This window comes from Albidovulum aestuarii, from assembly GCF_029961185.1.
GTDB lineage: Bacteria > Pseudomonadota > Alphaproteobacteria > Rhodobacterales > Rhodobacteraceae > Albidovulum > Albidovulum aestuarii.
Genome location: NZ_JASBQQ010000004.1, coordinates 220,102 through 317,835, shown reverse-complemented (window position 1 = coordinate 317,835; position 97,734 = coordinate 220,102). Strand labels below are relative to the sequence as shown.

Below are 97,734 nucleotides of genomic sequence, written 5' to 3'. Positions count from 1 at the left end.
TTCCAGAGCCCCATCGCCTTCGAGCGAAAGGCCCGGGAAGTGAGCTAAACGCTCTCCACCAAAGCCGGGCAAGTCCACCGTGCTTCCAGTTCCAGTGCGCCTTGCCGCGCGGAGCGCCGCCACCCGCGCCGTGAACGCGGCACACGGCCCACCCGTTGATCGCCGGTGCCTTGCGCACCTCTCCGGTGCGCTTGACCGCGGCGTGGCACCGTGGCGCGTCTCTGAGGCGCTGGGCGGGGCTCATGGGGTTGGCTCGGGGTTCGCGGCGTACTGGCCAACCGAATGGCCGCACATCGGACGTTGCAGACATTGGGCCGAGGCTGATGGAACAGTTCAGCGCCCGACCAAATACGGCAATGTGTGTACAGTCGGTTCTATTGCAGTCCCGTCGTTTTCGGTGGCATGACGGTCAAAGGTCTTGAAGCCCGCCGGAAGGATAGTTCCCGGGCGTGCTTCGGAGACAAAAATGTGTTTGCTGTTCTCGGGCGAGGTCAAAATCGAACTCGGATCATCAAGAGTGCCGATATAGATGCCCAACCGATCCGGCCAGCGCTCGAATGTCAGTGCAAGCTTGGTTCCGCAACTCGAGCAGAAGTGAACGTTTACGTCTTTTCCGCTACCTTCCGAAGGGAGTGTATAGACCGACGCCTTGCCTTCGGTGAACACAAAGTGCTGGCGTTCGAAGATCGGTTCAATCATTCGGTCCGAACCTGTGGCGCGCTGGCAAAACCGGCAGTAGCAGATCGTGACCCAGAGGGGTTCGCTGCCGGTGGTGTATGCCACATTTCCGCAAAGGCAGTGGCCAGCGTGTCCATCCGACATATCCATTTCCCTTCCACCACCAAAAGATGTTACATCGTAACACACCCGGAGTTCGGTGACGCGATAATAGTCCAACGGTGGCTCCCGGGCTCAAAGCGGTCATTGCTCACTTTGGCTGCCAAATGTTCAGCAAGAAGGGCTCGTGCTAATAATCATCATCATATTTGGTATGGTCGCGAGATCGAAGGATGCTGTTACGCAACTGCTGATGAGGGAATTAGCAATGACCCGTTTAGGATACGTCACACTAACCTCGGTATTCTTGTTGGTATCCCCTGCGCTTGGCCTTGCGCAGGAATCTCCAGCCGCATTGGCGGCAAGCGCGTCGAGCGACGCACCCGTTGTTCAGGCATTCCAGAATATCGAAAGGGCAGCCAGGGTCGTTGATCATTATGTCGCATACAGCATAATTGCCTCTTCGGGCGGCTGGCTAGTTGTCGACGCGTACGGCGACAATTCGGTCAGCAATAGCTATGTTATACGTAACAACGTTGACGATCAGAAGCTCGAGGTGTCGCGCGCGGCAGCGACGGTGGATCGAAGCAAGACCGCCACGGAAGCTGAAAAGAATGCCGCAAAAGATGCTGCTTCCAGTATGAACGCCGTATTTGAAGCTTCATTGGCAATCGCGGAAAGCCTCGAATCAGGCAATCCCAGCAAAGCCGCAGAGTTTTACAGGAACATGTTTATCGAACCGCAAGAGGCGGCGTTGCGGGCGTCGCACACTGGCGCGTCCAATACAAATAAGCGTCTCAACAAAACTTTGCTTGCGATTCGAATGCTTAAATAGGGAAGGGAAGGCACTCCTTGCATCTTCCTCCCGAGCAGGTTTGAGTCTACTTCAGTTACGTCCGAAGAGCAGGCGTTCATACTGGCTGCTGGTGCTGCCCCGCAGCGAATGGCTGCTTTGAGCCCTTAGTGCCTTTGCACAAGTTTTAAGTTGCTTGGTCTCTATTCGGTTCTGAAACGCCGTGCGCCGGGGCGATATTCTGGTTCAAGCGAAAGAGGTTGCTTGGGTCGTATTTAGCTTTCAGTGCCGCCAGTCGATTGTACTTGGTCTTTCCATACGCTAGCTCAGAAACCCGTTGTCCAACATCGCTCTGCTCGTTTACGTAGTTACCGACTTGAGAGCGGGCTTCAAGCCTTTGGCCCGCCTCGCGTCCCCAGGAAAGGCACTGCTCGTCTTCCAGAGCGTCATCCCAGATCGCCTGTGCCAACCAAAAGAATTCTGCCTGGCGTCCAGTATAGGCTGTCGCGTCGTCAGAGACATCTGACACCGCACCTCCGAGATGAATCATGAAGAATTCGGAGTCCTCATTAGGAGCATTACTGCTCAGATCCGCCATTTCGCGGATAACTCCGGGGTTCAGATCTCCGAAGAAACCGCCCTTGCCGTAATAGCGTCTCCCCCAACGCATGAAATCGTCGCTCCTGCTCTGAAGTTCTAAGAAGTCCATGTCTTCGAGACCGCCGTCTCCGGGTCCCGCTAGATTTCCGAAGGGTGCAACACTTTCGTGACCCAATCCGTCGGGTCCGTTGTAAAACGCTGTCACGCGGAGCCCCGATTTGGTCAGTCCTATGGTGTGGGTCTGCGAGCGTGGAGCACGTTTAGCAAGTGCGGATAGGCCTTCCAAAGCCTCTGCAACCCTTGTCGGCGCATAGTTCCAAACTCCGACTGAAATTGGACCGAGTGTATGCACACGGAACTGAAACCTTGTCACGATCCCAAAATTTCCACCACCTCCCCTCAAGCCCCAGAACAGGTCCGGATGGGAGGAGTCGCTGACTTCGAGAATTTCGCCATTTGCCGTTACGACTTCAGCAGAAACGAGGTTGTCTATCGTCAGCCCGAACCGTCGAGACGTCCAACCCATACCGCCACCTAGGGTCAGGCCGCCAGCACCGGTATGCGACACTACTCCGGCGGGGACTACGAGGCCGTATTTGGCGGTAGCTCTGTCGACGTCTCTCAGGAGAGCACCACCTCCAACATTGGCAAGACGCGCCTCGGGGTCGACCGAAACAGTGTTCATCCTCGACAAGTCTAGAACAATGCCGCCGTCACAGGTCGAAAAGCCGGGAAAGCTGTGACCGCCGCACCGTACAGCGAGAGGAAGGCCAGTGGTTGCCGCCAGTCGGACAACTTCCGAAACTTGCTTCACGTCGCCCGGTCGAATGATGGCTGATGGTCGACGGTCGATCATGTCGTTCCAGACGCGACGTAGAGATTCGTAACTCGGCGCTTCAGGATCAATCACGATATCCCGGGGTAACCTTCCGAGCAGTTCGCGCAAGATACCGGACGGCTGCATCGATGATTCTCCATGCTTGGTCGCTGTACGTCATTCTAGTGAAGCGCAATACAAGGTGTCACTTTGAATTCTTTCGCCGAGTCCGCTTCTTCCCTCTTTGAAGACGCCGTCGAACATCCGAAGTGTGTTTTGTCTGCGAAGCGAAGTTTAATCAAACAGGAACGCTGCTTGGTATCGTACGGCAGCTTCGTCCCGCATAGGGGCCATTGAGCAGTTTTGGCCTAGCGTCCGCTCCGAGCCCTGTGCGTACTGGGCTAACCTTTGGCCTTCAACTCCAGAGCACTTTCGGTTGTCCAAACACCGTCAGCCCCGCCCCAATGCCCGCTCCTTACCTCGTGAACTCGGACAGACGTGTTGTCTTGCATCGTTTTGCCAGCCACTGTTCCGAAGGCTTTGGCCGTCTCACTTATCAGCTGCGCCTTTTCCTTTTCGGAGAAGACGCCTTCCAAAACGTGAATGTCGATCAGAGGCATGGGTTCCACTCCTTAGTCGGCATGTCGAGCCACCTTAACATGCAATGGGCGGTTCTGTCCGCAGTCCAGACATTCACCGCCCCCACACCGCCCCACCTAGCCGCCCCTAGACGACCACTCCTCCTCACCATAGCCTCCCCCATCCAGACCACTCCGCCGTCCACCAGCGGCCCAGAGAGTGGCCCTAGGTGGCAGTCTGGGACCAGTGGTAGCAGGGCAGCAGGGTGCAGCCGGTGGCATCGCCCAGCGCCACCCAGAATGCCCCAGTTAGTGCCCCAGTTTTGGCGGTCGCTGGCGGTTCTCGATGTTTCTCAACGATGGGGAGGGAATCCTACCGCCCCAGCCACCCAGTTCCGCAATTCGAGACGGTGCGAGGTTGACCCCGGATAGTCGCGCGTTTTCCGCGACTTGCGCGGAGGGGGCGTTTGCACAGACCGCCAGGGCAGCGAGAACGGACGCTCAAATCGGCCATAGTCTGCGTTTGCCATTTTCGCGGCGCGAGGGTTGGAGAGGGTCAATCAGAGTGAATAGACCGTGTGGCGCTGGTCGTTCCAGTCGGACGGAGGCGCGTGGCGGCCCGATACGACCGATGTCCGAAGGTCTTCCTCTCCGGTATCGTTCTCGCGGCAACCGTCCCGTTGTCATTACGAAACCTGACCCTCAGTCACACCTGCAACATTGATACGACTTTCTGCCGTTCGTCATGGACCAAAAGTAAGGCCACGTCGCCTGGTGCCAGCTTTTCGACGATCAGGCTGGCACCATGTGAAGGACTGTCAGCCAGAATGACCTGACTGTCCGTCAAGCCGAGGTCGAGACATTGCTGGCGGATGAGCGCGGGAATCTCTCCGCGCTGACGACCGCGCAGGTATTTCGGGTTTTCTGCTGCCACGACGACGTCGGGTCGGAGTTGGAACGCGCCGCGGGTCAGTGCGCGGATGTCTTCGTCCGACCGGTCGCCGGCATGGGTCAGCAGGACGAACCGGCGCTGCGCAGGAATGGTGGCAAGGGCGCTCGTTACCGCCGCAATGGAATGCGGGTTGTGCGCGAAATCGACGAAGACGCGGGCCCCGCGCACCGAAAATTCATTTGCGCGACCCGGATTGTCGATCGGGTCGCTTCGGAATGCCGACAGCGCCGTCCTGATAGCCGCATCGGGAAGGCCAAGCGCGCGCGCCGCCAGTGCTGCACCCAGCACATTCTCGATATTGTAACGGGCCGCACCGCCGAGGGTCAGCGGCACGTCGGCGACGGCAATCACCTGGATTTCGGATGTTCCGTCTGCCAGGACGATCTGATCGTTATCGAGCCAGGCGCAGGGGTCGCGGCGCGAGCGGGCGGCGCGTATCTCGGCGTTGTCAGATCTGAGTGAGAACCACGCTTTCGACGCGTCGGCTTCGCGTGCCGCTTCAACCACCTGTGGATCATCGGCGTTCAGGATCAGTACGCCATCGGGAGCGAGCGCCCGGTGCACGGCCAGCTTCACACGGGCGAGTTCGGCAACCGTGTTGATCCCGTATTGCCCAAGATGGTCGGCCGCGACGTTGGTTACGACCGCCGCCCGGGCGCGCGTGACCGGCACGCCCCGGCGCAGGATGCCGCCGCGCGCGACCTCCAGAACGCCGATCTCCAGCCGCTTGTCGCGCAGAAGCAGCCGCGCGCCCGCCGGGCCGGAATAATCCCCCCTGTCGAGGATATCATCGCCCACCCGCACAAACTCAGTCGAGGAGAGACCGGCCACTTGACCCGCAGCCCTTGCCATCGCGGCGATCAGCCGGGTGGTGGTCGTCTTGCCGTTTGTGCCGGTCACCAAAGCGAGAGGAATGTCATGCAGGCGTGACCAGTTTGGCGATGGCGGAAGATCCGTGGTCGTCCAGGTGTCCGACCCCGTGCCGTGGCCGAGCGTCAGCGCATCGTCGTCGAGGAGCCGGTCCACCCCGCGCTGCGTGGCCTCTGACACAAGGGCGGCGAGTTTGGGATTGGCTTCTGCCCTGGCTATTCGGTCGAGGTCGGCGCGCATCCGATCGCGCGGTATCGCGTCGAGGCCAAGGAGTTCCGTCGCCGTGTAGTACCACGCAGCTTCGACAATGAAGGCGGCGGTAAAGAGCTGATCTACTGCGGCGGGAAAGAAGAGGCTGGCGCCACCCTCAAAGGGCCGGGTGCGGATCGGTGTCGACGTCCAGCCCAGCCCGTCGAGCAGGTCACGGGTGTGACGCACCCACACTTGCAGCATCACATCCGGATCGACACTGGAGGCCAGACCGTCGCCGACCGCGCCCGGTTCCCGCCCGTAAAGGTTCGGCCCAAGCAGCCTGCGGCAGCCATCCAGAACCAGTGCCGGATGGTCCGGCACCGGGATATCCAAAACGTCCTGCAACGCGTCGGACTGCATGACACTGCGCCCCGGTCAGTCCGACTCCTCGTTCTCGACCCGCGCGAGGCGCACGCCGCGCTCGTCGCGGATCAGTTGATCCGTGGCAGACATCAGTTCCTCGAACTCGGGGGCCGGGCGTTCCACACGAGATGGCTTGGCCATGACGATGGCCTCCCGCTCGGCCTTCTTGAAGTAGATGATCTGCTTCCACGATCGGGCCAGTTCATCCGCAAAGACCACCAGCAGATCACCGGGCTGCGCCGCGTTCAGCGCCATGTCGATGGCGTCCGCCTCGCTCTCGACAAGTGTGATCCGCTCCTCCTCGACGCCCTGTTTCAGCAGTTCCTCGCGGATCATTTCGGGTACTTCCATCGGCCCGCGTCCGCGCCTGTCATCATCCGGTTTAAGGAAGTAGTGATCGAAGTGGCCAGCCAGTGCCCGGGCTGCATCCCGAATATCCTCGTCGCGGCGATCCCCCGGCATGGCAGAGACAACGAGCCGGCGGCCCTTGACGTCGAGCCGGTCGGCAAGCCCCGCCATGGCCGAGATCGCCGCCGGGTTATGGCCGTAGTCGAGGATGACCTTGAACGGGTGTTCGTCGAAGACGTTCGTCCGCCCCGGCACCTGGAAGAAGGAGGTATCGAAGGTTCTAAGCCCGTGGCGGATATTGTCGAGATCCAGTCCGAAGGAATAGGCCATCGCGCAGGCGAACATCGCGTTCTGCACATTGTAGAGCGCCTTGCCCTCCAGCGTGGCCGGGATGAGGTGCGACCAGAGAACCGGCATGTGCAGACCGTTTGCATAGATCGTGATCATGTCGCCGTTCATGGCCTTTTCCAGCACCACGGCACGGCCCCCGGCCTGAATATGCTCCTTCACCAGCGGATGGTCGGAATTTGTCGTCACGTAGCAGATATGCGTGGCCTTGCAGAAATCGGCCATGCGCAGGCAGTGAAGGTCGTCGGCGTTCAGGACGACCGTATCGGTCGCGGTCTCGACGACGACGCGCTTCACGACGGCCAGTTGTTCCAGCGTGTCGATCCCGCCCATCCCGAGGTGATCGGCAGCGACGTTGAGGCAGGCCGAGACATCGCAGCGCTGATAGCCGAGGCCGGAACGGACAAGCCCGCCCCGCGCCGTTTCCATCACCGCGAAGTCGACCGACGGGTCGCGCAGCACCATCTGCGCCGAGGCGGGACCAGTCATGTCGCCCTTCACCGTGAGCTTGCCATCGACATAGACCCCGTCGGTCGAGGTCATGCCGACGATCTTGCCCGAGGATTTCATGATATGGGCAAGCATCCGACTGGTCGTGGTCTTGCCATTGGTGCCGGTGATCGCGCCGATCGGAATGCGCGCCTGCCGCCCCTTAGGAAAGAGCATGTCGATGACCTTACCCGCCACGTCGCGCGGCTTGCCCTCGGACGGCGCGACATGCATCCGGAAGCCGGGCGCGGCGTTAACCTCGACGATGGCGCCGCCAATATCCTTGTAGCTTTTAGTGATGTCCGAGGTGAGGAAGTCGACCCCGCCGACATCGAGGCCCACCGACTTGATCGTGCGTTCCGCCATATCCTTGTTGTCCGGGTGGCAGACATCGGTCATGTCGATAGCCGTGCCGCCGGTCGAGAGGTTCGCGGTCGAACGCAGGTAGAAAGTCTCGCCTGCCGGAAGGACGGTTTCGGCGGTGTACCCGGCATCCGCCATCAGACGCTCTGCCTGATTGTCGAGTTCGAGATTGGTCAGCACCTTCTCGTGCCCGATACCGCGGCGCGGGTCGGAATTCACGATCTCCACCAGTTCGGCAATCGTATGCTTGCCGTCGCCGACGACATGGCCGGGCACGCGCTTGGCCACCGCGACCAGTTCGCCGTTCACGACAAGCATACGGTGATCCATGCCAGTGACGAAACTTTCGACAAGGATGCCGCGGCTCTTGGAATGCGCCTTGGCCTCATGGAATGCGGTTTCGACCTGCGCGTCCTCGGTCAGGTTGATCGACACGCCCCGCCCGTGATTGCCGTCGAGCGGTTTGACCACGACCGGAAAACCGATCCGCTTGGCCGCACGGACGGCCTGCGTCGGCGAATAGACCAGACGCTGCTGCGGCACCGGCAGGCCGAGGTCGCTCAGCATGTTGTGGGTGTCTTCCTTGTCACAGGATATTTCCACCGCGATATGCTTCGTCTCGCTCGTGATCGTCGCCTGAATCCGTTGCTGGAACTTGCCATGCCCGAACTGCACCAGCGAATTGTCGTTAAGCCGGATCCACGGGATGTCGCGATCCTCCGCCGCCTTGACCAGCGACCCGGTCGAGGGTCCGAATTCCTTGCGCTGCGCCATGAGGACAAAGCTTTTCAACTCGTCGGGGAAGTCGAATTCCGGGTCGAACTGGTAGTCGACCTGTGACTTCAGATGGTCAGGCAGAAGGTGCATCAGAAGCCGGATCGCCAGTTGCCCGGCCTCCAGCCCGACATCGCGCTGATGGTATTGGTAGACGAGGTTGTACTGCCCCGGCACCCCTGTAGACCGCGTGCGACCAAACGTGACCTCCGACCCAGCAACCCCCTGAATCTCCAGCGCGACATGCTCGGCGATATGGCCGAGCCAAGTGCCCTCACCCTCTCTCAGGCGGCGGATGAAGCCGCCCGGCTCGCGGTAGGAACAGCCATGCTCATGCAGCCCCGGAAGCGCCTCGACCAGTGCGTTGATCCAGTCTTCGCCGATCTTCGCTGATGGCCAGTCCTCCAGAACGCCAAGGTCAACGACATAGCGGATGACGGGAAACCCCGCCCACACGTTCGGACCGACAAACACGTTCGTCGAAACGATCTTCATTGCGGAGTTCCTCCCTTAGGTCGTGCGGTCAGTTCTTCGTGACCTTTTCGTTAGGCAATGTGCAGAATGCTGCGTGTTCATCCGGCGCATAGGCGTGCCGCCCGACAAGATCGTAGCGGCAACCTTCCCCCATCACGTGAACCTTCAGCCCAAGCAGAGTCAAAGCCTGACCGGGCGAGGCGTCCCACATAGAGGAATGTGTAAGACCGGAGGCATCGACAACCGTCACCGTGCCCGAGCCGACCACCTCGAACACGCCATCAGGCCCGATGAAGGCAGCGGTATCCTCGTCGATGCCGAGGCCAATCAGAAAGGGATTGTAGCTCGACGCGGTCAAGAGCCGCCCGAGCCGGTTCCGCTCGGTGAAATGCTGGTCGATGATCACGGCATTCGTCAGGCCGATGCCGGGCGCGAGGCTGACAGCGCCCTCGACGGGGGCGGAATTGCTGTCACCGCCCGCAATCATATGTTCCGACATGATCGACGCCCCGGCCGAGGTGCCGGCCACGGCGACACCCGCGGCGTTGCGGCGACGGATCTTCTGGGCGATACCGGTGCCGCCGAGGATCGTTGACAGCCGCAACTGGTTGCCACCGGTCAGGAAGATGCCCGTGGCCCGATCGAGCATGTCGAGATACCGTGGATTGTCGCAATCGGCACGGCGGCTGATCGGCAGGAAATCCACCGCCGAAGCGCCAAGATCGCGGAAGATCCGGTTGTAGTCCGGCCCCGTCGTCTCAAGTTCCGACGCCGTTGGAATGACCACGATATCGGCATCCTTGCCGCCCGACAGCTCGACGAAGCGGCGATGGATATGCCGCTCTTTCACGCGATCCTCACCGCCTCCGATCGGAATAATGAAGCCACGAGGATGGTTGTGATTCACAGGGGCTGGACACATGCTGCGGCTATTTCCCCGGAGATGCCGTCAAGGCTGATTGCGTTTCCCCCAATGCAGCCGGTGCCTATGGCGCCGACCGCCCCCCAAGTGCCGCGTAGTCTGGCGCGTCATTTCAGGCAACGCAAGCGATTGATCATCGGTCCATCTGGTCATACCACCGGGACCCATTGCGACATGAACCTCCCCAACTGAATTGGTCCACCGTTATGGTTGAGAACCGGAGGACCAGGAATGGCAAAGCGCAACGCGATCCTGGTGCGGACCGAAAGTCGACCTCCACAACCGTCACATTGGATGTCGGAGGAGGGCCGTCTTCGTCAGCTGCGATCGGAAAGTCACCTTTTTCCGTTTTGGCTCAGAAGTCGGTTGTTCTTGGACCGTAACCGCGTCTCGGTTTACGCATAGGACAGGAGGCGAAAGCACAAATTGACGATTGGCATCGGAGCCTTTGAATAGGTAGAAATTCAGAAATTTGTATTCTTGGGCAACAGACGTTCTCTGGAAACGTCGATGTGAGAAAGCAGCGAACGAATGAAATCGACCGCCCTCGACGCCGCCGACATTCGCATCCTTTGCGCACTGCAGCAACATGGGCAGCTCAGCAAGTCCAGGCTGGCAGAACTTGCCGGGCTTTCGCCCACGCCATGCTGGGCGCGCTTTACCCGGCTGAAGACTGCGGGGCTGATCCGCGGGTACCATGCGGATGTTGCGGTCGGTAAGATCGTGGCCATTTCCAAGGTCGTCGTGACCGTTTCGCTGAAAAGTCACCGCAAGACGGATTTCGACCGCTTCGAGGCACATGTCCGCAGCCTTTACGAGATCACTGACTGTGTCGCGACGGGCGGCGGGATGGACTATGTGATGACGGTCGTAACGACCAGTCTTTCGGCATTCCAGACCCTGATGGACGAGATGCTGTCGGCGGAACTCGGGATCGACCGATACATGACCTATATCGTCACGCGCGAGGTCAAATCGGTTCAGCCGAATCTCGCCCGCCTGCTGGCCGATTCCGGGAAGTGACCCAGCGGAACCCGCTTGGTTACCAGATCGACCAAACGGTCCGAACTCCCAATAAAAAATAGTCCGTTCGGTCTCTCTAGCATGAATCTTTGGCCCGAATCTTCATCCTGAATGCCCCTAGAACCTCGCCAAGTTAGACGAGGTCGCGCGGTCTGGGAATGACCCGCCAGCAAGGGCAAACACGATGACGAAAGTAAGCGATTTTGGTACGAAGCACGCCGACGAATTCGGTTTCGGAACGCAGATCCGTAAATCCCCGTATTTCGCGGCGACCGTCCGTTGGGGCGCCAAGGGGTTCTCGGTCTATAACCACATGTATATCCCGCGCGACTTCGGCGATCCGGAACAAAACTTCTGGAACCTCGTGAACGACGCGATCCTGTGCGATGTCGCGGTTGAGCGTCAGGTCGAGATCACCGGCCCGGATGCTGCGAAATTCGTGCAGATGCTGACGCCGCGCGATCTGTCGAAGATGGCGATCGGGCAGTGCAAGTACGTGCTGATCACCAATGCCGAGGGCGGTATCCTGAACGACCCGATCCTGCTGCGTCTGGCCGAGAACCACTTCTGGATTTCGCTTGCCGACAGCGACATCCTGCTTTGGGCGCAGGGTGTGGCCGTGCATTCGGGGCTGGATGTGACAATTGGCGAACCGGATGTCTCGCCGCTGCAGCTGCAGGGCCCGAAATCCGGAGAGATCATGAAGGCGCTCTTCGGCGACGGCATCATGGACCTCAAGTACTACTGGCTGCGTGAGGTCGAGCTGGACGGCATTCCGCTGATCGTATCGCGCACCGGCTGGTCGAGCGAACTGGGTTATGAGCTTTACCTGCAGGACGGATCGCGCGGCGACGAGCTGTGGGAAAAGATCATGGCGGCCGGCAAGCCATTCAACCTGAAGCCGGGCCACACCTCGTCGATCCGTCGCATTGAAGGTGGCATGTTGTCCTATCACGCCGATGCCGATATCAACACCAATCCCTACGAGCTTGGGCTGGACCGGCTGGTGAACCTCGACATCGAGGCCGAGTTCATCGGCAAGGCCGCTCTACGCCGGATCAAGGAGCAAGGGGTCAGCCGCAAACAGATCGGCCTGATCATCGAGGGTACGCCCTTGAACGGACCGAACACCTCGTATTGGCCGATCCGGAAGAATGGCGTGACCATCGGTAAAGTCACCTCGGCGGTCTATTCGCCGCGCCTTAAACAGAACATTGCGCTGGCAATGGTCGCCGCAGAGCATGCCACCCTGGGTGCAGAGGTGGAGGTCGTCAACAGGACCGGGCTCGTCAATGAGGCCGGAACAGAGCGCGCTACGATCGTCGATCGCCCTTTCTACGATCCGCAGAAGAAGATTGCCGCTGCTTGATCGCAACGCCAAGGCAGGGAAACACAGCCATGTCCGACCTTTCGATCGAACTGCACTGGCACCGCGCTGAACCGGCTTTTCTGCCCGGCAAATACTCGGCCGAGCATGTCGTGCGCTACAACAACAGCTACGAAGTGCAAGCAGATGCCGCCCCGGACTGGGGCGGCAAACCGGAAAACACCAATCCCGAACAGGCGCTCGCCTCGGCCCTGTCGAGCTGCCACATGATGACCTTTCTGGCACTGGCCGCGAAGGCAAACTGGCCGGTCGCCAGCTATCACGACCATGCCGTTGCCCATCTGGGCAAGAACCCCAAGGGGCAGATGTCGGTCACGCGTATCGACCTGCACCCGGTGGTGCGCTTCGATACCGGCTTCTCGGTCGACGACAAGACGTTGGAGGACATGCAGGATCGCGCGCACCGCTACTGCTTCATCGCCAACACGCTTGCCGACACTGTCGAGATCAACGTCCTTTAGACCCTGGCAAGGAGCAAGTCCGTGCAAGAGAAGATGCTGCTCAGCGATCTGGATGGTGACGGCATCCTTCGCCTGACCCTGAATGACGCCCGCCGCCGCAACGCGCTGTCCGAGGCGATGCTTGCTGAACTGGCCGCGGCCTTTGCCGAGGCCGGGGCCAACCCGGCGGTTCGGGTCGTCATTCTGGCCGCCAACGGGCCGGCTTTCTGCGCGGGGCACGATCTGAAAGAGATGACGGCGGGCCGCGCGGCCCCGGATCGCGGCCGCGCCTATTTCACCATGGTGATGGCGATGTGTTCCGGCGTCATGCAGGCCATCGTAAACTGCCCGAAACCCGTTATTGCAGAGGTAACGGGGATTGCCACGGCAGCGGGCTGCCAACTGGTCGCAAGCTGCGATCTGGCTGTTGCCGCCGAGACCGCGCAATTCAGCACGCCGGGCGTTCATATCGGGCTTTTCTGCTCCACCCCAATGGTAGCGCTTTCGCGCAATGTCGCGGGCAAGCACACGATGGAAATGCTGCTGACCGGCGACATGACGCCCGCGGCCCGGGCGGCCGAGATCGGGCTCGTCAACCGGGTTGCGACCGAGGAAGCCTTGAGTGAGGCGACGCTGGAGATGGCGCGCAAGATCGCGTCGAAATCCAGCATGACGCTCGCCACCGGCAAACGCGCGTTCTACGCACAACGCGAGATGCCGCTGGCAGAGGCCTACGACTATGCCTCGAACGTCATGGTCGAGAACATGCTCGCCCGCGACGCCCAAGAAGGCATCGGTGCTTTCATCGAAAAACGCGCGCCCCAGTGGCAGGATCAGTGAGATCACCATGCAGAATCCCTACAATACCGATCTGGACCGCAACCCGGCGAACCACCAGCCGCTGACACCGCTGACGTTTCTCGAACGCGCGGCCAGCGTCTTTCCCGAACACACCGCGATCATCCACGGCCCCCTGCGCCGCAGCTATGCCGAGTTCTACGCGCGGTCGCGGCGCCTTGCCTCGGCCTTGGCCAAGAACGGCATCGGGCGCGGTGACACGGTGTCGGTGCTGCTGGCCAACACGCCGGCCATGCTGGAATGCCACTACGGCGTGCCGATGTGCGGCGCTGTCCTTCATTCGATCAACACCCGTCTCGATGCAGCGATCATCGCCTTCCAGCTTGACCATGCGTCGTCGAAAATCGTGATCGTGGATCGCGAGTTCATGCCGCTGATGCAAGAGGCACTTGCCCTCGCCACCGTGAAGCCGGTTCTGATCCAGTACGACGATCCCGAATTCGACGGCCCGCATGCCCCGGTCATGGCGCAGGACTACGAGGCCTTCCTGGCGTCGGGTGACCCCGATTTTGAATGGCTGATGCCCGAGGACGAATGGGATGCGATCTCTATCAACTACACGTCCGGCACGACCGGCGACCCGAAGGGCGTCGTGTCGCATCATCGTGGCGCCTACCTTCTGGCACAGGGCAATGCACTGACGACATCGATGCAGAAACACGCGGTCTATCTGTGGACCCTGCCGATGTTTCACTGCAACGGCTGGTGTTTTCCCTGGACGATGTCGGCCATCATCGGAACCCATGTCTGCCTGCGGCAGGTGCGGGCGGAACCGATCTGGAATGCGCTGGCCGATGAAGGCGTGACCCATCTCTGTGGTGCCCCCATCGTGATGTCGCTGATGATCTCGGCACCGGATGACGTCAAACGCGATCTCGACCGCACCGTGCAGTTCTTCACCGCCGCAGCACCGCCGCCCGAAAAGCTGCTGGCCGACATGCGCGACGCAGGTTTTGATGTGACCCATCTTTACGGGCTGACGGAAACCTACGGCCCGGCGGTGGTCAACGACTGGCACGAAAGCTGGTCCGGACTGCCCCGCGCCGAACAGGCCGCGCTGAAATCCCGTCAGGGCGTGCGCTATCTCGCATTGGAACAGCTGGACGTTCTGGACCCCGACACGATGCGCCCCGTCCCGCGCGACGGCAAGACCATCGGCGAGGTCATGTTCCGCGGCAATGTCGTGATGAAGGGCTATTTCCGCAATCCCAAGGCCACGCAGGAGGCTTTCGCCGGTGGCTGGTTCCATTCCGGCGATCTGGGGGTCATGCATCCTGACGGCTACATCCAGCTCAAGGACAGATCCAAGGACATCATCATCTCGGGAGGAGAGAACATCTCCTCGATCGAGGTCGAGGAAGCGCTCTACCGGCACCCCGCCGTCGCAGTCGCCGCTGTCGTCGCGATGCCGCATGAAAAGTGGGGCGAAACGCCCTGCGCCTTTATCGAACTGGCCGCAGATCAACAGGCAGATGCGGATACGCTCCGCGCCTGGTGCCGCGATCAGCTCGCGCCCTACAAGGTTCCCGGAAGCTTCATCTTCATGCCCATACCAAGGACCTCGACGGGGAAGATCCAGAAATTTGTTCTGCGCGAACAGGCAAGGGCTATCGCCACCTGACATCCGGTCGGACGTACTGGTTTAAGTTTTATCTTGCCTTGCCCTCAAAAGCGCTCGGCAACGTGCCATCGCAGCATACGGCCGCAATCACACTCGGCATGGCAGGTCTCATCTGGAGGTCGCCTATCGGCGGCGATGTGAACGCTCGAAAACATTCCGATTTTGCGTGCGCAACGAATGGCGGCAATCCGGGCTTCATACGCCACCAACAGTCGACTGCGATGCCCCCAGATTTGTAGATGCCTTGCCGCTTATATTTAAGGCGCGGAGGCCGACATGGGTACAAGCGATTACAGTGACGAGTTCAAGCGGGACGCGGTGCATCAGATCACGGTGCGTGGGTATCCGGTTCGGGAGGTTTCGAGGCGCTTGGGCGTCAATACACACTCTCTGCACAAGTGGATGAAGCGGTTCGCCGAGCCGGCACCGAAGCCCGGCGTGGACCATAAAGCGGAGAACCGTCGCTTGAGGCGTAAGCTGGCCAGGGTGACCGAGGAGCGCGAAATCCTAAAAAGGCGATAGTGTACTTCGCGCGTGGGTCCCCATGAAGTACGCCTTTACCCGACACGCGACGATGCAAGGCGCGACGTTTTCTAATACATTGAGCTCTTCTATAACCCTAAGCGCAAGCACCCGAAGAATGGCATGCCGTCACCCGTTGACTTCGAAAACGGACAGTCAAACTCAAACAGGCACGAGTCTAGGAAACTAGCGGCACCTCATTTAGAGCAACATCGTTTCGCGTGACTGCGGCAAAGGGCAGCGCACAATTCGAACCCATGCGCATTCATCCCGCCTGCCATGCAATTCCTGAGCCGTGCCGACTATTGAACGGCAATCTATGGTATAGCTGCCGCCGCTTTCAGAAGCTGCCGAGATGTGGCAGCAGGAAGAACCGACACGCCGCTTTCGCATCGTCGGCCTGCATCGACGTCGGCTCGATGCAGTGCTGGATGCCGAGGCCGTCAATCAGGCAGACGAGCGAGCGGGCCAGAGCATCGGCATCGACATTCCTCCCACGCGCCACCGCCACCTCGCTGATCGCGTCCGCAACGTCACGAACATAGTCCGCGTATTGCACCCGATGCTCGTCTCTGAGGTCAGGGTTGATCGAGATTTGTCCCCAGAGGGTAAGCCAGATATTGAAGGCTTCACGGTTGAAGACTTCAGGTGCGAAGAATGCATTAAGCAGAGCGGCCAGCCGCGTTTCACCGGGGGCGAGGTCACGGGTGAGCTTGGTCGACCCGTCATACATCGTCGCGTAGACTGCGGTCAAAAGCGCGTTCATCGAACCGAAATGATGGATGATCAACCCGCGCGACACGCCCGCCTCGGCGCAGATCTTATCCACGGTGAATTCCTGGATACCGCCCCGCGCCATGCAGGCCAGACCCGCCTCTATCAGCCGGGCGCGCCGCTCCTCTCCGGTCAGTCGGACATATTTTGGCGACGTGGCTTTCTGCGGCATCAGGATCCCCGGATGGTGACGGCGCCCGGCAAAGGGCGCCGCCGCAAGGTCAGGTTCGCGTGAACCTTACCGGATCGGGGTGCCCGTCGGAAAGGATGACCGGGCCGATATTTGAATCGTGGATCGCCACCAGCGGCTCAAAGCAGATGAAGACGAACGATCCCGACTCCTCCATCAGGTCCTCCATCCGGTTGAACATGGCCCGGCGCTTTTCGGTGTCCAGTTCGGTCAGCGACTTCTGGTAGAGCTCCTCGTATTCTGCGCTGTCGAAGAATGTCCAGTTGTAGACGCCGATCTGGTCCGGGCGGAACCAGACGAGGTTTTCGGTCGGGTCCACGCCTCCCGCGAAGCTTTGAAGGACAAGTTCCAGCGACAGGTAATCGTCCCCGGCCGTCTTATCACCCAGGGCCCAGTAGGCAGCATCCTCGGTCGGCTGGATCACGACGGTGATCCCGGCCTCGGCAAGGCTTGCCTGGATGATCTGGGAGATGGCCTGCGAGGTTGAATCCGTCTGCGTCACGAGGTTCAGCGTCAACCCCTCTGCCCCGGCCTCGGCCAGAAGCGCCTTGGCCTTTTCAACGTCGCGTGTGTCGATGATGTTCTTTTCACGCGCAAAGGCGGTGCCGGGCTGAACGACGCCTGCCGAACGGCTGACTAGACCGTCATAGGCACCCTGAAGTACTGCGTCGCTGTCATAAGCGTACTGGATCGCCTGCCGTACGCGGATGTCTTTCAACGGTTCGGCGTTCTGGTTGATGGTCAGCCAGACATAGCGGGTCGACTCCGCCTCGATCAGTGTCGCGCCTTGTGGCATCGCGTCTTTCAGCTGCTTGACCGCGCCGGGTGCGAGGCGGGTGTAGTCGAATGCATCGGCCTCATAGGCAAGCTGTGCCGCCTGATCGTCGGTCACGATGTAGATCTCGACCGTCGCGAAGGCGGGCTTTTCACCGCTCCAGGCCGGGTTCGTGACCAGCGTCACCTTCTGCTGCTGTTCCCAACTGCCAAGCAGGTAGGGCCCGCACTGGGCCGGGATCTCGGTCGTATACTGGCCGCCCGCGGCCTCGACCGCCGCCTTGCAGACGATATGCCCCCCGTAATAGGGCATCGCGATGACGATGAAGGGCGCGAAGGCCTCGGTCAGGTGGATGACGCCGTTCCGGTCGTCGATCACCTCGACCTCCTTCAGTTTCTCGAACTGGTAAGCCCAGGCGCTGTCCGACCCGGCGATGCGTTCGTAAGAAAATTTGACGTCATTGGCGGTCACGGGGCCGTAGTCACCCGTCCAGACAAGGCCCTCGCGCAACGTGAAGGCCAGCCGCGTACCATCGAGCCATTCCAGTTTTTCGGCAGCGTAGAGCTCCCACTGATTGCCCGCGCGCATGTCACCCATCCGCACAAGTGAGACCTGCGTGCAGCGCGGTATGATCTCATCCAGTTCCCCGATGATCCCCCAGGGGTCCAGCACCTGGAAATCGGAGGTCACACGGATGCGCAGCGTATCGCCCTCGGCGGCCCAGGCGAAATGCGGCGAGGCGGCCGCAGCGGCCAGACCGGCGCCAGTGAGTTTCAGGAATTGCCGTCTGTCAGTGTTCCAGTTCATGTCTTCCTCCCTCAGTTGTGGTTTCAGTAAAATGGCAGCGCACCGAACGGCCGTAACCGAGTTCCTTCAGAGCAGGCGGGGTCGTACGGCAGATGTCCTCGGCCAAGGGGCATCGCGTGTGGAATTCGCATCCCTTCGGACGGCGCAGAATGCTTGGAATCTCGCCACGGATCGCCAGATCGGCACGGCGCTTGCGCGGGTCGGGCTTTGGTTCTGCCGCGATCAGGCTTTGTGTGTAGGGGTGGCGGGGTTCGGCAAAGATGGCGCGCGTAGGACCAGTTTCGACCAGCCGCCCGAGATAGAGCACCGCGATGCGGTCGGCCACGTGCCGGACCAGCGCCAGATTGTGAGTGATGATCAGGTAACTCAGCCCGTGCCTGTCCTTCAGGTCGGCCATGAGGTTCAGGATTTCCGCCTGCACCGAGACATCGAGCCCCGCCGTCGGCTCATCAGCGATCACGAGCGCAGGTTTCAGCGCCAGCGCCCGCGCGACACCCACACGCCGGGCCTGCCCGCCAGATAGCTCGTGCGGGTAACGCGTCGCCATTTCAGGCGGAAGGCCGACCTCGGCCAGAAGCTCGGCGGCCTTGTCCCGGTGATTTCTCACTGCAACGCCATGGATCGAGAAAGGCTCGGTCACCGCGTCGCCCACCGTCATGCGCGGGGAAAGCGATGCCGTCGCGTCCTGAAACATCAGCGCCGTTCGCGGTCGGATCGCCTTGAAACCTGCGGAGTGGATCAGATCCCTGCCATCGAAACGGACCCGACCGGCGCTGATCGGCTGCAACCCGAGAATCGCGCGGGCGAGCGTGGTCTTGCCCGATCCGCTTTCCCCGACAAGCCCCAGCGTCTCGCCCGGCATGAGGTCGAGCGTGACGCCAGCAAGGATATTCAGTGGCGCGGCACCCCCAAACCAGCCGCCCGTCGGCAGGACGACGCTGACGTCGCGGATCGACAGAAGCGCGGTCATGGCGCAACCTCGTGGCAAAGGGCGCTTCGGTCTGGACCAAGCGCCACGCACGGCGGCGGCACCGTCCGGCAACGATCTGTCGCGATCCCGCAGCGGGCGGCGAAGGTGCAGCCGGGCGGTAGGTCGGACAGGTCAGGCAGCCGCCCACCGATCGCCGGCAGCCTGCCCGTCGCCGCCTCGATCCCGGCCGGGTCGCAGGACAGAAGCGCGCGGGTATAGGGGTGGCGGGGATCGTGGTAGAGCGCGTCGACCGGTGCCTCTTCGACCACCTCGCCCGCATACATGACCGCGACCCGGTCGCACAGTTCGGCAATCACGCCCAGATGGTGCGTGACGATAACGATTGCGCACTGGTAATCCGCCTGCAACTCGCGCAGAAGGTGGACGATCTGCGCCTCCATCGTCACGTCCAGCGCGGTCGTCGGTTCATCTGCGATCAGAACGGCGGGCCGCATCAGAAGCGCCGCCGCGATGGCCGCGCGCTGGCGCATGCCACCCGACAGTTCATGCGGGAACCGTCCCATCGCGAGGTCCGGGTCCGACAGGCCGACACGCGCCAGCATATCCCGCGCACGGCTCCATTTCTCGCGCCCTGTTACGCCATCGAGGTTGAACTGAAAGTCGACAAGCTGCGCACCGACGGTCAGGACCGGGCTGAAGGCGGTCATAGGATCCTGGAAGACCATCGCGATCTCGCGCCCGCGCAGCCGTCGCCGTTCTGCGCGCGGCAGGGAGAGGATGTCACACCCGTTCAGGCAGACCGCGCCCGAGGTGATTTCGGCATTTGCTCCCATCAGGTCGATCATCGCTGAGGCAAGGGTCGACTTGCCGCAGCCGCTTTCACCCGCGATGCCCAGCACCTCGCCCTGTCGCACGGCAAGGCTCACGTTCCTGAGTGCCGCGACCGTACCCCCGGGAACGCGGTATCGCAGCGACAGGTTCTCGACTGACAGGACCGCTTCGCTCATCGCGCCGCCCCCCGTCTAAGCTTTGGGTCAAGCGCGTCGCGCAGCCCTTCGCCGAGGAAGGTGAAGCCGAGCGTGGACAGGACCAGCGGCAAACCCGCGATCAGCACCATATAGGGCGCCGCACGGATCGAGGTGTAACCGTCGTAAAGGATGTTGCCCCATGATGGCGTCGGCGGCCTGACCCCGAGGTTGAGGTAGGAAAGCCCGGCCTCAAGCATGATCACGATCGGCACATCCATCGACAGAAGGATGACCAGGGGGCCGACCACGTTCGGCAACAGGTGGCGGAAGAGGATACGGGCAGACGATGCCCCCATCGCGCGCTCGGCCACGATGAAGTCTGCACCCGCAAGGCTCAGCGTCTGGGCGCGGATCAATCGCGCATAGGCGGGGATCGAGACGAGGACGACGACAAGGATCAGCGTCCCGGTGCCGGGGCCGACGATGGTGATGACCGCAAGCGCGAACATGATCATCGGCAGCGACGACATCGAGTCGAACGCGAGCACCAGTAGCGCATCCAGCCAGCGCGGCCCGAACCCAGCGATCATACCAAGGATCAGCCCGCCTAACCCGGCAAGCCCGACCGATGTCAGCGCGATCGACAGGGCCGTCCGCGCCCCGAAGATGATGCGCGACAGAAGGTCCCGGCCCAGTTGGTCGGTACCTGCAAGGTGCGACAGCGACGGTGGCTGAAATTTTTCCATAACGTTCAGCTTGATCGGATCGGCGGGTGCGACCCAGGGCGCGAAGAGCGCCATCGCGACAAAAAGCAGGACAAGGATCAGCCCGAGCGCCCCCATCGGGTCAGAGAGCAGCGCACGGAGCACCCTGAACTTACCGCCGGAAGACATCGCGCACCCTCGGATCGAGCCGCGCAATCAGAAGATCGGCGGCGGTGACGATGAAAAGGTAGAAGGCGGTCATGAAAAGGACCGTGCCCATGACGACCGGATAATTCCGCTTCTGAACGGCACCGGTGATCAGCGTACCAATTCCGGGCCTGCCAAAGACGGTTTCCACGAAGACCGCGCTTGAAAGGATTGAGCCGAGCCCAACCGCCAGAAGCGCAATGGTGGGAATGATCGCGACGCGCAGGGCGTAGCGGAAGACGACGCGACGCTCAGGCAATCCAAAGGCCCGGGCGGTGCGGATGTAGTTCTCCCCCATCACCTCCAGCAGCGAGGCGCGCACCAGACGCGCGAGATATCCGACCCAGCCGATGCCAAGCGCGAAGGCGGGCAGGATCAGCGCGCGGATCTGGCTGCCGATATCACCCGGCGTGCCGGCCCCGATCGCGGGCAGCCAGCGCAGCCAGACCGCGAAGATCAGGATCGCATAGATCGCGACGACGAAGGCGGGGACCGAAATCAGCCCGACCGACAGGACGCCCAGAAGTCGGTCGGTGACAGTGCCCCGCCAGACAACCGCGGCGCAGCCAAGGGCGATGCCCAGGACAACGGCCCAGCCAAGCGCGGTGATCCCCAGGATCAGCGTGTTCGGGAAAAACTCAAGGATCTGGTCGAGAACAGGCCGCTTGGACCACACGTCATAGCCCAGATCGCCGGTCAGCGCGTTGTGGAAGAAGTGCCAGACCTGCATCAGGACGGGCTCATCCAACCCCATCCTCTCGCGCAGCAGTTCCTTCAGTTCCGGCGTGGCCCGTGGCCCGAGCGCGAGCGAGGCCGGATCGCCGGGCACGAGGAACACCATCGCGTACATCGCCAGCATCACCGTGATCAGGATCACGAAAGCAAGGGCGATGCGCTTGATGGCGTATCTCAGCATCTGGCCGCCAGGTGCCCCCTCTTACACATTGTCACGCGGGATCCTTTCGTCCCATTCGCGCTCGAACACTGTCGTGTCGTTTTCGGTGATCCGCAGGGTCGTCTCGACCCGGAAATGGGTGGCGTCGCAGGAAAGCCTGCCGGTTGAATGATGACCGAATGCACCGTCCTTGCGGTGAATGATGACATTCGCCCCGGTTTCGCAGGTCGCTGAGAGGGGATCGCCATCGGTGATGCGATAGCGGGCGAAGGCGTCCGATATCACGGTCTGACCTATATCCGGCATCTCGTGCGCATAGGTCCAGCGCGGGAAGTCGACGACCATTTCGCCGCTCAGAAGGTCGCGTGCGACGGTGCGCCGCACCGCCGGTTCAGTGGGAAGATCAGTCGAAGGCGTCGGCGACGCCATCTCTGGCGGATCAAAGGTGCGCAAGGTGCTGTCAGCCGGATCTGAGGGACGGACCGGCAGATCAAGCCACGTCTCACCCGTCCGCATGGTCAGCGTGGCTAGCTCGGGCGACGGCCATGCGATTGGCCAGTAAGTCGTCGAAAGCGCGACCGCGATCCGGTGGCCCGCCGGGAAGGCATGGGCGATGTCGTCAAGGTCGATGATGGCGTCGTAGACCTTTCCCGGCTCCAGCGGCTTGGGGTCGCTGTGGCCTTCCCGGTGAGTCAGGTTCAGGCAGCCGAGCGTGACCCGCGTGGACCGGCCGTCGGGCATCACGTCGTTCAGCCTGACCGCGACCAGAGCCAGCGGCTTGTCGCAGGAAAACCGCAGATGCAGTTGCGGTGCTCCGAGGATTTCGGTGCGACCCGGTAGCGGCTCGGACAGGAAGACGAGCGATCCGCCGTCATCCTCGCGCTGGTCGGTCGGCCATTCGGCGTCCTCGCCATAGCGCCCGACCTCACCTGAGGCGAGGCCGACCCAGAGGGGTGAGCAGATGGTGGCGTCCTCGCTCTCCGACGGTTCCGACCCAAGCCGCCTGCCCGCGTTCAGATGTAGCGCCCGGTGTTCGATCCGGGGCGACGGCCAGTCCGCCTCGGCTACCCAGCGTCCCTGGCGTTCAAGGTAGCAGGTCGACGGCGGCACGCTTTCCTGCATCCAGACCCGGTACATCGGGTCCTCCATGACTCCACCCGGGACGCCCTTCATCCAGTGATCGCACCAGCGTTTCACCTCCTGCAGCCAGCCGATGGCGGGTTCGACCGCCACGTCATGCGGGAAGGAATGCGCCCAGGGGCCGATCAACCCGCGCCTTGGGCCCGATAGCCCCGCCAGAAGGCGCGGTACGCTTTCGGAATAGTTGTCGGCCCAGCCAGAGACCGCGAAGACCGGGATGTCGATGGCCGAGAAGTCTTCGCAGACCGAACCGTGCCGCCAGTAGCTGTCGCGCCGCTGATGGGCCAGCCAGTGGAGGATCCACGGCGCGTTGTGGCGCATCCGGGCCTGCCACATCTCGCGCCACTTTGGCCCGACGATATCCGGGTCGGGCGGCAAGTCGTTATGGGCGAGCATGGTGGCCGACCAGTCGAAATTGTCCTTTGAGAGGCACCCGCCGACATAGTGGACATCGGTCGCATAGCGGTCGTCGGTGGAGCCCACCGTGATGATCGTCTTGAGGGTCGGCGGCCGTCGGGCGGCGATCTGGAGGCCGTTGAACCCGCCCCAGGAAATTCCGTACATCGCGACCTGTCCGTCGCACCAGTCCTGTGCGGCGATCCATGCGATCGCATGGCAACCGTCAACGATCTCCTGCTCGGTATACTCATCGTCGATCAGCCCCTCGCTGTCGCCGGTTCCCCTGATGTCGAGCCGCAAGCAGGCATAGCCGTGACCTGCCAGCCATGCATGCATCTTCTGGTCGCGGCCACGCGTTCCCTCGCGCTTCCGGTAAGGCAGGTATTCGAGGATCGCGGGCACGGGCCCCACGCCCTTCGTCCGCCAGAGCTTGGCCGCGAGGCGTGTGCCGTCGGGCATCGGGACGAAGATATTCTCGACAATCTCGACCTCGTTCGGAAATGTCTCGCGGATCGTCGTCATCGGCTCCCTCAGTTCATAGGCGCGCCGCCCTCGGCCTTTCGGCGGGCGACGTAGTCGTCAAGCGCCTCGGCCACGGCAGGGTCGAGTTCCGGTTCTTCATATTCTGCCAGCAACGTCTTCCAGACGGTGTTGGCGCGGGCCCGCGCGTCGATGCCGCCGCGGTCAAGCCATGTCGGATAGTTGTCCCAATTCGACAACAAAGGCGCGTGGAACGCGGTTTCGTACCGCGCCATCGTGTGGCTGGTGCCGAAGAAATGTCCGCCCGGTCCCGCCTCACGGATCGCATCCAGCGCCAGCGCCTCGGCAGACGTATCGATGGGGTCGAAATAGGCGTCCATCATCATCAGAAGCTCGGCATCGAGGATGAGCTTTTCGAAGCTGGCCGTCAGCCCGCCATGCATCCATCCCGCGCCATGTTCCAGAAGATGCGCGCCGCCCATCAGCGCGCCCCAGAGCGCCATCTGGCTCTCATAGGCCGCCTGCGCATCGACCTCGTTCGCTGCGGTGACATTCGAGGACCGGAAGGGCACGCGGATGTGGCGGGCGAGCTGGCCCGAGGCCTGCGCCGCCTTGACGTATTCGGGTGTACCGAAGGCAGGTGCGCCCGACCGCATGTCGACATTCGAGGTGAAGCCGCCATAGAGGACCGGCGCGCCGGGTCGAACGATCTGGGTCAGCACGATCCCCGCCATCGCTTCGGCATGCTGCTGGGCGAGGGCACCGGCGAGCGTCACCGGCGCCATCGCGCCCGCGAGCGTGAAGGGCGTAATCGCCAGCGCCTGCCCGTGTTCCGCCATGGCAATCAGCCCCTCGGCCATCGGAATATCGAGTTGCAGAGGCGAGTTGGTGTTGATGACGCCGACCAGCGCAGGCCGGTCTTCCAATCCCTCGGGCGTCGTTCCGAGGGCGATTGCGGCCATGTTGATGCCGTCCATCGTGCGGGCGCGGCCCAGCGTCTGGCCCTGCCAGGTCTTGTCAAGAAGCCCAATCTGAGCGCGGTAGATGTCGAGGTGGCGGGTGTTGGCCGGCAGGTCCATCGGCTCAAACGGGCCGCCGCCCTCCTGGTGGATGACGTTCAGTACCTGCACGAGCCGCATGTAGTCACACATTTCGGCGAAGGTTCCATCCCGGCGGCCGCGGTCATTGTCCATCACATAAGCCGGGCCGCCGACGGAAGTGTAGACGCACATATCGCCGCCGACGCTGACGTCATGGACGGGGTTGCGGGCGTGAAGAGTGAAACTTTGCGGCACGGTCGCAAGGCGTTCGGCAACCAGCCCGGGATCGAGCCGAACCACATTGTCCGAAACCGCGGCCCCGGACCTTGCGTACAGGGCACGAGCCGTCGGATCGAGCACGCGCAGGCCGAAGCGGGCGAGGATATCGAGGCCTGCGTGATGGATCGCTGTGACCTGATCGGCGCTCAGCACCTCCACCGGGGAATATGGTCGCCGTCGTTGCCCGAAGGCGGGCTGCACTATGCCTGCACTGTCGCGGTTCCGGCGGCGGTTGCGGGCGGTCACTGGGCCGCCTCCCCGTAGCGCAGAAGGTCACGCATCGCGAATGGTGCATCGCGGAGGACTTCCTGTGCGGAGACCCCGAGTTCGCGCGCTAACCGGTGCGCCTGGTAGACCGCATGGGCGATTGCGCCGGGCGCATTGGCGTCGCCGGTCAGGGTCACGGATGGCTGGCCAGCGGCTTTCAGTGTCTCATAAAGCGCAGACCCGCCCGCGCGCTGACCGACAATCACAAGCGAGCGGGCCTTGACCTGCCGCGCCTCACCCGAAAAGACCTGCGACAGGCGGAGGGTTTCGCCATCGAAACCTTCGACCACCTCCAGTGTCCGGTAGGCGATCCCGGCCTTCAGGAATGCCTTGTGTACCAGAGGTTGTTCGTTGGTCATCACCCCCCAGGACTGCGCACTGCCGGCACTGGTGATGTAGGTCGTGGAAAGTCCCTGCGCGGCCAGATGCTCAGCGATGGCCGAACCCATGTAGTAATTGTCAAAATCGAAGACCGCGACCGGCCCCTCGATCGTCGCGCCCGCCGCGATGTCGTCGGGCGTGTAGACACGTGGGGCGTCAAGCGGGCCCGAGGGAATCTCGTTCGCGCCGCAAAGGTTTCTCGTCCAACGCGCGCCGGTTGCGATGATCACATGGTCTGCGCCAAAATCACGGACATCGCCCGCCTCCATGCGGCTTTCGGCGTGAAGCGAGACGTTGGACATTTTTAGTAGTTGGCCGAGGCGATAGTCGGCGACCCTGAACCATTCCCTTAGCCCCGGCAGCCGCGTTTCCCATAGAAGCCTGCCGCCAAAGTCGCGCTGCGACTCTGCCAGCGTCACAGAGAACCCGCGGCGCCCGAGCGTCAGCGCCGCCTCCAGACCCGCAGGCCCTCCACCGACGATCAGGACGGAGCCATCGCGGTCCTTCCGCACGATCTCGGGATGCCAGCCGCGCCGCCATTCCTCGCCCGCCGTGGGGTTCTGCGTACAGCGGACCCAGACGCCGTCATGCCATGATGCGATGCACATGTTGCAGCCGATACATTCGCGGATGTCGTCTTCCCGCCCCTCGGCGATCTTCTTTGGCAGGAACGGATCGGCGATCGAGGGCCGCGCGCCGCCGATGAGGTCGAGCACGCCGCGCCGGACCATCGACACCATGGTGTCGGGCGATGTGAAGCGTCCGACGCCGACCACCGGCTTGTCGGTCAGCGTCTTGACGAAATCCACCACCGGCTCGTGGCTGCCCTCAGCCGTAAATCGCGAGGGCGCGCAGTCGGTGGCCGAATAATCCATCTTGACGTCGAAGAGATCGGGGGCATCCTTCAGATGCGATATCACCTCGTGGGCCTCTGACGGCGCGGTATCGGAGGCCCGCGCCCGCAGCTCCTGCAACGAAATCCGCAAGGCGACGGCGCAGCGCCCGCCGGTCGCCTCGCGCACCGCATCGATCAGTTCCTCGGTCAGACGGACGCGATTGCGGACCGAGCCTCCATAGGCGTCGGAGCGGTGATTGTAGTCGGACAGCAGGAATTGGTACGGCAGATAGCCCATCCCGGCATAGACGTAGAGAATGTCAAAGCCTGCGCGCTCCGCCCTGACGGCCGCCTCGGCATGCCAGCGGATCAGGTCGCGGATGTCGCCCGCATCCATCACCTTCGGCCGGGCCGAGGACATGAAGCCGACATGTGTTGCCATCCAGGGCACACCCGAGGGCGACAGGGGCGCGTGGCGCGAGGTCCGGTTCACAGCCGCTGCACCGCCATGCCAAAGCTCCACCGCCGCCAGCGCACCATGAGCGTGGACTGCATCCGTCATCACCCGGTGCGACCTCAGGTCCGCCTCGTCCCAGAGCGAGGCGAAGGGGAACGGTGTGTCGTCCGAGGATGGATGGACCGAACAAGCACCGGTCGAAACCACCCCCCAACCGCCTTCCGCCTTCATGCCACGAAACGCGGCGCGGACATGCGGGTTCGCGTTCGTCATGCCCGAAGCGTGAGGCACCTGAAAAAACCGGTTCTTCGCGGTCTTCGGACCGATCCGGACAGGGTCGAACAGGACGTCGAAGCGCGGCGAACTGGTCATTGGGATTCTCTGTTGAACTACCGTATAGTTGTGGCGTTCAGTGAGTCTGTCAAGCCGGATTGTTGAACCAGCAATCAATCATGACCTGCCACGAAACCGCCCGCACCAGAATGGCGCAGGTGGCGCGTGTGTGGCGGTCAGAAATCCGATGGGCCTGACTTTATCTGGGCAGAACCATTGCGCTGGTTTCGTCCCAGCTGAGGGTCACCTCGGTTCCGGCGGTTTCAGGAAGACCTTGCCGTGCAAGGTTGGTCCGGTAAACCGCCACAGGCTCCTCAAGTCCTGCGACATCGACAAGGTAATGACTCCGGTCGCCAAGATAGGAGACCGAGGCAATTCGCCCGGCCGCGCAGTTGGGACCGGCCTTGTGGGGAGCGGCATCAATCGCGATCTTCTCGGGCCGGACTGCCATGTAGATCGCGTCGCCCGCCGTAACGGGTCGGTCATTCAAACGGCCGCGAAGCTCACCGATGGACGTGCCATTCGCAACCGCACAGCTTCCGTCCGCCCCGGAAACTGTCGCCGGAAACAGGTTCATGGTGCCCACAAAGCCGGCGACTTCCAGACAATTCGGCCGTTCGTACAGACCTTGCGGCGTGTCGATCTGAAGCACCTTGCCACCGGACATGACGGCGATGCGGTCCGAAAGCGTCAGTGCCTCTTCCTGATCGTGGGTCACGAAGACAAAAGTGATCCCGACCGTGCGTTGAAGCGACCGCAATTCCTGCTGCATCTCTTCCCTGAGCTTCTTGTCGAGCGCGGAAAGCGGCTCATCGAGCAGCAGGACCTTTGGGCGGCACACCAGCGCCCGGGCCAAAGCCACCCTTTGCCTTTGCCCGCCCGAAAGTTGATGGGCGCTCCGGTCGCTGAGGCCGGTGAGTTTCACCAGTTCGATCGCTTCTTCTGTCCGCGCCGCCGCCTCTGCCTTTGAGAGATTCTGGTAAACAAGTCCGTAGCCGATGTTTTCCCGCACCGTCAGATGCGGAAAGATCGCGTAACTCTGGAAGACCATGTTGGTCGGTCGCCGGTTCGCGGGAACGCCCGCCATCGACTTGCCATCGATTGTCAGATCCCCTTTTGAGGGCTGCTCGATCCCGGCAAGAATGCGAAGAAGCGTTGTCTTGCCGCAGCCCGATGCGCCGAGCAGCGAAAAGAACTCGCCACGCCCGATGTCAAAGCTGATGTCCCTGAGCGCAACGAAGGTGCCGAACTGCTTGGCGATGCCCTGAAGGCGGATGATCGGATCGTCCATCAAAGGTCTCCGGGGTTGTCGGAAGCGACGCCGCGTTTACGCACGATCTCGGCCAGGATCACCAGCACCGCCGAACCCACGAGAATGAGCGAGCCGAGCGCCAGCGTCCCCGGCAGCTTGTTCGGGAAGCGAAGCTGCGAGAAGAGAAAGACCGGCAGAGTGCTGTCCGTGCCGGTCAGGAAGAACGAGATGACAAACTCATCAAAGGAGATGATGAAGCACAAGAGCAGGCTTGAGATTACCCCCGGCGCGGCCAGGGGCAGCGTCACCCGCCGAAACGTGCTCCACCCACCCGCGCCGAGATCGCGGGAGGCTTCCTCAAGACTCTTGTCGAAGCCTTCGAGGCGGGACATGAGGACAGTCATCCCGAAGGGAATACAGAGCATCAGGTGCCCCGCCGCCACGGTCCAGAGAGACAGGGGCAAGCCGAGGATGCGCAGGATGACCACCAGAAGACCGACCGCAAGGACGATGGAAGGCACCACAAGCGGCAGCATCATGAACGACAGGATCGCGCCCCCGCCCGGCACCCGGTAACGCGTCAGCGCAAGTGCCGCGGGTAATGCCAGGGCGGTGGACGTGATGGACACGCATATCCCAACGATCAGCGAGTTTTTGAGGGCTGTCATCATCGAGGTGTTCGCAGCCATTTCGCCATAATGGCGCAGAGTGAACCCCTTGAGCGGGAAGGTCGCGAAATTACCGTCGTTGAGCGAAAACAGCGGCATCAGCAGCATCGGCCCATAGAGAAACAGGACAAAAAACACCGCGTAAACGAAAAGAAGGTCGAAGCGCTTGGTCATCCGATCCTCTTCCGCATCCGGCCATAGCCGATGGCCCAGAGAAAGAGCCCGACCAGCGCCGCGATGATCAGCATCATCACGATGGAAATGGCGGCCCCCATCGGCGCATCGTTCTGCTTGAGAAACAACTGCTGGACAAGGCTGCCGACCATCGTGCCCCCCGGCCCGCCGACAAGCGTCGGTGTCACATAGTCCCCGACGGTCGGGATGAAGATGAGAAGCGTCGCCGCGATGGTGCCCGGCATCGACAGGGGCAGCGTAATCCGCCGGAACCGCGCCCATTTGCTGTCGCCAAGGTCCGAGGCCGCCTCCAGAAGTGACCGGTCGATTTTTTCGAGGCTTACGTAGATCGGAAGGACGGAAAACGCGATCCAGCTATGGGCCAGCGTGATCATCACGGCGATGGGGTTGTAAAGCAGGAACTCCAATGGCTCCCTGATCAGCCCCAGCCATTGAAGCCCGGAATTGATCGCGCCATTGAAGCCAAGGACGATCTTCCAGGAAAAGACGCGCAGAAGGTAGCTTGTCCAGAACGGGATCGTCAGGAGGATGATCCACATCGCCTTATAGCGGGTGACGCGGAAGGCAAGGAAATAGGCCATCGGCCACGCCACGCCGATGACACAGATCGTGGCCATCAGCGACATCGCCAGCGATTTGACCATCAAGACGGCAGGCACCGGATAGGCAAAGGGAAAGCGTATGCCATACCAGACAACGCCCTCGCCCGGCTCACCCAATCTTGCGTAGTTATCAAGCGTGAATGTGCGGTCGATCTCGAAACCCGACTGGGTCCAGAACGACATGACAACCAGCGCCACGACAGGCGCAAGAAGTGTCGCCGCCATCACCAGAAAGGCCGGTGACAGCAGCGACAACCCGGTACGTGCGGACCCTGCCGACATCGCGTGGTGCGTTACATCTTCAATGCCTTGGTATCGCCCCAGACCCGGTTTTGTTCGACCTGCACCTCGTCCGTCGGCGTCAGGAAAAGCTTGGCCGAAGCCATCATCGCAACAGGGTCGGAGATCCCCATCGCCGCGACCTCCGCCGGATCGGCAATCTCGAAGCTCTTCTGGTTGGCGTGGCCGTAGCCGGAGGACTCGATCAGGTACTTGCCGGTTTCCGGACTCAGCCAGGCGTCGATGAAATCATAGGCGAGCGCCGGATCGGCCTTGCCGGAATTCAGAAGCGTCAGCCCGCAGAACCAGGTGAACATGCCCTCCTTCGGCGACGCGTATTCCACCGGAATGCCCTCGGCCTTGAGGTTCTTCACAAGGTCGTTCCAGGCATATGCCGCGATGATCTCGCCCGACGCCATGGCCTGCTGCACTTCCGACGCATCTGTCCAGAGGAAGCGCGAGACATTGACGCCCTTCGCGCCCCAGTCCTTCGCGGCGGCGGCCAGCGCATCCCCCGTCAGGTTGTACGCTTCCTCATAGGGCATGCCGCCGACCATGGCGCCGATCTGGATAACCAGCTCATTGTCGAGCATGGAGACCTTTCCGGCATAGGCCTCGTCGTAGAAGATGGCCCAGGACGGGTCTTCGGCAAAGGCCGGATCGATGAGGTCGGAGCGGTAAGCGATCGAGGAATTGCCCCAGTCGGCCGGGGCCATGACGACCTTTCCGTCGAGCATCACGCCCTCGGCGGTTTGCAGGGTGGGGAAGACATCGGCCCAGTTCGATAGCTTCGACGTGTCGATCTCGGTCACGAGGCCCGCATTCACGAAGCGGCTGACCGAGTAGTTGCAGGGATGCATGACATCCGCCGCGAAACCGGCGCGGACTTTCGCCAGCGCTTCCTCCTCGCCGGAGAAGATCGAGAAGTCGGGCAGCGCCCCGTGTTTTGACACGTAGGAGCCAACATATTCCTCGGCGTCATAGCCCCCCCATTCGAGGCAGGTGAGCGGCCCGCCCTGTGCACGTGCCACACGGGGAAGAGCCATTAATCCGACGCCAAAAGCGCCCGCGGATTGCAGCATTTCACGGCGCGAAAGCTTGCCTTGCGCCATCCGGTCGATGAACTTGACGCGTTGCATTCTGATGCCTCTGTAAAGGGGATGAATGCGCGATCATGACACGGGTTTTTTGTTTCGAGAAGGGGGTTTATAGCTGACATCCGGTGGCCGGACATCTGCACTGCCAGTGGCTTGGAGTCATCGCCAATGCCGACACTAGTAGGGCACCTACCAGTCAGTGATCTCTTAACATGGCTCAGGGACATGCCGCGCATTATTTCGCCGGTGCCGACTACATTTGCCACTGTTCGCAGGTGCGACAATTCTACATGTAGATCCGCTCGGCCATCGGCGTTGCTTCAATACTGTCAAGGAGACCCGTCAGTACGGCCTGTTCTGCACGGTTTGCGCGGGTTCGGGGATTCCAGATGACGTGAACGTCGATCGCAGGTGGTGAGTCGTATGGCGGTAACCGCCACAGCCGCCCCATCTCGACATCCTCCCGCACAACATGAATTGGCAACGGGCCGATGCCCAGCCCGGCGACGATCATGCGACGGACTTCCTCAAGGTTGGCCGAGGTGCCGACGATGCGGTCGTCAAGCCGCGCCTCGCTGCGCATCATCGTGACGGCGCGCAGCGCGTCGTTCATCTGGTCCGTCACGAAACTGACCGATGAATGACCCGCCAGATCAGCCGTCGCAAGCCCGGTGCGGCCGAAAAGCGGATGTGTCGGGCCGCAGAAGAGACCAAAGAATTCGCGAAAGAGCCGACGGTATTCCAGCCCCGGCTTGTGGTCGTTGACAAGACAAACGGCGAAGGAGGCGCGACGCGACGTGACGGCCTCTAAAGCCTCGCGGCTCGCCATCGCGTCGATTGAGAGAGTGGCGGCGGGATGTGCGGTATGAAATTCGGTCAGAGCATTGTCAAAGAGCGGGCAGATCACATGGCTGGCCATCGCGATCGAAACATGTCCGCGCACCTCGTCGTCGACATCGCGCATGACCGTGCCAAGCCGGATAATGGCGCCATGGATGTCAGTCGCCTCTGTTTGCAGGAGCCGGCCCGCGGCCGTCAGTTCGAATCTGCCGGGGCTACGGTAAAACAGCCGCTTGCCCAACCGGTCTTCCAGCCGCTTCAGCGCGCTGGAGACCGTGGGCTGCTTTAGCCCCAGGCGCTCTGCCGCATCGGTGACGGAACGGGATTGGGCGAGAACGAGAAAGGTGCGCAGGAGATTCCAGTCAAGGTCGCGCGCGAGACGTTCAGCAGGAGTGAGTCGGGTCATATCCATAGATTACATCAATATTTAGAATTTCAATTATCTATTTGATTTATGGCTGTGTAACCCCTCACTGTGCCTCGCAAACGGCATGGGGAAGGCTGGTTTCGATGACCATTGAGTCGCGGGAAAAACGGCAACCGTGGATACTTCTGTCCCCCGCACTGACGGCCGTCACCCTGCTTCTTATCGTGCCGCTCCTCTTCATCGTGGTCTATTCTTTCTGGCTTAGAAGCGCTGCCGGTGCGGACACACCGGGCTTTTACGTCGACAATTGGCAGAAGGTGCTGACGGACCGGTTCTACCGCGACATCCTGTTGAACACGTTGAAAATTGCAGCAATCACCACAGCTGTCTGCGCGGTCATGGGTTATCCGGCCGCGTATTTCATAGCCCGGTCGCGCGGCAACAAGCTGATCCTACTTGTCTTGCTGATGCTACCCTTCTGGATCAGCTACATCATCCGCACGATGAGCTGGATCAACATTCTCGGCATCTCGGGGGCCTTGAACTCGGCCCTGCTCGCGCTCGGCATCATCTCCGAACCCATCCAGATGCTCTACAACGAGGTGACGGTGATCCTCGGCCTCGTGCATTTCCTCCTGCCCTTCATGGTGCTTAACATCTATGTCAGCCTCGAAGGCATCGACACGAACCTGGAAGACGCTGCCAATTCGCTCGGCGCGACGCGGTGGCAGAGCTTTATTCAGGTCACGCTGCCGCTGTCGCTCCCGGGCCTCGCCGCCGGCGGGCTACTCTGCTTCGTCCTCGGCGCCGGCACCTACATCACCCCGGTGATCCTCGGCGGCCCGCGCGACGCGATGTTCGCCAATCTCGTCTTCGAGGCGATCATCCGCCAGCTCAACTGGCCGCTCGGCTCGGCGCTCTCGCTTGCGCTGCTCGCCGTGCTCGGCGCGCTTGTCCTCATCTACAACCGCTATCTCGGCATGGCGCAGCTTGCGAAGGGGCTGGGCTGATGGGCTGGGCGCTGATCCGGGCCTATACGGTCCTCGTCTACCTCTTCATGTTTCTGCCCGTCGCGGTGGTCGTGCTCCTCTCGTTCAACGCGAGCCAGTTCGGCAGCTTCCCGATGACCGGCTTTTCCTTCCGCTGGTTCGAGACGCTGTGGCAGAACGAGGCGATCGTGCGCGCCTTCAAGACCTCGATCGCGCTCGGGCTGATGACGGCGCTCGTCTCCACCACGCTCGGCGTCCTCGCGGCGCTGGCGCTCGTGCGCTACAGCGTGCCGGGGCGCGAAATGATCACCACGCTTCTGATCGCGCCAATCCTGGTGCCCGAGGTGGTGCTCGCCGTCGCGCTTCTCCTCTTTCTCAACGCGCTCAACATCAACAAGAGCTTCGGGCTCCTCCTCATGGGGCACGTGATCTTCACCCTGCCCTTCGTCATCCTCGTCGTACAGGCGCGGCTCGTCTCGATCCGCCGCGATGTCGAGGAGGCGGCGCTGAGCCTCGGCGCCACGCCGCGCCAGACCTTCTTCGCGGTGACGCTGCCGCTCCTGACCCCGGCGGTCGCGGCGGGCGCGCTTTTCGCCTTCACCATCAGCTTCGACGACATCACCGGCACGCTCTTCTGGAAACCCGGCGGGGTGGAGACGGTGCCGACGCAGATTTTCTCGATGCTCAGGAACTCAATCTCGCCCGAGATCAACGCGCTCGGCACGGTGATGATCGTGATGACCGTCGGGCTGCCACTCATCGGGGCCGGAATCGCCCGGTCCCTGGCCAACAGAAAAGGCGGCTGAACCGCCCATGACCCACCCATATCCAGCAAGGAGGCTGACCATGGACAACACAACACGTTACGAACGGCTGCGCGAGCGGCTTCAGAACGGCGACCTCGACCGGCGGAAATTCCTCGGCCTGATCGGCGCGGCCGGCGCCGCCTACGGGCTCCAGACGCCGTTTGCGAAATACGCAAATGCCCAGACCGTGAGCCAGGTGCGTTTCGACGGCTGGGGCGGCATAGTGTCCGAGGCGTTCCGCAAATACGCCTTCGACCCTTATACCGCCAAGACCGGCGTGACGGTGGTCGACGGCACCTTCCCCGGCGGCGACGAATACCTCGCGCAGGTCCGCGCCTCGCAGCCCGGCGAATACAACATCGCCCACCTCTCGGGCGTCTTCGACTATGCCCGCTACCACTCGTTCGACCTGACGAGCGCGCTCAACCTCGACAACATCCCCAACATGTCGCTGGTGATGCCGGCCCTGACCAACGCCTTCGCCGCCGTCACGCCCGACAGCCTCAGCGCCGTGCCCTACGACTACGGCTCGACCGGCCTTGCCTATAACCGCAAGTACATCTCGGACGAGGAGATGAAGGAGAAGGGCGCCAAGATCCTGATCGACGCGGCCCACAAGGGCAAGATCGGCGGCTGGAGCGACTGGCGCACCCGCGTCTGGTACGGTGCTTTGCAGACCGATCAGGATCCGAACCACATCACCGACATTGAGGCCGTCTGGGACGCCGTGCGCCAGCACCGCGACCTCGCACTGAAATACTGGGCTTCGGGCGCAGAACTGATGAGCCTTCTGGCCGAGGAAGAGATTCACGTGACCGAAGGCTGGTCGGGCCGCATCTACGCGCTGCAGGAACAGGGCCACGACATCGGCTATTACGATCCGCCGAAGGGCTTCGGCTGGCAGGAATGCCTCTTCGTGATCAAGGGGAGCCCGATGGAGGCCTGCGAGGAGCTTCTGAACTTCATGCTCGATCCCGCGACCTCGATCGCGGTGGCGGAGGGGCAGAACTATCCCCCGGCGCTTGACCCGACCAAGGTCGATCTCGGCGCGAAGATCCCGACGCTGCCGGCCTTCGATCCGACCGGCACGCTGTCGGGCCTGACCTTCGCCGATCCCGGCTACTGGAACGGCAACGAGGCCGACTGGTCCGAGACCTTCTCCCGCGTCCAACGCGGCTACTGAGACCGATGACCCGGTCCCCGAACGGGGGCCGGGCACCCCAGCCCCGAGGAGAGGCCCGTTGAGCGCCGTCACCCTGACCGATATCGTCAAGCGCTTCGGCGACTTCACCGCCGTCCACCGGATGTCGCTCGACATTCCGCAAGGCAGCTTCGTCACGCTTCTCGGCCCTTCGGGCTGCGGCAAGACGACGACCTTGCGCATGATCGCCGGGCTTCTCGACCCGAGCGAGGGCGACATTTCCATCGGCGGACGTCGCGTGAACGACGTGCCGATCCACCGCCGCAACCTTGGCCTCGTCTTCCAGAACTACGCGCTTTTTCCCCACCGGACCGTATCCGACAACGTCGCTTTCGGCTTGCGCTACCGCAACGTCGGCAAGGACGAGATCAAACGCCGCGTGGCCGAGGCGCTGGAGCTTGTTCAGCTTCCCGATCTCGGCGGGCGCTATCCGAAGGAGCTGTCGGGCGGCCAGCAGCAGCGCGTGGCGCTCGCCCGCGCCATCGTGATCGAGCCGGATGTGCTCCTCCTCGACGAACCGCTCTCCGCGCTCGACGCGAACCTGCGCGAGGATATGCGGGTCGAGTTGAAGAAGATCCAGCAACGCATTGGCGTGACAACAGTTTTCGTTACCCACGACCAGACTGAAGCTTTGGCGATGTCCGACCGGATCATCGTCATGTCGAAAGGCCGTGTGGAGCAGATGGGCGCGCCGGAAGAAGTCTACAACACTCCGGCGAGCGAGTTCGTCGCGACCTTCCTCGGCGCCTCGAACATTCTGCCCGCGACCTGCACCGGAATCGAGGGCGGCAACGTCGCGCTTGACGTGCCCGACCTGCCCGCGCTCGCCGTCCCGCGCGACCGCGCGCCCCGGCTCGCCGGGACCGGGCCGGCAAAGCTCGTCATCCGCGCCGAGAAGCTCGACGTCCTGCCTGCGGGCGCCGCCCCGGACGGAAGATATGCCGTTGCGGGCACCGTTGAGACGGTGGATTATCAGGGCCAGTCGGCCCGCTATTTCCTGCGGGTCGGCCGCCACGCCCTGCAGGCCATCAACATGATCGACGATCACCCCCTGCCCATCGGGGCCGACATTTCCGTGCGCATCCGCGCCAAGGACTGCGCCGCCCTGCCCTCGGAGCCCCGGACATGACGACGAAGAGCCATCTTTTCTATCAGACCGACAGCCGCCGCCCGGTCCTTGCCGAGGCGCGCGGGATCTACATGTGGGATGTCGACGGCAAGCGTTACATCGACGGCTCCTCGGGCGCGATGGTGTCGAATATCGGCCATTCGAACCCGCGCGTCCTCGATGCGATGCGTCGGCAGATGGAGAAGTCGACCTTCGGCTACCGGCTGCATTTCGAGACCGAGCCGAGCGAGATGCTGGCAACGAAGGTAGCCGCACTGACACCCGAGGGAATGGAGAAGGTCTTTTTCGTCTCGGGCGGTTCCGAGGCCGTCGAAAGTGCAATCAAGATCGCCCGGCAATATGCTGTTACCGTTGGACAATCCTCTCGATGGAAGGTGATCTCCCGCGCACCGTCCTATCACGGCTCCACCCTCGGCGCGCTGGCACTGACGAGTTACACGCCGCTCACCCGACCGTTCGAGCCGATGATGCAGGCGATGCCGAAGATCCCGTCGCCCCGCGCCTATCTCGACGGGCTCGACATGGACGACCTTGCCACCGGCGCGCATTACGCGGAGATGCTGGAGGCGAAGATCCTGGAGGAAGGGCCGGATACGGTGCTGGCCTTCATCCACGAACCGGTGGGCGGCGCCTCGACCGGCGCGCTGGTGCCCCCGGCGGGCTATATGCAAGCGGTGCGCGCGATCTGCGACCGCTATGGGGTGCTTCTGATCCACGATGAGGTGATGTCGGGCGGTGGCCGCACGGGGCGATTCCTTGGTGCCGATCACTGGGGCATCGCGCCTGACATCATAGCGATTTCCAAGGGATTCGGCGCGGGCTATGCGCCCTTGGGCGCCATGATCGCCCATGACCGGCTCGTCGATCCGGTCCTGAAGGCGGGCGGCTTCATGCATGGCCACACCTATGCCGGCAACCCGCTGGCCTGCGCCGCCGGCCTCGCGGTGCTGGAGGAGATTGAGGCGCGCGGCATGATGGAGAATGCCGCCGAGACGGGCGACCTTCTGAAATCCCGCCTCGGCGCGCTCATGCAGCGCTATCCCTTCATCGGCGACGTGCGGGGCAAGGGACTGCTGCTGGCCTTTGAACTGGTCGAGGATCGCCAGACGATGCGGCCCCTGCCGAAGGCGCTGAACGCGCATTCGGAACTGGTAGAGCTCGCCTATCAGGAAGGGCTGATCATCTATTCCCGCCGCACCCGCGACGGAACGGAGGGCGACCATTTCCTCGTCTGCCCGCCGATGATCACCAGTGCAGAGCAGGTCGAGGAGATCATGATCATGCTCACCGCCGCGCTCGACCGCTTCGCCGAACGGGTCGAACCGGCCCTGAAGCAGAGCGCCTGAGGTCATGTCGAAGATCGTCATCACCTGCGCCATCACCGGCTCGATCCACACGCCGTCGATGTCGCCCTACCTTCCGGTGACCGCCGAGGATATTGCCTCCCAGGCGATCGGCGCCGCTCAGGCGGGGGCGGCGATCCTGCACCTTCATGCCCGCGACCCTCAGACCGGCCAGCCTTCGGCCAGCGTGGAGCATTACCGCGCCTTCCTGCCGAAGATCCGCGCCGGATGCGATGCCGTCGTCAACCTGACGACAGGCGGAAGCGCGGTGATGACGCTCGACGACCGCCTCGCGGCGCCCTTGGAACTGCGGCCCGAGATGTGCTCTCTCAACATGGGCACGATGAACTTCGCGCTCTACCCGATGCTCGGCAAGCGCACCGACTGGCTGCACGACTGGGAAGAGCCGTTCCTGCGCGAGTCCGACGACCTAGTCTTCAAGAACACGCCGCGTGATATCGAGGGTGTTTTGCGCCGGATGGGACAGGAGCGCGGCGCGCGGTTCGAATTCGAATGCTACGATGTCAGCCATCTCTACATGCTGCGCCACTTCGCCGACCGGGGGCTGGTCGAGGGGACGGTCTTCATCCAGTTCGTGATGGGCGTACTCGGCGGAATCGCGGCGGAGCCCGAGCATCTGGAGCATCTGAAGGCAACCGCTGACCAGCTGTTCGGCGAGGACTACCTGTTCTCCGTCCTCGCCGCCGGGCGCCAGCAGATGCCGATGGCCGAGAAGGCAGCGGCAATGGGCGGACATGTGCGCGTGGGGCTGGAGGACAACCTTTTTATCTCGAAGGGCGTTCTGGCGCGGTCGAATGCCGAACAGGTGGAGAAAGTGCGTGAGATCGTCGAGGGGCTGGGGCGAACCGTCGCCACGCCCGACGAGGCGCGCGCGATGCTCGGGCTGAAGGGCGCGGGCGCGGTGGGGTTCTGAATGGCGGCGGGGATCACGATCCGGCTGGCGGAGGCGGCGGATGCCGCGCGGCTGAACGCGGCACTCCGGGCGCTGTCCGACGATCTCGGCGACACGCATGGGGCAAGCGATGCCGATATCGCGGCGGCGGGCTTCGGCCCCGATCCGTCTTTCCGGGCGGTCCTCGCGCTCAGGGGCGAGGACGTGGTCGGTGTCGCGGTCTTCTCGCCGATCTATTCGACGACGCGGGCCTCGGCCGGGGTTTTCGTCTCCGACCTCTGGGTCGCGGCCTCGGCGCGCGGGGCTCGGCTCGGCCCACGGCTTCTGGCGGCGGTGCGGGATGCGGCGGCGGCGCGCGCCGGTTGCGGGTTCATCCGGCTCGCCGTCTATGCCGACAACCCGCGCGCGGTGACGTTCTACGAACGGATGGGATTTGAGGCGCGGTCGGGCGAGGTCGGGATGATCCTTTCCGGCGCGGCTTTGGGCGATATCGGAGGCACGGCATGAAGGCCATTCTCGACGACAGGCAACGGGTCCATGACCCGAAGATGTTCATGGCGAACGGCACCCGCCTGCCGAACCCCGAACAGCCGACCCGGATCGAGGTCCTGCGCGCGGGCGCGGAAGCCGCCGGTTGCCGATTCGAGGCACCGACCGATTACGGGCTCGGCCCCATCGCGGCGCTGCATTCGCCGGAATACCTCGTGTTCCTTCAGACGATCCACGCCCGCTGGAGCCGGATCGAGGGCGCCTCGGAAGAGGTGATCCCGAACATCCATCCCGACCGACGCACCGCCTCCTATCCGCGCTCAGCCGTGGGTCAGGCGGGGTTCCATCAGGCCGACACGTCCTGCCCAATCTCCGCCGGGACCTGGGAGGCGGCCTATTGGTCGGCCCAGACCGCGCTTTCGGGCGCGGATGCGGTGATCGCGGGCAACCGTGCGGTCTATGCGCTATCGCGCCCGCCCGGGCACCACGCCTTCGGCGATCTCGCCGGGGGCTTCTGCTTTCTCAACAATTCCGGGATCGCGGCCGAGGCCTTCCTGAAGGCCGGCCTCCGCCCCGCGATCCTCGACGTGGATGTCCATCACGGCAACGGGACGCAAGGCATCTTCTATAACCGCCGCGACGTGCTGACGGTTTCGATCCACGCCGACCCGATCCGGTTCTACCCGTTTTTCTGGGGCCATGCCGAGGAACGCGGGGAGGGCGACGGGCTGGGCTACAACCTCAACATTCCGCTGCCGAGAGGCACCGACGATACGAGCTATCTCGACGCGCTGGACACCGCACTCAGACGGATCCAGGCATTCGGTGCCGACGTTATCGTTGTCGCTCTCGGCCTCGACGCCCACGAGAATGATCCCTTCCAGGGCTTCCGGGTCACGACCGACGGTTTCGCGCGCATCGCGGAAGCCATCCTCAACCTCGGAAAGCCTGCTCTGATCGTGCAGGAAGGTGGCTATCTTCAGCCCGACCTCGGAGCGAACCTGACGAGTTTCCTGAAGGGCTGTCATCGCGCATGATCTTGCGATACGCAGCCTGCGGACAAGTCACATTCATGCCCTGCGCCGTACTGCGCTTCCTCATCTCGGGTCGCCCAGAAGATGGCGCACGAGTACAGGGGCCTGCATGTTTTTGGCCGGAATGGGCCGATCCGAGACATTCGAGGTTTCGGGCTTTGTCGCGATTATCAATGAGCGGGAGAACGAGGCTGATGTGAGTCAAGGGTTGACCAGACCTTGGGCGTAACCTTTGCGGCGGTCGCTGGCGGATCGGAGCGGCGCACCCATTGCACCGCCGCCGCGACTGGTTTGGGCCGACGTGTGTAATGGCCCCGTCGTTCCGCTACAGACTGCTTCCGCAACTTCGGAACTCCGAAAGGATCCGGCAGCACTGTATCACACCGGTCTGGCACCTCTGCGTGGGACAATGCGGGAGCCAAGCTGCGTTCTCAGCGCCGGGCGCATGGTGGATCTGGGTGAAGTTCAAATGTCGCATCAAATTCAGTCCATCAGCGCTCGCGTCAAGATTGATTGGCGATACCAAATCGCGATTTCGGATGGCTTGCCCGTCGGTTACATTCCGTTGAGCAATGCGCACCCTGTCGAAACCGGTTGCTACTGCCCGGACATCAGCCGTGTCCATTTCCGGTTTACGATCCGGGCAAACTCCACGGGATAGTTCGGAATGCCATAGAGTTTTTTCCGCAGGTCTGCGGGCGGATATGTTCCCGGATCCATGCGGACGTCTTCAATGACAAGATCGGTCGCGGCGGCGTTTGCATTTGCATAGTAGACGTAATTGGTGATGCCCGCGGCAACCTCGGGTCGGAGGATGTAGTTGATGAATTTGTGCGCTGCATCCGGATTGGGCGCATCGACTGGTATGGCCATGACATCCATGAACATGTCAGTGCCTTCCTTCGGCACGGAATAACTGATGTCGAGTTCGCGGCCCGCTTCGTCGGCACGCAGGTAGGCGATCCCGACATCGCCATTGTAGACGACGCCGAGGCAGGTTTCGCCGGTTGCGATATCCGAAATCACCCGGGAATTGTCGGAATGCAGAAGGTAGGGCCGGATTCCGTTCAGCAGGTTCATCGCCGCATCAAGGTCTTCCGCTTCGACACTGCCCGGTTCCCGGCCAAGATATGTCAGCGCGGCCGGTATAAGTTCGGACGACGAATTCTGCACGAAAAACCCGCAATCGGCGAAGCGCTTTACGATCTCGGGGTTGAAAATCACCTCCCAGCTGTCGATCGGTGCATCAGGCATCCGGTCGGCGACTTCAGTGTTGTCGACATAGATGCCAAGAGTGCCCCAAGTATAGGGAACGGTGTATTGATTGCCCCGGTCGACGGACGCGGCGACGCCCAGGAACTGAGGATCGACATTGCCGATGTTGGTGAGTTTCGGAATGTCGAGCGGCTGATACGCGCCTGCCTCGATCTGCTTTCCCACGCGCTCCGACGACGGGAAAACGACATCGTAGCCGCTGCCTCCCGCGAGGAGTTTGGTTTCGAGCACGTCGTTTGACGAGAAAGTGTCATAGACGACATCGATCCCGAATTCCGCCTCGAAGTCCGCGATCGTCGTTTCGCCGAAATAGTCGGCCCAGTTGTAGATGTAGAGTTTCTCATGGGCCGAGGCGGCTGTGCTCACGCTGGCGAGCAGGGATGCGGCAATTGTGAGAGTGGTTTTCTGCATTTTTCTTCCTTGTTGGTGACACCCTTTGGGGCGAGGCAGCATAAGGGTCAGAGTTGAGGTTGCTGTTGGGTGATGCAGTGAATACCGCCGCCGCCAGTACATAGGACCGGGATCGGCACCTGAACGACGTCACGCCCGGGGAATGCGGCCGCGACGATGTCGCGTGCTGCGTCATCCTCAGGCACGCCATAGGACGGCATGACGATACCGCCATTGGCGACGTAAAAATTGATGTAAGACCGCGATGCACCCCAATCGCCCTTGCCCCGCCGCCCGACGGGCGGGGCTTCGGTCATGCGCAAGATCTCGATTTTGCGGCCGGCAGCATCGGTTTGACCCTCAACGGCGCGCAGATTCGTCATCGCGACCTCATGGGAGAGTCCGGCACGCTCATAGCTTTCCTCGAAAAGCAGCGCGCCCGGTCGGGTGAAGCAGGCGATCCCGTCGATATGGCCATCGGTGCCGAACTCATGCTCATTGCCATGCAGCCAGATCACCTTCGTCACGCCGAGTGTGCGCGCAAATTCTGCTTCTGCTTCGGCGCGGGTCATCCCGGGGTTCCGGTTCGGGTTGAGAACGACGGTTTCGGTCGTAATGAGTGTGCCCGCTCCATCGACGGCGATCGCGCCGCCCTCGATCGCCATGGTTGACGGAACGATCGGAACACCCGCCCGCTTCAGCACAAATTCGGCGAGTGCCGCATCTTTTTCGAAGGACGGGTTAGCCCCGCCCCATCCGTTGAACCTCCACGAGACACCCGTCAGCGCCCCGTCTGCGGCGCGCACGAATGTCGGGCCACTGTCGCGCAGCCAGGCATCGTCCATGGGCACTTCGATCACGTCAATGTCCGCGCCGAGCAGATTCCGGGCCCGCTGGACAACCGACGGGTCGGCGAGCATGGATACCGGTTCGAAGCGGCGCACCGCGTGGGCAACGGCGGCGTAGTCTGCCTCGGCGCCGCCCCGGTCATTGCCCCACATGCTATGGATCGGCCAACCCATCCAGCAGCAACTGTGCGCTTCCCACTCTGCCGGCATGCGCACCTTTTGCATGGTCGATGTCGTCATAGGATCCGCCCCTCCAAGCCGCTATCCACGCGCTGCGAAATTTCCCGGTTGATAAAGAACATTCATAGTGCTTTCATGATTCCTCTGAAAAAACTCTAATTCAAAGGGGGTTTTGCGTTGAACCGGGAAAAATCTGATCCATTCAATCGAATTTTCTCATGCTAAATCGTCCAACTCTCCGATCTCTCATCTCGTTTGAGGCGACGGCGCGGCTTAGCAGTTTCACCCGTGCGGCTGACGAACTGTCGATGACACAATCCGCGGTCAGCCATCAGGTCAAATCGCTTGAAGACCTGCTTGGGCAACCGTTGTTCAACCGGCTGCATCGCGGCGCGGTGACCACGGACGCGGGAACTGATCTGCTCCAGACGGTGCGGGATTGTCTCGACCTGCTCGACCACGGGCTGCGGCGTCTGGAGCAATACAAGAAACCCAACCAGATCATCGTGTCTTCGTCACGGTCATTCGCCGATGCCGTCCTGCTGCCGAAATTAGCGCAGTACAAGAACTTGCATCCGGAACACAACATTTGGCTTCACACCGAAGACACGCCCATCGACCCTCTGCTCGGCGAGGTTTTCGTCACCATACGGCACGCTGACCGGCGCCCGGAGGGCATTCAGGCAACGCCGATTTGCGATGACTTCCTGACGCCTCTCGCCACGCCCGCGCTGATCGAGCGGCTGGCGATCCGGTCGCCAGTCGATCTGCTCGCCGCGACACTGTTGCACGACGAACGCCGCGAGGACTGGCCGACCTGGTTTGCCGCCGCGGGTGTGAACGGCGGCAATCAGGTCGCTGGATACAATTTCAGCGATTCCGGGCTGCTGCTTCAGGCCGCCACTCGCGATCTGGGCATCGCGCTTGGCAGTTTGACACTTGCACACGGGTTATTGGAAAGCGGCGCGCTGGTCGCTCCATTTCCAGATATTCGCGTCGCTGCGCCCGGCTACCTGATGATCTCAAGCCCCGAGGCGCTGAAACTGGAACGGGTGCGGGTGTTCCGCGCCTGGCTGCTTGACCTGCTGTCAGAAGAAGGACATTCGACATGACACGATTACTGAAGGTTGCCGCGGTTCAAACGTGGCACGACTGGGACGAAAAGGCGACCGTTGGCCGGGTTTTCGAGCTTTGTGCCCGTGCCGCACGTGATGGCGCGCAACTGGTTCTGCCATCGGAACTGTTCGCGGCGCCCTATTTCTGCAAGGCCGTGAATCCGAAATACCGCGACCTTGCCCGACCAGCCAAAGGGCATCCGCTGATCGCTCGGTTTCAGGATCTCGCGCGGGAGACCGGGACCGTGATCCCGCTATCGTTCTACGAACACGCGGGTGAGCAGCTTTACAATTCGGTGGCCGTGATCGACGCTGACGGAACGGTGCTGGGGATCTACCGGAAATGCCACATCCCGGATTTCGACGGGTATATCGAGACGGCGTATTTCGATGCGTCACCCGACGGACCGCAGGTCTGGGACACGCGCTATTTGCGCCTTGGAGTTGGCATCTGCTGGGACCAGTGGTTTCCCGAACTTGCCCGCGCCATGGTGCTGAAGGGGGCGGAACTTCTCGTTTATCCCACAGCCATCGGCAGTGAACCGAAATGGCCGGATCTCGATACCGCCGAACAGTGGCAATCCGCGATGCGCGGACATGCGGCGTCGAATGTGATCCCGGTCCTTGCCGCGAACCGGATCGGAACGGAAACCGATGACGGCTACACCATCGATTTTTACGGCTCGTCCTTCGCCTGTGATCAGCGCGCGCATGTCGTGTCGCAATTGGGTCGAACCGAAGAAGGAATTGTTACGGCCACATTCAATCTCGATCAGGCCGCAAAGGATCGAAATCACTGGGGTACATTTCAGACGAGACGCCCCCGGAACTACGGCCTCCTCGTCGATACGCCCGCAGGACCGCCGCCTGAACCGCAAATGTCGTCCAGCCCAACCCGTTCGGGTTGACGAAAAAATGCGACATAGCGCGGCCAACGCTAAGGACGTTGGCCTGTGCCAATTGCCTCAACTCTGCTCCTGACCACACTAGACAGTTCAAGAATGTCCGGTTTCGGGAGGCTTTGCGGGAACCACACTGCGGCATCCGGATCAACGATGGATGGCCGCATTTCGCTGAACCTCCCCAACTCAACTGGCCTGAGCCTCTCCAACTGAATTGGTCCACCGCTATGGTTAAGGCTGCTCACTGCCCGCCAGGACGGTGGTGCAAGACTTGCTTCTCATCCTCTGATCGGCAGCTTGTCGAAATCGACCGAAACGCGGCCCGGCGCCCCAAGCTGGTGCCGGACGCGCCGAGCCCTGACGTCCGCGTGAAACCGAGAAGCCGATGGCGGCGGTGGTGCCCCGGAGGGGCGGAACCTGACGCGTCCTATTTGGGCACGGGCCATGCCAGCAGCCAATCCCGCACGTCCAAAGCCGCGCGCGAAAGGGCGGCGTCTCGCGGCCAGATGACATGGAAGTCCATGCCCGTCGTCAGGGCATGGTTGGTCAGCCGGACAAGTACGCCCTTTTCCACCAGCCCCTCCACGAGGTGCCGCCAGCCGAGAGCGACACCTTGCCCTGCGATGACTGACTGGATGACCAGAACGTAGTCGTTGATCTGCAGCCCTTTGGGCACCTTCTGCCCGTCAATGCCGACGGACTCGAACCAATCGCGCCAGGTCGCTGCCGACCGGAACGGTTCTTCCAGGTGGATCAACTGGTGCCCGAGCAAGTCCGCCGCGCGTCGCGGCTGGTCTCTCTCGGCGAGATAACCCGCTCCACAGACCGGGTAGATTTCTTCGGGCGCGAGCGGCTCGGCATGGTATTTCGACCATTCACCGGGATCGCCGCCCCTTACAGCCAAAGGGATTCCTTCGCCCAAAAGGTCAAGGTCACGGTCCGCCGTCTGGATACGCAGGTCGATATGGGGAAGATCCTCGCGCAGTTGCGCCATGCGCGGCACCATCCAGAAGGCCGCGAAGGCGGTGGAGCAGGACAGGGTCACGTGACCGCCTGTAGCCACCGAACGCAGATCCTGAGCGGACCGCTTGATATGGGACAGCCCGATCGACACATCGGCATGAAACCGTTCGCCCGCCTCGCTCAGCCGGACCCGCCGGTACTCGCGCAGGAACAGTGCCGTGCCCAGATGTTCCTCAAGCCGGGCGATGGCGTAGGAAACCGCCGCCTGTGTCATGTGCAACTCACGTGCAGCGGCGGTAAAACTCGACAACCTTCCGGCAGCTTCGAACACAACGAGGCCGTTGATGGAGGGTAACAGGCTGCGCAGCATTTCCATAAAAATACCTTATCAATATTATGAAACTTTTCCAGCGTTACCGCGCTCGTTTGCCTGACTAAACTGCACTTTGCTTATGAGGGAGATGAATCATGGCGGACAGTGGGTTTGCGGAGCCGGAGGCAAAGCGCCAGCGGGGAGGCCGGTCGCAGCGACGCGACATGCGGCTTCAGGGCGGACAGGCGTCGAAACGACCCTACATCGTCCGCAACCTGCCAACCTACGACATCCTGTCCGACGAAAGCCTGTCGCGGATCGAGGCGACCGCCGACCGCATCCTCGCTGAAATCGGGATCGAGCTGCGCGATGACGCCGAAGCGCTGCGGCTGTACCGTGAGGCCGGAGCGGAGGTCACCGATATCTCTGCCGATGTCTGGAACGTGAAATTCCCGCCCGGAATGCTGCGCGAGATCCTGAAGACCGCGCCGGCCGAGTTTACCCAGCACGCCCGCAACCCTGCGAACAACGTGAGGATCGGCGGCAAGAACGTGGTCTTCGCTCCCTCCTATGGCTCGCCCTTTGTCATGGATCTCGACCGGGGCCGCCGCTACGGAACGATCGAGGATTTCCGGAACTTCGTGAAACTCGCCCAGTCCTCGCCCTGGCTGCACCATTCGGGCGGCACCGTCTGCGAACCGACCGACGTACCCGTGAACAAACGCCATCTCGACATGGTCTATTCCCACATCCGCTATTCCGACCGCGCCTTCCTCGGCTCGATCACCGCTGCGGAACGCGCTGCTGACAGCGTCGAGATGGCACGCATCCTCTTCGGGGCGGGGTTCGTGGATCAGAACTGCGTGGTGATGGGGAACTTCAACACCACATCGCCCTTGGTACTCGACGGGGTAACGACGGCGGGTATCCGCACCTATGCGGAGGCCAATCAGGGCTCGATCCACCTGCCGTTCCTTCTTGGCGGCGCCGTTGCCCCGCTCACGACCGCGGGCATGGTGGCGCAAGGCCTGGCCGAGAGCATGGCCTCCTGTGCGCTGACCCAACTCGTCCGCCCTGGCGCGCCCGCGATCCTCGCCAGTTTCTTCTCCTCGATGAGCTTGCGCTCCGGATCGCCCACCTTCGGTACGCCGGAACCCGCGATCGGCTCGCTTGCCATGGGCCAGCTTGCCCGGCGCCTGAACCTGCCGCTGCGCTGTGCGGGCAATTTCAGCACGTCGAAACTGCCCGACGGGCAGGCCATGCAGCAAAGCATGATGTCGATGATGTCGGCCGTGCAGGGTGGTGCGAACTACGTGCTGCATTCTGCCGGTTTCCTCGACGGGTTGCTGTCGATGTCCTACGAGAAGCTGGTGATGGACACCGATATGTGCGGTGCGCTGCATGCCTATCTCGACGGGATGGAGGTAAACGAGGACACGCTTGCCTTCGACGCTTTGGCCGAACTCGGCCCCGGCCAGCACCTGTTTTCCACCCAGCACACCCTGCGGCACTACGAAACCGCCTATTGGGACAGTGCAATGGATGACAACCAACCGTGGGAGACCTGGGACGAACAGGGTGGAATTGATTCCGCCAGGCGCGCCAATTCCCGCTGGAAGAAGCTTTTGCAGGAATTCGAGGCCCCTCCGTTGGACGAGGGCATCGACGAGGCGCTGCAGGACTTCATCGCGCGGCGCAAGGATGCGGTGCCGGACATGTGGTACTAACCCCGCACAAAGGATGCTCCACCTAATGCGATAAACCGCAAGAGACAACGTCCAGATGTCCCGCTGCCCTTGGACGGTTCCTTCCCTCATCCTCGTGCACACAAAGAACGGGAGACATTCGCATGAGCAAGGATCTGATCAGGCTTTCGGATGGCACACCGCGCGCCACATCCCAGGATAAGCGGCGGCATCCGAGTGACAGAACAATTCGATTCCCTTTTCATTGGGATCGTGTTCGCGCCGCTGCTGTACGCCGCCCAGGGCGTCAGCCCCAAGTACTGTCACCCCTTGACCCGCGGCGCTTAAAATTTCGGGGGCTTCTCCTCCCCTCAATCGTACCGGCCCGAACCAATGGTCAGTGCGGCTACGGTCAAAGTCGCGGCGCAATGTCTCCATGTCTCAGTGGCAACAAGCCTGAATCGTCCCGACTGCGCCGTAACATAAGGAAATTTCATCCATGAGAGAGGCGTCTCATTTCGTATTCCTTCTGACCGACGGCTTCCCGCAGATTGCTTTGACTTGCGCAATTGAACCACTCCGCCTGGCGAATTTCGTCGCGGGTAAGGAAATCTACAGGTGGAGCCTCGCGTCCGTCGACGGCAAGCCGGTGACGGCTTCCAACGGCCTGCACACGTCCGTGGATCGTGGACTGATACAATTGGGACGCAGGCAAAGGCTCCTGATCGTTTCAGGCGATGAGGCGTTTCGAAGTCAATGCGCCGATCTCGGCGCATACATACGAACGCAAAGGGCCCATGGCGCGATAATAGGCGGGATTTGCTCGGGCGCTTACTTTCTTGCCAAGGCGGGGCTCCTCGCCGGGAAGGAAGCCGCAATCCATTGGGCCTATCACGACGTCTTTCTGGAACGATTTCCGACCGTGAGTCTTACCAGATCGCTCTTTGTCGCCGATGCGACCCATCCGACCTGTTCCGGGGGCACTGCGACAGTGGACCTCTTGCTTCACATCATCTTAAAGGATCATGGTCGCGATCTCGCCATTGCGATTGCCGAACAACTTGTGTGTTCCGGCATGCGGGACGGCACGTCGCCACAACGCTTTTCCGCACAGCTTCGACACGGCGTCCGCAACAAGCTGCTCGGCAAGGCCATCGCGCTGATGAACGAATACATCGAAACACCGATCACTTCGCACGAAATTGCGGAAGAGCTGGGAATATCCTGCCGACAACTGGAGCGGATCTTCGCGAAACATCTTAACACCGCACCGATGCGCTATTGGCTCGCGCTGCGCCTAAACCGTGCCCGGAACCTCCTGCTTCAATCCGAGGCAAGCATCTCTGAAATCGCGGTGGCGTGCGGATTCAATTCCGCATCGCATTTCTCGAAGGTGTTCCGGACCCGGTTCGGTTATTCGCCCATGAATGAGCGCGCCTTCAGATCTCACACAACCGAGTTTCCGGTAGCTGTGTCACCCCAAGCAATGGCTTCACACATCGCGCGCCGCGCCTAGGTTTGTCACCCTGAAGATCATTTAACGGTTCATTCGCGAATGGGAAATTACCTGTTCCCCAGGCCGCCATGCAGGTCAGACAAGAATACTACGACGGGATGGTCGCGGGTTTTCTTGTTGTCGGCGGTTTGATGCGCCGCCCTGACGATAACCGGGTTTCCCGGATCACTGCTCGGCCGTCGCGCGGCCGTGTCTGCCTTTGCCCAGGACTATAGCCCCATTTGCGGGCCAAAGGATGGCCTCTGCCCAGGCCGGGCGCCAGCCGTAGGAGGCGCGGCGGTCCTCATGCAGAAAAATGAAGGAACCTTCCCCGGTCGTCATCCCCTTGCTACTGCGATTGCCCAGGAGCGGAATGCTTCGACCTCTTCGCGAGTAGCTTCCCTGCCTGTGAACCCAAGCAGATAGCCTTCGAGCCGCCCCATGCGGATCCGCATCGGCTCGCTCTGATCCAGGGCGTGGTAGCCGAGCTGCATGAAGTAGAGGATGCGGGCGCGCACATCGGCCTCGTAGTCCGAATAACCATGTCGGCGGAACATCGCAGCCACCGCAGCCAGCCGCGTGTCGTCGGCCCGGTCGATGACCCGGCGGACCGAGCCGTCGCGCCGCGCCCATTCGCGGACCGCGAAGTCAAGCCGCTGGTCAAACAACGCCGGGTCAACGAAGCAGCGGAAGAAGTTGCAGACCGCACCGGTGATCGTCTGGGCAGGCATCTCGCAATGCCGCACGAGGATCGCGGTGTTCGTCGCCTCCCAGTCTGCCAGAAGCGCGTCGAGGAGGTCCTTTCGGCTTTTGAAATACCAGTAGAATGAGGACCGGGCGACCTGCAGGCGCTCACCGATGGTCAGCACTTTTACCTCGGCAACGCCGTCAGACAAAAGAATGTCGCGGGCGACGTTCAGCCAGTCGTCGCGGGTGACGCGCGGGCCAGCGTTTGTTTCCTCGCGCTGCAATTTCACGATCTTGCCGTTGTCGCGCGTCATGTTCAGCTCTCCGGCGGCGCACCGCCCTCGGCGGTCCGGCGCGTGATGTAATCGTTGACGGCCTCCATCCTGCCGGGGGCGAGAGGCGCGCGCCAGTCCTCGGCTACGATGCGCTTCCAGATCCCGGTCGCGCGGGTATTGGCGTCGACCGCACCGCGTTCCGTCCACGTGCCGAAGTTCGACCAGTCGGCGACGATCGGCTCGTAGAATTCCGTCTGGTAGCGGGCCATGGTCTGGGTCGTGGCAAAGAAATGCCCGCCGGGTGCGACCTCGGCGATGGCGTCAAAACCGATCTCGTCGCTGGTGCAAGGGGTTGCAGCGCAAAGTTCGGCCACCATCTGCAGCGCCTCGATGTCCGTGATCATCTTTTCATAGCTGATACTCAACCCGCCTTCGAGCCAACCTGCGGCATGGATGATGGTCGTCGCCCCCGCCATGAGGCAGCCCCAGAGCGCGAATTGCGTCTCGTGCGCGGCCTGCGCGTCGTTGATATTGCCAGCCGATCCTGTGGCGCAGCGCCACGGCAGGCCAATGAGCCGGGCCAATTGCCCGGCGGCTAGAGAGGCCTTGAAATGCTCGGGCGTGCCAAGCGCCGGGGCGCCGGACTTCATGTCGACGTTCGAGGTGAAGGTGCCGTACATCACCGGCGCTCCGGGCCGGGCAAGCTGACTGAGCGTGATCGCCGCCAGCGCCTCGGCATGGCTGAGCGTGATTGAACCCGCGACCGTGATCGGCGCCATCGCCCCCATCAGCGTGAAGGGCGTCACAATCGCCACCTGTCCGGCGCGCGCGAAGTCGATCAGCCCCTGCGCCATCGGTATGTCGATCTGGCGGGGCGAGTTGGTGTTGATGATCGTGTAGCAATGCGGTTGGGCTGCAAATGCTCCGTCGTCGAGGCCTCGCGCGAGCTTCAGCATGTCGAAGCTTTCCAACACCTGCGGCGTGCCGCGGGAGAAGACAAAGGGCACTTTGTCCGACAGTTCGATCTGGGCCTTCATCGTGGCGTAGTGGCGCAGATGCACCGGCACGTCCTGCGGTTCGACCAGTGGCGGGACCATGTGCAGGACGTCAAAAGCCTGGGTCAGTTGTACGAGTTCGCGAAAATCGCGCTCTGTTCCGGGCCTCCGCCCGCGTTCGAGATCGGTCGCGTGGGGGCAGCCCGCGCCCGGTTGGAAGGTCAGGCTACCAAGCTCCAGCAGGAGGTCGCGTTCCGGCGTGCCGCCCCGTAGCCTGATGCTGCGCGGCGCCGTGATCAATGCCTCTGCCACGATGTCGCGACCGAGGAAGACCATTTGGCTGTCTTCGTCCACTCGCGCGCCCGCCGCACGGAAGATTGCACGCGCCTCGGGCAGAAGGATGCGGATGCCAAGGTCCTCGAGGACGCGCAGGGACGTATCATGCATCGCCGCAATCTGGTCGTCCGAAAAAACCCGCATCGGTGGGAAGGGATTGCGCAACTGCCGGTAATTGGTTTCGCGCTGGGTTTGCGTCTGTTGGCCGCTGGCGCGTCTGCGCCCGGTCCGATGGGTTTCCCTCATGCTCCCTAACCCCTTCCGTGGAACCGCACCATCTGGCGCGTCACGTTGTCGAAATTGGCGTTAACGCCAAGCTCGGCGGGTCCCGTCAGTTCGATCGCCGAAGTTTGCGTCAGGATAGCCCGGGCCGCGATGCGGGTTTCCAGCCGCGCAAGCGAGGCGCCAAGGCACATATGCATCCCCTGTCCGAAGGCGAGGTGACGATTGGGCGTGCGGTCTGGCTGAAAGTCATCCGGCGCGTCGAAAACCTGCGGATCGCGGTTCGCAGCCGTCAGCCAGACCACGACGCGGCCGCCCTTCGGGATCGTGACCCCGTGCATCTCCATGTCCTGCAAGGCGAAGCGATCGATATTCCGGATCGAGTTTCTCATGCGCAACGTTTCGTCAACCGCACCGTCGGTCATGTCAGGGTCTGCCCGGAGCCGTGCGGCCTCCACGGGAAAGCCATCAAGCAGGCGCACGAAATTGGTGATGAGGTTCGTCGTCGTCTCATTCCCGGCCAGAAGAAGAAGCATGGCCATCGACAGAAGCTCCCCCTCGGACAGCCTCTCGCCTTCGACCTCAAGGTCGCGGAATGTCGCGAGCAGGCTGTCACCTGCGGCAGGGCGAGACAGGAAGTCGCGGAAATAGGCTGTCATTTCCTCCGCGGCCCGGCGACCGCGTTCCGCAAGCGCGGGTTCCATCTTCTCCAGCCATGTAACCGCGCCGGAATTATCACCCAGAACCGCCGTCCAGCCGCGGATGCGTGCCATATCGGCCTTCGGCAAGCCGAGGACGGCACAGATCATGGCCACGGTGATATGCGCGGCAAAATCTTCCACCAGGTCAAATTCATCGGCTGACAGGGCAAACGCGATCCGTTCCTCAACCACGGTCTCGACCGCCGGGCGAAGGGCCTCGATGGCCTTGGCCATGAACACACGATTGGCCAGCATTCTCAGGCGGCGGTGCTTTTCGCCCGCGGCTGAGATCATGTTGTTGAAAAGGAACGCGACATTGGCGTCGGCCAGATCGCCACCCCCCTGCAGACTGCGGTCCGAGGAGAAGAGATCAGGTTTCAGCAAGAGGTCCCGCACATCGTCATACCGAAAGACGTGCCAGCTTTCCGTCAGACCCGGTGAGAGCCGGAAGACCGGGTGATGCTCACGCATATGCGCCAGTATCGGATAGGGATCGGCGCGGAAGCGCGCGCTGGTCAGTGCGTTGAAATCGGATTCCAGCCCTTTCATCTCATCCTCGCATCGCCATACCGTCCGGGTCATAGGGAGAGGCGGCAATCACGCAAGCCTGCCGTTCCTGGCCGACGATATGTGTCGTGAGTTTCGTCCCGACCTCGTTCGCGCCCTTGTCGATCATCGCAAGCGCGTAGGACTTACCCATCGTATGGCCGTATCCGCCCGAGGTGACGAAGCCGACCCGGTTACCGTTTTGCCAGATCGGTTCATAGCCCGAGGCATCGGCATCCGTCGCATCCACTTCCAGCATCACGACGCGCCGTGACGGCCCTGCCTTGCGTTCGGCCCCGGCCGCTGTCTTGCCGATGAACTCTCCCTTGTCCCAGGCGATCCAGCGGTCCATGCCGGTTTCGCCGGGCGTGTAGGCCTGAGTGAATTCCCGGCTCCAGATCCCGAAGGACTTTTCCAGCCGGAGCGACAGGAGTGCGTTGAAGCCAACCTCGCGCAGGCCATGACCGGCGCCCGCCTCCAACAGCAGCCGTCGGAGCGCGATATGTTCGGCCGCGCCGCAGTGGATTTCATAGCCAAGCTCGCCGGTGACCGACAGGCGGCCGACCTTGGTCCGGATCAGGCCAATATCGAAGGTGCTGCAGCCCATGAAGGGCAGGTCGCCGATCGGGCCATCGGTCAGTTTTTCGATCACCGCACGGCTCTTCGGGCCGGACAGGCTGAATCCGACCGTCGCGTCCGAGATGTCGCGCAGAATCACGCCGGTGCCCGCATGGTCGGCGAACCAGCGCATATGCCAGGCGCGCAGGTAGTAGCTGCCCATGATCCACCAGGTGCCGTCGCCCCAGTTGAAGACGGTCAGGTCGCCCTTCAGCTTGCCCGCCTCCGACAGCATCGGCGCCAGCCGTGCGCGGCCCGGGCCGGGCAATTTGCAGGCCATGACCCGGTCGAGCCAGGCTTCTGCCCCCGGGCCTTTCACCTCAAACCGAGAAAAACCCGATATGTCGAGAAGCCCCACCGCCTCGCGCACCGCGCGGCATTCCTCAGCCACGAGCGGGAAGGCGTTCGACCGTTTCAGCGTTGGCTTTTCCTCAAACCCCTCAGGTGCGAAGTACAGCGGCAGCTCCAGCCCGTAACTCGCGCCCCATTTGCACCCGGCCGCTGTCATCTCGCTATAAGCCGGTGCCATTTTCAGTGGACGGCCGGCAGGAAGCTGTTCATTCGGATAGGTCATCACGAAGCGGCGGGTATAGAACTGTCCCGTGGTCTGGCGAATGAACTCCTTGTTCTCGGCAAAGGCACCGTAACGCGCCACATCCATGCCGAAGATATCCGCCTCCGGCTCGCCCTCGATGATCCATTCGGCAAGGCTCTTGCCGACACCGCCGCCCTGCAGGAAGCCCGCCATGACCGCGCAGGCGCACCAGTAGCCGGGCTTGCCGCGCACAGGGCCGACCAGCGGGTTGCCGTCGGGCGAGAAGGTGAAGGCACCATTGACCCAGGTCTTGATCCCGACCTTCTGCAGGACCGGGTAACGCTCAAACCCCAGGATCAGTTCACGCTCGATCCGGTCGGGGTCTTCCTGCTGCAACTGGAACCCGTATTCCCACGGCGCGCCATCCATCATCCAGTGCTGGTGGTCAATCTCGTAGATGCCCAGAAGCATCCCCTTCTGGTCCTGCCGCATATAGGTGAAGCCTTCGAGGTCGACGACCAGCGGCACCTCGTGATCCAGTTCGGCGATCTCAGGGATCGTCTCTGTGATCAGGTAGTGGTGGTTCAGGGGCGAGACCGGCAGTTCGATTCCCGCCATCCGACCCACCTGCTTGGCCCAGAGACCGGCGGCATTGACGACATGTTCGCAGGTGACGGTGCCCTTTTCGGTCACGACCTGCCAGCCCTCTGCCGTCTGGTTCAGTTCCAGCACGCGGTTATGTTCGATCACCGTCGCGCCGCGCTTTTTCGCAGCACCGGCATAGGCCTGCACTGTGCCGGTCGTATCGACATAGCCCTCGCGATCCGCCCACATGCCGCCAAGGATACCGTGGGTGGACATCACCGGACACTTTTCCCTGGCTTCCTCGGGCGTGATCAGTCGCACGTCCTCGATGCCGATGGACTGGAAGGTGCGGTAGGCGGATTGCAACCATTCCCAGCGGTCGGGCGTTCCGGCCAGCGTCATGCCGCCTGTCATATGCATACCGACCGACTGGCCGCTTTCCTTCTCGATCTCGCTCAGGAGGTCGATGGTATAGGCCTGCAATGAGGCAATGTTCGGATCGGCGTTCAGGGCATGAAACCCGCCCGCTGCGTGCCAGGACGATCCCGCCGTCAGCACAGAACGTTCGATCAGGCAGACATCGGTCCATCCCAGCTTGGCCAGATGATAGAGCACCGAGGTCCCGACAACCCCACCCCCGATCACGACGACCCTGTAGTGCGACTTCATGCGGTATCCCCCCATCCTTGCCGCCGCTGAACGGCGTTCCACCGGCCTTCTGTATCACCTTTCCGTACATATGTGAACGGAGTCAATCCTATTGATAAATACATAATGCAGTCTTCTGTGCGGATATTTGGTACAGAGGTGTCTAGACTGGTTTGGCGGCCGACCATCGGCGGCAGTATCTCAGCGGGCTGATGGACCAAGCCGCACACCGGGGCGCAGCTTCTTGTAGACAACATCCGATAGAACGCAGGGAAATGTACCGGGGGCGTTTACCAGTAGAATCTCTCGGGCCAGCGGTTCAAAATCGGCCCGGAAATGGGCCGTGCTTTTGACGCAAACGATACGCGCCGCTTCAGGCCTGAGGCCAAAATGGGTGAACTGCGCGCGGTCGAGGCACTGGTTGCGGATCGAGGTGACGACGACGCGGACGTCACTATTACCGTCGATCACCCGCAGCACCGCGCTCGGACCCAAGGTCGCCACGCCTCCACCATACATCTCGCCGGTATAGTGACACTGACCGTCGCTGAGTGTTTCGACGCGGAACTGCCCGATGAAGGGCCTGTCGCCCGGTATGCCCGACCGGCCACCCATCGCGCCCGCTATGACCGCCCCTGCCCCGGCATGATGCGCTGTCCTGGCCAATTCGGGATCGTGCATCAGGCCGAGGATCGCGCCTGTCGCGCCCAGATCGACCAGTGCCCGCAGAAGCCCCGTCGTGTCCGCCGTTCCCCCCGCGCCGGGATTGTCCTGCACATCGGCGATCACCACCGGTCGCCCCGGCGGCGCGGCCATGGCACGGGCGACGGCGACTGCGGGAGACAGAAGTGTGCAGTCGACCCGGGACTCGACCGCAAGCATATCCGCGAGGACGGTATCGGCCATCCTGTTGGCTTCACTTTCCGAGGGCGCATAAGCGACGATAGCGGGTCCGGCATCCGCGATGTCGGCGGCGGTGAATCCAAGCGCGAGTTCGGCGTAGGTCGATGGCCCGTCCGTAAACCGGTCAAGCCCTGCATAAAGAGCCCGCGCCGGATCGCTGCCCGTGTGCTGGGCGTGAAGCGGCACGAGATAGGGCACCTGTCGAAACGCCTTTGCAGGCCTCTGACCTCTCAGTTGGGCCTGAAGGGCAGCGAAAGCGCGCGCGCCGGTTTCGGCCATGTCGAGATGGGGATAGGTCCGATAGATGCAGATGGCATTCGTGTGCCGCACCATCTCGGCGGTCAGATTGGCATGCAGGTCGAGGCTGACGACGACCGGCAAATCGGGACCGACCTGATCGCACAACCGGCGGAGCAGTTCGCCCTCGCCATCCTCAAGGCTTTCCGTGACCATCGCGCCATGCAGGTCCAGATAGACCGCATCGACCGCGCCTGCCTGCCGCACGCCGTCGACGATACGGCCGACAATCACGTCGAAGGCGTCGTCGGTCACCGGGCCGGACGGTTCGGCGGCGCACCAAAGGATCGGGACGAGCGTGAGACCGGGAACCACGCCGGCGGCAGCCGCGAAACCGGCGATGGGCAGGTTCATGCCGCGCGTGCCTTCGATAACCTCGGTGCCGGTGAGGAGCGCGGGCCAGCTGTCGGCCATTTCGAACTCCGCCATGCCCGCGCGACCGGGTGTGAAGGTATTTGTTTCGTGCTGAAAACCGGCGATCGCGATCCGGGTCATCGCTGACCATCTTTGCTGCGCGGGGCGTCAGCTCGCCGCATGCGCCAGCTCCTCTGAAATGATATCGCGCAGTTTTGCCGCGACGATATCGGGCCGGTGCCGGGCGACCGAGACATGGCCGAGGCCGGGGATCTCGTGCAGCACGCCTTTTGGCGCGAGGTCGGAGACCACCTTGCACATGGCGGGCGGGGTCTGAACATCCTCGGAAAACGCAATGACATGGATCGGCACGGGACAGGTCTTCAGGCCCTCCCGGCAGTCGAACTCCAGGCAGGATTCCCACTGGTCGATCAGGTCTTTCGGGTTCCGGTCGCGGAACCGTTCGGTATAGGCAGCCTTGATCTCGGCCCAGAGGATGGGATCGCCAAGGGCCTTGGCCGGGAAGGCATAGGGCGCGTAATGCGGGGCGAGGAAATAGTCGGGTAGCACGATCCCGTCCTTGCGCAGGTCAATCTCGGCCTGCATCCAGTCACGGGTGAAGCCGTCGATATAGGCCGAGGTTCCCATCGGGATGGCGAGCCGGACCTTGTCGGGGAAGTCGATGGCCGTCTGCTGTGTCACCAACCCGCCGAGAGACAGACCGCAGACAATGGCCGGGCCGCCACAGAAGGCGTCGATCACCGCCGCGCAGTCGCGGGCGTAGTCGGCCATCGTCCATGGCGCGGGCGGCGAGGTCGTGGCCCCAGCGCCGCGCGGGTCGTAGGAGATGCAGCGGAAACTGTCGCGGAGCCGCGCGAATTGCTGGGAATAGCCCTCGGCAGTGGTGTCCCCGCCAGGGATGAACACGATTTCGGGGCCACTGCCCTCGATCGCGACCCGCATCGTGACGCCGTTGGCGGTCAGGCTGTGGATCTCCACGCCCGGCCCAAAGTCGGGAAATGCACCCATTCACACTCCTCCATTCGCCGCGGGGTCACGCCGGTCGTGTTCAGACAAGATCTCTCGGAACCGCCTCAGACCACGTTTTTTCGGAAACGAGCCCATCACCGTCCCGCGCCTCCAGCCGTGCGTCGATCTGCCAGACGTCCCGCAAAGCCGCGACTTTGACCGACACCGCGACCTCCGCCTGCCAGTCCCCGCGCCCGTAGGATTTGTGCCAGCGCATCGTCGCCGTAGCCGAGTTCGGATCGTCCGGGTGAATGCGGAACTGGTCTTCATCGACATAGCGGACGGTCATGTCTGTGTGCAGATGCCGCACCCGCCCGGTGTCGCCGTAGCGGGTATAGGTCTCGATCCCCGTGGCATAGTCTTTCGTCAGGGTCCTGTGGCCTGATCCCGCCTCAATGGTCTCGGTACGAAGCGGGGCCGCACCTTCGGCAGGGCCAAAGGCCGGCAGTTCCGGCCCGTCATGCGTCCGGTCGTGCAGTGGCAGTTCCAGCCGCGTATCAGTGAGGGAGAGCGTCGCCTTTTCCGCCGAGGGCCAGATGATCGGCCAATAGGCCGTGGCGAGCGCGAGCCGGAGCTTGTAGCCCGCCGGTATCCGCTGGCCAATCACGTTCAGTTGCACCACCGCATCGACCGGCGTGCCTGTTGGCAGCGGTTCGGGGTCGGAATGGCTGTTGCGGTGCGTGAGGTTAAGCACCCCGAAACAGACCAGCCGCGCGCTGCCATCCGGCGCGACCATCGACAGAACTGCGGCGAGGTTCGCCTGCGGCACATCGCTGACCACGCGGGTCTTCAAAAGCGGGAAGCCGAGGATCTCCATGTCTTCGGCAATGGGCGCGGTTTCGAAGAACGACATCCGCCCTGCTTCAGTGTTCTGGTCCAGTGCCCCGTCAGGACCGGTGCCGTAGATGCACCATGTCTGGGCCGCAGAGCCCGCGTTTTCGGGTGAACAGAGCGTAATCGGCCCGGCATCTGCCGGAGCCGTATCGTGCATTCCGTCTGGCGCGACATGCAGCACGCGCAACTCCTGCCCGGTCCGCGGCCATCCGGTCAGACCCAGCCAGCGTCCCGGGCGGTCCACCGCATAGGGGCTGGGCGCGACCGGGTCCTGCATCCAGAGCCGCATCATCGGTTCATCCATGATGCCGGTCTCGATCCCCTTCAGATGCTGGTCCCACCAGCGCAGGCATTCCTGCAGGAAGCCAATGCGCGGCGCGGGCGTGGCAAAATGCGGATATTTGTGCGCCCAGGGCCCCACCAGCGCCTTACGTGGCCCCGGCAGATGCTCCATCATCCGGAAGATCGGATTGGTATAGCCGTCCGCATAACCGCCGACCGCATAGACCGGCACTTTGATGTCGGCATAGTTCTCGCAGACCGAGCCATGGCGGTAGAAGTCGTCGCGCCGCTGGTGCCGGAACCAGTCGAGCATCCAGAGACCGTTGCCCTCCAGCCGTTCCTTCCACATGTCCCTCCACCTTTCGCCGACGATCGCCGGGTCAGGCGGAGTGTGGGCGATGGCAAAGGCGGTCGCGCCCCATGCCAGCTTGTCGGTCAGGCAGGCGCCGCCCATGAAGTGAATGTCATCGGCATAGCGGTCGTCGGTCGAACAGAGCGAAATCACCGCACCAAGTGCGGGCGGTCGCCGCGCGGCGACCTGCAAGCCGTTGAACCCGCCCCAGCTGATCCCGATCATGCCCACCTTGCCGGAACACCAGGGCTGGGCGGCGAGCCATTCGATCACGGCAAGGCAATCGTCCTGCTCCTGCAACAGGTATTCGCCTTTGCACACGCCCTCACTGTCGCCGGTGCCGCGCATGTCCACCCGCACCCCGGCATAACCGAAGCCCGCGAAATAGGGATGGGTCAGGTGGTCCCGTTCCACCGTTCCGTCGCGCTTGCGATAGGGCAGGTATTCAAGGATCGCGGGCACCGGGTCGGCCTCGGCATCCTCGGGAAGCCAGATCCGCGCTGCCAGCTTGGTGCCGTCGGGCATCGGGATCCAGCAGTTCTCAATTTCGCGGATCTTTCGGGGAAAGTTGGTTCGGACGGGAATATCGGGCATGGCTTACATTCCGTTGCGCGGGATGGTGAAGGACTGGTCGTCCTCGAAGAACAGATCGTCACCGCTCCAGCATTGGATCCGGGCGGTCAGGTGAAAATCGGTCGCTGTCGCAGTCTGTTCGGCATAGGTCTTGATCCGCACCTTCCAGTCATCGCGGGTGAACCGCGCCTCCTGCTCCATCGTCGCGCGCGCGGTCAGCGGGTCGGCAGCGTGGATCGTGTAGCGGCGGTCGGAGATATCGCCCAGAACCGTGCCGATATCGTCGAGCCTTAGATCGCCCACGGGGCCGAAGACACCGCCATCGAGGAAGAAACGCTGGGTTTCAAGGCCGGTTGTCAGGTCGGCATGGATCGAACGCTCCATTGACCCGTCGCGCACCCGCGTGACCGGGCGACGGCCCTCGTGCTTCGGCGGGTCGGGCAGCTCTCGCGGTTCGGGGGCGTCGGGTGTCGCGGTGCGCACCGACAGATGAAGCGCCGACGTTCCGGCGCTTAGCGTCAGCGTCACCGGCTCAGGTGCAGGCCAGAGGATCGGCCAATAGGCCGACGCGACCTGCACGACCAACCGATGCCCTTCCAGAACCCGGTAGCCGATTCCGTGCAGCGGTACGGTCACCGCCATCTCCTCGCCCGGGATGACAGGGGCGGGAGTGGTGTCGTCGTGTCGATGGGTCAGGTTGCAGAACCCGCGCGTGATCAGGGTCTGCGCGCCATCGGGCGCCTCATCGATCAGCAAGACCGCAACGATGCCCTGTGGACGATCGGCGCCGATGTGGAGGTCGAGTGTCGGCTGACCAAGGATGTCGACGGGCGCATCGAGCACCGGACCGTGAAGCTGCAGCGCACCGCCAGCATCGCTCCGGCAATCGGTCGGCATGTCGCCGGGGATGGCGAAGGAACACATGTCGCCGCCAGCCGAGCCGAAGGTCTGCGGCGAGCAGATCGCCATGTCCGCTCCCTCCTGCGGCACTTCACCCAGCCCGTCAGAATTCAGCCAAAGCACCCGGTCGGACACATTCGGTGATGGCCACCGTGCCTCCTCCACCCAGCGGCCTGGCCTGTGATCCTGGCTTCCGGCAGGGGCGATGCTGTCCTGCAACCAGAACCGCAGCGGCGGTTCATCCATCAGCCCGGTATCCTGCCCCTTCAGCCAGTGATCCCAGAACCGGATCACCTCGGCCACGAAATCTGCTTTCGGGGTCGGGCTGCCCTCATGTGGATAAAGGTGGGCCCATGGCCCCATCAGCACCTTCACCGGCCCCTTCAGATGCTCGGCGATGCGAAACGGCGTATCGCGGAAGAGGTCTGCCCAACCGCCGAAGAAATAGACCGGCACCTCGACATCGGCATAGTTCTCTGAGATCGAGCCGCGCCGCCACATCTCGTCATGTGTCTGATGCTCCAGCCACATCGCGGGCCAGAATCGCATCGCCTCCAGCCGCTCGCGCCACATCGTTTCCCAACGATCCGCACCGACGATCGCCGGATCGGGCGGCATGGCGTTGTAGAGCTGCATGATCGAGCCCCACCAGAAATTGTCGTTGGCAAGGCAGCCGCCATAGAAATGGATGTCCTCGCGCCAGCGGTCATCGCAGCCCATGACCGGCGCGATGGCCTTGAGCGCGGGCGGACGGGTCGCCGCGACCTGGAATGAATTGTAGGCGCCCCAGCTTTTGCCGAACATGCCGACATTGCCATCGCACCAGTCCTGTTCGGCGATCCACTGAATGACGTCGTGGCCGTCCTGAATCTCCTGATGCGAATACTCGTCTTCAGCGACGCCCTCGCTGTCGCCATAGCCGCGAATGTCGACCCGGATCGCGGCATAGCCCGCAGCGGCGAAATGGGGGTGCATGCTTTCATCGCGCATCCGGGTGCGGTCGCGGCGGCGATAGGGGATGTATTCGAGGACCGCCGGGACCGGCTTTTGCCGTGCGCCGTCGGGCAGCCACAGCCGCGCGGCAAGCTTCACCCCGTCGGGCATGGGGACCCAGACGGTTTCAATCACCTCTGTCATGGCGCGGTCTCCTTAAAGGCCGGGGGGCGTGCGCCCGGCGACAACGGAAAATGGCAGGCGATGCGGCGGTCCGTGCCCTGGGCCGCCGGGGCCTCGGTCCTGCACCGCGCCTGTGCCCACGGGCAACGCGTGTGGAACTCGCATCCCGTTGGCCGCGCAAGCAGCGACGGCACCTCGGCCGGAAGCGAAATCCGGTCCTTCGCCTTGTCCGGATCGGGTTCGGGATTGGCGCTGAGGAGTGCGGCTGTATAGGGATGCGCGGGCGCCTGAAAGATCGCCTCGGTCTCGCCCGTCTCGACGAAGCGCCCGAGATACATCACTGCCATCCGGTCAGCGACATGGTGCACGACATGCAGGTTGTGGGTGATGATCAGCATGGCGAGCCCGAGCCGTTCGCGCAGTTCGTTCAAGAGGTTCAGCACCTCGCCCTGCACCGAGACGTCAAGCCCGGCGGTTGGTTCGTCGGCGATGATGAGTTTCGGGTTGAGCGCGATGGCCCGAGCGACGCCGACGCGCCGCGCCTGCCCGCCCGACAGCTGATGCGGAAACCGGTTGGCGAAATCGCCCGAAAGCCCGACAAGGGACAGAAGGCGGTCTGCCTCGGCCCTGAGATCGGCCTCCACACCATGGACGCGGAACGGTTCGGTCACGATGTCACGGACCTGCATCCGCGGCGAGAGCGAGCCGACCGGGTCCTGGAACATCATCGCCATCTCGCGGCGCAGCGGTTTCGTGTCCGCCCCCCTGAGACCGTCAATCCGTTTGCCGTCGAAAGTGATCTCGCCCGCCGAGATTGGCTGCAGCAAGTTGACCGCCCGCGCGAGCGTCGTCTTCCCCGAGCCGCTTTCGCCGACGAGCGCGAAGGTTTCCCCGGCGGCGATATCGAAACTGACCCCGGCAACACCGAGAATGGCGCTGCGGCTCATGAGTCGCCCGACCGGGAACGAGACCTGAAGATCGCGGACAGACAGGATCATGGCGTCACCATGTGGCAACGGGCGACATGGCCGCTCTGAACGGTTTCTTCCGGCGGCGGAGTATCGCAGACGGGTGCCCGGCGGTGACAGCGCGGCGCGAAGATGCAGCCGGGCGGACGGGCGCGCAGATCGGGAATTTCGCCCGGGATCGTCGGCAGATGCCGGGTGCGGCTCGATTGCCGGGCGGGGTCGCAGTCTAAAAGCCGTTCGGTATAGGGATGACGCGAGGAGTTGAAGACCTGACGGGTGGTGCCACGCTCAACCACCTCGCCCGCATACATGACGACCACATCCTCGCAAAGCTCAGCGATCACGCCCAGATGGTGCGAAATGAAAAGAACAGAACAACCGATCTGGGCCTGAAGCTCCTGCAACAGCTCGATCGTCGCGACCTCCAGCGTCGCGTCGAGCGCGGTCGTCGGTTCATCCGCGATCAAGAGCGCAGGCTCCATCATCAGCGCCATGGCGATGGCGATGCGTTGCTTCATGCCGCCCGAAAACTGGTGCGGGAACCGCGCGAGCGCCGCCTCGGGGTCGGGGATGCGCACGCGGCGCAGCATCGCCACCGCGCGCTCGGCCTTCTCCGCCTTGCTCAGGCCAGAGCGGTACTGGATGTTGGTCATCTGCCGCCCGACCGAGATGACCGGGTTCAGCGCGCCCATCGGGTCCTGAAACACCGTCGCGATCTGCGGGCCGCGCAGTGCCGTCATCTCGCGCGGGGACAAACGCGACAGGTCGCGCCCCTGAAACATCATCTCGCCACCAGAAACACGACCGTTATCGGCGAGCAGCCCGAGGATCGCGTTGATCAGGGTCGACTTGCCGCAGCCGGATTCGCCGACGATGCCGACGATGCGCCGTTCGGGTACCTCAAAGGACACGTCCTTCAGCGCATGCAGGTCACCGCCTTCGGTCGAGAAGGTCACATTGAGGTTTTGGATCGACAGGACCGTCATCCGCGCCCCTTCAGTCTGGGATCGAACACATCGCGCAGGGCTTCGCCAAGGAAGGTGAACCCAAGCGTCGTCAGGATGATCGGAAGCCCGCCCGCGACAGCGATCCATGGCGTATCCCGGATCGCGGTGAAACCGTCGTTCAGGATCGCGCCCCAGGACGGGGTCGGCGGTCGCACACCGAGGCCGAGAAATGACATCCCGGCCTCGATTGCGATGACGACGGGGATGTCCATCGAGGCGAGGATCAGCAGGGGACCGATCACGTTCGGCAGGACATGTACCCTGAGGATACGTCCGGCCCCTGCCCCCATGCTTTGTGCGGCTGTGACGAATTCAGCCGATTTCAGCGCCAGCGTCTGGGTGCGGATGATCCGCGCGTAACCTGGCACGTTCACAAGGACGACGACAACAACGACCGCCGTCAGCGACGGGCCGAAGAGCGTCACAAGCGCCAGTGCCAGCATGACGGTCGGAAAGCTTTTCAGAGCATCGAAGACAAGGATCATGATGTTGTCGAGCCAGCGCGGCCCGTAACCGGCGATCAGCCCCAACACGATTCCAACCGCGAGCGACGCCGCGGTGGCAAAGAGCGCGACCGAAAGCGCGATCCGCCCACCATGCAGGACCCGTGCGAAGAGATCGCGGCCCAACTGATCGGTGCCCATCAGGTGGTCGATGGAGGGTGAAAGAAACCGGTCGCGCGGCGCGATCTTGTTCGGATCGGCGCTGGCGATCAGGTCAGCAAAGACCGCGCCGCCGACGACCAGCAATACCAATATGATCCCGAGCGCGCCCAAAGGCTCAGCCATGATCCGTCGGGCGGACCGTAAGGTGTTAGAAACTGCTGCGGACACGGGGATCAAGGGCTCCGACAATGAGATCGGCGACGAGGTTGATGAGGACGAAGAGAACGGTCGTTACGAGCACGGCGCCGGTGACGAGCGGGTAGTTGCGGGTCAGGATCGCATCGTAGACGAGCTTGCCGACACCCGGACGGGCGAAGACGATCTCGGCGAAGACCGCCGAGGACAGCATCTGCCCGATCCCGACACCGAGCAGCGTGATCGTCGGCAGGATCGCGATGGTCAGCGCGTATTGATAGGTGATCTGGTTGTCGGGCAGGCCAAAGGCGCGCGCGGTGCGGATATGCTGCGCCTCCAGCACCTCCAGCATCGAGGCGCGGACCATGCGCGCGATGTATCCGACCCAGCCGAGCCCGACAGCGATGGAGGGCAGAATGAGATGGACGAGTTGGTCGCCGAGATCGTCCGGCTCCCCTGCCCCGATCGCCGGCAACCAGCGCAGTGACACAGCGAAGATGAGAAGCGCGTAGATCGCGACGACGAAGGACGGCACCGCGATGACCGCGACGCTGAGAACGCCAACCAGCCGGTCGGCAAGGCTGCCGCGCTTCACGGCGGCCCAGCAGCCAAGCGGAATGCCGAGCGCGACCGACCAGACCATGCCGCCCGCGATCAGCGCGAGCGTGTAGGGCAACTGTTCCAGAACGACACGGGAAACTGGTCTGTCCGACAGAACCTCGTTCCCCAGATCGCCCTGCCAGGCATTGATGAAGAAGTTCCAGAACTGCACCCAGACCGGCTGATCGAGTCCCATCTTGATCCGCAGCGCCTCGCGCATCGCGGCCGTTGCACGCGGGCCGAGCGCCACGGCGGCAGGGTCGCCCGGGATCAGGTAGATCATGGAAAACAGGATCAGCATCGCCACGGAGACGATGAGCACGGCCAGCCCGAGGCGTGAGAGGGTATAATGCAGCATGCTGGTGAAATGGCGGGGCGACCCTTGCGGGCCGCCCCTGTCCCTTTAGGCGGACTTGAACTCGGCGAGCAGTGACTCGCCGTTCGGTTTCAGCCCCGGCTGGATCGTGTCGCGGTGGATCGCGCCAACGACCTCATGGGTGAGGAACACGTAGCATCCGCTTTCATCCATGAGCCCCTGCATCTTCTTGTAGATCTCGTCGCGTTTCGCGTTGTCGCTTTCAACGAGCCCTTGTTCGTGCAGGTCCTTGTACTCGGCGTTGTTGAACCGTTCCCAGTTCCAGACGCCGACCTGTTCGGGGGTGAACCAGACCGTGGCCCAGCTCGGGTCCGGCTGCATCGAGAAGCGGCTGAGGATCAACTGGAGGTTCATGAAGTAATCGCCCTCCTTCGCCCCAAGCGTCCAGAACGTGCCGCTGTCATTCTGCTTGATTTCGCAGGTGACGCCGACATCGGCCAGGTTGGCCTGAATGACCTGAGCCGCCGAGAGCCGTTCGGACTGGTTGAGGATATCGAGCGTTACCGTCAGACCCTCTGCCCCTGCCTCGGCCAGCAACGCGCGCGCCTTGTCGGGGTCATAGTCGTAGGTCACGCTGTCGCGCGATCCCGGCAGGCCCGGCGCGATGATGCCGTTGCCCACGGCAGCAGCCCCGAAATAGGCCGCATCCACCACAGACGTGCGGTCAATGGCGTGCTGGATCGCCCGGCGGATGCGAACGTCCTTGAGCGCCTCGTTGTCCTGGTTCATCCCCAGCCAGACATAGGCGAGCGATGGCTTTTCCAGCACGACGCTGCCTGCGGGCGGGTTCTCCTTCAGGCGCGGAATCGACGACACGGAGGTCCAGGTGTAGTCAAGGTCCCCGGCCTCAAAACCGCGTTCCGCCGTCGCAGGGTCTTCAATCGGGATGATATGGATCTCGTCGAACCCGCCCGGCTCGTGCTGCCAGTCGGGGTTGCGGCGCAGAATGGTTTTCTGCTTGGGCACCCATTCGGCAAGCAGGTACTGGCCAGATTGTGCAACCGGTTTCGTCGTTATCTTGTCGCCCAGTTCCTCCATCGCGCGCTTGGACAAGATGCAGGAAGCCGCCGTCGGCAGGGTCGTTGTCCAGAGCGGGACGAACTTGTTCTTGAGGTGGATGAGGCCCGAGAGCTTGTCCTTGACCTCGACTTCCTTCAGCGCAGACCAGTCGCCTGCATAGGGGCTTTCCATGGCCGGGTCGGCAAAACGCTCGATTGAGAATTTTACGTCTTCGGCCGTCATCTGGCCGTAACCATCGGTGAAGCCGATATTGTCCTTCAGGGTAAATGCGACGGTGACATCGTCGAGCTGTTCGATGCTGTCAACGGCAACGGCCTTCCAGTCCCATGTGTCGCCGGGCTGCGGGGTCACCATGGGTGCGAAGATCGCGGTGATGATATCGCCCTCGGGCAGAGACAGACGGAAGGCCGGATCGAGAACCTGAATGTCTGAATAGGACCTGAGTGTCAGAACTTTCCCGTCCTGCGACAAAGCCATGCGTGGCACCGCCACCGTCGCAGCCCCGAATGCACCTGCCGCAGCGAGGAACGAACGCCGCGAAACCCCTGATAGATTCATCGTCATCGGTTATAGCTCCCTGTTGTTTGTCGTATGTCCGTCTTTTGGGCTCTTAGCCCGAGCCACCTTCTCCTTGCTGACTTGTCTGGCCCTTTCGGACCGCCTGGGCCCCCACCACTACGTATTTCGGAATGACGATCGGGGAGATTGCCCAGATCAGTTTAGCAGGTTTGTCCGTCCGGTTCCGCGCATTGTGAATGATTTCGGTCGGAAAGCTGAAACTGTCACCTTCCTGAAGCGTGATGAACTCGTTCTCAAGCTGCAGTTCCAGCTGACCTTCGAGGATGAACCCGTGCTGTTCCCCGGCATGCTGATAGATCGTATGACCCGGGCGTTCAGAATGCGGTTCATATTCCGCGACACCCATCAGAATCTGGCCGGCGATCGAGCTGGACAGAAGTTCATCGGAAAGACCGATCTGGTCCTTGTCCTCTCGATAAAGGCGGTTGAGGTCGCGGCGGTTTCGCTTGCGCACGACATAGGCCCGCTCCAGCGGGCCGGAACCGGGACGCCGGGCGAAGAACCAATCCGGGTCGATATCCAAAGCGGCAGCGATCCTGTGCACGACATCGAGCGACGGGCTCGTGGCGCTGCGTTCGATCGCACTGAGATGACTGACGGATATTCCCGTCACCTCCGCCACCTCTTTGAGCGTAAGCAGACGCGCCTTGCGAACCTGGCGCATTTCCGACCCCAGAGAAATCAGGCTCTCGGCCGAGCCGATCGCATCTTGATCAAGGGTCGTGTCATTCCCGTCCATCGGCCTCAGGCGTCCGTGATGGTGAGTCGCAATGGAATACTGCCACATTATTCGCTTATGAAAAGAATTTTCTGGTGAAATTCTTTATCGCCATTACGCTATTTGGGAACTATTGGCTGCGGTACATGCGGGAGCGAGGTTCAAGTGCCTGACAGGATTGACAGTTCCGACTATAGCAGCGTTCGGGAATCGGAGCATGTCTGGATCCCGATGGCGGATGGCACGCGTCTTGCCGCACGCATCTGGTGGCCCGCTGGGCCGGGCCCCTTCCCTGCGATCCTGGAATACATCCCCTACCGCAAGCGCGACATGGTCCGCGCCCGGGATGAGCGCAATCACCCCTATTTCGCGGCACATGGCTATGTCTGCCTGCGCGTCGACATGCGCGGTTCCGGCGACAGTGAAGGCATCATGCCCGACATGTATGCCGATGCCGAACTCGACGACGCGCGTCAGGTCATCGCCTGGATCGCGGCACAGGACTGGTCGTCGGGTGCTGTCGGCATGTTCGGCACATCCTGGGGCGGCACGGCCAGCCTGCAGGCGGCGGTCGATGCACCTGGACCGCTCAAGGCGGTGCTTGCCAATTGCGCGACGGCCGACCGGTTCGAGGATGACATACACTGGATGGGCGGCTGCCTTCTGACAGACGGTTTCGAATGGGGCGCGACCCTGCCCGCGATCCTCGCCGCCCCGCCCGACAGCGCGACCGTCGGCGAGGACTGGATGGCAATCTGGAAAGCCCGACTTGATCGCGCCACCTGTCCCCTTGATGCGTGGATTAAGCACCCAACGCGTGGGTCATACTGGCGGCACGGGTCGGTGCGGTTCGCAGCCGAACACCTGTCCTGCCCGGTTCTGACGATAGGAGGGTGGGCCGACCGCTATTCGAATTCGGTGATGCGGTTGGTGGATGCACGGCCCGATCTCTGCTGGGGCGTCGTTGGTCCGTGGGGACACCACTACCCCGATCACGGTGAACCGGGTCCGGCCATCAGCTTTCAGAATCTCGCCCTTCAGTGGTGGGACCACTGGCTGAAGGGCGAGCAGAATGCCGTCACGAATTGGCCGAGACTACGCCTGTGGCAGCGCGAATTCGATCCGCCGCAGGACCGGCTTTTCATCCGCAGCGGCGATTGGATCGAAATCAACCGGCCTGCTGCATCCGAAGAGACACGTCTCTACTTTCGGGACGAAGGTATTCTGTCAAATGAACCCGGCACCCCGGCCGAACTGCCGGTTCCATCAGACCTCTTGCATGGCATCTGCGCAGGCGACACCGGCTATTTCGGCCGTGCAGGCGGTCTTCCGCAGGATCAGGCTCCCGACGACGCCCACGCCCTTTGCTTCGACAGCGCGCCCTTGTCCGAACCGATGGACGTGATCGGGCATCCGGTAATGTCGATCACGGTCCGGCGCGACCGCCCACGCGCACAACTCGTCCTTCGGCTTTGCGACGTCGCGCCGGATGGCCGGTCAAATCTCGTGACGCGCCATGTCGTCAATCTCGCGCTTGACGACGATCTCGACGGTGACCGACCGTTTACGCCCGACGTGCCCGCAACCTATCGTATCGCGCTTCCCGCGACAGCTTACCGGTTTATCCCCGGTCACCGAGTCAGACTGGCCATTGCAGGCTCTTACTGGCCGCTTGTCTGGCCGGAACTGCCGCTCGCCCGAATTTCGGTCGCGACCGGGGAAGCCAGCCTTGACCTGCCGGCCGGCCGCGATGCTGATCCCCTGACAGAGCCGCTTCCCGAGGTCAGACACCTTCCGGCGAAGCCAAGCTGGACAACCCGGTCAGACGGCCCGTTGCATCGCGAAACCGACACCAGTAATCCCGATTGCGTGAAGGTGACCTGGGCGCAGCCGAGCTATACCCACCAGTTCGAACAAACCGGGACAACATTCACCTATTGCACATCGGCCGAGTACAGGGCGCATCTCGCCGGGCCAATCGCCGTTGAATGCATCATTGAGCATCGTCAGATCATTGCACGCCCGGATGGCGAAGCGCGGATTGACAGCGTTCTGAGATCCCGGCTGACCTTAACCGGCCTGGATCTGGACTGCCGCCTTGACGTCCGGTGGAACGACGACATCATCGCAACGCAATCCTGGCACTCAACCTAGAGCGGTTTCACGCCATCGGCCTGCACTAAACCTTGCAGGCTTGCCATGCCACCGCGACGTCTCAATAACTTTGGCCTATGCATTCAGATCCTTGAGCAGGCGACCGTGTTTCCTGACCTCGGCCAGCACGTCGCCAAGCGTGGTGTGCCCGCCGGGCCGGGTTTACCTAACCGGAGTTGGTTTTCCTGACGACCCGTGCGCGTGAGACGTGCGGACGGATGTGCCTGCTGGACCGGGGTTCCGACAAACCGTAGATTGCCCGTGCGGTTTCGGCAGATCTGGCAGAGGATCCAATGGAGCATCAGCCCATGCGTGTAACGGGCGGCTGCCTGTGCGGAAACATCCGCTACGAAGCCGATGTCTTTTTGCACAACGGCTATATCTGTCATTGCACAATCTGCCAGCGGAGCACCGGCCAACCTGCCGAAATCACCGTCCTGATCAAGGCGGGAACACTCAAATATCTGAAAGAAGAACCAAAATATTTTGTATCCTCGGATACGGGAAAACGCGGATTCTGCGAGAATTGCGGCTCTCGCATCGTTTGGCAGGCATTGGCGGCAGAAGATGACTGGCTGACCATGTCACCGTCGGCAGTCTGGACCGCCCGGCTGAAGCGCGGGTCACGCGGCACATATACGCCGACACGCAACTGCCATGGTATCATGCCTGCGAGGACCTGCCGAAGTTGACGGAGGATGACGCGGACCGGCTGATTGAAATCTTGCGCGCAGAGCTTCGCCCTGAATTGCTGCGCTGATCCTTGTCAGGCGTTGAGGTCTTTCAGCAGCCGTCCATGTTTTCTGACCTCGGTCAGGACATCGCCAAAGGTCTCTACCCCCCGCCCCTTCAGCATTGGCAGCAGCTTCAGGAAGGCCTCGGCCGTTGCGATCGTATCGCCGATGGCCGTATGGCGGGCCTCTTCCGGGATGGTTATGCCAAGCCGTGAGGACAGCGCATCGAGCGAGTGGCTTTCGGTTTGGCCGTAGACCACCGCTGACAGAAGGACAGTATCGAGGATCGGGTGGTCAAAGACGCGGCCGGTCTCTTTCTCACGCCGCCTGAGGAACGTCATGTCGAAAGGTGCGTTGTGGGCGATCAGCACTGCACCTTCGGTAAAACGATGAAAGCGTTTCAGAGCCTCGACCACGTTCGGGGCCCCGGCGACCATGGTGTCGGATATGCCGTGAACGGCGGTTGCCTTAGGCGGGATCGTCCGACCCGGATCGACCAGCATGTCAAAGACCTCGCCGGGCACCCGCCGTCCGTTCACAAGCCGCAGCCCGGCGATCTGAACAATCTCGTCGCCGTCCTCGGGCAGAAGTCCGGTCGTCTCGGTATCGAAGACGACGTAGGTCAGCCGGTCGAGCGGCGTATCGGCAAGATCGGCGGGCGCCGACTTCATCAGAAGGTCGAAATCATAGACGACATGGCGTGCGATCGGGGCAACCTTGGCCCCGGCGCGGCGCGCCTCGCGGATCGGCAGGCGGATCGCGGCCTGTCCGTCCTGCCATTCCGGCCAGCACTCGGTCGCGTGCGCCGCGAGGACCGAGCGCCCCGTCACCTCGCCCGCAGCCGGGTCGATGGGGTCAGCAAGCCATGCCTCAAGGGTTCCGACAGAAAGTGCCTGCCCTTCCCAGCCAAGCGTGATCATTGCGCCTGGACCGTCCTCACTCACCTCTAGCGACACCGACGCCACCCCAAGCCGTTTCGCGAGCCGCGCGAGAAGTGCGACGACCTCGAAACCGTCGCAGCGCACGATCAGGTCGGCAGCTTCCGACTTGACGGTCAGGCCCGCAGCCTCGACCCGGGCCCGGAACCCGTCCAGCAGGTCGGCAGCGCGGGTCGCCGGAAGGACGTTCCAACTGCCCCGCGCTGCGTCGTAGCGGTCGGCGAGGTCGTTGACCGAACCGGCCAGAGCGCCGACCTCTTCGATCAGTGCGGCGTTCAGCGCCGCCTTGTCTTCGGCCACGTCCATCACGCCGATCACGGTCTGAAGGTTCGCGGCCGGGCGCCGGATGCGGTCGAAGATATCTTCCAGCAGCCGGTCACGACCGGCATGGGCGGCAAGATCACCCGTCACGTCCCGAAGCGTCAGCACGTAGCCAGTCGATCCTCCGCGGTCGAGAAGCCGCATCCGCCCCGAAAGCACCTTTGCACCGTCGCGTGTCGCGACCATGAGGTCGGCCACGGCCTCGGCATCCCCGGCGGCCACCAGCCGCTCATAGGCATGCAGAAGCGGTGCTTCGCGCAAGTGGTCGAAAACCCTACGGTCGAGGCCCGGGGTAGTGCCGAGAATGTCGCTCGCCGGTCCGTTGTAGAAGACAAGCTGATGCGTCCCCGAACAGAGAAGCACGCCGGCCGGGACATCCGACAAAAGCGCCTCCAGCCGCGCCTTTTCCTTTTGCAATCGTCCGGTTTCGCGTTCAACCGCATCGGCAAGCGCGGCCCGCGTTTCGGACAAAGCGTCGGTCACTGCCGTCGCAGCCGGGCCGAGGTCGCCGAGATAGCGGCCGGGGGCGGCATCGAATATGCCCGCACTCTCGGCATGGGCCTGCGCCCGCATTCCCGCCGCCAGCCGGTCAAGCGCGCGGCCGACATTTTCGTCGAAGAGAAACCAGATGCCCGCGACCAGACCAAGGATTGCGAAGCCCGCAACAGCCCCGGCAGTCACGAAAGCCGAAAGCGCATCGGGATCGCCGAATTGCCGGTATCCGAACCAGAGACCGGCCACGACCGCACCAACACCCCCTGCGGTCATCGCGGCGAAGAACAGAAGCAAGCGCTGGCGCAGGCTCAGGCGGTCAAGCATCGCCTCCCGCCCCTTCGGCACCGGGTTCGAGAAGCTTGCGCACCTCGTCGCGCAGTTCCTTGAGCTCGAACGGCTTGGCGATGAAACCATCGGCGCCGAGCGCCAATCCCTTGCGGCGTTCCATCGCCGACCCGCGCGCCGTCATCATCAGGATCTTCACGTCCTTCAGTTTCGGGTCCATGCGCACGTTCTGGCAGATCTCATAGCCCGAAACTTCGGGCAGCATCACATCGAGGAGCACCAGATCGGGCGAAGTGTCGCGGATCTTCGGCAGTGCTTCGGCCCCGTTGGCGATGCGGTCATGACTGTAGCCCTCGCGCGTCAGCACATAGTCGAGCGCCAGGGCAATATTGTCCTCGTCCTCGACGATCAGGACCCGGTGGCGTTTTATGGGTTCAGCCATTCGTCCCTCCTCCGCATGCAGCCCGGAAAGCGGCATCCTCCCGGTCAATGTCCAGCCAGTTGGCACCCGTCAGATCCTCTACCGTAGCACCTTCCACACCGGCATCCGCACGCCGGCCACCCGCACAGTCGAACACGACCGTAAGCGCATAGGACGGCTTCCAGCGTTCCAGTAGATGAATGCGTGCAAGACGGTAATCCGGCCCGGGATCGGCAGGCAGCGCAGCCTCCGGTCCGCGATCCAGCATCGCCATCCGCGTCGTGACCGGGGCCAGATAGGTCCATGGCCGCCAGACCTGGCTCTGCGAATTGCGGAACGTGACCACCGCCGTTTCTGGATAGAGCGCGGCATATCGATTGGCCCAGCTGTATTCATTCCAGATGGTGAAACACAGCATCGCGACCCCGACCGCAGCCGGCATCGTCCATTTCGGCACACGCCGCCCGGTCATGTGATTGATCAGCAGGAGCGAGCCGCCGATCGCAAACCCGATGGCAATCATGGAGATGAAATCAATCAGCATGGTTCATCCTTTAATTCAGGGCTCCCTTACCGTGACCAACGGCCGATTGCATCGTCCTGACCACGACAAAGGCATCGCGCAGGTGGCTGCGCTCAAAATCGGAAAGGCTGGCAGGCGTAAGGAAATTGTCGGGCTTTTCACCCGCCTTCACCCGCGCCGCCTGATGATTGAGCCTTGTTTCGGCGATGAGGTCATAAGCCTCGATAAGGTCCCGGCCACCGGAATTCGACACGACCCCGGCGTCGATCGCGGCTTCCAGCCGCGCCCGCGTATTAACCTGCGTCAGACGCCCCTGAAGTGCATAGACGCGGGCGAGGTCAGTGACCGGCACGACGCCCGAATGCTTCATGTCGATCTGGTTGCGATGCTCGCCCGAACGGATCGTCGCAAAACCCCTGATGAGGCCAAGGGGCGGAGTATGTTTCAGCGAATTGCCGATCATATGGGCGACAAAGATCGAGTTCTTCGAGGCGGCGTCCAGCGTCTCGGCCTGAAGCTCGCCGAAGAGATGCGCAGCCCCGCCGATCGGGCGCAGGTCGAACATGACCGAGGCGAGCATCTGCGCCTCGGGGTTGGGTGTCGCGATCCAGCCCCGGAAGTAGTCGCGCCAGACCCGGACCGGCTGGCACCAGCGTGGATTGGTCGCCATCATATCGCCGGGGCAATAGACATAGCCGCAGGTGTTGAGCCCGTCAGAGACGTATTTCGCGAGAGACGCGAAATAGGCCATGTCAGCCTCGGTCACGGCATCGTCCAGCATCATGCAGTTGTCCTGATCGCTGACGCCGGTTTGTTCCTGCCGCCCCTGTGACCCGCAGGCCAGCCAGAGATAGGGCACCGGCGGCGATCCCAGCTCTTTTTCGGCCAAGGCAAGCAGGCGGCGCGTGACGGCGTCGGCAATGTCGGTGATGAGCCGCGTCGTCACCTCATGCGCATTATGACCGCCGACAAGCTGGCGCAGCAGGCCCGGAATTCGTGCGGTCGTCTCCGCCATCTCGAAGGCGCTCGCCGCAAGCGCAATATCGCGGATGAGGACGGCAGAGCTGACCGCCTGATGCCGGGTGATGTCGGTCTGTGTGATCATGCCGACGAGCCGGCCGCCCTCGGTCACCGGCACATGACCGACCCGGCGTTCGAGCATCAGGTGCAGGATGTCCGTGCCCAGCGCCTGCGGCGCCAGCGTCGCGGGGTTTGCCGTCATGATCTCCGCCACGGGGGTATCGGCATCGCGCCCCTCGGCGAGCACCCGGTGCGACAGATCGCGGGTCGTGACGATGCCCTGGAGCGTCCCGTCCGCGCCGGTGACGCCAAGGCTCGACACATGCGCCTCGCGCATCTTCCGGGCGGCTTCGGCCACCGTGGTATCCAGAGTGCAGGTCACGGGGTCCCGTGCCATCAGATCGCCGACGCGTCGGGTGGCAAGGTCGCTGCCGCGCGGCTCCGCCCCCCTGCCCCGGCTGAAGAACCTGGCAAAGGCGGGAGCATCGGAAACCAGACGGCGGAACTCCTCCACCGGCAGGACCAGAAGCCGGGACAAGCTGGTTGTACGGGCGGTCGTCGCTGCGCGTCCGTCACGCATCAGACCGCGTTCGCCGAACGAATTGCGCGGGCCAAGCAGCGAGACCAGCGCGCCGTTCGCATCGAGGATCTCGACACCGCCACGCTCGATCAGGAAGAGTCCCGGCAGGACATCGCCCTGCGCATAGATCTCGGCGCCCTGCGCCAGCTCTCTGCGGCCGAAGGAACCGGCGACACGCGCCAGTTCGTCCTGCGGCAGAGCATCGTAAGGATGAACCGTCTCAAGAAAGGCCTGAACGGTTCCGGATATGTCGTTCACGCAAAACCTCCTGAAGCGGGATGGCGCGCCCCGTTCGGGACGCGCCGTTGTCAGATCAGGCTCAGTGGCCGGTGGCAGCGCCCGCACCTTTCGGGATGCGGATCGATTCCACCAGTTCCTGGATTTCTTCCGGGGTATCCTCGGTCGCGTTCGACACGACATAGGCCACCACGAAGTTGATCAGGGCACCGACCGCACCAAACGAGGTCGATTTGATCGACAGCAGCAGCGGGTCGCTGTCGCTGAACGAGTTGGTATCCGGAAGGAAGAACCAGCCCTTGTGCAGGAAGATGTAGACCAGCGTCACGATCAGACCGACGAGCATCCCCGCCACGGCACCCTTGTTGTTGATGCGCTTCGAGAAGATGCCCATCATCAGAGCCGGGAAGATCGAGCAGGCAGCCAGACCGAAGGCCAGCGCCACCGTCTGCGCCGCGAAGCCCGGAGGATTCAGACCCAGATAGGTTGCAACCGCGATCGCCACACCCATCGAGATCCGGGCTGCCAGAAGCTCGCCCTTTTCCGAGATGTTCGGGTTCAGCTGCCCCTTGATCAGGTCGTGGCTGATCGCCGAAGAGATGGCGAGCAACAGACCTGCGGCCGTTGACAGCGCGGCAGCAAGACCACCGGCGGCCACCAGCGCGATAACCCAGCCCGGAAGTTGGGCAATCTCGGGGTTGGCCAGAACCATGATGTCGTTGTTCACGGTCAGTTCGTTGGCGTCCTTGTCACCGACATACTGGATGAGGCCGTCGCCGTTCTTGTCTTCGAACTTCAACAGACCGGTCTTTTCCCAGTTGTCGACCCAATCAGGCACGTCCGCACGGGCAACCGGCTGTTCGGCCACACCGTTGGGATACATCGTGTTGATCAGGTTCATGCGCGCCATCGCCGCCACGGCCGGGGCCGTGATGTAGAGGATCGCGATGAACACGAGCGCCCAGCCAGCCGACCAGCGGGCATCCGACACACGCGGCACAGTGAAGAAGCGGATGATCACGTGCGGCAGACCTGCCGTACCGATCATCAGCGACAGTGTGAACAGGAACATGTTCAGCGTGGTGTCCGACTGGGTCAGATAGGATTTGAAGCCCAGATCGGTCACCAGACCTTCAAGCGTCGACAGGATCGGCTGACCGGTGGCCACATCGTTGGAGAAGAGCCCCAGACCCGGAATCGGGTTGCCGGTAAGCTGAAGCGAGATGAACACGGCCGGAATGGTGTAGGCGGTGATCAGAACGACATACTGCGCCACCTGGGTGTAGGTGATGCCCTTCATGCCGCCGAGAACTGCATACATGAACACGATTGCCGCACCGATCAGAAGGCCGGTTGTGTTGGAAACTTCAAGGAAGCGAGAGAAGGCAACACCAACGCCGGTCATCTGGCCGATAACATACGTGACCGAAGCAACGATCAGACAGACCACGGCCACCATGCGGGCGGTCGGGCTGTAGAAACGGTCGCCGATGAATTCCGGCACGGTGAACTTGCCGAATTTGCGCAGGTACGGCGCAAGCAGCATCGCCAGCAGAACGTAACCGCCGGTCCAGCCCATCAGGTAGACCGAGGTGTCGTAGCCGCCGAAGGCGATCAGACCCGCCATCGAGATGAAGGAAGCCGCCGACATCCAGTCAGCGCCCGTGGCCATGCCGTTCATGACGGGGTGAACGCCCCGACCGGCGGCATAGAATTCCGACGTGGTGCCCGCACGGGCCCAGATCGCGATGCCGATGTAAAGCGCAAAGGTCGCGCCCACCACCAGCAGGTTGAGTGTAAACTGATCCATTGTCCCTGCTCTCCCTTACTCTTCCACGCCGTGTTCGGCGTCGAGCTTGTTCATGCGCCAGGCGTAAACAAAGATCAGGATCAGGAACACGATGATCGAGCCCTGCTGGGCGAACCAGAAGCCAAGATCTGTCCCCCCGACTTTGATACCTGCGAGCATCGGCCTTAGAAGAATGCCGAAGCCAAAGGACACAACAAACCAGATCACCAAGCAGATCTTGATGAGCCGGACGTTGGCTGCCCAATAGGCGTTGGACGAAGATTTGTCCGCCATTGTATTACTCCCTGAGTTCCCTCGTTCTACCGCGCCCCGGCTCATCCCGGGATGCGGGCCTCCCCTCATTCAGTCGCGCGTTTCACTATCGTCCTCAGTGCCGAGGCGATCGCGTCGATGGAGCCCATCGCATCGACCGTCTGCAGCACTCCCAACTGGTCATAGTGCGCGATCAGTGGTGCCGTGTCGGCGTGATAGGCTTTCAGCCTTTCGCGCGCCGTCTCGGCATTGTCGTCGGCCCGGCGTTTGAAATCCGAGCCGCCGCATTTGTCACAAACACCCGCCTTGGCGGTTTGCTTGTGGGTGTCGTGGTATCCTTCGCCGCAATGAGCGCAGGTAAAGCGTCCCGCCACGCGGTCGATCATGGCCTCATCATCGACCTCAAGGCTGATGGCAGCCGTGACCTGCTGGCCGCTGCCGGCCAGCAATCCGTCCAGCGCCGCGGCCTGTCCGGCTGTCCGTGGAAAACCGTCAAGGATGACACCGGCCTGAACGTCCGGCATGGCCATCCGGTCCTTGAGGATCGCCAGCACGATCTCATCGCTGACAAGACCGCCGGATTCCATGACCGCTTTTGCGGCGAGGCCAGAAGGTGTGCCCTCTGCCACGGCCGCGCGCAGCAGGTCGCCGGTCGAAAGCTGGATCAGGCCAAAGCGCTCCTCCAGCATCCGCGCCTGCGTGCCCTTGCCGGCACCCGGAGGCCCGAGAAGGATAAGAACAGCGGGGGTTGTTACAACCTCGCTCATCGCGTCAGCCCCGGTTCATGCGGTTGTTGATCAGATCGTCCACGACCGACGGATCGGCAAGCGTCGAGGTGTCGCCCAGCGCGCCATAGTCGTTCTCGGCGATCTTGCGCAGGATGCGGCGCATGATCTTGCCCGAGCGGGTCTTCGGCAGGCCGGGCGCCCACTGGATCAGGTCAGGCGAGGCGATGGGACCGATCTCGGTCCGCACCCATTTCACCAGTTCCTTGCGCAGGTCCTCTGACGGCTCCACACCGTTCATCAGGGTGACATAGGCGTAGATGCCCTGCCCCTTGATGTCGTGCGGGTAGCCGACCACGGCGGCTTCGGCGACATTCTGATGCGCGACAAGGGCGCTTTCGACCTCGGCCGTCCCCATCCGATGACCCGACACGTTGATCACGTCATCGACGCGGCCAGTGATCCAGTAGTAGCCGTCCTCGTCCCGGCGACAGCCATCACCGGTGAAGTAATAGCCTTTGTACTGGGTGAAATACGCCTCCTGGAACCGCGCGTGATCGCCCCAGAGCGTCCGCATCTGGCCCGGCCAGCTGTCGGACATGCACAAGACCCCTTCGGCCTTGGTATCCGCCTGGACAGCCCCTGTCGCGGCATCAAGGACCACCGGCTTCACGCCGAAGAACGGCAACGTGGCCGAGCCGGGCTTGGTCGGGATCGCACCGGGCAGCGAGGTGATCATATGGCCGCCGGTTTCGGTCTGCCAGAACGTATCGACGATCGGGCAACGCCCTTTGCCGACATGTTTGTCATACCAGACCCAGGCCTCCGGATTGATCGGTTCCCCGACCGAACCCAGAACTTTCAATGACGAGAGGTCGTATTTTTCGACGAATTCCGGGCCCTGCCCCATCAGGGCGCGGATGGCAGTCGGGGCGGTGTAGAACTGGTTAACCTTGTGCTTTTCACACACCGCCCAGAACCGCCCTGCGTCCGGATAGGTCGGCACGCCCTCGAACATGAGGGTCGTGGCGCCGTTCGCGAGGGGTCCATAGACGATATAGGAGTGGCCGGTGACCCAGCCGACATCGGCGGTGCACCAGAAGACATCGCCGTCGTGATAGTCGAATGTGTATTGGTGGGTCATCGAGGCATAGACGAGGTAGCCGCCCGTGGTGTGGACAACACCCTTCGGCTTGCCGGTCGAGCCCGACGTGTAGAGGATAAACAGCGGATCCTCCGCCCCCATCGGTTCGGGCGCGCAATCGGAACTGGCATCCGCCATTCCGGCCAGCACATCGACATCGCGGCCATCGACCCAGGTGGTCTGGTCGCCGGTATGCTTTACGACAAGGCATTTCACCTTGTCATCGCAATGCAGCAGCGCCGCATCCGTGTTCGACTTCAGCGCCGTACGGCGGCCACCGCGCGGGGCTGTGTCGGCGGTGATGACAGCCTTCGCCTCGCTGTCATTGATCCGGTTAGCCAAGGCATCCGGCGAGAAGCCTGCGAAAACGATGGAATGGATCGCACCGATCCGGGCACAGGCCAGCATCGCATAGGCGGCCTCGGGGATCATCGGAAGGTAGATGACAACCCGGTCGCCCTTGGCGATGCCATTCGCCTTCAGCACATTCGCCATGCGCCCGACATTGTCGGCCAGTTCCTTGTAAGAGATATGGCGGGCAGGCGTTGCAGGATCATCCGGTTCCCAGATGATCGCGGTCTGGTCGCCACGGGTCGCAAGGTGACGGTCAACGCAGTTGGCCGCAACGTTCAGGACGCCATCTTCGTACCACTTGATCGAGACTTCGCCGAACTTGAAGCTCGTATCCTTCACCTTGGTATAGGGCTTGATCCAGTCGAGGCGCTTGCCCTCTTCTCCCCAAAAGGCGGCAGGATCGGACACCGAGGCGGCATACATCTTCGCGTAGGTCTCTGGCGTTGCGTGGGCTTTATCAAACCCGGCCGGGATTTCCCGCTTCGCCGTTGCATCCGTCGCGTTCTGGGCCGCCATCGCTGTCCTCCATCCATCAGGTGCCGACTTTCCGCGGGGCCTGGCAAATAGCCGCACCGCCCCCTTCGAAGCCTTGTTGCGGGCATTGTAAACTAATTGTTCATTTGTTTGTAACTTATTTTTTATATTGGATTTTTTAGTAAATAAATTCACAGAAAAGTCGATAATTTTGTAAACGATCTGGCTGTCGGCATATTTTTGCCATGATTTATCAAACGATTGGCTGTTCACGACTTGGTGAATACACGCACACCGTGTGACGCCTGGGATGCGGGGCTCTGCCGGCACTTCGCGTCGGCACTCCATCGGCCATTTTTGACGAATGCGTGCTGTTATCGCTCACATTCCGTTGCGATTCGACGGCGACGGTCAGCTAGTGCTGCCGACGGTCCAATCCTGAATTGGCAGAGCGAAACGGATCTGGTGCACATTGGGCGATCCCGAACCATTCCGCCCCCCGAATGACGCTTCAGGCAACAGAACTGAAATGTCAGACAACGGGCCCCGTTATTGTCCCTTGGTCGATCAGCCGCCGTGACGCATGGCCTTCTGTTTGATAAAGGCTTCAACCAATAACCGGGTCAGGCCGCGCTTGCCCGGGTCATTCCCGGCTGATACCGCATCAGAGCCAACCCGGTGGAACACGATGACCGATCGCTCCAGCCCCTACAATCAGACGGACGGCGAAGCCCGGGGGATAGCGCACAAGCTCCTTCGCGACGCGACCACGGCTGCGCTTGCAGTGACCGAGGCCGATACCGGCGCACCCTTTGTCAGCCGCATCGGCTTTGGCCTCTCCCCTGAGGGCGTGCCGATGACGCTCATCTCCGACCTCGCGTTGCACAGCCGGGCATTGCGCAACGACCCGCGCGCGGCTCTGCTGATCGGCGAGGCCGGTTCCAGGGGCGACCCGCTGACCCATCCCCGGCTGACCATCCGCGCCACTGCGCGGTTCGTCTTGCGGAATGAAGTAGACCATCACGCCCTGCGCGCGGCATGGCTCGGCACCCATCCGAAGGCCACGCTCTATGTCGACTTCGCGGATTTCCACTTTGTGCTTTTCGATATCGTCAGTGGCCACCTGAATGCTGGCTTCGCTAAGGCCTATGCACTTGACCAGAAAGACCTTACAGTGCGTTAAAACTGCGCAGATCCGGCGGCCCCACCCGCCCCGGCCCCTGTCGCAACGGAGAAAACGGGCGGGTGCGCATGGTTGAGCGGACAACCTCGACAGATGAGATATCGCGCCAAAGGCAGCGGATGGAAGCCGACCTGGTCTCGCGCCAGATTGGTGTTGCGCTGAGCTGCATCCTGTTTTTCTTCTTCCTGCCCTTCTGGCTGGTCTTCTTCGTCTATCTCGTCTGCGTCGGAACCGAGATCGGTCAGCTCCGCATGATGCGGGCCTATGAAGAAACGCCGCTGCCCCGGATACGTGTCGCGTTCCTGGCAAATTCCTTCTTCGGTCTTGCCGCGTATTGCATTCCCGCGTTGGTTCTGTGGAACATGGGAAACCCGCTGGTAATGTTCGCAGGCACGCTTTCCCTCGTCGGGGCACTGCTCAACGTATCCGTGGTGCGCTCGGTCCATCTGCCGCTTGGAATACTCAGCGGGATACCTCCGGCCCTCACCCTGTTGTGGCTACCCGTCCAGCAAATGCTGCAACCCGGCGCTACCCTGCCGGCCGGGGTCGCGACTGCGGCCGTCATTGCCCTGATCGGTTATTTCCTTTCGGCCATGATCCAAAACCACAAAGCCCAGTCGCATCTCATCAAAGCGATCGAGCAGTCGGACGCTGCCAGCCGCGCCAAGTCGCGTTTCCTGGCGGCGATGAGCCATGAAGTGCGCACCCCGCTGAACTCAATCCTCGGCCATAGTCAGCTATTGCGCGAAGAAAGCACCGGGGCGGCTTCGGAGAACCACGCCAAGATCATCGAAGCGTCGGCACGAACTCTGAAGATGCTGGTCGAGGACGTGATCGACCTGGCACAGGCGACCGAAGGCAATATCCGGTTCCATCCGGTAACAACGGTGATCCACCGTGAACTGGAACACGCGGCGGCGATGAAACTACCCGTCAAGCCCGAGCAAGAGCCCGAAATCACGGTCTCCATTTCGTCGGAAGTGCCCGAATTCGGGCGGTTCGATCCGATCCTGATCCGAAAATGCCTCAGCCATCTCTGTGCCGTCGTCGCGGCGGACCCGAACTCCGGCGCCCGGCCGCACCTGAATCTGCGCTGCGCTTTGCCCCCGGGGCGTCAGGATCGGATCAGGCTGACAATCGCTGGACCCCCCGCGAAAAGCGCCAAGGCCAATACAGATCCGGCACCCGACGCAGCCGGATCTCTTGCCCTGTCGCTTGTCCAGCAAATGGCCGGGGTGATCGGAGGCACCTCTGACTTGATGCGGTCGCCCGACGGCAGCCTTGTTGCGAGAATTGAGTTTCCGTTCGTCACGATCCCGGACCCCCCCGCCACAGGGGCGGAAACTGTCTATGGCAGACTTCGCGTTCTTGTCGTCGACGATGTTGCCACGAACCGCCTCGTCGTATGCCAGATGCTCCGCTCGCTCCGCATTGAGGCCATCGAAGCCGATAGCGGCCGTGAAGCGCTCGAATGGCTTCGTGCTGAGGCATTTGACCTCGTGCTCTTGGACATGAACATGCCGGATATGGATGGTGAGGCGACCCTCCGCGAAATCCGCGATGCCGGGCAAGACTGGGCCGGCATCCCGGTTATCGCGCTTACCGCCGATGCGGTGACCTATCAGCGCGACCACTACATGGCGCTGGGGCTGAACGGCTACCTGACGAAACCCGTCGACAAACGCCTGCTGTGGGCCGAGATCCTGACTGCCGCCCCGCCGCCGCCACCGCTGTAGCTGTATGCAAAAAGGCCGGGTTTCCCCGGCCCCTATTGCTGACCTTCGCCAGCGTCAATTCGGATTGTCCATCCTTACGGTAACATTGACACGCCCCTTTGAAGGCTGGGCCCAGTTCAGCGTGATCTGGTTCTTCGACGCGCCCTGGGTGACATCGACATAGGGCATGTCGGTTCGCCGTACGCTCGACGGCCCGGTGATCATCCCTTCGGCCACAACCGCATCGACATTTCGGGCCCAGCCACCAAAGGGCAGATAAGGGCCCGGATCGACCGTCCAGACCGTCGCCTCGGTAACCTGGTCATGCTGAACCAGTACCGGATTGGCGATAGCCTGATTGACGCTCGTAAAGGTGTTCTCGCCCACCCAGATATTCCTCATGGAGAAATTGACCAGCGGCGCAAAGGTCGTGTCCACCTTCTCGACCCGGTCAACAGACCCATTCAGCGACCGGAACACATTGCCCGAAAGGTTGAGCCCGCGAATGTAATGACCCGAACCATAGGGTTTGACGACGATCCAGCTGAACCACGGCGCGACATCGGCCACCGTAAAAGTATTGCCGGTGATCGTCAGCCCGCCGAACGAGAACTGGTTGGCAAAGTCAGGATCGGATTCGTACTCGTTGGTCCATTCGATGAACGAGTTGTCGATGTAATTGCCATTGATCGTCGATTTCACATCCGTTCCGGCAAGCACCAGACCGGCCACCCTCAGCCCGGCTGTCTCCTGATCGCCCTGGAACCAATGGTTGCCGGAAATCAGGTTGCCATTGCCGCCCAGCACGACGAAATGGCGGAAATGGACGGCGCGGTTGTCGCGGATCTTTACGTCATTGGCGTTGGTGTTGATCGCGATGGAAATCCGGTCCTGCGACCGGAGCGGGCTTTCATTCGAAACGAACTGGCACCGGTCGATCAGCATCCCCTGGCAGCCCCGCCCGATCGAGGTGATGCCCCGGTTCTTCGGGCCAAGGACATGGCTGTCGCGCAACTGAAAGATCGACCCGGCCGGCGCCAGCATGATCCCGCTGGCCTCGCCGCCGCATTCGAATTGAACATCGTCGAGGATCATGTTCGACAGAGAGGCGAAGCCCGAGAAATCGAGCACGTATTTGTAGCGCGTGAACGTATAGACCTGAGTTCCCGCCGCGCCATAAAACGGCTGGCTAAGGGTCAGCGTCCCGGCACCGACATTGACCGAGGTAACATAGACCTCTCGGCCCACGCCGACCCCCTCCACCAGCGCACCGACCGGGATATTGGCGATATTGGCGACCGCCGACAGAACCAGGTCATTGCCTATCGAATAGCTCGCCTGCGACGTCACCGTTACGGTATCCCATGCCGGACCGGCGATGACGTTGAACTGCCCGTTGCGGATCGTGCGGCGCGACGAAAAGCTTGTCTTGTTGTTCACTGCCGCCTGCATGTCGATCGGTTCAGTGATCTCGATCCGCCGCCCGCACATATCCAGCGTGTCGTGGTCGGCGAAGTTCACCAGCGCCTGATAGGCCTTCTTGAAGCCCAGTTCCTCGCTCCCGAAGGCATCCGCATAGCTGGGCAGATCGAAACTGCGGGTCATCGCGATCCGGCGGTTGACCGGCATCGTCAAAGTGCCCTCGAACCGCGCGGGAGATTCCAGCGTGACATCGGCATCAAGAAAATATGTCCCGGCGGAAAACAGCAGCGTCCGGCCCGTCGCCGCAGCGGCAGCATCGGCAGCCTCGACGGCAGCGGCGTCATTGGTGACGCCATCGCCTACCGCGCCGTAGTCGCGGACATCAACCCAGTCCATCATCGTGCGCAGGAAGGCCGAGGTGATGTCTTCTATCTCGATATCGTCGATCCGGACGATCCCGCCATTCGCGCCGGTCAGGTCAATCCCGAAATGGCCGAACAGTGCGGACGTGCCCCAGCTCATGTCGACGCCATTGCGATTGCCGGTGCCGACTAAGGCCTCGACCGTCTCGACCTTGCCATACGCGGTTAGCGCCACGCTTGGCCCGGTCTCGACCACGCCCGCCAGATGCGCTCCACCCGCGCCGCCCGCCCAGGCCGCGATCCGGACCGAGGGCAGGTTGCCGCTCATCGCCTTCACGCGCGCCCGGATGCGCAGATAACAGCCCGGCAGGATCGTCGTCTCACCCATGTAGCGCAGCTTGGCAACCGTCGTCGTTTTCTGAAGCTCCAGACACGAGGCGAAATCCTGATCGGCCGTCACGAGCGCCGCGTTTACCGCACCGTCATAGGTCGGCGATCCCGGCGTGCCATCGCCGCTCGACCACACCGTCAGCCCGTTCTCGAATGCAGGCGGCATGAAGACCAGCCCGTCGGTAATCGCCTTGTTCATAGCTCAGAACCCCTTGTCGTTGTCCACACCCCGTCCGACGGCGCCCGCGTCGCGCAGCCCAGGACAGGCGGCGCAGGCCCGGATAACGGGCCCTCGCGGAGACTGCTCATCTTGGGAAATCACGGGCCACGAACGGCCCTCGCCCGATAGCTCTACCGGGAAACGCTTTGGGAATTGTTAGGGCTACGCACGGCCTATCTCAAACACCGACATCCGAGGGTGGCACCGGATAGACTCCGTTGATGAGCCAGCCATCGGGGCCCGCGATCATCTCATAGTCGAACAGATGGAACTGCCCCGCACCGTCGCGGAACCCCATGCGTTGTAGGACGTGCCCGTTCTCTTCATGCAGGTCCAGATAGCGAACCGCATCGGGCCGCCAGATCATCGGATACCCGGTCTCGACCATGCGCCCGAAAGTCTCGGGATCGCGGAACATACCTTGTATCATCGGCGAGGCGAAATCGAACGCGGCTGAAAGGTCGTCGGCCGCGAAAGCCTCGATCTGCCGGCCAATAACCGCCTGAATGTCGGATTTGTCGTCAGCTAACGCGACACCGGGATTGCCGACCAAGGCCCCTCCGGCAATCAGCGCGAAAGCCAGTATTTTTCGCGGCATCGCTGCCTCCGCAACCGACGCTGTTACTCACTTATACCGCAATATCCGATCGCAGCCAAACAGCGGCGGCGAAGCCCAGAAATCAAACTCTTCGACTTCAGATGAACGGAACCAGAGGAACGCCGTTGCCGCAACCACCCAGCAAGGCCGTGAGCAGGATCAGAACCATTAACCGCATCGCATTTCCCTTTCCGGATACGCAATATTGTCTGGTCCGATCCTAGCTCGGCAGCGTGCACCACACGAGGAGATTCAGCGCCGTTTTCCCCTATGCGGCCAATTGTCCTGCGAGGGCCCGTTCGATCAGCGCCACCGTATCTTCGACACCGTATAGCGCGATGAACCCGCCGAAACGCGGCCCTTGCGATGCGCCAAGCAGCACCTCGTAAAGCGCCGTGAACCAGTCGCGCAAGGGCTCGAATTCATGTTCCTTGCCCACCGCAAAGACCATGGACTGCAACGCCTCAGCATCAAGCCCGCCATCCCAGACCTTGAGGCGCGAAACGAGATCCTCCATCGCCGCCCGTTCCTTGTCGGTCGGTGCGCGGAAGACCCGTGTCGGCGCAACATGATCGTTGAAGTAACGCACTGCAAAGGCCGCCGCCTGATCGAGCTGCGGGTTGGTCTCGGGCGAGGCGTCGGGCGCATATTTGCGGATGAAACCCCAAAGTCCGTCCTTGTCCTTGGCCCCGGCCACCGAAGCGAGGTTCAGGAGCATCGCGAAGGGAACCACCATGTCCGATACGGGCGGCTGACCGTTATGGATGTGCCAGACCGGATTGGCGAGCTTTCCCGCATCGTCCTGATCGGGGAACGCCCGCAACTGCTGGTGATATTCATCCACCGCCTTCGGGATCACGTCCCACCACAGCCGCTTTGCCGTCTTGGGCTTCAGATACATGAAATAGCCCAACGACTCCGTCGCCGCATAGGTCAGCCATTCGTCAATCGTCAGGCCGTTGCCCTTCGATTTCGAAATCTTCTGTCCTTCTTCGTCGAGGAACAGCTCATAGGTGAAATGCTCGGGCTTCTTTCCGCCCAGAACCTCACAGATGCCGTCATAAATCGGCGTGTTGGTCGAGTGGTCCTTGCCATACATCTCGAAATCGACATCCAGCGCCGCCCAGCGCGCACCGAAATCCGGTTTCCACTGTAGCTTCACATTACCGCCCGTCACCGGCAGCGTCCATTCGCGGCCCGTCTCATCGTCGAAGGTGACGGTGTGGTTCACCTTGTCGACATGCTTGATCGGCACATAAAGCACGCGACCCGTCTCAGGGTGGATCGGCAGGAAGCAGGAATAGGTCTGCTGGCGCTCCTCGCGCAAGCTTGCCAGCATGATTTCCATGATCTGCTCATACCGCTCGGCGGCCAGCCGCAGCGTATCGTCGAAAGCGCCCGAATGGTAGAACTCAGTCGCTGAATAGAATTCGTACTCAAAGCCGAATGTATCGAGGAACCGCCGCAACATCGCGTTGTTGTGGTGGCCGAAGCTCTCGTATTCACCGAACGGGTCAGGCACGCTTGTCAACGGCTTCTGGATATTGGCCTTCAGAAGCTCCTGCTGCGGCACGTTCTCCGGCACCTTCCGCATCCCGTCCAGATCGTCCGAGAAACAGAAAAGCCGCGTCGGGATGTCCGAGATGATCTCGAAGGCCCGGCGGATCATCGTCGTGCGCTGCACCTCGCCGAAGGTGCCGATATGTGGCAGGCCGGACGGGCCATAACCGGTCTCGAACAACACATAGCCCTTTTCGGGGTCCTTCTTCTCATAGCGTTTCAGCACGCGACGCGCTTCCTCGAAAGGCCAGGCTTTGGAGTTCATCGCAGCATCGCGCAGTGAAGACATGATACATATTCCCGAAAGGATGGCGCCCCATGCGCCACAAGGTCCGGTTCCTATTGAACGAGCAGCAGAACGTCAATAATTTGCCCGGCAAAGCACAAAGGACAAGACAGTGACACATACCCTGCCCGCCTTCTCCGCCCAGGACGCGCTTGTCGCGATCATGGTCACCGTCTCGGTCTCAGACGAAACCATCCGCACGTCGGAGCTCGTGGCCATCGAACGACAGGTCAACCACCTGCCGATCTTCGCCAATTACGACCTCGACAATGCCAAGGAAGTCGCCGCGACGGTCTACAAGCTGATGGAGGAGGATGACGGCCTCGATACGCTGTTCGCAATGGTCAAGGAAGCGCTTCCGGACCGTCTCTGGGAAACAGCATATGCGCTCGCCTGCGATGTCGCAGCCGCCGATGGCACGATCCGGCAGGCCGAACTCAGGCTTCTGGAAGAAATCCGCCACGAACTGGTCATCGACCGCCTCCATGCGGCCGCCATCGAGCGCGGCGCCCGCGCGCGTCACCTGACACTTTGACCTATCGGGCTGTGCCTGGCGCGTTTGCCCACTACGCCAGGCACCAGATCACAGGCGGCCGTCTGATCAGCAATTTTGCGGTAGCTTAAGTTCGAACTCCGAACCGAGCAGTCCTTACTGCTTCGGGAAATAATCCTCGCAACCGCCCTCGCGGTAGACATCCGCCGTGCAGCAATGCAGGCCACCGCCAAAGGCATATGCATCGCGCAATTCGACCGGGACGACCTCCATCCCCAGCTTGTCCATCTGTTCCATCTGGTAGACCTCCGAGGCCTCGACACACACCGTCTTGGGGTCGAGCACGAGGACGTTCATGCTGAGCCAGGTCGAGGAATAGCAGAGCGGCGGCGGGGCATTGTGGGCGGGCTGGGCGGCGTCCACGATCTCCCAGTCATTGGCCTTGAACATCTTGCGCTGCTCTTCCGGCAGACGCCGCTGAGGGTTGTTGAGGATCAGGCCGGGGCGCAAGGGCGTGAAGGTCGCGTCGATATGAATTGGATAGGGATCGCCGGGGAAGTTCACCGCATGAACGCGGTGATCGGGGAAATGGCGGCGCAGCCATTCGATCCCCTTGAGGTTGGTGGTAAAACCGTGCTGCACGACAAGGTCGCGGCCAAAGCGCAGAACATCGGCGGCGTCGAAAAGGGGTTCTTCCTCGGTCGTGACAAAGAACTTCTCGGCGGTCCATTTCAGACGCTTTTCGACGCCGATCTTTTCCGAAAGGTAATCGGGATGGTAATCCGCATCCGTCAGCCGCGGCTTCGGCGCGCTTTCGTGGCGGAACTTCGGGTCTTCGTTGAAATACTGCTGCATCAGCGGCCGGTAGTTCAGATACTCGAACCAGCGGCAGCGATAGGACATCGTGGCCTCCAGCATTTCTGATCCCACGGTCAGCAGCACATCGCGCGGCGGCATGCAGCCGAACTGGCTGTCGGTGTGGAAATCGGGCGTGGTGGCGGGCAGGCTGTGGTCGATGGGCGTGGGCCGGTCCACGCGGATGCCGCGCCCCTCCAGCATCGACGCGAAGTTGTCCAGAAGCTCATTTGCCCGGTCAATCGTCTCCTGCGGCCGCCGCCCCCACTGACCGCGCATGTCGCTGTCCTCGGGCACCTTGGCGTCCAGCGCGGGCTCCTCGGGCGGGATATGGCAATTGTCGGCCCGGCCGACGATGACATGTTTCAGCGGGTCCCATTCGTTCCAGCTGTTCACGACGGTCTTTTGCATGTGATCCCATCCCCCGATCGGTGTTTGCCCGAATTCCTAGGGGGATGGCCTGCGGCACACAAGCCCCGGGAGCGACGTGAAACGGCCAACCCGCGCCAAGCGGCCGTGCCGCCGCTTACCCGATCTTGTGAAGCGAGGAAAAGAGCCGCGGGTCGATGCTGTCGGCGACGAAGGTCGGACCCTCGGTCAGGATCGACACGGCATCATGGCTGTGCAGGCTTTCCTGATGGCTGGCGACGATGCGGAAATCGCCGATCCGGTCGTCGCCCAGAAGCCGCTCGGCAAAGCTGCGTGCCGCATCCTCGACGAAGATCGGGTTGGCGGCGTTCAGTTCGGCAAAGGCCTGTTCATCCTCGCGCTTCACCATCACCTGCGTCTCGGTCGGCACGGCGGCGCGGGCAAGGTCGATCAGATCCTCGTACCAGAGCCGTTTGCCGCCCTCCTCCACCACCGAAATCCGGGCAACAGAGCGCTGCGAATGCGGCGTGGCCAGTTGCCCGCGCGCCTGGCGCGCATGTTCGGAAAGCTCCAGCGAACAGGGGCACGTCGAGGAATAGACATAGTCGAGATGGGTGATCCGGGTCTGCCGCCCCTCGCGCTCCATCAGTTCCAGCGCGATGTCGTAATACTGCCAGCCGGTCAGGCCCGAACGCAGCGATTGCACCTTCGCGGGGAACGAAAACCGCATCATCAGACGGGCGTCGACGCTGTCATGGTCCTTCTTGTAGTCCTCCAGCACGGCGGCGAGGACCGAGAAAGAAAAGGTCCGCTCGGCATGGGCATAGAAGGACCGCATGATGCGGCTCATATTGATGCCCTTCTTTTCGCCGATCAGGGACACCGTTCCGGTGACCGAGGTCTCCAGCGTGATGTCGCCGCCATCGCGGGTGTGAAAGACGATGGGCAGGCGGAAATTCGAGATGCCGACATGCTGGATCGGCGCCTGCGCGCCCACGATCAGGCTTGAGGGGCCGTTCTGAAGATCGGGCATGGAGGCGCGATAGGCCTCGTCCGCCCTAAATCCTTCGGGATATGTCCGCGACAGATCGGGATAGTTGCCGACTTCACGCTCTGGCAGCAGCCGCGCGATGGCGGGGTCGAGCCGGGCGACCTCGGTCGGGTCGGCGCGTTCCGCCCAGGCACGCAGGACGGCCAAAGCCTCCTCGGCATCGGCGCGGTTCGGTTCCCGGTCAATCTCGCCCACGAAGTTCATGGCAAGCTCCTCGATGGTCCGGACAAGACCGGACGACCCATTATGCGGGAAGGCCGGGCACCTTGTCCAACCCTACGCGGATATTCTCGGCGCTTTAGCGACCTTAGACCGCATCCAGCGCCTGACGGAGATCGGCCAGGAGGTCGCCCGCATCTTCGATCCCGACCGACAGACGCACGAGACCCGGGGTGATGCCGAGCATGGCCTTCTGGTCGGCCGGAAGGCGCTGGTGGGTCGTCGTTGCGGGATGGGTGATGATCGACTTGGCATCGCCGAGATTGTTGGAAATCTTCACGATCTCCAGCGCATTGAGGAAACGGAAGGCACCTGCCTGCCCGCCCTTCACCTCAAGCGTCACCACTGTGCCGCCCGCCCCCATCTGCTCCATCGCGATCCCGTGCTGGGCATGGCCCCTGAGACCCGGATAGATCACGCGGGCCAGCTTTTCATGCCCCTCCAGCGCCTCGGCCAGCGCCAGCGAATTGGCCGCCTGTGCCTTGACCCGCAGATCGAGCGTTTCCAACCCTTTAAGCATCACCCAGGCATTAAACGGGCTCAAAGCCGCGCCAGTATGCTTCAGATAGGGTTCCAGAACCTTGCGGATATAGGCCTTCGACCCGCAGACCACACCCCCGAGGCAGCGTCCGCCGCCGTCGATATGCTTGGTGGCGGAGTAGACGATCACATCGGCACCCAGCTCAACCGCTTTCGAAAAGGTCGGTGTCGCAAAGACGTTGTCGACGATCACGATCGCGCCCACGCCATGGGCGATCTCGCAGACCGATTTCACGTCGATGACCTCGAGCGTCGGGTTCGACACGGATTCGAGGAAGACCGCCTTGGTGTCCGGGCGCATCGCGGCGCGCCACTGATCCGGATCGGTGCCGTCAACCAGCGTCACGTCGACGCCGAAACGACCCAGAATCTCAAGGACATACAGGCACGACCCAAAGAGCGCCCGCGCCGCCACGACATGGTCGCCCGCTTTCAGCATCGAGGTCAGTGCACCATTGACCGCGGCCATGCCGCTTGCGGTGGCAAAGGCGTCCTCGGTCCCCTCGATCGCAGCCATGCGCTCTTCGAACATCCGCACGGTCGGGTTGCCGTAGCGGGCATAGATGAACTCATCCGGCCCGCTTTCGATGAAGCGCGCCTCGGCTTGCTCAGCGCTTTCATAGACGAAGCCCTGCGTCAGATAGATCGCTTCGGACATCTCGCCATACTGGCTGCGGCGTGCGCCCGCATGGATGAGTTTGGTGCGTGTTTTCCAGTCTGCCATGGCCGTTCCTCCGGCAACAAAAAACCCCCACCGGAACAGGTGGGGGCCTCGGGCCTCCGACCTCTTTAGCGGCATGTTTAACGTGGCCCGCAATCCGGTAACAAATCGCCACACGACAGGCGATAGCGCGAAGTGGACGCCGGGTCAACGTCCGAATACAGCCCAGATCCTTGTGACCGCCGTCCCGATGCGGTCAACTGGCCTCACAGCGAAAGGAGATTCGATGCCCCGTTCCGCCGCCCTCGCCGCCGTCTTTGCCCTTGCCGCCTGCGTTCAGCCGTCGCCTGAAACGCACGGTGAGTTTCGTATCGGGGCCGAGACCTACCGGATTACCGAGAACGCCGCCGGCACGTGGCGGGTTCTGGTCGACGGCCGGCCCGTCATCTGCTCCAAGCCGACGGAAGAGGCCTGCTACTGGTCGGTCCGTCATTACCTGACCTCGCAGGAGGTTCTCAACGATTACGGCTAAAGCGTTTCAGATTTGCGTTGAGAGTTCAAGCATTTGAATTCGGACGAAAAAATTAGAAATCAGACACAGTGCAAACCCAAAACGCTATAGATCACCTGTGCGTCAGCGCACGTTGCGCCGCGGGCTCCCACGCTCCACATACTGCTCAACTGACGGATGAGCAGAGGACCGGACATGACCGCCCCCATCGAACTCTACTATTGGCCCACGCCGAATGGCTGGAAGATTTCCATCGCACTTGAGGAAATGGGACTGCCCTACAACCTCAATCTCGTGAATATCGGGGCTGGCGACCAGTTCAAGCCGGACTTCCTGAAGATATCACCGAACAACCGGATGCCCGCGATCGTCGATCCCGAGGGGCCGGACGGCGAACCGATTTCAATCTTCGAAAGCGGCGCGATCCTGCAATATCTGGCCCGCAAGAGCGGGAAGTTTTACGGCTCAACCGAACGAGAACGGGTCGCGGTCGACCAATGGCTCTTCTGGCAGGTCGGCGGCGTGGGGCCGATGGCGGGACAGGCACATCACTTCCTGAAATATGCGCCCTCGCTGGAGGTGCCGCAGGTTCTGCCCTATGCGCAGGACCGCTACCGGGCCGAGGTCGCGCGGCTTTACGGCGTGCTCGACCAGCAACTGGCCGACAACCGTTTCGTCGCGGGTGAATTCTTCTCGATCGCCGACATGGCGCTCTGGGGCTGGTGTTCGGGTTGGAAAGGTCAACAGCAGACGCTGGACGACAAGCCCAACATGAAACGCTGGCTCGACGAGGTCGGCGCCCGCCCCGGCGTCCAGCGCGGTCGGGCACTGGCGAACGAAAAACGCAGCAATCTTCAGGACGACCGCAAGGCGCAGGAACTCCTGTTCCGGCGGTGATGCCGGAAACTTTCAAAGTTTCCGGCGCGATTTCTTTTTAATAAATCGCTTCCCTATGATACCGGCAAATTCTGCAAAACGCTTCAAACCAGTGAGACGTGACTCCTTCCCGATACCCAGCCACAAGCCCCTAACCGCTCGCCATTTCTGCCGCCACCTCGAAGAAGGCCTGCACCAGCTTGCCCGCCTTGCGCTCGCGCAGACAGATCAGCGCCTCGTCCATCACCATCGCGGCCCCGCCCTCGATCGGGATGCTGACCAGTCGCGCGTCCGACCCGAACTCGGCCGCCGAGACAAAGCCCACGCCTGCGCCCGAGGCGACAATCTCCCGCACCGCCTCGCGCCCCTCGGCTTCGATGGCGGGCGTCAGCACCACGCCTGCGGCCCGCGCGGTCTCTTCCAGCTTGGCCCGCGTCCGCGACCCTTCCTCGCGAAACACCAGCGGCAGCCCGGCCAGGTCGCGGAACGTCAGGCTGGACCGGCGCGCCACCGGATGATCGCGCGCCACGAAAGCGGTAATCGGCGTGGAGTTCAGCTTCAGCGCCTCGATATCGCGGCTTTCGGGCATGTTGCCCAGAACCCCGATATCAGCCTCATAGGCGTAAAGCGCATCCAGCACGCTTTCTGTATTGCCGGCATGAACCGTGATCCGCACCCCGGGATAGCGGTCGCGGAACCGGGCGAGGATATGCAGCAGGTGATGCGCGCTGTCCGCCACGATACGCAGAGCCCCAGAGCGCAGCGCGCGCGCCTCGGACAAAAGATCCAGCGCCTGGCTTTCGCTGTCGAAAAGCCGCCTCGTGATCTCCAGCAGACGCTCACCCTGAGGCGTAAGGGACACTTGCCGCTTGTGGCGGTTAAAGAGCAGGACGTCGTATTCCTCTTCCAGCTTGCGCACCTGATCGGAGATCGCGGGCTGGGTCAGATGCAACGCCTCCGCGGCCCGGGAAAACCCGCCGGAAATGGCCACGTGGTGAAAGGCGCGAAGCTGGACATAACGCATGGTGGCATCCCGACGGATATGTTCCACATATGTATCATTAATACTTATATATCAATCTAAATTAACGATTTTACATATGGTGTGACACATGGAAAAAGACCGCCATCCGCAGCGTCCCCAACGGAGCCTCCGCATGACGCAGACCACACCCCTGCCGACCCCCAAACTGGGCGAGCCCTATCTCTTGACCCCCGGCCCGCTGACCACGGCCTTTTCCACCAAGGAAGCGATGCTGAAGGACTGGGGTTCGTGGGATGCCGATTTCCGCGCCATGACGAAATCGCTTTGCAATCAGCTTGTTACGCTTGCAGGCGACACGAAGGGAGAGTTCGTCTGCGTACCGATGCAGGGCTCGGGCTCCTTCTCGGTCGAGGCGATGCTCGGCACGTTCATTCCCTGGGACGGCAAGGTTCTGGTTCTGGCGAACGGCGCTTACGGGCTCCGCGCCGCCGAGACGATGAAATACCTTGGCCGCGGCTACACCCTGATCGACAAGGGCGACTACATGCCGCCGCGCGGCGATGAGGTCGCCGCCGCACTCGATGCCGATCCCGACATCACCCATGTGATCGTGATCCATTGCGAGACGTCGTCGGGCATCCTGAACCCGGTCGCCGAAATCTCCGAATCCGTTTACGCCAAGGGCCGCAAGCTTCTGATTGACTCGATGTCCGCCTTCGGCGCCCTGCCCCTCGACGTGAACGAGATCAGGTACGAGGCGATGGTGTCCTCGGCCAACAAATGCATCGAGGGCGTGCCGGGCTTCGGCTTCGTCATCGCGCGGCGCTCGGAACTGGAGGCGTGCAAGGGCAACAGCCACTCGCTCGCGCTCGATATCCACGCGCAATGGGCCTATCTCGAAAAGACCGGCCAGTGGCGCTACACGCCGCCCACCCATGTCGTCGCAGCCTTTCTGGAAGCCCTGCGCATCCATGCCGAAGAAGGTGGGGTTGCGGGCCGCGGCGCACGGTATACGCGGAACCGCGACGTTATGGTCGAAGGGATGCGGGAACTGGGGTTTGAGACGCTTCTGAAGGACCGCTGGCTCAGCCCGATCATCGTGACCTTCTTCTGCCCGGCCGATCCGAGCTTCGTCTTCAACGACTTCTACGAGAAGATGAAACAGAAGGGATTTATCATCTACCCCGGAAAGCTGACGGTCGTGGACTCGTTCCGCGTCGGCTGCATCGGCCGGATGGACGAACATGTGATGCGACGCGTGGTTCAGGCCGCGAAGGAGGCTCTCGCTGAAATGGGCGTCGCCTCTGCCGCCCCGCCCGAAGCCGCGATTGCCGAACGCGCCAAGCTCGCCGCCTGAGGCGGCGCCCGAAATTTGAGACGGAAGGACCCAAGATGAACATGCAAAACCGCGCGCCTGTGATGGCGAATGACCGCGCCTATCCATGGCCGAAAGTGCCCGCCGTAGCGATCTGCCTTGACGGGTGTGAGCCGGAATATCTGGAAGTCGCCATCGCCGAAGGCCTGATGCCGACCCTGAAGCGGATGCGGGCGGAGGGAACCGACCGGCTGGCCCATTCGGTCATTCCGTCCTTCACCAACCCCAACAACCTTTCCATCGCCACCGGGCGGCCCCCGGCGGTGCATGGCATCTGCGGCAACTACCTCTATGACCCCGAGACGGGCGAAGAGGTGATGATGAACGACGTCCGCTTCCTGCGCGCGCCGACGATCTTTTCGCGGTTTTATGAGGCTGGCGCCCGGGTGGCCATGGTCACCGCCAAGGACAAGCTGCGCGCGCTTCTGGGCGCGGGGCTGAAGTTCGACGAGGACCGCGCGGTCGCCTTCTCGTCGGAGAAGTCCGACACCACGACCAAGGCCGAACACGGGATCGACAATGCGAGCGCATGGCTCGGCATGCCGGTTCCTGAAGTCTATTCGGCGGAGCTTTCCGAGTTTGTCTTCGCCGCCGGGGTCAAGTTGCTGAAGGAATTCAAACCCGATGTGATGTACCTCTCGACGACGGACTACATCCAGCACAAATACGCCCCCGACCAACAGGGCGCGAAGGACTTTTACGCGATGTTCGACCGTTATCTGGCCGAGCTTGACGCGCTCGGCGCCGCGGTCGTCGTCACCGCCGACCACGGCATGAAGCCCAAGCACAACGCGGACGGGACGCCTGCGGTGATCTATGTACAGGACCTGATGGACGAGTGGCTCGGCAAGGACGCCGCCCGCGTGATCCTGCCGATCACCGATCCTTATGTCGTCCACCACGGTGCGCTCGGCTCTTTCGCGACCTGCTATCTGCC

Annotated in this window: 79 protein-coding genes, 2 pseudogenes and 1 riboswitch (1 of these 82 only partly in view); of the genes and pseudogenes, 29 read left to right on the top strand and 52 right to left on the bottom strand. The window is 62.3% G+C overall.

Annotation, left to right across the window (positions count from 1 at the left end; genetic code table 11):
- Positions 1-333: 333 nt before the first annotated feature.
- A complete protein-coding gene (locus tag QKW60_RS12265; protein WP_282369059.1) occupies positions 334-897 on the bottom strand; it encodes a GFA family protein in 564 nt (187 codons plus the stop codon).
- A 67-nt stretch (positions 898-964) separates the two neighbouring features.
- Here QKW60_RS12265 and QKW60_RS12260 point away from each other — a divergent pair, with 67 nt between their 5' ends.
- Complete coding sequence (locus QKW60_RS12260) at positions 965-1,612, top strand: hypothetical protein (RefSeq protein WP_282369058.1); 648 nt, start codon at positions 965-967, stop codon at positions 1,610-1,612.
- A gap of 145 nt (positions 1,613-1,757) precedes the next feature.
- On the opposite strand, the gene QKW60_RS12255 is transcribed toward QKW60_RS12260, so the two are convergent.
- From QKW60_RS12255 to QKW60_RS12235, 5 genes are all read right to left on the bottom strand, one after another.
- Complete coding sequence (locus tag QKW60_RS12255) at positions 1,758-3,134, bottom strand: FAD-binding oxidoreductase (RefSeq protein WP_282369057.1); 1,377 nt, start codon at positions 3,132-3,134, stop codon at positions 1,758-1,760.
- Positions 3,135-3,388: 254 nt separating this feature from the next.
- On the bottom strand, positions 3,389-3,607 hold the full coding sequence (locus QKW60_RS12250; RefSeq protein WP_282369055.1) for a tautomerase family protein: 219 nt from the start codon (positions 3,605-3,607) through the stop codon (positions 3,389-3,391).
- Between the two features lie 664 nt (positions 3,608-4,271).
- Positions 4,272-5,999: a Mur ligase family protein gene (locus QKW60_RS12245; RefSeq protein ID WP_282369053.1), complete on the bottom strand. Its 1,728-nt coding sequence runs from the start codon at positions 5,997-5,999 to the stop codon at positions 4,272-4,274.
- Positions 6,000-6,014: 15 nt separating this feature from the next.
- Positions 6,015-8,819 carry a cyanophycin synthetase gene (gene cphA, locus QKW60_RS12240; RefSeq protein ID WP_282369051.1) on the bottom strand — a complete coding sequence of 935 codons (2,805 nt, stop codon included), beginning with the start codon at positions 8,817-8,819 and terminating at the stop codon, positions 6,015-6,017.
- A 28-nt stretch (positions 8,820-8,847) separates the two neighbouring features.
- Positions 8,848-9,720 carry a cyanophycinase gene (locus QKW60_RS12235; RefSeq protein WP_282369050.1) on the bottom strand — a complete coding sequence of 291 codons (873 nt, stop codon included), beginning with the start codon at positions 9,718-9,720 and terminating at the stop codon, positions 8,848-8,850.
- 531 nt (positions 9,721-10,251) lie between these two features.
- Between QKW60_RS12235 and QKW60_RS12230 the strand changes: the two genes are divergently transcribed.
- From QKW60_RS12230 to QKW60_RS12205, 6 genes and pseudogenes are all read left to right on the top strand, one after another.
- Positions 10,252-10,743, top strand: coding sequence for an Lrp/AsnC family transcriptional regulator (locus tag QKW60_RS12230; protein WP_282369049.1), 492 nt, complete (start codon positions 10,252-10,254; stop codon positions 10,741-10,743).
- A 184-nt stretch (positions 10,744-10,927) separates the two neighbouring features.
- Complete coding sequence (locus QKW60_RS12225; RefSeq protein ID WP_282369047.1) at positions 10,928-12,112, top strand: glycine cleavage T C-terminal barrel domain-containing protein; 1,185 nt, start codon at positions 10,928-10,930, stop codon at positions 12,110-12,112.
- Between the two features lie 29 nt (positions 12,113-12,141).
- Positions 12,142-12,591, top strand: a complete 450-nt coding sequence (locus QKW60_RS12220) for an OsmC family protein (RefSeq protein ID WP_282369046.1) — start codon at positions 12,142-12,144, stop codon at positions 12,589-12,591.
- Between the two features lie 21 nt (positions 12,592-12,612).
- Positions 12,613-13,410 carry an enoyl-CoA hydratase gene (locus QKW60_RS12215; protein ID WP_282369044.1) on the top strand — a complete coding sequence of 266 codons (798 nt, stop codon included), beginning with the start codon at positions 12,613-12,615 and terminating at the stop codon, positions 13,408-13,410.
- Between the two features lie 7 nt (positions 13,411-13,417).
- Positions 13,418-15,049, top strand: coding sequence for an acyl-CoA synthetase (locus tag QKW60_RS12210; RefSeq protein WP_282369042.1), 1,632 nt, complete (start codon positions 13,418-13,420; stop codon positions 15,047-15,049).
- A 276-nt stretch (positions 15,050-15,325) separates the two neighbouring features.
- Positions 15,326-15,608 (top strand): annotated as a pseudogene (locus QKW60_RS12205) (transposase); the annotation flags it as partial.
- Between the two features lie 303 nt (positions 15,609-15,911).
- Here the strand turns inward: QKW60_RS12205 and QKW60_RS12200 are convergent.
- From QKW60_RS12200 to QKW60_RS12135, 14 genes are all read right to left on the bottom strand, one after another.
- On the bottom strand, positions 15,912-16,517 hold the full coding sequence (locus QKW60_RS12200; RefSeq protein WP_282369040.1) for a TetR/AcrR family transcriptional regulator: 606 nt from the start codon (positions 16,515-16,517) through the stop codon (positions 15,912-15,914).
- Between the two features lie 49 nt (positions 16,518-16,566).
- The gene (locus QKW60_RS12195; protein ID WP_282369039.1) at positions 16,567-18,117 is read right to left on the bottom strand and encodes an ABC transporter substrate-binding protein; all 1,551 of its coding nucleotides are present in this window, start codon (positions 18,115-18,117) and stop codon (positions 16,567-16,569) included.
- The gene (locus QKW60_RS12190) at positions 18,101-19,087 is read right to left on the bottom strand and encodes an ABC transporter ATP-binding protein (RefSeq protein WP_282369038.1); all 987 of its coding nucleotides are present in this window, start codon (positions 19,085-19,087) and stop codon (positions 18,101-18,103) included. Before QKW60_RS12190 ends, QKW60_RS12195 begins: the two co-directional genes overlap by 17 nt.
- Complete coding sequence (locus QKW60_RS12185; protein ID WP_282369037.1) at positions 19,084-20,055, bottom strand: ABC transporter ATP-binding protein; 972 nt, start codon at positions 20,053-20,055, stop codon at positions 19,084-19,086. The genes QKW60_RS12190 and QKW60_RS12185 overlap by 4 nt, the downstream gene beginning before the upstream one ends.
- Positions 20,052-20,909, bottom strand: coding sequence for an ABC transporter permease (locus QKW60_RS12180; RefSeq protein WP_282369036.1), 858 nt, complete (start codon positions 20,907-20,909; stop codon positions 20,052-20,054). Before QKW60_RS12180 ends, QKW60_RS12185 begins: the two co-directional genes overlap by 4 nt.
- Positions 20,893-21,843 (bottom strand): ABC transporter permease, encoded by a 951-nt coding sequence (locus tag QKW60_RS12175; RefSeq protein ID WP_282369035.1) that lies wholly within the window; start codon positions 21,841-21,843, stop codon positions 20,893-20,895. The genes QKW60_RS12180 and QKW60_RS12175 overlap by 17 nt, the downstream gene beginning before the upstream one ends.
- 21 nt (positions 21,844-21,864) lie before the next feature.
- Positions 21,865-23,883, bottom strand: coding sequence for a CocE/NonD family hydrolase (locus QKW60_RS12170; RefSeq protein ID WP_282369034.1), 2,019 nt, complete (start codon positions 23,881-23,883; stop codon positions 21,865-21,867).
- An 8-nt stretch (positions 23,884-23,891) separates the two neighbouring features.
- Positions 23,892-25,406, bottom strand: coding sequence for a trimethylamine methyltransferase family protein (locus QKW60_RS12165; protein WP_282369033.1), 1,515 nt, complete (start codon positions 25,404-25,406; stop codon positions 23,892-23,894).
- Positions 25,403-27,472 carry an oxidoreductase gene (locus QKW60_RS12160; protein ID WP_282369032.1) on the bottom strand — a complete coding sequence of 690 codons (2,070 nt, stop codon included), beginning with the start codon at positions 27,470-27,472 and terminating at the stop codon, positions 25,403-25,405. Before QKW60_RS12160 ends, QKW60_RS12165 begins: the two co-directional genes overlap by 4 nt.
- A 160-nt stretch (positions 27,473-27,632) precedes the next feature.
- Complete coding sequence (locus tag QKW60_RS12155) at positions 27,633-28,724, bottom strand: ABC transporter ATP-binding protein (RefSeq protein WP_282369031.1); 1,092 nt, start codon at positions 28,722-28,724, stop codon at positions 27,633-27,635.
- On the bottom strand, positions 28,724-29,527 hold the full coding sequence (locus QKW60_RS12150) for an ABC transporter permease (protein WP_282369030.1): 804 nt from the start codon (positions 29,525-29,527) through the stop codon (positions 28,724-28,726). The genes QKW60_RS12155 and QKW60_RS12150 overlap by 1 nt, the downstream gene beginning before the upstream one ends.
- Positions 29,524-30,432, bottom strand: coding sequence for an ABC transporter permease (locus QKW60_RS12145; RefSeq protein WP_282369029.1), 909 nt, complete (start codon positions 30,430-30,432; stop codon positions 29,524-29,526). The genes QKW60_RS12150 and QKW60_RS12145 overlap by 4 nt, the downstream gene beginning before the upstream one ends.
- A gap of 11 nt (positions 30,433-30,443) precedes the next feature.
- Positions 30,444-31,568 (bottom strand): ABC transporter substrate-binding protein, encoded by a 1,125-nt coding sequence (locus QKW60_RS12140; protein WP_282369028.1) that lies wholly within the window; start codon positions 31,566-31,568, stop codon positions 30,444-30,446.
- A gap of 244 nt (positions 31,569-31,812) precedes the next feature.
- The gene (locus tag QKW60_RS12135; protein WP_282369027.1) at positions 31,813-32,778 is read right to left on the bottom strand and encodes a LysR family transcriptional regulator; all 966 of its coding nucleotides are present in this window, start codon (positions 32,776-32,778) and stop codon (positions 31,813-31,815) included.
- Between the two features lie 98 nt (positions 32,779-32,876).
- On the opposite strand from QKW60_RS12135, the gene QKW60_RS12130 reads away from it, so the two are divergent.
- The 8 genes from QKW60_RS12130 to QKW60_RS12095 are packed head-to-tail and all read left to right on the top strand — an operon-like array spanning position 32,877 to position 40,640.
- A complete protein-coding gene (locus QKW60_RS12130) occupies positions 32,877-33,743 on the top strand; it encodes an ABC transporter permease (protein ID WP_282369026.1) in 867 nt (288 codons plus the stop codon).
- Entirely contained in the window at positions 33,743-34,528 is a 786-nt protein-coding gene (locus QKW60_RS12125) for an ABC transporter permease (RefSeq protein WP_282369025.1), read from the top strand. The genes QKW60_RS12130 and QKW60_RS12125 overlap by 1 nt, the downstream gene beginning before the upstream one ends.
- Before the next feature lie 40 nt (positions 34,529-34,568).
- Positions 34,569-35,711, top strand: a complete 1,143-nt coding sequence (locus QKW60_RS12120; RefSeq protein WP_282369024.1) for an extracellular solute-binding protein — start codon at positions 34,569-34,571, stop codon at positions 35,709-35,711.
- A 58-nt stretch (positions 35,712-35,769) separates the two neighbouring features.
- Complete coding sequence (locus tag QKW60_RS12115) at positions 35,770-36,858, top strand: ABC transporter ATP-binding protein (RefSeq protein WP_282369023.1); 1,089 nt, start codon at positions 35,770-35,772, stop codon at positions 36,856-36,858.
- Positions 36,855-38,204, top strand: coding sequence for an aminotransferase family protein (locus QKW60_RS12110; protein WP_282369022.1), 1,350 nt, complete (start codon positions 36,855-36,857; stop codon positions 38,202-38,204). Before QKW60_RS12115 ends, QKW60_RS12110 begins: the two co-directional genes overlap by 4 nt.
- A 4-nt stretch (positions 38,205-38,208) precedes the next feature.
- On the top strand, positions 38,209-39,135 hold the full coding sequence (gene kce / locus QKW60_RS12105) for a 3,5-dioxohexanoate:acetyl-CoA acetone transferase (protein WP_282369020.1): 927 nt from the start codon (positions 38,209-38,211) through the stop codon (positions 39,133-39,135).
- Entirely contained in the window at positions 39,136-39,621 is a 486-nt protein-coding gene (locus QKW60_RS12100; protein WP_282369019.1) for a GNAT family N-acetyltransferase, read from the top strand.
- Entirely contained in the window at positions 39,618-40,640 is a 1,023-nt protein-coding gene (locus QKW60_RS12095) for a histone deacetylase family protein (protein ID WP_282369018.1), read from the top strand. Before QKW60_RS12100 ends, QKW60_RS12095 begins: the two co-directional genes overlap by 4 nt.
- A 594-nt stretch (positions 40,641-41,234) precedes the next feature.
- Here the strand turns inward: QKW60_RS12095 and QKW60_RS12090 are convergent.
- Both QKW60_RS12090 and QKW60_RS12085 read right to left on the bottom strand, forming a co-directional pair.
- Positions 41,235-42,323, bottom strand: coding sequence for an extracellular solute-binding protein (locus QKW60_RS12090; protein ID WP_282369017.1), 1,089 nt, complete (start codon positions 42,321-42,323; stop codon positions 41,235-41,237).
- Between the two features lie 47 nt (positions 42,324-42,370).
- A complete protein-coding gene (locus QKW60_RS12085) occupies positions 42,371-43,390 on the bottom strand; it encodes an agmatine deiminase family protein (RefSeq protein ID WP_282369016.1) in 1,020 nt (339 codons plus the stop codon).
- Between the two features lie 158 nt (positions 43,391-43,548).
- On the opposite strand from QKW60_RS12085, the gene QKW60_RS12080 reads away from it, so the two are divergent.
- Both QKW60_RS12080 and QKW60_RS12075 read left to right on the top strand, forming a co-directional pair.
- The gene (locus QKW60_RS12080) at positions 43,549-44,442 is read left to right on the top strand and encodes a LysR family transcriptional regulator (RefSeq protein ID WP_282369015.1); all 894 of its coding nucleotides are present in this window, start codon (positions 43,549-43,551) and stop codon (positions 44,440-44,442) included.
- Positions 44,439-45,353, top strand: coding sequence for a nitrilase-related carbon-nitrogen hydrolase (locus QKW60_RS12075; RefSeq protein WP_282369014.1), 915 nt, complete (start codon positions 44,439-44,441; stop codon positions 45,351-45,353). Before QKW60_RS12080 ends, QKW60_RS12075 begins: the two co-directional genes overlap by 4 nt.
- A 421-nt stretch (positions 45,354-45,774) precedes the next feature.
- On the opposite strand, the gene QKW60_RS12070 is transcribed toward QKW60_RS12075, so the two are convergent.
- Entirely contained in the window at positions 45,775-46,686 is a 912-nt protein-coding gene (locus QKW60_RS12070; protein WP_282369012.1) for a LysR substrate-binding domain-containing protein, read from the bottom strand.
- Positions 46,687-46,778: 92 nt separating this feature from the next.
- On the opposite strand from QKW60_RS12070, the gene QKW60_RS12065 reads away from it, so the two are divergent.
- From QKW60_RS12065 to QKW60_RS12055, 3 genes and pseudogenes are all read left to right on the top strand, one after another.
- Complete coding sequence (locus QKW60_RS12065) at positions 46,779-48,350, top strand: trimethylamine methyltransferase family protein (RefSeq protein WP_282369010.1); 1,572 nt, start codon at positions 46,779-46,781, stop codon at positions 48,348-48,350.
- A gap of 457 nt (positions 48,351-48,807) precedes the next feature.
- A pseudogene (locus tag QKW60_RS12060) lies at positions 48,808-49,287 on the top strand (AraC family transcriptional regulator); the annotation flags it as partial.
- 12 nt (positions 49,288-49,299) lie between these two features.
- Positions 49,300-49,824: a GlxA family transcriptional regulator gene (locus QKW60_RS12055; RefSeq protein ID WP_282369088.1), complete on the top strand. Its 525-nt coding sequence runs from the start codon at positions 49,300-49,302 to the stop codon at positions 49,822-49,824.
- Between the two features lie 317 nt (positions 49,825-50,141).
- On the opposite strand, the gene QKW60_RS12050 is transcribed toward QKW60_RS12055, so the two are convergent.
- From QKW60_RS12050 to QKW60_RS11985, 14 genes are all read right to left on the bottom strand, one after another.
- A complete protein-coding gene (locus QKW60_RS12050; RefSeq protein WP_282369009.1) occupies positions 50,142-50,804 on the bottom strand; it encodes a TetR/AcrR family transcriptional regulator in 663 nt (220 codons plus the stop codon).
- Between the two features lie 2 nt (positions 50,805-50,806).
- Positions 50,807-52,342 carry a trimethylamine methyltransferase family protein gene (locus QKW60_RS12045; protein WP_282369008.1) on the bottom strand — a complete coding sequence of 512 codons (1,536 nt, stop codon included), beginning with the start codon at positions 52,340-52,342 and terminating at the stop codon, positions 50,807-50,809.
- Positions 52,343-52,347: 5 nt separating this feature from the next.
- Positions 52,348-53,568, bottom strand: a complete 1,221-nt coding sequence (locus QKW60_RS12040) for a cytochrome P450 (protein ID WP_282369006.1) — start codon at positions 53,566-53,568, stop codon at positions 52,348-52,350.
- A 1-nt stretch (position 53,569) separates the two neighbouring features.
- Positions 53,570-55,972 carry a GcvT family protein gene (locus QKW60_RS12035; RefSeq protein WP_282369004.1) on the bottom strand — a complete coding sequence of 801 codons (2,403 nt, stop codon included), beginning with the start codon at positions 55,970-55,972 and terminating at the stop codon, positions 53,570-53,572.
- A 180-nt stretch (positions 55,973-56,152) separates the two neighbouring features.
- Positions 56,153-57,646 (bottom strand): M81 family metallopeptidase, encoded by a 1,494-nt coding sequence (locus QKW60_RS12030; RefSeq protein ID WP_282369003.1) that lies wholly within the window; start codon positions 57,644-57,646, stop codon positions 56,153-56,155.
- Between the two features lie 27 nt (positions 57,647-57,673).
- Entirely contained in the window at positions 57,674-58,534 is an 861-nt protein-coding gene (locus tag QKW60_RS12025) for an alpha/beta fold hydrolase (protein ID WP_282369002.1), read from the bottom strand.
- A 40-nt stretch (positions 58,535-58,574) separates the two neighbouring features.
- Positions 58,575-60,596 (bottom strand): CocE/NonD family hydrolase, encoded by a 2,022-nt coding sequence (locus QKW60_RS12020; RefSeq protein WP_282369001.1) that lies wholly within the window; start codon positions 60,594-60,596, stop codon positions 58,575-58,577.
- 3 nt (positions 60,597-60,599) lie between these two features.
- On the bottom strand, positions 60,600-62,612 hold the full coding sequence (locus QKW60_RS12015) for a CocE/NonD family hydrolase (protein ID WP_282369000.1): 2,013 nt from the start codon (positions 62,610-62,612) through the stop codon (positions 60,600-60,602).
- The gene (locus tag QKW60_RS12010; protein ID WP_282368999.1) at positions 62,609-63,589 is read right to left on the bottom strand and encodes an ABC transporter ATP-binding protein; all 981 of its coding nucleotides are present in this window, start codon (positions 63,587-63,589) and stop codon (positions 62,609-62,611) included. Before QKW60_RS12010 ends, QKW60_RS12015 begins: the two co-directional genes overlap by 4 nt.
- The gene (locus QKW60_RS12005) at positions 63,586-64,545 is read right to left on the bottom strand and encodes an ABC transporter ATP-binding protein (RefSeq protein ID WP_282368998.1); all 960 of its coding nucleotides are present in this window, start codon (positions 64,543-64,545) and stop codon (positions 63,586-63,588) included. The genes QKW60_RS12010 and QKW60_RS12005 overlap by 4 nt, the downstream gene beginning before the upstream one ends.
- Positions 64,542-65,354, bottom strand: coding sequence for an ABC transporter permease (locus QKW60_RS12000; protein ID WP_282368996.1), 813 nt, complete (start codon positions 65,352-65,354; stop codon positions 64,542-64,544). The genes QKW60_RS12005 and QKW60_RS12000 overlap by 4 nt, the downstream gene beginning before the upstream one ends.
- Positions 65,355-65,379: 25 nt before the next feature.
- The gene (locus QKW60_RS11995; RefSeq protein WP_282368995.1) at positions 65,380-66,324 is read right to left on the bottom strand and encodes an ABC transporter permease; all 945 of its coding nucleotides are present in this window, start codon (positions 66,322-66,324) and stop codon (positions 65,380-65,382) included.
- A 45-nt stretch (positions 66,325-66,369) separates the two neighbouring features.
- Positions 66,370-67,926 (bottom strand): ABC transporter substrate-binding protein, encoded by a 1,557-nt coding sequence (locus tag QKW60_RS11990; RefSeq protein ID WP_282368993.1) that lies wholly within the window; start codon positions 67,924-67,926, stop codon positions 66,370-66,372.
- A 46-nt stretch (positions 67,927-67,972) separates the two neighbouring features.
- Positions 67,973-68,680 (bottom strand): helix-turn-helix domain-containing protein, encoded by a 708-nt coding sequence (locus QKW60_RS11985; protein ID WP_282368991.1) that lies wholly within the window; start codon positions 68,678-68,680, stop codon positions 67,973-67,975.
- Positions 68,681-68,824: 144 nt separating this feature from the next.
- Here QKW60_RS11985 and QKW60_RS11980 point away from each other — a divergent pair, with 144 nt between their 5' ends.
- Positions 68,825-70,813 (top strand): CocE/NonD family hydrolase, encoded by a 1,989-nt coding sequence (locus QKW60_RS11980; protein WP_282368990.1) that lies wholly within the window; start codon positions 68,825-68,827, stop codon positions 70,811-70,813.
- A gap of 293 nt (positions 70,814-71,106) precedes the next feature.
- Complete coding sequence (locus QKW60_RS11975; protein WP_282368988.1) at positions 71,107-71,505, top strand: GFA family protein; 399 nt, start codon at positions 71,107-71,109, stop codon at positions 71,503-71,505.
- Positions 71,506-71,579: 74 nt separating this feature from the next.
- On the opposite strand, the gene QKW60_RS11970 is transcribed toward QKW60_RS11975, so the two are convergent.
- The 8 genes from QKW60_RS11970 to acs all read right to left on the bottom strand — a co-directional run bounded on the left by QKW60_RS11970 (position 71,580) and on the right by acs (position 81,168).
- A complete protein-coding gene (locus QKW60_RS11970) occupies positions 71,580-73,625 on the bottom strand; it encodes a 3'-5' exonuclease (protein WP_282368987.1) in 2,046 nt (681 codons plus the stop codon).
- Positions 73,618-74,028, bottom strand: coding sequence for a response regulator transcription factor (locus QKW60_RS11965; protein ID WP_282368986.1), 411 nt, complete (start codon positions 74,026-74,028; stop codon positions 73,618-73,620). The genes QKW60_RS11970 and QKW60_RS11965 overlap by 8 nt, the downstream gene beginning before the upstream one ends.
- Entirely contained in the window at positions 74,021-74,551 is a 531-nt protein-coding gene (locus QKW60_RS11960) for a hypothetical protein (protein WP_282368985.1), read from the bottom strand. The genes QKW60_RS11965 and QKW60_RS11960 overlap by 8 nt, the downstream gene beginning before the upstream one ends.
- A gap of 10 nt (positions 74,552-74,561) precedes the next feature.
- The gene (locus tag QKW60_RS11955) at positions 74,562-76,388 is read right to left on the bottom strand and encodes a DUF294 nucleotidyltransferase-like domain-containing protein (protein ID WP_282368983.1); all 1,827 of its coding nucleotides are present in this window, start codon (positions 76,386-76,388) and stop codon (positions 74,562-74,564) included.
- Positions 76,389-76,449: 61 nt separating this feature from the next.
- Positions 76,450-78,177, bottom strand: a complete 1,728-nt coding sequence (locus tag QKW60_RS11950) for a sodium:solute symporter family protein (RefSeq protein WP_282368982.1) — start codon at positions 78,175-78,177, stop codon at positions 76,450-76,452.
- A 15-nt stretch (positions 78,178-78,192) separates the two neighbouring features.
- The gene (locus tag QKW60_RS11945) at positions 78,193-78,450 is read right to left on the bottom strand and encodes a DUF4212 domain-containing protein (RefSeq protein WP_263739123.1); all 258 of its coding nucleotides are present in this window, start codon (positions 78,448-78,450) and stop codon (positions 78,193-78,195) included.
- A gap of 65 nt (positions 78,451-78,515) precedes the next feature.
- Positions 78,516-79,196 (bottom strand): adenylate kinase, encoded by a 681-nt coding sequence (locus QKW60_RS11940; RefSeq protein ID WP_282368979.1) that lies wholly within the window; start codon positions 79,194-79,196, stop codon positions 78,516-78,518.
- 4 nt (positions 79,197-79,200) lie between these two features.
- Positions 79,201-81,168, bottom strand: coding sequence for an acetate--CoA ligase (gene acs / locus QKW60_RS11935; RefSeq protein ID WP_282368978.1), 1,968 nt, complete (start codon positions 81,166-81,168; stop codon positions 79,201-79,203).
- A gap of 646 nt (positions 81,169-81,814) precedes the next feature.
- Here acs and QKW60_RS11930 point away from each other — a divergent pair.
- Positions 81,815-82,309 carry a HugZ family pyridoxamine 5'-phosphate oxidase gene (locus QKW60_RS11930; protein WP_282368977.1) on the top strand — a complete coding sequence of 165 codons (495 nt, stop codon included), beginning with the start codon at positions 81,815-81,817 and terminating at the stop codon, positions 82,307-82,309.
- Positions 82,310-82,428: 119 nt separating this feature from the next.
- The gene (locus QKW60_RS11925; RefSeq protein ID WP_282368975.1) at positions 82,429-84,045 is read left to right on the top strand and encodes a response regulator; all 1,617 of its coding nucleotides are present in this window, start codon (positions 82,429-82,431) and stop codon (positions 84,043-84,045) included.
- Positions 84,046-84,099: 54 nt separating this feature from the next.
- On the opposite strand, the gene QKW60_RS11920 is transcribed toward QKW60_RS11925, so the two are convergent.
- From QKW60_RS11920 to QKW60_RS11910, 3 genes are all read right to left on the bottom strand, one after another.
- The gene (locus QKW60_RS11920) at positions 84,100-86,397 is read right to left on the bottom strand and encodes a glycosyl hydrolase family 28-related protein (protein ID WP_282368973.1); all 2,298 of its coding nucleotides are present in this window, start codon (positions 86,395-86,397) and stop codon (positions 84,100-84,102) included.
- Positions 86,398-86,596: 199 nt separating this feature from the next.
- Positions 86,597-87,016, bottom strand: coding sequence for a DUF4864 domain-containing protein (locus tag QKW60_RS11915; protein ID WP_282368972.1), 420 nt, complete (start codon positions 87,014-87,016; stop codon positions 86,597-86,599).
- 268 nt (positions 87,017-87,284) lie between these two features.
- Positions 87,285-88,865 (bottom strand): lysine--tRNA ligase, encoded by a 1,581-nt coding sequence (locus QKW60_RS11910; protein ID WP_282368971.1) that lies wholly within the window; start codon positions 88,863-88,865, stop codon positions 87,285-87,287.
- A gap of 109 nt (positions 88,866-88,974) precedes the next feature.
- On the opposite strand from QKW60_RS11910, the gene QKW60_RS11905 reads away from it, so the two are divergent.
- Entirely contained in the window at positions 88,975-89,397 is a 423-nt protein-coding gene (locus QKW60_RS11905; protein WP_282368970.1) for a tellurite resistance TerB family protein, read from the top strand.
- Positions 89,398-89,511: 114 nt separating this feature from the next.
- Here QKW60_RS11905 and QKW60_RS11900 read toward each other — a convergent pair whose 3' ends face one another.
- The 3 genes from QKW60_RS11900 to metZ all read right to left on the bottom strand — a co-directional run bounded on the left by QKW60_RS11900 (position 89,512) and on the right by metZ (position 93,113).
- Positions 89,512-90,621: a serine/threonine protein kinase gene (locus tag QKW60_RS11900; protein ID WP_282368968.1), complete on the bottom strand. Its 1,110-nt coding sequence runs from the start codon at positions 90,619-90,621 to the stop codon at positions 89,512-89,514.
- A gap of 115 nt (positions 90,622-90,736) precedes the next feature.
- Positions 90,737-91,834 (bottom strand): GTP cyclohydrolase FolE2, encoded by a 1,098-nt coding sequence (gene folE2, locus QKW60_RS11895; RefSeq protein WP_282368967.1) that lies wholly within the window; start codon positions 91,832-91,834, stop codon positions 90,737-90,739.
- A gap of 103 nt (positions 91,835-91,937) precedes the next feature.
- On the bottom strand, positions 91,938-93,113 hold the full coding sequence (metZ, locus tag QKW60_RS11890; protein ID WP_282368966.1) for an O-succinylhomoserine sulfhydrylase: 1,176 nt from the start codon (positions 93,111-93,113) through the stop codon (positions 91,938-91,940).
- Positions 93,114-93,157: 44 nt separating this feature from the next.
- Positions 93,158-93,235, bottom strand: a riboswitch (SAM riboswitch).
- Positions 93,236-93,336: 101 nt separating this feature from the next.
- Between metZ and QKW60_RS11885 the strand changes: the two genes are divergently transcribed.
- Entirely contained in the window at positions 93,337-93,582 is a 246-nt protein-coding gene (locus QKW60_RS11885; RefSeq protein WP_282368965.1) for a hypothetical protein, read from the top strand.
- Between the two features lie 174 nt (positions 93,583-93,756).
- Positions 93,757-94,458 (top strand): glutathione S-transferase N-terminal domain-containing protein, encoded by a 702-nt coding sequence (locus tag QKW60_RS11880; protein ID WP_282368963.1) that lies wholly within the window; start codon positions 93,757-93,759, stop codon positions 94,456-94,458.
- Between the two features lie 130 nt (positions 94,459-94,588).
- Here the strand turns inward: QKW60_RS11880 and QKW60_RS11875 are convergent, their stop codons facing one another.
- On the bottom strand, positions 94,589-95,461 hold the full coding sequence (locus QKW60_RS11875) for a LysR substrate-binding domain-containing protein (RefSeq protein ID WP_282368961.1): 873 nt from the start codon (positions 95,459-95,461) through the stop codon (positions 94,589-94,591).
- Between the two features lie 133 nt (positions 95,462-95,594).
- On the opposite strand from QKW60_RS11875, the gene QKW60_RS11870 reads away from it, so the two are divergent.
- Both QKW60_RS11870 and phnA read left to right on the top strand, forming a co-directional pair.
- Entirely contained in the window at positions 95,595-96,779 is a 1,185-nt protein-coding gene (locus tag QKW60_RS11870) for a 2-aminoethylphosphonate--pyruvate transaminase (protein ID WP_282368960.1), read from the top strand.
- Between the two features lie 35 nt (positions 96,780-96,814).
- Positions 96,815-97,734 carry the 5' portion of a phosphonoacetate hydrolase gene (phnA, locus tag QKW60_RS11865; RefSeq protein ID WP_282368959.1) on the top strand. 331 nt of this gene lie beyond the right edge of the window, so only the first 920 of its 1,251 coding nucleotides appear in the window; it begins with the start codon at positions 96,815-96,817; its stop codon lies beyond the right edge, outside the window.

Coding starts and splice junctions, on each gene's coding strand:
- QKW60_RS12255 (WP_282369057.1), bottom strand. CDS start 3,134: ATGCAGCCGTCCGGTATCTTGCGCGAACTGCTCGGAAGGTTACCCCGG.
- QKW60_RS12250 (WP_282369055.1), bottom strand. CDS start 3,607: ATGCCTCTGATCGACATTCACGTTTTGGAAGGCGTCTTCTCCGAAAAG.
- QKW60_RS12245 (WP_282369053.1), bottom strand. CDS start 5,999: ATGCAGTCCGACGCGTTGCAGGACGTTTTGGATATCCCGGTGCCGGAC.
- cphA (WP_282369051.1), bottom strand. CDS start 8,819: ATGAAGATCGTTTCGACGAACGTGTTTGTCGGTCCGAACGTGTGGGCG.
- QKW60_RS12235 (WP_282369050.1), bottom strand. CDS start 9,720: ATGTGTCCAGCCCCTGTGAATCACAACCATCCTCGTGGCTTCATTATT.
- QKW60_RS12230 (WP_282369049.1), top strand. CDS start 10,252: ATGAAATCGACCGCCCTCGACGCCGCCGACATTCGCATCCTTTGCGCA.
- QKW60_RS12225 (WP_282369047.1), top strand. CDS start 10,928: ATGACGAAAGTAAGCGATTTTGGTACGAAGCACGCCGACGAATTCGGT.
- QKW60_RS12220 (WP_282369046.1), top strand. CDS start 12,142: ATGTCCGACCTTTCGATCGAACTGCACTGGCACCGCGCTGAACCGGCT.
- QKW60_RS12210 (WP_282369042.1), top strand. CDS start 13,418: ATGCAGAATCCCTACAATACCGATCTGGACCGCAACCCGGCGAACCAC.
- QKW60_RS12200 (WP_282369040.1), bottom strand. CDS start 16,517: ATGCCGCAGAAAGCCACGTCGCCAAAATATGTCCGACTGACCGGAGAG.
- QKW60_RS12195 (WP_282369039.1), bottom strand. CDS start 18,117: ATGAACTGGAACACTGACAGACGGCAATTCCTGAAACTCACTGGCGCC.
- QKW60_RS12190 (WP_282369038.1), bottom strand. CDS start 19,087: ATGACCGCGCTTCTGTCGATCCGCGACGTCAGCGTCGTCCTGCCGACG.
- QKW60_RS12185 (WP_282369037.1), bottom strand. CDS start 20,055: ATGAGCGAAGCGGTCCTGTCAGTCGAGAACCTGTCGCTGCGATACCGC.
- QKW60_RS12180 (WP_282369036.1), bottom strand. CDS start 20,909: ATGTCTTCCGGCGGTAAGTTCAGGGTGCTCCGTGCGCTGCTCTCTGAC.
- QKW60_RS12175 (WP_282369035.1), bottom strand. CDS start 21,843: ATGCTGAGATACGCCATCAAGCGCATCGCCCTTGCTTTCGTGATCCTG.
- QKW60_RS12170 (WP_282369034.1), bottom strand. CDS start 23,883: ATGACGACGATCCGCGAGACATTTCCGAACGAGGTCGAGATTGTCGAG.
- QKW60_RS12160 (WP_282369032.1), bottom strand. CDS start 27,472: ATGACCAGTTCGCCGCGCTTCGACGTCCTGTTCGACCCTGTCCGGATC.
- QKW60_RS12155 (WP_282369031.1), bottom strand. CDS start 28,724: ATGGACGATCCGATCATCCGCCTTCAGGGCATCGCCAAGCAGTTCGGC.
- QKW60_RS12150 (WP_282369030.1), bottom strand. CDS start 29,527: ATGACCAAGCGCTTCGACCTTCTTTTCGTTTACGCGGTGTTTTTTGTC.
- QKW60_RS12145 (WP_282369029.1), bottom strand. CDS start 30,432: ATGTCGGCAGGGTCCGCACGTACCGGGTTGTCGCTGCTGTCACCGGCC.
- QKW60_RS12140 (WP_282369028.1), bottom strand. CDS start 31,568: ATGCAACGCGTCAAGTTCATCGACCGGATGGCGCAAGGCAAGCTTTCG.
- QKW60_RS12135 (WP_282369027.1), bottom strand. CDS start 32,778: ATGGATATGACCCGACTCACTCCTGCTGAACGTCTCGCGCGCGACCTT.
- QKW60_RS12130 (WP_282369026.1), top strand. CDS start 32,877: ATGACCATTGAGTCGCGGGAAAAACGGCAACCGTGGATACTTCTGTCC.
- QKW60_RS12125 (WP_282369025.1), top strand. CDS start 33,743: ATGGGCTGGGCGCTGATCCGGGCCTATACGGTCCTCGTCTACCTCTTC.
- QKW60_RS12120 (WP_282369024.1), top strand. CDS start 34,569: ATGGACAACACAACACGTTACGAACGGCTGCGCGAGCGGCTTCAGAAC.
- QKW60_RS12110 (WP_282369022.1), top strand. CDS start 36,855: ATGACGACGAAGAGCCATCTTTTCTATCAGACCGACAGCCGCCGCCCG.
- kce (WP_282369020.1), top strand. CDS start 38,209: ATGTCGAAGATCGTCATCACCTGCGCCATCACCGGCTCGATCCACACG.
- QKW60_RS12100 (WP_282369019.1), top strand. CDS start 39,136: ATGGCGGCGGGGATCACGATCCGGCTGGCGGAGGCGGCGGATGCCGCG.
- QKW60_RS12095 (WP_282369018.1), top strand. CDS start 39,618: ATGAAGGCCATTCTCGACGACAGGCAACGGGTCCATGACCCGAAGATG.
- QKW60_RS12090 (WP_282369017.1), bottom strand. CDS start 42,323: ATGCAGAAAACCACTCTCACAATTGCCGCATCCCTGCTCGCCAGCGTG.
- QKW60_RS12085 (WP_282369016.1), bottom strand. CDS start 43,390: ATGACGACATCGACCATGCAAAAGGTGCGCATGCCGGCAGAGTGGGAA.
- QKW60_RS12080 (WP_282369015.1), top strand. CDS start 43,549: ATGCTAAATCGTCCAACTCTCCGATCTCTCATCTCGTTTGAGGCGACG.
- QKW60_RS12075 (WP_282369014.1), top strand. CDS start 44,439: ATGACACGATTACTGAAGGTTGCCGCGGTTCAAACGTGGCACGACTGG.
- QKW60_RS12070 (WP_282369012.1), bottom strand. CDS start 46,686: ATGGAAATGCTGCGCAGCCTGTTACCCTCCATCAACGGCCTCGTTGTG.
- QKW60_RS12065 (WP_282369010.1), top strand. CDS start 46,779: ATGGCGGACAGTGGGTTTGCGGAGCCGGAGGCAAAGCGCCAGCGGGGA.
- QKW60_RS12050 (WP_282369009.1), bottom strand. CDS start 50,804: ATGACGCGCGACAACGGCAAGATCGTGAAATTGCAGCGCGAGGAAACA.
- QKW60_RS12045 (WP_282369008.1), bottom strand. CDS start 52,342: ATGAGGGAAACCCATCGGACCGGGCGCAGACGCGCCAGCGGCCAACAG.
- QKW60_RS12040 (WP_282369006.1), bottom strand. CDS start 53,568: ATGAAAGGGCTGGAATCCGATTTCAACGCACTGACCAGCGCGCGCTTC.
- QKW60_RS12035 (WP_282369004.1), bottom strand. CDS start 55,972: ATGAAGTCGCACTACAGGGTCGTCGTGATCGGGGGTGGGGTTGTCGGG.
- QKW60_RS12030 (WP_282369003.1), bottom strand. CDS start 57,646: ATGACCCGGATCGCGATCGCCGGTTTTCAGCACGAAACAAATACCTTC.
- QKW60_RS12025 (WP_282369002.1), bottom strand. CDS start 58,534: ATGGGTGCATTTCCCGACTTTGGGCCGGGCGTGGAGATCCACAGCCTG.
- QKW60_RS12020 (WP_282369001.1), bottom strand. CDS start 60,596: ATGCCCGATATTCCCGTCCGAACCAACTTTCCCCGAAAGATCCGCGAA.
- QKW60_RS12015 (WP_282369000.1), bottom strand. CDS start 62,612: ATGACAGAGGTGATTGAAACCGTCTGGGTCCCCATGCCCGACGGGGTG.
- QKW60_RS12010 (WP_282368999.1), bottom strand. CDS start 63,589: ATGATCCTGTCTGTCCGCGATCTTCAGGTCTCGTTCCCGGTCGGGCGA.
- QKW60_RS12005 (WP_282368998.1), bottom strand. CDS start 64,545: ATGACGGTCCTGTCGATCCAAAACCTCAATGTGACCTTCTCGACCGAA.
- QKW60_RS12000 (WP_282368996.1), bottom strand. CDS start 65,354: ATGGCTGAGCCTTTGGGCGCGCTCGGGATCATATTGGTATTGCTGGTC.
- QKW60_RS11995 (WP_282368995.1), bottom strand. CDS start 66,324: ATGCTGCATTATACCCTCTCACGCCTCGGGCTGGCCGTGCTCATCGTC.
- QKW60_RS11990 (WP_282368993.1), bottom strand. CDS start 67,926: ATGACGATGAATCTATCAGGGGTTTCGCGGCGTTCGTTCCTCGCTGCG.
- QKW60_RS11985 (WP_282368991.1), bottom strand. CDS start 68,680: ATGGACGGGAATGACACGACCCTTGATCAAGATGCGATCGGCTCGGCC.
- QKW60_RS11975 (WP_282368988.1), top strand. CDS start 71,107: ATGGAGCATCAGCCCATGCGTGTAACGGGCGGCTGCCTGTGCGGAAAC.
- QKW60_RS11970 (WP_282368987.1), bottom strand. CDS start 73,625: ATGCTTGACCGCCTGAGCCTGCGCCAGCGCTTGCTTCTGTTCTTCGCC.
- QKW60_RS11965 (WP_282368986.1), bottom strand. CDS start 74,028: ATGGCTGAACCCATAAAACGCCACCGGGTCCTGATCGTCGAGGACGAG.
- QKW60_RS11960 (WP_282368985.1), bottom strand. CDS start 74,551: ATGCTGATTGATTTCATCTCCATGATTGCCATCGGGTTTGCGATCGGC.
- QKW60_RS11950 (WP_282368982.1), bottom strand. CDS start 78,177: ATGGATCAGTTTACACTCAACCTGCTGGTGGTGGGCGCGACCTTTGCG.
- QKW60_RS11945 (WP_263739123.1), bottom strand. CDS start 78,450: ATGGCGGACAAATCTTCGTCCAACGCCTATTGGGCAGCCAACGTCCGG.
- QKW60_RS11940 (WP_282368979.1), bottom strand. CDS start 79,196: ATGAGCGAGGTTGTAACAACCCCCGCTGTTCTTATCCTTCTCGGGCCT.
- acs (WP_282368978.1), bottom strand. CDS start 81,168: ATGGCGGCCCAGAACGCGACGGATGCAACGGCGAAGCGGGAAATCCCG.
- QKW60_RS11930 (WP_282368977.1), top strand. CDS start 81,815: ATGACCGATCGCTCCAGCCCCTACAATCAGACGGACGGCGAAGCCCGG.
- QKW60_RS11925 (WP_282368975.1), top strand. CDS start 82,429: ATGGAAGCCGACCTGGTCTCGCGCCAGATTGGTGTTGCGCTGAGCTGC.
- QKW60_RS11920 (WP_282368973.1), bottom strand. CDS start 86,397: ATGAACAAGGCGATTACCGACGGGCTGGTCTTCATGCCGCCTGCATTC.
- QKW60_RS11915 (WP_282368972.1), bottom strand. CDS start 87,016: ATGCCGCGAAAAATACTGGCTTTCGCGCTGATTGCCGGAGGGGCCTTG.
- QKW60_RS11910 (WP_282368971.1), bottom strand. CDS start 88,865: ATGTCTTCACTGCGCGATGCTGCGATGAACTCCAAAGCCTGGCCTTTC.
- QKW60_RS11900 (WP_282368968.1), bottom strand. CDS start 90,621: ATGCAAAAGACCGTCGTGAACAGCTGGAACGAATGGGACCCGCTGAAA.
- folE2 (WP_282368967.1), bottom strand. CDS start 91,834: ATGAACTTCGTGGGCGAGATTGACCGGGAACCGAACCGCGCCGATGCC.
- metZ (WP_282368966.1), bottom strand. CDS start 93,113: ATGGCAGACTGGAAAACACGCACCAAACTCATCCATGCGGGCGCACGC.
- QKW60_RS11885 (WP_282368965.1), top strand. CDS start 93,337: ATGCCCCGTTCCGCCGCCCTCGCCGCCGTCTTTGCCCTTGCCGCCTGC.
- QKW60_RS11880 (WP_282368963.1), top strand. CDS start 93,757: ATGACCGCCCCCATCGAACTCTACTATTGGCCCACGCCGAATGGCTGG.
- QKW60_RS11875 (WP_282368961.1), bottom strand. CDS start 95,461: ATGCGTTATGTCCAGCTTCGCGCCTTTCACCACGTGGCCATTTCCGGC.
- QKW60_RS11870 (WP_282368960.1), top strand. CDS start 95,595: ATGACGCAGACCACACCCCTGCCGACCCCCAAACTGGGCGAGCCCTAT.